The sequence below is a fragment of the Frankia sp. Hr75.2 genome (assembly GCF_949319125.1).
GTDB lineage: Bacteria > Actinomycetota > Actinomycetes > Frankiales > Frankiaceae > Parafrankia > Parafrankia soli.
On record NZ_CASGGV010000233.1, the window covers coordinates 1 to 84,152 of the forward strand.

Sequence of the window (84,152 nt, forward strand, 5' to 3'; positions counted from 1 at the left end):
AGCCCACCAGGCACCCGAGGGCAGGTTCGGACCCTATGCCAAACACTGAACCCAGTACCACCCTGGACATAGTCACGCAGTTGTGGTGCGCGGTACAGTGCGAACGTGGCGGCCAAGGCGTCTGGAGAGCTGGGGGTCCGCGAGCGCACCCGGCGAGCCGTGCGAGCCGAGCTGGTGTCCGTCGCGATGGACCTGTTCGCCCGCACGGGCTACGAGGCGACGACGATCGACGAGATCGCGGTCGCCGCCGGAATGTCCCGCAGCACCTTCTTCCGCTACTTCGCATCCAAGGAAGACGTCGTACTCGGCCATCTGACCACGATGGGCCGGTCACTTGTCGACGCCCTGGCGGAGCGGCCCGCCGACGAGGATGCCTGGACGGCGCTGCGCCGGGCCTTCGACGTGCTCCTCGACTACCACGCCGGAGACCCACAGGGCACCCTCGGGCTGCGCCTCATGATCGATGGTAGTCCCGAGCTCCGGGCCCGCAACCTGGAAAAGCAGTGCCGATGGCACGAGCCGCTCATCCCGCACATCGCCGCCCGCCTGGGCCCCGTCTCCGCCGAGGCCGGTGTCGACGCGCGCCCCGAGGCGATCATCGGTGCCGCGCTCGCCTGCCTGGAGGCGGCGAACAGAGCATGGCGGGCCACCGACGGCCAGGCACCCCTGGACAAGGTCCTCGACGACGTCATGCGCACCGTCCATCCCGGAGCCTTCTGACCCAGGGAAAGCCGTCGCGTCCCGCCAGGAGCGGCGTTCCAGGTCGCCGCCCGCCGGTCCGGCCGGCAGGAGGGCACAGCCGCGCTCGACCTGTACGCGCCGAGCCCCGCCGTCCACAGCGCCGCCAGCGACTGCCAAAACTGGCACTCGGAGCCCGTAATAAATCTATATGCCCAGACTGGAACTGAGTGCCGCGTTTGGCGTAAGGTCTGCGTGTCGACGCCACATCGCGGCGGCGGCCCGGGCAGCGATCCCCAGTCCGTTCGCGAACACCGTCGCACGACGCTCGCCGCGGCAGCGGCGGCACCAGGCCGGGCCCGCCCCGGCATCACCACCGGGAAGCAGGTCGCCGGGTGGCCGTGCAGTCGTCGAACACCTGAAGTGTCGACACCGGAGCAAGGGAGCACAGGCATGGGTCGGGCGATTGTTTTCAACGGTGACCGGACATGGGAGGAGCGCGACCTGCCGGTGCCCGATCCTCAGCCGGGTGGCGCGGTGCTGCGGGTGGAGGCGACGGGCTTATGCCACGGCGACGTCGACCAGTTCAACGGCATCGGTCGCACCCCGAGAGGCGGGGCGTTCCCCGTGGTTCCAGGCCATGAGGTCGTCGGACGGATCGAGAAAATCGACGCGCGGGCAGCCGAGGAATGGGGCGTCACGGAAGGAGACCGGGTCGCCGTCCGCACGATCGTCATCACCCCCGAAGGCAGCACCCGCGCCTACGGGATCGACTTCTCGGTGAAGGAGGGCTCCGGTCTCTACGGCGGTTACGCCGACTACATGGAGATCCTGCCGGGATCCGCGGTCTACCGCCTCCGGGAGGACCTTCCCGCGGCGGAGCTCACGATCTTCGAGGCGTTGTCCTGCGCGGTCACGTGGGTCCGCCCGGTCAAGGACGGTCACACCGTCGTCATCGAGGGACCCGGCCACATGGGCCTGGCCACCGTCGTCGCGGCCCGCGCCGCGGGCGCTGGCACGATCGTGGTCACCGGCCTCTCGCAGGACCGGTCCCGGCTCGACTGCGCCCTGCAGGTGGGCGCTGACCACGTGATCGACGTCCAGACGGAGAACGCCGCGCAGCGCCTCGCCGACATCACCGGTGGACGCATGGCCGACGTCGTGATCGACGCGGCGTCCGGGAGCTCGGTGACGGTCAACACCGCGATGGAGCTTGTCGGCAGGGGCGGCCACATCGTCATCGCCGGGCTGAAGGACGAGCCGGTGAACGGCCTGGACAGCAACTCGATCCTGTTCCGGGGGATCACCATCAGTCCCGGGGCCGGACTCGACGCGGCCCGCGCGGTCGCGCTTATCAACGACGGCCAGGTGCCGACCACTGCGCTGGCCGGCGAGACCTTCCCGCTCGATCGCTTCGAAGACGCCTTCGCGCTGCTGGATCGCCGTGTCCCCGGCCGTGACGCGGTGCGGGTGTCCCTGCAACTCTCCTGAACAGCTCGCCGGCTCGCCGGTGAGAACCGGCAGTGAGAGGAAGTCCCTGATGGACCTGCAGACGTTATCCGACAAGATCGAGATCAACGAGGTTCTTACCCGGTACGCCCGAAGCTGCGACTCGAGGGACTGGGATCTTTTCCGGACGCTGTTCACCCCTGACGCGTTCCTCGACTACAGCTCGGTGACGTCGGCGGTCGGCTCGCGTGACGAGGTCGCCGCCTGGCTCGAGGCGGGGCTGGGCAGGACGCCGTGGACGCAGCACTTCATCAGCAACGTGGAGATCGACCTCGACGGCGACAGGGCGAAGGTTCGGGCGATGTTTTACAACCCGATGCTGCTGCCGGGGATGACCGAGCTGAGCTACTGCGGCGGCTACTACCACCACGACATGGTGCGGACGCCGCAGGGATGGAAAAGCGAGCGGCTCGTCGAGGAGAACCTGTGGTTCGTGAACCATCCAGGGGCACCCACACCCTGACTACGGCGCGAGCAACGCCGCGACACAGTCCGCTCAGGACGTGTCACTTCGGCTTGATCTTCCGGTGAGTCTCCGCCCCGAGGTGCTACGCGATGCGATGCGGTCCAGCCCCGGGTCCGGGCGCTGCCGGCCACCCTCCCGATCTCCCACCCGGCCATCATCGGCCAGATCCGGCCTGGCCGTCACCGACACCACCACGATCGTCTTCCTCCCTATCCGCCCTGTCACAAGATGATGGCTGGTACCTGTCTCACCTCATGCTGACAGATAGGGGTACCGGGATCTGCTCATCGTGATGCGAGCGCGGCGAAGGCTTCGTCCAGGAGGTCGACGAGGTCGAGCTCACCGTCGGAAGCGGTCCAGTGGTCGACGGCGATGTTCAGGCAGTCCAGGGCGGCGGCGGCGCGTACGGACAGGGCCAGGGTCGCGGGTTTCGGGGAGTCGCCGCGTTCGGCGAGCGCCTGGGCCAGGGCGGGGCGCCAGTTATGCTGCTTCTCCCGCTGTCGCGCACACAGGGCAGGGGTGTCCAGGATGAGGCGCGTCATGGCAAGTGCACTGGCCGAGTCCTGACGGTAGGGCTCGATGAGGGTGTCCAGCGCGTGGCGCAGCGCCGTCCAGTCGTCTTCGTCAGCGGGGCGGCTACGCAGGGCATCGGCGACCTGGTCGCCCTGTGCGTCGAGGGCGCCCAGGACAGCTTCCTCCTTGCTACTGAAGTAGCGCAGGAAAGTGCTCCGGGAGACGCCGGCCGCCGCAGACAGATCGTTGACGGTGACCTTCTCGAAGCCTTCGCGATGGAACAGCTCGAGGGCCACCTGGGCCAGCTTCGTACGGACGGCGGCCCGTGCGATCTCCCTCGTCGTCGTCCGCGCCGCTCCGTTCACCGCGTGATCCTACCTCATCCCCTGGTCCCGGTTTGCACAAACGACACTCAGCCACTAGCATGACACTCAGTTTCATAAACTGCACCTGCACCTATTATAGAATTCGCAGCTCATCTTGGCGTCCCATCGATCCGTGGACGCCGCCTCCCCCGGCGAGACGGAGATATCGCACTGTGACCAAGACTCTCGGACTCATCGGCAGCGGCATGATCGGCGGCGGGCTGGCCCGCCTCGCCGTGGCCGCCGGCCTGGACGTCGTCCTGAGCAACTCTCGCGGCCCCGAGACCCTCGCCGGCCTGGTCGCCGAACTCGGCGAGCACGCGCGCGCCGCCACGCCCACCGAAGCCGCGCAGGCCAGCGATCTGGTGGTTGCGACCATCCCGTTGAACGCCTACCGTCGGCTCCCGGCGGCAGCACTCGCAGGCAAGGTCGTGATCGACACGATGAACTACTACCCGGAACGCGACAACCGCATCGCCGAGCTGGACGCGGGCACGCTGACCTCCAGCGCCCTGGTTCAGCGACACCTGGCCGACTCACACGTGGTCAAGGCGTTCAACAGCATCGACTTCCGCCGCCTGTTCACCTCCGCTCGACCCGCCGGCGCCCCCGACCGCAGCGCCCTGCCCATCGCCGGTGACGACGAGGCCGCCAAGGCAGAAGTGACGATGCTGCTGGACAGGCTGGGCTACGACGCGGTGGACATCGGCACGCTCGCCGAGAGCTGGCGCAGCGAACCCGGCACCCCGGTCTACGTCCAGCCCTACCTCGCGGCACAGCCCGCAGGGATGAGCCAGGACGAGATGCAGCGCTGGTTCTTCGAGACCCCCGGAGTTCCGGTGCCCGCGGGCCGGGTGAAGGAACTGACCGATACGGCCGTCCGACGCTCCGCGAGCGAGGCCCGCGCCACCCTCGCCCGGGACTGAACCGCAAGGCGCGGATCCGGGCTTGCAACAGGGAGGCTGACATGCGGCTGGGCATCAACATCGTCGGGTTCGACCATCCGAACAGGACCGGTGGGCTGGGACCGGAGCTGGCCGCGGCCGGTGCCGCCACCGAGGCCGCGGGGGTGAGCTGGCTGTCGGTGATGGACCACTACTTCCAGATGGAGGAACTGGGCGGCCCCGAGAACGCCATGCTGGAGTGCTACACAACCCTCGGCTACCTCGCCGCGCACACCTCCACCGTTCAACTCGGGGCGCTGGTCACCGGGGTGACCTACCGCCACCCCGGCCTGCTCGCCAAGATTGTCAGCACGCTCGACAACGTCTCCGGCGGCCGGGCCACCCTCGGCATCGGCGCGGCCTGGTACGAGCGCGAACACCTCGGGCTCGGCGTGCCGTTCCCGCCGACGGCCGAGCGGTTCGAACGGCTGGAGGAGACGCTGCAGATCTGCCTGCAGATGTGGAACCCCCAGCACAACGGGCCGTTCGAGGGCACGTACTACCAGCTGGCCGAGACCCGGTCCGTGCCGGCACCGGTGAGCACGCCACGCCCCGAGATCATGATCGGTGGCAGTGGTGAGAAAAAGACCCTGAAACTAGTGGCCCAGTACGCGGACGCCTGCAACCTCGTCGCCTTCTCCCTGACCGAGGTCGCGCACAAACTCGACGTGCTCCGCCGACACTGCGACGACGTCGGCCGGGAGTACACCCAGATCCGAAAGACCGCGATCTACTCCGGCGACACGATCCGACACGGTGACCTCGACGCCTTCGCCAAAGAGATGGCCGACTACGCCACGCTCGGCATCGAAACGGTGATCGTGTCCGTTCCCGCCGTCGGGTCAGCCCGGTGGATCGAGGACCGCGCCACCCCCACAGCGCGGCGGCTGACCGAGCTTGGATGAGATCATGGTCGAGATGAACCGGTACCGCATCGAGATTCCGGACTCCGACTTGGACGACCTGCGCGGACGGCTCGCTCGAACCCGCTGGCCGGAACGCGAGACGGTAGCCGACTGGTCGCAGGGAATCCCGCTGGACTACCTGCGGGAGCTGTGCACCTATTGGGCGGACAGCTACGATTGGCGGGCCACCGAGCGCCGCCTGAACGCCTTCGATCAGGTGAAGGTGGCAGTGGGCGGGTTGGGCATCCACGTGGTGCAGGTGACCTCTCCGCATCCGGGCGCGCTGCCGCTGTTGATGACGCACGGGTGGCCCGGGTCGATCGTCGAGTTTCTCCAGGTCATTGGGCCGCTCACCGACCCCGTCGCGCATGGTGGATCGGCCACCGACGCGTTCCACCTCGTCTTGCCGAGCCTGCCGGGGTACGGATTCAGCGACAAGCCTGCCGCCGTCGGCTGGGGGGTGACCCGGATCGCCGACGCCTGGGCGGAGTTGATGGCGGCGCTCGGCTACGAGCGGTACGCGGTGCAGGGCGGCGACTGGGGAGCGGGGGTGTCGGCGGCGCTCGCTGTCCGGCAGCCGCACGCCGTGCTCGGCCTGCACCTGAACATGCCAGTCGTGGACATGCAGGCGGCAGCAGCGGAGCTGGGCGAGCTGGACGACCGGGACCGGGCGGCGCTGGCCGCGCTCGGACTGTTCGGCAAAGAGGAGGGTGGCTACGTTACCCAGCAGTCCACCCGGCCGCAGACGGTCGGTTACGGTCTGGTCGACTCACCGGCCGGTCTGGCCGGCTGGATCGTTGAGAAGTTTCGCGGTTGGACGGACTGCAACGGCCATCCGGAGAAGATCTTCACCCGTGACCAGCTGCTCGACAACGTGATGATGTACTGGCTGCCGGCAGCGGGTGCGTCGGCAGCCCGGCTGTACTGGGAAAGATCCACGGGGCTGGGCGCGGCCGACCCGGTGGTCGTGCCAACCGGGTGCTCGGTCTTCCCGAAGGAGCAGTTCCGGCCGTCGCGGCGGATGACACAGACCCGGTTCCGGGACCTTCGCTACTGGAATGAGCCAGACCGCGGCGGCCACTTCGCCGCCTTCGAGCAGCCGAACCTGTTCGTGGACGAGCTTCGAGCTTTCTTCCGGCTGCTGCGTTGATCCGATCAAGCGGGCCGCTCGATGCGGGCGTGCTCCGGGACGGTGCCGTCCTCCCCGGCTCGATCCAAGGCGGATCGTGGCGGTGAAGGACGGCAGGAGCATCTTCGCGTTCGATGCCATCGGCACGAGGTGGGAGGTCGAGACCGGTGGGCCACTCGATGCGTGCCTGCGCAGGGAGATTCGCGACCGGATTGAGCGCTTCGATGCCGTGTACTCACGGTTCCGTCCCGATTCGTTGGTGTCCCGAGTGGCGAGGGCCGCGACTGGAGGCCGATTCGATTTTCCCGATGACTCGGCTGTTCTCTTCGATTTGTACGACTTCCTGTTCACCGTTACCGACGGCGCCGTCGACCCCCTGGTAGGTCGTGATCTCGAGCTGTTGGGGTATGACGCCGCGTATTCGCTGTCGCCTGCGAGCAAAGAGACGCGGGAGCAAGAGTACGCGGCGGGGCGACCGAGCTGGGACCATGACGTTGAAAGGGATGGGCCGACCCTTGTCACACGGCGGCCGCTGGTGATCGATGTCGGAGCAGCGGGTAAGGGATACCTCGTCGACATCGTGACAGGCATGCTGCTGGATGCGGGGGTGTCGTCGACGGTTGTCGATGCCAGCGGCGATCTGAAGATCGCGGGGCCGAGTGAGCTGGCGGTGGGGCTGGAGCATCCGCGTGATCCTCGGCGCGTGGTGGGAGTGGCACATCTGCGAGGGGCGGCGTTGTGCGCGTCGGCGGTGACGAAGCGTGCGTGGGGCGAGGGGCTGCACCATGTGATCGACGGGCGCACAGGTGAATCGACCCGGGAGGTGCTGGCGACGTGGACGGTCGCAGACAGGGCTGCGGTGGCGGATGGGCTCGCGACGGCGCTGTTCTTCGTATCGCCTCACCGTCTGACTGAGGTGTTCGAGTTCACCTGGGTACGCATGCTCGCGGATCAACGCTGCGAGGTCTCATCGAATTTCGTCGGCGAGCTGTTCACCTGATAATAACTCTCTACGGCAAGATCCCCGCCATGGTGCCAAATATAGAAGTGCTACGAGAATGTCGCGCCGCTATTCGCGCGCTTCGGACTTGATGCGGGCGAGTGCATCGTTGAATCCGACGGGGCAACCACTGGCTCCGGCCAGCCGACCGACACGTACATCGTCGATGTCCTTACCGATGACGACCGCGGGGACTGCCGCGGCGAAGCGGCGTTGGTACTCCAGAGAAGTCGGATCGGTGGCCGGGGTCGTGACCTCGACCGCAGTGATCACATCATGGTCGAGTGTGATCGTGACCCCGAGGTGGGATGGCAGATTGCCATAGGTGCCGGTCGCGCGGTAAACGCCGTCGGTGTAAGTGGCGTCCGTACCCGATGCGGTACGCCCTGGGACAGGGCCGCTCAACGACGGCAGCGGCCTGGGCAAGGCCCGCCCAGGCCCAGCCGAGCCCGACATGGCCGGGCCAGGCGCCGTCGTGGCCTGGCCCGGTGCCATCGTGTTCGACTCGGTCGGTCCGGATGACGAGCAGCCAGTCATCATCAACGCCGTCAGCCCTGCCACGGCTGCGGAGGCGACGGCCGTTACCTTGCTCGGAGTGGCGATCTTCACCGGGGGTCGATTCGAAGTGTCGTGTGCGTCGCCGGGTCGCTCGTGATCGCCCTTACCGGACCGCCGGCGCCGTACTTCGCGCGGTACGCCGCATTGACCTTGTCGTCGAGGGTGGGATCGAGGGCGAAGGTCACGTCCTTCGTGATGCCGCCCGCCTCGATTCTCCCTTCGCCGAGGGTCCGCGTTCCGCGGAACCAAGCGCTCTCGGGGCCGTAGACCGACCGCACGTAGATCGAATCGCCCACCCGTACCGACCCAGATGGTCACCAGGCCGCGCAGCGTTCCGTCGGGCCGCCTGCCGGCCACCCGCAGTTCGCTAGCGCGTCCTACTCGGTCGAGTTCCTGATCGGTCCAGGGGGCCATGCTCTTCCTCCTTGCTCGGGTGCGGTCAACGCTGCAGGTCGGCGGGCACGTCCTGGTCTGCGCACATGGCGACGATCACCCCGCCATCGATGAGGATGTCCGCGCCGGTTATGAAGGAACCGTCCGGGTCCAGGAGCAGGGCTGCCAAGTCGGCGACGTCGGTGGGGGTGCCCATGCGCTTGGAGGCCGAGGTCTCGGTCATGTGACGGTAGCCCTCGGCGTTGGGACTGGGCATCTCGTCCCACGCGAGCGGGGTGGCGATGATGGCGGGGCTGATGCAGTTGACGCGGGCCTCCTGTTCGCCCCAGTGGATGGCGGCGGCCTGCACGCGCAGTGCGTTGGCCCGCTGGCCAGCGCGCAGGAGGCGCCGGAATTGCCGACGGCATCGGGCGCCAGGAACAGGAGGGCCAGCAGCTCGGCCGTGGGCGTGCAGGCGAGCGCGTGTTCGATCAAGAATGCCACTACCTTCGACACGCTGACGGGGCCGGCCGGGGGACGTCGCCCGGATCGTCGATGAGCGAAGGGTCGTCCGCCGCCGGATGCCTGTTCTTGCATCAGCCTGCTGAACCTGCGTGCCGCGTGGCAGACCGCGTTGTGCCAGGGAGTGGCGTTCAGTGGTGTAGCAGGGCACCCCACGAAGCCACGGGCACTGCCGCGGGTCACGGGCTGCCACACTGGAGTCATGGCACGTGATCAGCACAGCGGCAACAGCGGCGGCGAGCTGGGGCGGTTTCTGCGTGCACGCCGCACCCGGGTGACGCCCGCCGACGTCGGCCTCCCGGCCGGCACCGGGCTGCGCCGCACACCCGGGCTGCGCCGCGAGGAGTTGGCCACGATCGCCGGTATCAGCGTCGACTATTACGCGCGGCTGGAGCGTGGGACAGAGACCCGCCCCAGCCCCTCCGTTATCGACGCTCTCGCCCGCGCCCTGCGGCTGAAGGAGGCCGAATACCGGCACCTGAGGGAGCTCGCCACGGGCACCGACCGGCCCGCGACCGGGCCGGCGGCGGTGCCCACGCGGTCCGTGCCTGACGGCATCAGTCTGCTCCTGGAGACCATGCGACCCAGCCCCGTGTACGTGGTCGGCCGCACCTTCGGTCTGCTCACCGCCAATCCCGGCGGGCTGCGACTGTTCGCCGGGGTGGAGGACTGGCCGAGCGAGCAGCGCAACCTCGCGCGCTACGTCTTCCTCCACCCCGCGGCCCGTGATCTGTTCGATGACTGGAACGCCCCGGCTCACTCCTGCGTCGCGTGGCTACGCGGGCTGGTCGGGATCGAGCCGGACGCCCCCGACCTCACTGGCCTCGTCGAGGAACTTCTGTGCAAGAGCCCGGAGTTCGCCCGTCTGTGGGACCGCTACGACGTCGAGGGAAGCACCCATGGCCGCCGGATCTTCCATCACCCCGACGTCGGCGACCTTACCCTTGGGTTTCGGGGCATGACGCTGAACGGCACCAGCGGGCAGCATCTGGTCGCGTTCTACGCGGAGCCCGGTACCCCCGACCACGACGCGATGACCCTTCTCGACAAGGCCGCGCAGGAGCGATCCTCAGCGACGCCGGAGACGGTGGCCTGAACAGCCCGTTTCGGGCCTGCGAGCAAGATAACTGGGTAGCGGCACCCAGTCGCCAGACACGGTTGAGGCAAGCAGGCTCCATCCAAGGATCTCTACCAAGTTGCCCCTCGCGACCGCGCTGTCGATCGACTGGAGGCCCTGCTGGCCGCGGAGCGGGCCCGCCGCGGCACCCTGGTGGGCAGGCAGGGCGCTGGACTGCCGGGCGCAGGCCATGCTCGTGCTGTGCTGGTTCGTCGACGGCACCCGGGTGGCCCAGCTTGTCCGCGACAACAAGATCGGCCGCTCGACGGGCTACGACTATGCCGCCTACCGACCGCTACTGATCAAGTTGCCGGAAACACCGTTTACGACGTAGTCCCACCCGATAGCGCGTTTACCAATGGCACACGGCCCGTTCCGCTCGTCACTTCGGCGCCTCCGTACGGTGTCCAGACGGCGCACCAATTCTCGACGGGTACACGGACTCAGACGCGGCCAGGTCGAGCAGAAGCAGCGCGTCGTAGTCGGGGGTACCGGGTTCGGCGTAGTACACGACCAGCCGATGGTCGGGGGTGCCTTCCAGTCGCAGGGACTGGTAGCCGAGGGCGAGGTGACCGACGTCGGGGTGGTGGAAGGTTTTACGGCCGTGCGAGTGTCCCTTGACGTCGTAGCGCTCCCACAGGCGTGCGAACTCCGGGCTCTTGAGCAGGAGTTCACCGACGAGCTGAGCCAGATCGGGGGCGTCGGGGTCGGTGCCAGCCAGGGCCCGGAGCCGGGCGACGCAACCGCGAACCTGGTTGCTCCAGTCGTCGAACAGGTCGCGGGCCGCGGGGTGGAGGAAGACGTAGCGGCCGATGTTGCGCTGCTTGGCCGGCCAGCTGTCCATCCCCGCGAACAGCCGCAACCCGCCCGAGTTGTATGCCAGCAGGTCGCCAGTGCGGCTGACCACGTGCGCGGGGTTGGGGCGCAGGCTCTCCAGCAGCAGCTTGATCCCGGGCCGCACGACGCGACTGGGGGCGGCCGGCGGCTCGGGGGCGGTCCGGGCAGCAAGAGCGGCCAGGCTGCACAGATGCCCGTGCTCAACCTCCTCCAGCAGGAGGACGCGGGCGAGGGCGTCGATGACGGACGGGCTGGGGCGGGTCTCCGTCCCCCGTTCCAGACGGGCGTAATGGTCGATGCTGATCCCCGCCAGGGTGGCCAGCTCCTCACGGCGCAGGCCGGGCGTGCGGCGGTGCCCGGAGCCGACGGCCAAGCCAGCTTGCTCGGGCGTCACCCGAGCGCGGCAAGCACGCAGGAAGCGCCCCAGCTCGGTGCCGCCGCTGTGCTGGTCACCATCCATGACCTCAAGTGTGGCGACGCTCCGACCTACGGGAAAGGCACGTGGGATGCCCTGTCACAGCGCGGAACAGCGCTCCACGGCACAACGCGGTCTGTCACATGGCGGGTCTGGGTCGCACGCTTGATGCTCGCAGAAGATCTCCTGAGCCCGTCGATTGTTCAGACAGGCCAATCAACCGACGCCCCTGGAGAAAAATGTTCGGTGTCAACACTGCCGCAGGAGCACCGAACCCGGCCCTAGTCGCCGAGCAGGCCGCCGTCCACAGCTGCACCGCGAGGGGCGGCGCTGTTGCGTTGAGGGGTGACGAGACGCGGCCGTCCCCTCCTGGTGCTGTGTTCAGAAGGGCAGGAGAGGAGCTCGGTTTCCTTCAGCATCTGATGACCCGTCCGGAAAAAATGATCTTCACCGAGGAACTACTCGAGCATGTCTGGTACACGCACGCTGATTATTTCGCCGAAACCGTCCGGACAACCCTCTCCACTTTGCACCACAAGCTGAGCGGCGACTAAATCGAGACCATTATCGGCCGTGGATATCGGCTGCTCAGGCGAGTCTTGTCGGGTGAGGACAATGTCCCACCCGGGGCGAAGTGCGGCTTTTCGGCTGCAGTCTCGGCGGCCTTTACGGTATGCACCAAATGATCATCGAAGCCCTACGGAGGAGCGGCATGGCTACTACAACGACAATTCGGTGGGTGGTCGCGACGATGGTAGCGGCAGGTGTGATGACCGGCTGCGCCGGCAGCGAAGACTCGTCCCGTCCCGAGCCCGGATCGGTCACGACACGTACGGCAGGTAGCGCGCCATCCGGAACGCCGGATCTTGGTGCCGCGGAGGAGCTGGCACGGGGCATCGACGTTCCGTGGGGTGTAACTTTCCTTCCCGGCGGTGATGCGCTGGTCGGAGAGCGCAACACGGGCCGGGTGCTGCGGTTGACGCCGGGCGACGGGGAGTCTCGCCTGGTGTACGAGGTGCCGGACGTGGCGGCGGTCCGGGAGGGTGGCCTGTTGGGGCTCGCTGTCTCGCCGGACTTCCCCACCGACGGTTTCGTCTACGCCTACGTCACCACGGCGCAGGACAACAGAATCGTCCGGTTCCGACTCGCCGGCGACCAGCAGCCTGAAGTGATCTTCAGCGGTATCGCCAGTGCCTCGGTCCACAATGGCGGGCGAATCGCGTTCGGCCCCGACGGCATGCTGTACATCGGGACCGGAGACGGCTTTGAATCCCCGCGCGCACAGGACCCGGCGAGCCTCAACGGCAAGATTCTCCGGCTGACGCCGGACGGTGAGCCCGCGCCGGGAAACCCGACAGCGGAGTCGCCGGTCTACAGCCTGGGACATCGCAATGTGCAAGGAATGGCCTGGGACGCCGCGGGCCGGCTGTTCGCCGCAGAACTCGGCCAGAACGACTTGGACGAAGTCAACCTCATCGAAGCGGGACGCAACTACGGCTGGCCCATGGTGGAGGGCAGCGGTGACACCCAAGGCGGCCGCTACACCAACCCCGTCGTCACATGGCCGGTCAGCGAAGCATCGCCCTCGGGAATCGCCATCGCCGGGAACACGGCTTATGTGGCAGCGCTACGCGGCCAGCGGCTGTGGTCCATCCCTCTTGACGGGACCGGGGTGGGCGAGCCCACCGCGCACTTTCAGGGCAAGTACGGCCGCCTGCGCACCGTGCAGGTCGCGCCGGACGGTGCGCTGTGGCTGACCACGTCCAATACCGACAATCACGTCGCACCACGCGAGGGCGACGACCGGATCCTGCGCTTCCCAGCGCGCTAGCCAACCATGCGGACCCACTCATTCAGAGGTCGCCAGATGTGGAAACGATCCGGACATGCTGCTGTGGCAACCGTCGCCGTGGTGGCGCTGACTGCATGCACGGGCTCGGAACAGGCATGCCCGGACACGGTCGTCAGCAATGTGGGCACTGTCGCGTCGTTCGACTTCGCCGCGGGAGAGGCACCCGAGAACGTCACGGTCAACCCGGACGGCTCGCTGACGGTCTCCATGCTGGGCAGCCCGGCCGGAGAGCGGCCAGTGCTGCTGCGCATCGGCCAGAACGGGGAGCGTGAGCAGCTGGCCGCCGGGCAGTCCGGCGACACGATCACCGGAAACACCCGCGACGGTGACGGCATCCGCTACTACAACGTGGCGTCCGCAGCCGCGGACAGGGCAGGCGTGTGGCACCTGACTCCGGCCGGCACCGCACGGCGAATCGCCGGGCTGCCCACCGATGGACTCGCCAACGGCCTGGCCATCGACCCGTCTCGGGGCACGCTGTATGCCGCTGACAGCCGGCGAGGCACCATCTGGACGGTGACCTCCGCCGGTGGCGAGGCAACAGCCTGGCTGACCGATCCCGCCCTGGCACCGGGGCCGTCCGCCTCACTGGGTGCCAACGGGCTCCGTTTTCACAACGGCGCGGTCTGGGTCTCGAACTTCAGTCGAGGCACTCTGCTGCGGATACCGATCGCCGATTCCGGAGCGGCCGAGCGAATCCAGGTCGTAAGCAGTGAACTCGACGGAATCGACGACTTCAGCTTTCTGACCGGTACGTCCGATGTGGCGATCGTAGCGCTCAACACATCGCACCGGATCGCTGTCGTCTACCCGAATGACACCATACTGACCGCTTCGGACGGCCTGGCCTCCCCGACCTCGACTGCTGTCCGCGATGAACAGCTCTACATCACCGACGGCGGGCTCGTTGCACCCCACGACGCGAAGCTGCAGCGCGCAACACTCGACGTCGCCGCCTTGCTCGACGACTCCTGCTGAAGGCGTCATCCTGAGGGCCCCTCCCCCATCGGCGTGGGCCGGCGGCGAGATGGCATGCGTCAGTGCGGGTCAGGTGTCAGCGGCAGGCTGGCCCGCCTGGGTGTTCTTCGCGGGCCGGGCGGACCAGCTGGACAGAAGCTGCAGCGCGGCCTGGGTCGCGGAGTCGGGCTCGGCGCTGTACATGACCAGGCTTTGACCCGGATCTGACGGTAGCGGCATCGACTCGAAGGGCAACTCGAGGTCACCGACCACCGGGTGGTGAATGCGTTTGGCCCCGGTCAGGTGTGCTCGGACGTCGTACGAAGCCCAGCGGGCCCGGAAATCGTCGCTGCGCGTCGAGAGCAGGCCGATCAGGTTCGACAGGTGCTCGTCGTAGGGGTCGCGCCCAGCCGAGCCGCGCAGCAGGGCGACGGCGTCGTCGGCGGCTTGGCTCCAGTCGCGCCAGAAGTCACCGGCGTGCCGGTCGAGGAACAGGAACCGGGCATGGTTCGGTGGCTTCACCGAGTCAGCGAAGATCGGCGCGTACAAGGCCCGGCCGAGCTCGTTGGCAGCCAGGATGTCCAGGCGCGAGTCGACGATCAACGCCGGGGTCAGTACCATCGAGTCCATGATCCGCTGCACCGCCGGGCGGACCCGGACCTGCGGCGGACGGCGGCGCGCAGGCGGACGGCTACTGCTTACCGTCTGCACCAGGTCGTTGAGGTGGGCCCGTTCGTCGTCGGACAGCTGCAAGGCGTGGGCAATACCGTCCAGAACGCTCTCGGAGGCCCCGGCGACGTTGCCACGCTCCAAGCGGGTGTAGTACTCGGCGCTGATACCGGCCAGGGTGGCGACTTCCTCACGGCGCAACCCGGCGACACGCCGGCTGCTGCCGTACACCCGCAGCCCGGCCTGCTCGGGGGTGATCCGCGCCCGCCGGGTGGTCAGGAACTCCCGGATGTCGGCGCGGACCTGCTGCTTGTCAGCCATGGCTCCGACCGTAGGCATCCGTTTCGCCCTGCTGGGAGACCCTGCCAGGACCCCCTTGCCCGGGCCCCCGACGGCAAGGCCTCCCGCCCGCGGGCAGACCTGCGGTTACCTGAGTACATGAGCCAGCCCGCCCCGGACCCACAGCGTTGGAAAGCGCTCGCGTCCATCTCCGTGGCCCAGCTGATGGTCCTGCTGGACGGCACCATCGTCAATATCGCGCTGCCGCGCATGCAGACCGATCTGGGCTTCTCCGACGCTGACCGGCAGTGGGTCGTGACCGCCTACACCCTGGCCTTCGGCGGTCTGTTGCTGCTGGGCGGCCGACTCGGCGACCTGTGGGGCCGCAAGCGGCTCTTCCTGATCGGCCTGGTCGGCTTCACAGTCGCCTCCGCTCTCGGCGGCGCCGCCGTGAACACGGGCATGCTCTTCGGCGCCCGTGCCCTGCAGGGTGTCTTCGGCGCCCTGCTCGCGCCGGCAGCGCTGTCGCTGGTCACCACGACGTTCACCGAGGGCAGGGAACGTGCCACCGCCTTCGGCATCTTCAGCGCCATCGCGATGGCCGGCAGCGCCATCGGTCTGCTGCTCGGCGGATTTCTGACCGAGTATGTCGATTGGCGTTGGTGCCTCTACGTCAACATTGTCTTCGCGGTCGTCGCGTTCACCGGAGCCATGGTCTTCGTGCACGACGACGGCAGCCGTAACCGGGACCGGCTCGACCTGCCCGGCGCCCTGCTCGGGACCGTCGGTCTGCTGACCCTGGTGTGGGGCTTCGCCGCCGCGGAGACCGACGGCTGGGGCGCACCGGTCACCGTGGGCATGTTCGCGGTCGTCGTCGTGCTGCTGGCCGCGTTCGTCGCTGTCGAGGCACGGACGAAGGCGCCGTTGTTGCCGCTGCGGGTCGTGACCGAACGCAACCGGGCCGGCGTCTATCTCGGCATCGGCCTGGCCATGATCGCGATGTTTGCCCAGTTCCTGTTCCTCGCCTACTACCTGCAGCTGATCAAGGGGTATTCGCCGTTACTGAGTGGCGTGGCGTTCCTGCCGATGGCGATCTGTCTGACCATCGGGTCCACACAGGTGGGCGCCCGCCTGATGAACCGGGTACCGGCCCGGCTGCTCATGGTCCCCGGGCTTTTGGCCACCGCGCTGGCTATGGCGCTACTTGCCCAACTCACGCCGGACAGCTCCTACTGGGCCATGGTCCTGCCCGCCCAGATCATTCTCGGCCTCGGTATGGGCGCCGCATTCACCCCCCAGCATGAACCTCGCCACCCACGGCGTGCGGAGCGAAGACGCCGGCATCGCCTCCGCCATGCTCAACACCTCCCAACAGATCGGCGGCTCCATCGGCACCGCCCTGCTGAACACCATCGCCGCCGGCGCCACCGCCGGCTGGGCGGCCAGCCGGTCGGCAGACGCCGCCGCCGTGCACGGCTACACCACCGCCTTCTGGTGGGCCGCCGGAATTCTCCTGCTCGCCGCGGCCATCGTCGCCGTCTGCGTCAACGCCGGCACCGACCGGTCCGCCACCGAGTCCACGAGCCCGGACCAGCAGACCGCCGCGCCGCTCATGGCCCGTTGACCGCCCACCCAGAAACGACAAGGGAGACCGCCATCGGACCGACCGATGTCCTCATCGAGATCGCCTACTGCGGGATCTGCCACTCCGACATCCATGCGGTCCGCGGGGAATGGGGCCCGCAGCCGTACCCGCTGACCCCCGGGCACGAGATGACCGGCGTCGTCACCGAGATCGGTGCCGACGTCACCAAACACGCCGTCGGGGACCGGGTCGGCGTCGGCTGCATGGTCAACTCGTGCGGCATCTGCGCCAACTGCGAGCAGGGCGACGAGCAGTACTGCCTCACCGGCAACACCCTCGCCTACGGCTCCACCGACACCGACGGCTCCACCACCCAGGGCGGCTACGCCACCCACATCGTGGTCACCGAAGACTTCGTGCTGCGCATCCCGGACGGCCTCGACATGGAAGCCGCCGCGCCGCTGCTGTGTGCCGGCATCACCAGCTACTCGCCCCTGGCTCGCTGGGGCGCCGGCCCCGGCAAGAAGGTCGCTGTCATCGGCCTGGGCGGGCTCGGCCACATGGCCGTCAAACTCGCCCACGCCATGGGCGCCGAGGTCACCGTCCTGTCGCAGTCGCTGAAGAAGCAGGACGACGCGCTGCGGCTGGGCGCGGACCACTTCTACGCCACCGGCGACCCGAAGACGTTCGAAACCCTGGCAGGCACGTTCGACCTGATCGTCAACACGGTCAGCGCGCCGATCGACCTGCCCGCGTTCCTGGGGCTGCTCGCCCTCGACGGCGTCTTCAACACCGTCGGCGCCTCGGGCGTGCCGGAGATCGCGTTCCCGGTGGGCGCGATCGCCGCCAACCGGCGGGTCTACACCTACTCGCTGATCGGCGGCATCCGCGAAACCCAGAAAATGCTCGACTTCTGCGCGCAGCATCGCATCGGCGCCGAGGTCGAGATCATCCCAGCCAACAAGATCAACGACGCGTACGAGCGGATCCTCGCGTCCGACGTCCGCTACCGCTTCGTCATCGACAACACCACCCTCAACTGAGCGGACAACCGATGGAATACACCCGACTGGGCAACTCGGGGCTCAAGGTCAGCCGGATCGCACTGGGCTGCATGAGCTTCGCCACCGGCGCCCCCCAGATGCAGTGGACCCTCGACGACGACGCTGCCGAGCCCCTGTTCCGCCAGGCCGTCGACCTCGGCATCACCTTCTGGGACACCGCCAACATCTACGGCGCGGGCACCTCCGAACAGATCGTCGGCCGTGCCGTGCGCAAGTACACCAGGCGCGACGACGTCGTGCTGGCCACCAAGCTGTTCCTGCCGATGGGCGACGGCCCCGGCGGCCAGGGCCTGTCCCGCCGCGCGGTCATGGAGCAGGTCGACGCTTCTCTCGCCCGCCTCGGCACCGACTTCATCGACCTGTACCAGATCCACCGGTTCGACCCACAGACCCCGGTCGAAGAGACCATGGAAGCCCTGCACGACGTGGTCAAGGCCGGCAAGGTCCGCTACCTCGGCGCCTCGTCGATGTGGGCGTGGCAGTTCGCCAAGATGCAGCACGCCGCCGACACGCACAGCTGGACGAAGTTCGTGTCCATGCAGGACCAGTACAGCCTGATCCAGCGCGAGGAAGAACGCGAGATGTTCGGCGTACTCGCCGACCAGGGCGTCGGCAGCATCCCCTGGAGCCCACTCGCCGCCGGCCTGGTCACCCGCCCGTGGGGCGAGCGGAGCACGACTCGGTCCAAGAACAACCCGACGACAGACCGGCATGGCCGCCCCCTGTTCGTCGACTCGGACAAGGCAATCGTCGACGCGGTGCAACGCATCGCCGAAACCCGCGGTGTCTCGATGGCAACCGTGGCGATGGCCTGGGTCCTGAACAACCCGGTCGTCACCGCGCCCATCGTCGGCGCCACCAAGGCCCACCATCTCGCCGACGCCGCCGCCGCCGTCGACCTCGCACTGACCGACGACGAGATCACCGCCCTGCAGGAGCCCTACATCCCGCGCGAACCCACGTACTTCTAAAAGGAGTCTCCATGACCCACGTGACAGTCCTCATCGGCGCCGGCTCCATCGGCCAGGCCATCGCCCGCCGCGTCGCCGTCGGCACGACCGTCCTGCTCGCCGACATCAAAGAAGACGCCGCGAAGGCAGCCGCGACGCTGCTCACCAGCGCCGGATTCCAGACCACCACCGCGCACGTCGACGTCTCCTCGGCGACCTCGGTACGCGAACTCGCCGACACCGCCGCCCAGCTCGGCGACGTCGTGCACGTCGTGCAGACCGCCGGGCTCTCCCCGGCCCAGGCCACCCCCGAAGCGATCATCGCCGTCGACCTGGTCGGCACCGCCCACGTCCTGGAGCAGTTCGGCCGGGTCATCGCCCCCGGCGGATCCGGCATCGTCATCGCCAGCCAGGCCGGCCACATGATCCCGCCGCTGCCGCAGGACCAGAACGAGGCCCTCGCCCGAACCCCCGCCACCGAACTCGCCCAGCTGCCCTTCCTGCAGCCCGAGTTCATCACCAACTCCGGCATCGCCTACGCCGTCGCCAAGCGCGCCAACGTCCTGCGCGTCCAGGCCGAGAGTGTCACCTGGGGCGACCGCGGCGCCCGTCTCAACTCGCTCAGCCCCGGCATCATCATGACCCCACTCGCGCTCGACGAGTTCAACTCCCCGGCCGGCGCCGCCTACCAGGAAATGATCAAGACCTCGGCCGCCGGCCGGGTCGGCACCCCCGACGAGATCGGCACCACCGCCGCCTTCCTGATGGGCCGCGACGGTGCCTTCGTCACCGGCTCCGATCTGCTCATCGACGGCGGTGTCATCGCCGCCATCGCCGCGGGCCGTTACCAGCTGCGCATGGACGGGTGACAGCGCCACGCCGACAACGCCGGCTCCGGTGAACCGTGCTCATCCACAGATTTCTCTGGAAGGACTCTGCGTGCACCAGCGCACTCTTGGCACCGGCGGCCCGCAGGTCTCGGCCATCGGTTTCGGCTGCATGGGCTTCTGGAACGCCGCCGACCGCGCCGGCGGCATCGCCGTCATCCGCGCCGCCGTCGAGGCCGGCATCACCTTCTTCGACACCGCGGAGGCGTACGGTCCCTACCTCAACGAGGAAACCGTTGGTCAGGCACTGGCCCCGTTCTACGACCAGGTCACCATCGCGACCAAGTTCGGCTTCGCCCTCGACGGCCGGCTGGGCAGCCTCAACAGCCGGCCCGAGCACATCAGGCAGGTCGCCGACGCCTGCCTCAAGCGGCTCGACATCGAGACGATCGACCTGTTCTACCAGCACCGCGTCGACCCCGACGTGCCTGTCGAGGACGTCGCCGGCGCGGTCAGGGAGCTCATCGAGGCCGGCAAGGTCCGCCATTTCGGCCTGTCCGAAGCCGGTGTACAGATCACCCGCCGCGCCCACGCCGTGCAGCCCGTAACCGCCCTGCAGAGCGAGTACTCGCTGTGGTGGCGCGAGCCCGAGGCCGAGATTCTGCCCACCCTGGAAGAGCTCGGCATCGCCCTCGTGCCGTACAGCCCGCTCGGCAAGGGCTTCCTCACCGGCGCGATCGACCGCGACACCGAGTTCGGCGACGGCGACCCGCGCGGCGCCATGCCGCGTTTCGCTCCTGAGTTCCGCGAGGCCAACCTGGCCCTGGTCGACCTGCTCAGGACCGTGGCAGTCCGCAAGAACGCCACTGCCGCGCAGATCGCGCTGGCATGGCTGCTCGCGCAGAAGCCCTGGATCCTGCCGATCCCCGGCACCCGCAACGCCGACCGGATGCGGGAGAACGCCGCAGCCGCCGACGTGCGGCTGACCGCCGACGACCTTGCCGACATCGACGACGCCGCGTCCCGCATCCAACCGCAGGGCGATCGGTACCCCGCCGTACTACAGCAATTGATCAACCGCTGACTGATGAAGCACGTCAGGAGCTTCGCCAGCGTGGTCCTGGTGCTGCTGGGACTGGCCGCCTGCGCAGACGGTTCCAGGTCACCGCGAGCCGGGAGTCCCGGCACGGCGAGCGGGCGAGCCGTCCCGGCGCCAGCGCCCTCGGCAGGGGCGGGGGCCATGAGCCCGTATCCGGGCGGGCGCTGGGAGCCTGGCCCAGCCGCCTACGGCGCCGACGTCCGCACGGGCGTGTCGATCAGGATGGACGACGGGGTCGTGTTGCGGGCGACGGTTGCCTATCCCACCGATCGGGCCTCGGGCCGTCGAGCGGCGGGCCGTTTCCCGGTCGTCATCGAGCATTCTGTGTATCCGGAGGCGGTCGGCTTCGGCAGCGGCCCGGTCGACACGTACTTCACCGAGCACGGCTACATCTCGGTGCATGTCAACTCGCGCGGGACCGGCGGGTCAGGTGGGGTGGGCCAGTTCGTCAGCCCGCGCGAGGCCCGAGACGGTGCCGCGGTGGTGCGATGGGCGGCGCGCGACCTCGACGGCACTGACGGCCGCGTCGCGGAGGTGGGGTGCTCGTGGCCGGGCATGCAGGCGCTGGCCGACGCGGCCGCGGTGGGCCCGGGGTCTCCACTGAAGGCGGTTGTGGCGGCGTGCGCGGGAATGAGCACCGTACAACGCATGGACGTCCTGGTCAGCGGCGTGCCGACCGCGGACTTCGGGTTCCTGAACTCCGCCGCGGACAGCCTGATGGATGCCAACCAGCAGACCCGCGACTGGTACCACGCGCTGTCGGACGAGGTCCTCGCCGGTGGCGACGCCGCCTACGAGCGCAGCTTCTGGCAGCAGCGCATCCCGATCGACTCGGCGCGGCAGATCGTGGACAACCAGGTACCAGTGCTGTTGTGGACCGGTTGGCACGACGTCGTCGGGCTCGGAGCGCTGCGCGGCTACACCGCGCTGCAGAACGCCGTCGCCAACCGGCCGGTTTACGCGCCGATGACGCCCGATCAGCGGCCCGACCCTCGCTACCAGCTGTTCGTCGGCGACTGGGGTCACGCCGAGGGGCTCGATCAGGGCGTCGCGCTGCAGTGGCTCGACACCTGGGTCAAGGACGCCGACACCGGACTGCAGCGCACGACAACGCCGCTGAAGCTGTCCGAGGTGGGCTCCGACCGGTGGCTCAAGACGGCCGCGTACCCGACCGTCGACCGCTACACCAGGCTCCTGCTCGGCGGCGGAGGGACGCTCACCTCCGCTTCGACCGCATGGGGTGTTGACACGATCAGGTGGGGTGACCCGTCGGGCCTCACCTACACCAGCGAGCCCCAGCCCGAGGCGACCACCCTCAGCGGGCCGGTAAGCCTCACCGTGTACGCCGCCTCGACGAACCGGAACCTGCAACTGGCCGCCCGGCTCTACGACGTCGCGCCGGACGGTACCGCTGACGAGATCACCCACGGGTCGATCATCGGCAGCCTGCGCGACACCGATCCCGGCAAGAGCTGGTTTGACAGCTCCGGGACACCGACCTGGCCGTGGCAGACTCTCCAGGGCGACTCGTACCTGCAACCCGGACAGACCACCCGCCTGGACCTAGTCCTGGAGCCACGCCAATGGAGTGGACCGGCGGGGCACCGGCTGCGCCTCGAACTCACCACGCAGGCCGGCGTGGCCCTCACCGCACCGCAACAGGCCAGCGTGCCCGGAGCGACGTACCAGATCCAGTTGGGCAGGTCGGCGCTCAATGTGCCGCTGCAGTCCCCGACGGAGCTACCGGAAGCGCGGTGCAGCGTCACGCCCACCAGCCGCGGTACCTGCGTCCCGAGCGACTGAAGGACTCCACGGTGAACCGTCGTAAATTCCTCGGACGGCGCTGTCGCTTTCGAAGAAAGCGGTGCATACGGGACTGCAAGAACAACACCCGCCCTGTTCCACAATCTGTCACCACCGAATGTGAAACAGAGCCAAATGTGTGACAGAGCCGTCGATCGGACACTCCCCGTTCACCGAGCTCGCCCGCGCCGTCTGACCGCGGTCGCCGAAACCCCTGGCGTGCGCCGGATCCTCCGAATGCAACTGTGCTGTCGACCGGGCCACCGGCGGCCGCGCGATTTCCTGGTGCACCTCGGCCGCGCGCACCCGCAGCGGCGGGGGGTTCATCGCCCGATGTCAGGCTGGGGCGCGGCGAACGAGCGCAGGTGGGCGTAGGCGGCGTCGAGCGCGACGCGCAACGGCAGGACGTCCCGGTGGGTCCGGGCGAGGAGGACGCCGCCCTGCAGACTGGTGAAGACCGCGAGCGCCAGGATCTCCGGCTCCGCGTCGGGCACGAGTTCGCCTCGGGTCCGCATCCGTTCCAGGCCTTGCGTCAGGTAGGCCTGCCAGCGCTCGAAGCAGGCCGACAGGTCGGCGCGGGTGGCCTCGTCGCGACCGGCCAGCTCGCCGGCCAGGTTGCCGAGCGGGCAGCCGGGGAAATCGCTCGCCGCGGTCTGGGTGGCGAACTCGTCCATCCAAGCGCGGATCGCCGTCCAGGTGTCGAGCTGCGAGAGCCGAGGCAGCTGTGCTTCGACCAGGCAGTCGAACCGGTCGGCGACGACCGCCCTGACGAGTCCGCCCTTGTCGCCGAAGTAGTGGTAGAGCTGGCTCTTGCTGGCCCCCGCCGCCGTGAGGATCTGGTCTAGCCCGGCCCCGGCCACGCCGCGGTCGTCGATCAGCGCTGACGCCGCATCGACGATTTTCTGGCGGCTGCGCCGGCCCCGGCCGGTCGTCGGTTGGTTCATCACGACGCCACTCTAGCCTGGACTGGACAGATCGGTCCAGTTTCAGCTAGCGTGAGCCGCACAGAACGTTCGCCCCGCCAGTCGTCCCACCTTCCGAGGGCCATCTGGCGCCTGCACTCGAACGGAGCGTTCCTCGTGTCATCGCTCACTGGAAAACCCGCCGCGCTGGTGACCGGCGGTACCACCGGAATAGGTCTCGCGACGGCGCAGATGCTGCACGCCGACGGGTTCGACGTGCTCGTCACCGGCCAAAATCCAGAAACACTTGCCGCCGCTGCCGAACAGTTGCCCGCCGACGTGGTCGTACTACGTTCCGACGCCCGCACACCGACCGAGCCGGATCGGGTAGCGGCTGCCGTTCGGGATCGTTTCGGCCGGCTCGACGTAGTATTCCTCAACGCAGGTATCGGCCAGCTCGTCCCGATCGAAGCAGCCGACGAGGCGACCTACGACGAAATGTTCGACGTGAACGTCAGGAGTCAGCTCTTCACGCTGCAACGGGTCTTGCCCCTGCTGCGAGACGGCGGCTCCGTCGTGTTCAGCACGGCCCTGGGCGCCACGCTCGGTCTGGCCAACTGGTCGGTGTACAGCGCGACGAAGGGCGCGCTGACCGCCCTGGTCCACGCCTTGGCCGTGGAACTCGCGCCGCGAGGAATCCGGGTCAACGCGGTCAGCGCCGGCCCGGCGGACACGCCCGCGCTCTCCAAGCTCGGCCTGCCCGACGCGGCGCTGGCCACGATGCGCAAGGACCTGGCCGCCGCGATCCCCCTGGGCCGCCTGGGCGTCGCCCAAGACGTCGCCCGCGCCGTGGCGTTCCTTGGCTCCCCCGCGGCCGGTTTCGTCACCGGCACGACGATCACGGTCGACGGCGGCCTCGGCGTAGCGGTCTGAGCCGGACGTCCAGGCCCCACGACAGCGTCACGACAACGACAAGGACACGCCCATGACCACGACAAACGCCATCGCCGAGGCCCCGGCCCAGCCGCGGGTCGCGCTCGTCACCGGCGGAACCACCGGAATCGGCCTGGCCACGGCTCGGCTGCTGCACGCCGACGGGTTCGCCGTCGCGATCACCGGCCAGAACCCCGAGACACTCGCGGCGGCGCGACATGCGTTGCCCGACGACGTCCTCGTCCAGCGCGCCGACGCCCGGGTCCTGGCGGACGCCGACGCGCTCGCCGCCGAACTCCGTCACCGGTTCGGGCACCTCGACGCGGTGTTCCTGAACGCCGCCGTCGCCCAGCCCTCGCCGTTCAGCTCCGTCACCGAAGAATCGTACGAAGAACACTTCGGAGTGAACGTGAAAGGGCAGTTCTTCACATTGCAACGAGTGCTGCCGCTGCTCCACGACGGCGGTGCCGTCGTGTTCAACAGCTCGCGGCTGGTCGCCCGGTCGTTTCCCGGGATGTCGCTGTACGTCGCCACCAAGGGAGCGGTGGCGTCGATGGCCAGGGCGCTCGCCGTGGAACTCGCCCCCCGGCGGATTCGGGTCAACGTCGTCAGCCCTGGCCCGGTCGACACCCCGGCACTGGCGAAACAAGGGCTGTCCGCCGCAGAACTGACCAGTCTCCGCATGACGCTGACGGCCAAGGTTCCGCTCGGCCGAATAGCATCGGACGAAGAAGTGGCCCGGACCGTCGCCTTCCTGGTTTCGGACGCGGCCAGCTATCTCACCGGCGCCGACATCGTCGTCGACGGCGGGATGATGGCCAGCGTCTAAAACCCGTGGCAGCATCGTTCCCGTCGACCCCACCCACCTGACCAAAGGAACTCAGACCAGTCATGGACAAGGCCGAACTCGACGAACAGAACCGTCGGGTGACAGCGGAATTCCTCACCCGGGGCGGCGTGGTCAGCGGCGACTACCAGGGTATGCCGCTGCTCCTGCTGCACCACGTCGGCGCCAGGACCGGACATGCTCGGGTCAACCCGATGACCTACCTGGCGGTCAACCACGGCTTCGTGGTTTTCGCGTCCAACGGCGGCGCGGCCGTGCACCCCGACTGGTACCACAACCTCCTGGCCCACCCCACAGTCTCGGTCGTCGTCGGGACGGAGACGTTCCCCGTGGTGGCCCGGGTCGCGGCCGGAGCGGAACGGGAACGGATCTGGGCCCGGCAGAAGGCCGTCAACCCGCTGTTCGCGGAGTTCGAACGGGCCATCACCCGCCAGATCCCGGTCGTCATCCTCGACCGCACCCTGGCTCCGGCTCCGGTGCCGGCACCGGAGCCGGCGTCGAGCAAGGACGGGGACGACCGGCGGTGACCGTCCTCGTCGTCGGCGCTACCGGCCGGACCGCGTCGCACCTCGTCACGTGCCTGCTGCGGGACGGCGTGCCGGTGCGGGCGCTGGTGCGGGACCGGGACAAGGCCGAGACCGTGTTCCGCGCCACCCGGCGTCTTGCCACCGGGCACCTCGAAATCGTCAGCGGTCCCTTCGACGACCCAGCGCTGCTCCTGTCTGCGACGAAGGGGGTCGACGCAGCCTTCCTCGCGCTGTCCACCAGCCCGCAGCAGATCGCGCTGGAGCGGAACGTCGTCGACGCCGCCGCCCGGGCGGAGCTGCCCCACTTGGTCCGGCTGTCCGTGTTCGACGCGGACCTCGACGCCGGCTACGAGATCGGCCGACGCCACGGCGAACTCGACGCCTACCTGGCCGCCTCCGGGGTGCCGCACACCCTGCTCCGCCCAACCTATTTCAGTAGCAACCTGCTGGTCGCCGCGCCCTCGATCGCGGCGACCAGCCGGTGGGCCGGGCTGGTACCCGACGGCCGGGTCGCCCTCATCGACACCCGCGACGTCGCCGAGGCCGCCGCGGTCGTGCTGCGGGACCCCCCTGGCCGCAGGGCGGCCTACCAGCTGACCGGGCCGGAGGCGCTGACATTCACCGAGATCGCCGAACGCCTCAGCCGGGTGATGGGCCGGCGAATCAGCTACGACGCCGCCGACGAAGCCCATGTGCGCGCAGCCATGGCTGCCCGGGGCGTACCGGGCTGGCTGGCCGACATCGCCGTCGGAATCGACCTGGCGATGCAAGCCGGCCGACACTCCCAGGTGACCGACGAGATTCGCGCGCTTACCGGCGCGGCGCCTCGCCCGTTGGAGGCGTTCGTCGAACCCAACCGCGCCACCTACACCCCGGCGGGCTAACCGTGTGGGGCTCCAGAACCCAGATTTGGGCGGCGACCTGCATGTTTGTCTGCCGGACGGGGCCGCGTCGGGGAAGGCTGGATGGTCATGGTGTGGTCGCTGCTCTACGCCCTGACACGCAACGCTCTCGGGCTGATGTTGCTCCGGGTTCGTGGGGACACCGCGAAAGACGTGGAGCTCCTCGTCCTGCGACATCAGATGGCGGTGTTGCGACGGCAGGTGAACCGCCCGGTCCTGGAACCGGCGGATCGGATGATCCTCACAGCCCTGTCCCGGCTGCTACCCCGGGCCCGCTGGGACGCCTTCTTCGTCACCCCGGCCACCGTGCTGCGCTGGCACCGTGATCTCCTTGCACGAAAATGGACCCGAGGCGAACGGGACGACCTCCGGTCAGCACGGAGATCGCCGCACTGATCGAGCGGCTCGCGACCGAGAACACGACATGGGGCTACCGGCGGATCCAGGGCGAGCTCCTCAAACTCGGCCACCAAGTCAGCGCCTCCACGATCCGCCGGGTCCTGAAGTCCCTGGGTCTCCCACCGGCGCCCAGGCGGCAGACCGACGCGACCTGGCGGCAGTTCCTACGCACGCAGGCCTCGACGATGCTGGCCGTCGACTTCTTCCACGTGGACTGCGCCGTGACCCTGCGGCGCCTGTACTGCTTCTTCGTCATCGAGGTCGGCTCCCGCACCGTCCACATCCTCGGAGTCACCGCCCACCCGGACGGACCGTGGACCACCCAACAAGCCCGGAACCTCCTCATGGACCTCGGCAACCGGGCGGCCGACTTCCAGTTCCTGGTCCGTGACCGGGCCGGACAGTTCACCGCCTCCTTCGACGCGGTCCTCGCCGACGCCGGCATCACCACCGTCACGATCCCACCCCGGACGCCCCGGGCGAACGCCTACGCCGAACGGTTCGTCCGCACCGTCCGGACCAAGGTCACCGACCGCATGCTGATCTTCAGCGAGCGGCATCTGCGTACCCTCCTGGTCGAGTACGCGGCCCACTACAACGGACGACGACCCCACCGCGGCCGCGACCTTCAACCACCACGGCCCGACCACCCCATCGCAGACCTGACCAAGGAACGTCAAGCGCCAGCCCGTCCTCGGCGGCCTGATCAACGAATACGAACGAGCCGCCTAAAAGCCCAGGTCAAGGCCGGTATCCGAGTTCTGGCACCCCACACGCGGCCGGGTGGACGGAGCTGCCTGACGTGCTCAAGTTCCTGCTTGGGAGCGCCGACATCCAGCGAATGATGTCGGACCGTCGACGTCAACGGGTTAGCCGGCTCGGCGCATTTCAGGTGTAGGAATACACCTGCAGGTGGAACATGTAGCCGACGGCGGCATGTCCCCAGCCCGGGTTTCCCGGGCAGACGCCTCGATTTGGCTGGTAGCCGTCGAAATAGAGCGAACTGCACTTGAAGCAGAATCGCCACGCAGTCTGAAAGTTGCTCGGAACTGGGTTCAGGTCGTGCCAGAGAAGGTACTGAGGATAGATTCCGGTATGAGACGAGCCGCCGCGTCCGGCGCATACGCCTGGGAAGTCATGGTAGTACAGGGCGCCACAGGACGAGCACTGTCGCCAATCGCTTTGCTGGTACGCCGTCTCGCCAGCGTGATGATCAGTGCTGTTGGTGAAAGGTATCCCGAAAGTCCAGCCCTGTATCACGTGTGTGCCGCCCGCCGGGCATCGGTTGTAGACCTGTTGAAGGTTTCGGACCAAGCCGAAGCATCTGTTGCAGAAGCGCCAGTCGGTGTTCCACGTCCCCGATGCCGCGGCAGGTGAGGGCAGCATGGCGGTTGCCGTGACGGTCGCCAAGCTCAGTCCAGCCGCCAGAAAGACCCGCCGTGGCATGCCGGCTGACGGTTCGTCCACTGTCATTGTGCGCTCCCCCGGATTCCTACATACCCCGCCGTAGACGGCGGTGAGAACATTATCGCGCCCCGACCTCGGCGCTCGTAATCTTGACTGATTTGCGACAGCCGCACCACGCGGGACACCAGGTGACGGGGGCGGTGAGCAGATCAGGATGGCCCCGTGATGACGTTGCCGGAGGCCCGGCACCTCGCGGAGCGCCTGGCTGCCGCGGTAACCGGCCCGGAGCCGGCGCGCGGCGGCGGAGCTGGAACGCCTCGACGGCCGTAGTTGGCTCCTACTGGTGTGGACGCGGCCGCCCGCCGGTCGAACCGGTATCGCCCAGCAATCGCCGGGATCACCAGCTGGTCGGCCATCGCCGCAGCGGGTTCGCCGCCGTGGTCGCGAGCCTGCACGCGGACGGCCGTCTCCGGGAGCGCGCCGCACTGGTCCTCGCCGTGTGGGGCTCCAGAACCCTGATTCGCGCGATGATGCGATGAAGGGGCGGGGTACGTCCTAGACCGTCCGCCGCTTCAGGTTGAAGGCGACGCTGCGCAGAACGCGAAAAAGGGTCCATATGAGGTCCCGGTCCGGCGCCTCCCGAACTCCCAAGAACTGGCGGCGCCGGGGCGAGGGCTGCGGTTCACGCTCGTACACAGCCGGTCTCAGCCTGTGTGAGTAGCCCACTCGGCGCGGCTGATCGCGTAGATGTTCCGCGGTTCACCGTCCCGATCCACCGGGCCTTCAGCGAGGGTGAGGCCGAGCTTCTCGGCGACGCGGATCGACCCCTTGTTCTCCGGGTGGATGATGCTGATGACCCGCTCTCGGCCGGCCTCAGTGAATGCGAACTCCAGCGCAGCCGCGCCGGCCTCGGTTGCGATGCCCTGTCCCCACCGGTCGCGCCGGACTGTCCATGCCACCTCGATGTCCGGCCAGCCGTACTCCTCGTACAGGCCGGCCCGGCCGAGGAACTCACCCGTCGTTCGCTCTTCGATGATCCACATTCCGAAGCGGTTCAGAGCCCAGTGGCCGATCTGGAAGGCGGTCATGCCCCAGACCGACCCGATACGGCTCGGTGAGCTCGTGTAGAGCGACATGTCCGGATGCCGGGCCATCGCCAGGTACGGCTCGACGTCCGTCAGGTGCCAGGAACGGAGCTTCAGTCGCGGGGTGAGAACGGATGGGATGGTGACGACGTCAGGCGGGGCGAACTCGAGGGTCATGCGGGGCTCCCAGGCAGCGCGAGGCGGGATTGTTGGACCAACGCGCTGAACGCGCGGACGTCAGGATCCGAGGCCCACGGCCCAAGCTCCCGAACTACCTCGGACATGGCGGACACGATCGTGGCGGACAGGTGCCCGTCGGGAACAGCCGCGGCGGCCCGGCTCGCCGCGATCGCTGCGGCAGGATCGGGCCGGTCCTGGAGAAGAAAGCCGGAGGCGAGGCAGAGGTAGGCGTGGCCGCATTCTTCATGGGACCGGGGGTCGATGAGATCGACCGCTTCGCGGGCGTGGCGCCGGGCTTCGGCGCCGTTACCCAGTTCGATCGCGCATACCGCGGCGAACATGGCCGCGCTGCCGGCCGTGAACGGGGAGGAGCCGGGCCGGGGCCTCGTTGCCACCCCGGCGTGGGCCCTCATCACGGCGAGAGCGTTCTCTGTCTCCCGGACCCGGCCGAGGCGGGCATGGCTCCGCGCCTCGTAAGCGGCCAGCCGGGCGGCAAGGTAGGGTTCCGCGCTGCGGCGGCCCCGGGCGGCGGTGAGGGCAGCCTTGTCCCAGCGGTGGGTGTAGTAGGCGATGCTGGACCGCAGCGCGGCGAGGGAGCCGGTCAACATCTCGTCGCCTACCTGGTCGGCGTACCGGTCTGAAAGATCGCAGAACCGGCGGGCGTCTCGGTAGTGACCGCCGGCGAACGCGAGCCGGCCAAGGTAGTAGGTGAGCTGGCCGCCGAGGCGCGTAGTCCGCAGACTGTCGGTCACGCTCAAGCGCCGGTCGAGCATGTCTTCGACCTGGTGCCATCGTCGGGCGACCTCGCCGATGAGTATCTGGTGCGGGGTGGTGTCGTAGCCGGCAGCGATGTCGGCCAGGTCGTCTTCGAGTTCGCCGAGGGTCGGTGCCGTGGCGGAGGTGTCGATACGGCGGGTCGTTTCGAACGCAAGTGCGGATAGCGCAGCGATCGCAACGATCTGGCGTCGATCCGTTTCCTCCACCTCCTCCCTTCCCGACTCTGCCTGCTGCGGCCCGGGGGTGTCTACCCCCGCTGCGGCGGTCACCTCGGTCAGCCGCACCGCCTTCTGCGCAGCACGGATCCGCTCACCCAGGCCAGTCAGCTCGTTGCCGGTCCCGAACTCACGGTCGTAGGCCCGGAGGATGTCACGGGTCGGGAGCCGTCCCCTGTTGCGGATGGCGGAGATGTTCTTCCGATCGTGGGTGGTGCGTTTCTCCAGGTCCGTCCCCGACAGCCGGTGCTCGTCCTGAAGCTGCCGGAACCGAGTGGCGAGCTGCTCCTTCAGGGCCTCGACTCCATCAGCGTGCACCACGTTTCCCCTCGGCCGTCGGTGCGCCATGGGTGAGACATTTTTTCCCACCCCTGGGACAGAAGATCTCACCCTCCCATGGAGATGTCACGCGGAGTGTCATGGGTCGTGCACGGCGGGAGACATGCCGGCCACTCTCCCGGATCAGCAGAGGAGCGCATCGTGCACTCGCCCACGGAAGCTTCAGGCAGGTTCGCCGGTCGGACGCCCGCCGCTGGCCACCGCCCCCACCCTGACCCGTCGCCGTCCAGCGCCGTGTGGCGTTCTGCTGTCGGGCTGGGCGCGGTGGTCGGGGTGGGGAGGGAGCCGGTCATACCGGCCGTTGACGGCGCTCCCTCCCCGCCCCTCCCGATCCGCACCCCACTCACGACCTGGCCGGCGGGTGTCCGTCGCCTGTCCAGCAACGGGTGCAGTTATGCCGCACATCCGCTCGGCGGCCGGGCTGGTGCTGCGGAGCAGACGTGGACCGTGGTCGTGCTCGACGCCAACGGCGATCCACGGCAGACCGTCACCGGGTTTTCGTCGTTGGAGGCCGCGGATGCCTATGCGGAGTTCGACCCGGACATCCTCCGCTGGACGTCGGTGCCGTCCCGGCCCGCTATCCCGGATCACAATGCCGGGCCCTGAAAACGGGGGCTATCTCATCCGTCCACAGGCGGCCCGTCCACCACCCCGCCCGCGCTCGCGTGACCAGCTCTCGCGGGCGGGGTGGCATATACCGCCCGCTCCGGTGCTGACTCGGTCCGTCGGGGCAGGCGGTCCCAACTCAGGAAGGACCCGCCGTGTACCTCCCGGCCTTACCTGTCGCGTCGTGGCAGGCACCTAGCACCACCAGCACCACGGCTGTCGATGCGGTGTGGGTGTCCCGCGGGCCGTTCCTGGTGCTGCTCCGGTCCTCTCTGACCCGGCCGATCGGGATCACCCCTGCCGCTTGGGCTGACTTCGTCGCCGCGGTCAAAGCCGGGGAGTTCGACGGCCCCTGAGCCCGCCCGGCATCGGCCGGGTGGTTTCCCACCCATCTCGTCAAGGAGGGCCCCGCTATGCACGATCTCCTGCCACCCCCCACGCGGCCGGCCAGTGTCGAGCGTCTGTTCTCGGCGCCGCCGACCACCGTCATCCAGACGATTCCGGAGGCCCACGAGTACAAGAAGACCTCCGGCAGCTCGGACGCCGCGCACACGTACGACTCCACCAAGGTCTGACCAGCCCGCCTATCGCCAGTGCCGTGGGGCCGGGGCACAGGCCCCGGTCCCACGGCCGGGAGGGAAACCCCATGCTCAGGTTGCATCTCACCCCGTACGGCCCGGTGGACTGGAGCTGGTCGGACGGCGTCTACGCCACGGCCGAGGGGGCGAGCAGCATCCGCCCGTTCGCGCACCCGATGGTCGAGGACCTCGCCGTGACCGACGGGCAGCGAACGCTGATCGTCGTCCGTGAGCGGATCGCGGGCCGCGCGCCGGTGGCCGGGGGTGTGCGCATGCTGGACCCGGCCGAGTTCGACACCGCACGGTCGGCGGCAGCCGCCTGGCCGGCGGACTTCGTGATGGTGGAGACGGCGCCACGCATGCCGGTGCGGGTGTCCGCGGGTGCCTGCGGGACCGTGCCGTTGTACCTCGCGGAGGACGGGACCGCGCTGCATGGTTCGTGGGACATGGCCGACCTGCAGCCCTATGCCCGCGTGCTGTCCACCCGGGAAGCGGCGCGGCTGCTCGCGTTCCGCCCCCGGTACGGCAGCGAGACTCTGTTCGAGGGCATCCGGCGTCTCACCGAGCGGGCGACCGCCCACTACGGCGGGGGCCTGTACATCAGCTATCCGGAGCCGGCGCTGCACCGCCGCCCCCGCGCGCTCGCCGACGGCGCCGACGTGCTCGGCGCCTTCCGCGACGCGATCGACACCGCGCTGGACCTGCGGCCACTCGACCAGGACACGACGGCGTGGCACCTCACCGGCGGTTTCGACTCCGGGGTGATCGCCACCCGGGCGGCACAGCGATGGCCCAACCAGCTCACCACCGCGGCGCTGCTCATCGGCGGCCCCGGGCGGGAGCAGCAGATCCGCCGGCGCGCGCAGATGCGGACCCGCCTGCCGTTCTCCGCCCACGACACCCTTGTCGACGCCCTGACCGAACCGCCACTGCACCCCGGGTGCGCGCGGCTGCAGGGTGAGCCGATCTCGCCGTACGAGGAGCCGCTGCACCACCCCTTCCGCCTGCTGACCCAGGCCCTGCGCGCCCAGGGCGCCCGGGTCGTCGTGACCGGCATCGGGGGTGACGAGATGGTCGCAGTATCCCGAGAGGAGTACCCCGAGACTGATCCACCGATCGACCAGGTCGGCCAGGACCTTCCCTGGCTCGGCAGCGCGGTGACCGATGCCCTCGCCTACGCGGACGACGCCGTCGCGCCGCCCGCGGTCGTGAACTCCATGACCCTGCTGAGCATGGAGACCATGGCCCCCGTCCTGCTGCGGGCCGGTATCTGGCCGGTGCACCCGTTCGCGCACCCGGGGATGGTCCAGCTCGGAGAGCAACTGCCCTACGACTGGCGGGAACTCAAGCAGCTCCAACGGCGCCAGCTCGCCTCCCTCGGCCTGAACGAGGACGTCACCCACCCCGTGGAACGGGAGTCGTTCGCCGAGGTCGTCCAGCACACCCTGACCAGCTACGGGCCGGGCCTGCTCGCCGACATGCTCACCAGCGGCTCCATGCTGTTCGACATGGGCCTGGTCGACCCCGACCGGCTCGCCGACGCCTGCACCCACCTGGAAGATCACGCACTCTACGATGAGACGCGCGACGCGAAACTGATCGAGGTGATCCATCTGCATCTCGCGACGACGGCGTTCCTATGCTGATGCGCCCCGCGACAGCCGCGGACATCCCCGCCGTGACCGCCATGATCCTCGCCCGCAGCGTGTGGCTGGAGGAACGCGGCTGGCCGACCTGGCGCGACGACGCCGACGCTCTCGCCGCGCAGGCCGATCACACCCCGTCCACCGAGCACAGCATGTGGGTCCTCGACGACGACGGCCGGATCGTCGGCTGCACCACCGTGCTGACCTCCGCACCCCCCTGGGGCTGGACCACCGAGGAATTCACCGAACCGGCCTCATACCTGTACACCACCTGCACCAACCCGGCCTACCAGGCGGCCAAGCCCGGCGCCCTGATCGCCCTGTGGGCCGTCGACCACGCCGCCCGGCTCGGCCGACACTGGGTCCGCCGCGGCTGCCTGTTCCCCGGCCTCGTCGACTACTACCAGCGCCAAGGCTTCACCCTGCACCACACCGTCCCACGCACCAACCGCACCGTCTACCTGCTGGCACGGCGCGCAGAACTGCTCCCCGAACTGGACAAGTCCCTCGCCTTCGCCAACGCCTGAGTCCCACCCGGTCGCCGCCTCGCACCACCCCCGTGAGCCGGTACGGGAGCCGCCCGCGATGGATCATGATCGGCTACGACGGGTCCCCAGGGCGTGTCGGGCGCTGCGCAGCATGGCCGCGGGGGTGAGCAGGATCGATGGAGGCTCGACAAGGTTGACCACGCGCAGCAGGTTGCGGGCGAGGACGGGGTCGGATCGGGTCGCCGCCTGGACTCGGGGGATGTAGGCGTTGGTGATCCGGGTGCGGGGCCCGCGGCGGCCCTCGACCTCCCGGTAGCGCAGGTCGGAGTCGGTGGCGATCGACCACGCCCTGGAGGTCGGCCGGGCGGCCGCCGTGAAGTACCGTGCGGCGAGGTCGTCCAGGCTGCCCGAACGCAGACATGCCCGCAGTTCGAGAGCCTGCTGCGCGGCGACGGTCATGCCCTGCGCGTAGAGCGGGTTGAGGGTGCACAGGGCGTCGCCGATCGCGACGAAACCGGCGGCCGGGGTGTGTAGGAGGTCGTAGCGCAGCCGCCGTGACGCCCGGAACCGGTAGCGAACCGGGTCGTCGAGCGGCTCGGCGTCCTGGATGAGGCGGTGGATGTCGGGGGCGGGCAGGGAGGCCGCGAACCGTTCGTAGCCGGGGGCGTCGACCGGCGGGTGGTCGCCGAGCATGCCGGCGAGGGTCACGATCCAGCGGTCGCCCTCCTGGGCGACGGCGCCGCCGCCGCGCCGGCCCGGCAGCGTCGAGATGATGACGCCGAGGTCGCCGCCGAGGTCCGTGGGCCACCGGCGGTAGGTCCGGGAGGCGTAGGCGAGGTCGACGCCGACGGTCTCCTCCCGTGGGATGTCGAAGCCCAGGTCGGCGAGCCACTCCGAGGCGCGGGACCCGCGGCCGGTGGCGTCGACGACGAGGTCGGCCTCGACGGTGCGGGCCGGGGCGTCACCGGCGGGCGGCTCGACGCGCACCCCGACGACCCCGGCGGCTCGGGTGGAGCCCGATCCGCGGACGAGGCCGACCGCGCGGAGCCCGGGAAGCAGCCGGATCCGGTCGTGGCCGAGTGTCGCGGCCCGCAGAGCGGCCTCCAGCGCCGGCCGGCTGGCGAGCACCGAGGTGAGACCGGTCGGCACCGGGGTGACCCGGGCGCCGTCGAAGTACCAGCGGGTGCCGACGAGGGTCTCCGCCGTCGGCACCCCGTCTGCGGCGATCTTGGCGGTGAAGTCCGGGTACAGCTCGTCGAGGATCTGGCGGCCCCGTTCCATCAGGGCATGCAGGTGACGGCCCTGCGCCGCCCCGCCGCGGTGGCCGGCGGCAGCGGTGGGCGTGACGTCGTCGCGGTCGATGACCGTCACCTGGCCGACGTGCTCGGCCAGCACCCGGGCCGCCAACAGGCCCGCGACGCTGGCGCCGAGCACGACGGCGTGCCCTCGCCGGCCCGCTCCCCCGCCGACCGTGGCGCTCCCGGCCCCGGGCACGTTCCCGGCCTCGGGCACGTTCCCGCCGCCGGGCACGCTCGCCCTTCGGGGCGCTCCCCCGCCGCTGGGCGCGGTCACGCCGAGGCCGCGGCCGGCGGCACCGCCGCGGGGGTGGTGAGCGGGAGTGGGGCGGCCGTGCGGCAGGCCGCCACGAAGCGGGTCAGCTCGTCGACCCGGTCGGAGGGGGCGTCGACGGCGCGGTTCACGATCCGGATCAGGTGCTCGTAGGCGTCGGTGTGGTCGTAGCGGGCCGCGTCCGCGATCCGCAGCGCCCAGCGCCAGTAGCCGCGCATCGTGTCCGCAAGCGGCATCCGGAAGTGGGCGATCACGTCCCGGATCGGCTCGACGACCGCGTCGCCGTACACCCGCAGGTACCGCTCCAGGATGTCGGCCATGAACGCGAAGTGGCGGGCCTCGTCCCGGCTGAGCCGGTTGAGCAGCTCGGCGAGCACCGGGTCGCCGACGACGGAACGCAGCTGCTGGTAGTAGATCTGGGTGGCCTTCTCCTGGACGAGCGCGTAGGCGAACAGCGCCACCGACTCGTCGTGCGGGAGCTCGAAGGGCTTGCGGCCCTCGGCGGCGAGCTCGCGGCGCAGGTCGTCGGGACGGGCGATACCCGAGTCGGTCTGGTAGCGGAACAGGGCGCGGGCATGACTGTCCTCCTCGACCGCCCAGCGGACGGTGAAGTGGTACAGCTCGCGGTGATGGGCGAAGTCCTGCTCGCTCACCTCGTCGGTCAGCGGGAACCGCCGGGTGTAGACGGCGAAGTAGCCCGGCAGGTGATCCTCGATCAGGGTGATGAAGCGGACGGCGGACCGCTGGCCGTCGGTGAGCCGGTTGGCGTCGGCCGCGGTCCAGTCGACGGCGGTCTCGACGTCCCAGCGGCGCTCGGCGGCGCCGGCGCGGTGGAAGTCGGTGACGGCTTCGGCCATGTCGCCGGGGGCCAGGAAGGGCCCGTCGACCGGGCCGCGCAGCACGGGGGCCCGGGTCGTCGTGGTGGTCATCGGTTCGTCTCCCGGGCTCGTCAGCGCGACTTCTGGCAGACCAGCGCGTAGTGCTTCGTGGTGAAGCCCCAGCCGGCGTTGGCGACCTGGAGGTAGCGGGTGAGGGTCGCCGCCAGGCCGGGGCTGATCGCGTCGAGCCGGTCGGCCCGGTCGGCGACGTTGACCAGCCAGTCCTCGATGGTGCGGCGGTAGTCCTCGGTGAGGTCGTCAACGGAGATCACCGAGAATCCGGCGTCCTCGGCGGCGCGGACCAGCTCGGACAGCGGGCGCATGTCCCCCCAGCCGAAGATCGAGTCGCGGACGAACTCGGTGCCGCCGCGACGGTCGAACTCCTCGTGCGCGGCCGCGTTGCGGAAACAGGACTCGGAGACGTACAGCCGTCCGTTGCGGCGCAGCGCCGCCCGCGCCCGGCGGAACACCAGGTCGAGGTCGGGCATGTGGACGATGGACCCGAGCAGCGACACCGCGTCGAACGACGCCGGCTCGACGTCGAGGGTCTCGAAGTGGCCCTGGCGGGTCTCGACCAGGTCGGCGACGCCCAGCTCGGCGGCGCGGGCGGCGATGTAGGCGTGCTGGCGCCCGGCCGGGCTCACCCCGACGGCGCGGCAGCCGAGCTCGGCGGCCATGTGCAGCACGACCGAGCCCCAGCCGCAGCCCACGTCGAGGATCCGCTCGCCGCCGCGCAGCCCGAGCCGGTCGGCGACGAAGCGCAGCTTGGCGAGCTGGGCGGAGTCCAGCGTCAGGCCCTCCGAGCGGTAGAGACCGCTGGAGTACTTGCGGCGGGAGTCCAGGAACAGGCCGAAGATCTCCGGGTCGAGGTCGTAGTGCTGGTTCGTGTCCGCAACCCCGGCCGGGGCGGCGGACGCCGTCCCGGCCGGGGGCGCGGCGGCGACGGTCATGCCGCCGCGCCCGCGGCCAGCGCCCGCTCGACGACGTCGGTCACCTCACGGACGGTGGTCACCGTGAAGACGTCCTCGTCGTCGAGCTCGATGTCGTAGGCGCGCTCGATGCGCGCGATCATGCGCAGCACCTTCACCGAGTCGGCGCCGGCGACGGTGCGCAGGTCGAGATCGGGGTCGATGGCGTCCGCGGTGGTCGCCAGCTCGGTGGCGACGATCTGGGTGACGGTGACGAGCACCGGCTCGGCGGTCGTGGACATCAGGACTCCTCGGATGTGGTCGCGGGAGCGGAAACAGGCACGGGCACAGACACAGGGGCTGGATCTGGGGCGGGCGCCGAAGCGGGGCCGGGTGCGCCGGCGGCGGCGGCGGTCGCCGAGGCGAGCGCGGGGGCCGACGCGGTCAGGACGTCCGCCAGGCGGCCGGCGTCGCCGTCGCTGAGCGTGATGCGGTCGCGGGCCGCCTCGAGGGCGACCGGGCGGTACGTGGCGCGGGCGGTGGCGACGACCCCGCCGGTCGCGTCGAGGATGTCGGCCTCGGCGTTGATCAGGCCGGTGTCCCCGGTGTTGACGATCCGCGCCCGGCACTCGTGCGGGGCGCCGACCGGGATCGGCGCCAGGTAGCGCAGCCGCATCGCGGTGGTGAACGCCGGCTTCCCGGTGCGCAGCACGATGAGGTTGCCCATCGTCTCGTCGCAGATCACCCCGGCCAGGCCGCCGTGCACGACGCCCGGGTAGGACTCGTGCGCGGAGCCGAGCTGGAAGACGGTGGCGAGCCCGTCCGGGAGGGCCTTGAACCGCAGCTGCAGGCCCTTGGCGTTGTGCGGGGAGCAACCGAAGCACTGGTAGTCGTCCAGGACGGCCCAGGGGGTCGCGACGAGCTCCTGCGCGTCGGCGAGCGTCCCGGACGGGTCGTCCTTTGCCGGGGCGGTCATCCGAGCGCCTCGGCGAGGTTGCGGCGGACCCGGGCGTTGGTGGTCAGGTCCAGGCCGGTCAGCGAGCCGAAGGCCCGCCGGATCTTGTCCTGCAGGTGGGCCAGCTCGCCCTCGGTCGCCACCTGGGTGAGGAAGTAGGTGAACCCCGTGTCGATGGTGTCGTGGTCGCGCAGGGCCTCCAGCTCGCCCTTGAAGACGCCGACCGGGTGCTTGATGCGCTGCTCGGCGGTGTAGACGAACAGGGTCTCCAGCACGGACGCCAGCTCGTCCGGGTGCTCGGCGAGCCGGCACCGGGTGTAGTGGATGAACTCGCGGGCATGCGCGGCCTCGTCCAGGCTCGCCTTCGTCATGATGGCGGCCAGCACCGGCTCCTCCACCCAGGCGGCGACCGCGCGGTAGACGTGGTTGACCGTCAGCTCGGAGATGACGTTGGTCGCCAGGGTCGCCGCCGGGGTGGTACCCGGCGCGTAGGGCTCCCGCATCGCCGCGACCGCGCCCGGCTCCACCTGGGCGTCGATCTGGTCCAGCCAGGCCCGGAACGCGAAGTGGTGCTGAAGCTCCTGCCCGCCCCACAGCGCGATGAACGCGGAGAAGTCGTAGTCGTCGACGAACTCGTCGAAGAAGCCGTGCTGGGCGGCGATCGAGTTCGCCTCGCCCATCACCGCGCCGCGCGCGATCCGGACGTACTCGGGGCGAACGAGCTCCGGCCGCACCTCGTCGAAGGGGATGTCGGCGAGCCGCCACACGTGGCGCTCGTATCGGCGGAAGACGTCGTAGCTGTGCATGGGCCTCCACCTGCCTGGGAAACGGGCCTGGAACTCATGTCGGTACGCATGCCTCGCGCGCGGCGAGGCGCTGGAACTTCCCGCTGGACGTCCGCGGCAGGGCGTCGGGCCCGACGAGGGCGACGGCGATCTCGGCCAGCCCCAGCGCGGCGGTCACCGCCACCCGGATCGCGGCGGCCAACGCCGCGCGCTCGGTGTCGTCGACCAGCCGGGTCTCGGCGAGGATTGCCATCGTCTCGGCGCCCTCGGGTGAACGGTCCGCGTAGGCGACGCAGCGGCGGCGGTGGACGCCGGGGACGTCCCGGGCGGCCTCCTCGGCGTCGTGGGGGTAGTAGTTCACCCCGCGGACGATCACCATCTCCTTGTCCCGGCCGGTGACGAAGAGTTCGCCGTCGCGCAGCAGGCCGAGGTCGCCGGTGCGCAGCCAGCCGTCCGCGGTGAACGCGCCGGCCGGCTGCGCGCCGGTGTCGGTCAGGTAGCCGCCCGTCACCGCGTCGCCGCTGATCTGGATCTCGCCGACCTGGTCGTCACCGAGCACGCCGGTGCCGTCGCGGCCGCCGATCCGCACCCGCATGGCGCGCACCGGTCGGCCCACCCCGGCCAGCCCGCGGGCGGACGGCGAGCCGGCGGGCACGTCACGCGCGACGCCGTCGCGGGCGAGCAGGTCGCGGTCGACCCAGCGGTGCACGGGGGCGCGGCCCGGCGGCGGGAAGGTCACCGCCAGCGTGGCCTCGGCCATCCCGTAGACGGGCATCATCGCCGCCGGCGCGAAGCCGGCCGGGGTGAAGGTGGTGAGGAAGCGCTCGACCGAGGCGGGCTCGACCGGCTCGGCGCCGTTGAAGGCGACCCGCCAGCCGCTCAGGTCCAGGCCGGCCTCCCGCGGCGCGGGGACGGCCTCCGCCAGGTGGTCGTAGGCGAAGTTCGGCATGGGGGCGATGCTGCCGCCGCGGCCGAGGAAGTCGGTCAGCCAGCCGGCCGGGTCCTTCACGAAGGCGGCCGGTGACCAGACGGTCATCGGCATGCCGGTGAAGATGCCGGCGAGCGTGCCGAACAGCCCCATGTCGTGGAAGAGCGGCAGCCAGATGCCGCCGTGGTCGGCCTCGGTCAGCGCGACGCCGTCGATGATCGCGGTCAGCCCGGCCAGGATGTTGCGGTGCGTCAGCACGACGCCCTTCGGGGCGGCGGTGCTACCGGAGGTGAACTGGACCAGGGCGGCCTCGTCGGGTGACACCTCCACCGCCGGGCCGGCCGGGGCCGCACCGCCAGCGGCGGCTGGCGCGGTGCCGGTGGCCGGGACAGTGCCGGCGGCGGCCGGTGTGGTGAGGTCGGCGACCCGGACGAGGCGGACGCCGTCGAAGGCCCCGGCGAAGCGGTCGGCCATCCGGGCCGTCCGGCCGCCGACCAGCACGAGCCGGATGCCGGCGACGGCGACCGCGCGCGCCAGCCGCGCGGCGTAGCCGGGCAGGTCACGGGTGGAGGCGGGCAGCGGCAGGGGGCACGCGGCGGCTCCCGCCCGGCTCACTCCGGCCAGGGCCACCAGAAAGTCGGGCGCGTTGTCGCTGAGCACTCCGACCCGGTCACGGGCGACGACCCCGGCCCCAGCGGCGCCGCCGGTGCCGGCACCGGTCAGGGCTGCCGCCAGGACGTCCGCGCGGGCGACGAGCTCGCCCAGTGTCAGCGACGCTCCGGCGGAGGGGAAGTCGAGGGGCAACCCCGGATGGCGGGCCGCCACCGTGGCCAGGCCGGCGTGCAGGGTGCCCGCCGCGAGCGCGGCGGCGGCCGTCGAGCCGGCGGCCACGGAATCGGCAGGTACGAGATTGACGGGTGAGGAAACAGCAGGTGAGGAAACGGGGACGGCGCGGGGCGCCGGGATCGCCACCTCGGCCGGAGCGTCGTGCATCGTGGGCCCTCCATCTGCATCCGGCCGCTTTCCGGCTCGTGCCGGCGCGCGGCCCGCGCGCCGCAACCGGTCTCGCCCGACGCGTTCGCGCCACCGTTCACCGGCGGCGGTTCGTCCACGCATTTCCGCGAGAATGCTTGCGCTGTCGCCCGGTGCCGTCAAACACGGATACCGGTCCGCTATGGATCCATCGGCGGCGTTAATCGTCTCGCCGGGAAACAGAAGGAAAGCGGACGATACATCGAGGCGCTATCGCGGTAACAACCGTGCGGCAATTGGAGATGCGATGACCACGTCCACCGTCGTCCCGGCGGCCGGCACCGGATCATCCGGGCCGGCCGGCGAGGAGTCGACCGCGCTGCTGGCCGAGCTGTTCGACCCGGCGACGAGACCCGACCCCTACCCCGTCTACAGCCGGCTGCGCGAGGCGGGTGCGCTGCACGCGACGCCGTTCGGGCTGCCCGTCGCGACCCGGCACGCCGACTGCGTGGCCGTCCTGGCGAACCAGGACTGGGGGCACGACCTGGAAGCCCACCAGATGCACCCGACGCTGCCGGCGGAGTCGTTCCCCACCACGTTCCTGTGGATGGAGCCGCCGGACCACACCCGGCTGCGCGGCCTGGTCAGCAAGGGCTTCACCCCGCGCAGCGTGCAGATGCTGCGGCCGCGGATCACCGCGCTGGTCGACGAGCTCCTCGACAACGCACTCACCGCCGGCGAGTTCGACCTCGTCGAGACGATCGCCTACCCACTGCCGCTGACCGTCATCTGCGAGATCCTCGGCGTCCCCGCCGCCGACCACCCGGCCGTCCAGGTCTGGTCGCAGGCGCTGGCCCGGGCGTTCGACCCCGACGCGCTCATGTCGCCCGAGGCACTCGCGGAGCGCAACCGGGCCATCCCCGAGTTCCTGGAGTACTTCGGCGCGCTGGTCGAGCGGCACCGGCGCGAGCCCGGCGACAACCTGATCTCCGCCCTCGCCCAGGTCGAGGAGGCCGGTGACCGGCTCACCGCCGACGAGCTGCTCGGCACCTGCGTCACGCTGATCATCGCCGGCCACGAGACGACGGTGAACCTGGTCGGCAACGGGATGCTCGCGCTGCTGCGCAACCCCGACCAGCTCGCCCTGCTGCGCGCCGAGCCCGAGCTGATCGGACCCGCCGTCGAGGAGCTGCTGCGCTACGACTCGCCGATCCACCTCAACACCCGCGCGGCGAAGCGGGAGCTCGAGGTGGCCGGCAGGGTGTTCGCGCCCGGCGAGGGCGTCGTCGCCCTGATCGCCTGCGCGAACCGGGACCCGCGGGCCTACCCCGACCCGGACCGTCTCGACGTGCGGCGGTTCACCTCCTCGGCCGGCGGCCCCCCGGCCCGGCACCTGTCGTTCAGCCTCGGCCACCACTACTGCCTCGGCGCGCCGCTGGCGCTGCTCGAGATGGAGCTGCTGCTCGCCGGGTTCATCCGTCGGGTCAGCGAGGCCGAGATCACCGACAACAGCCCGCCCTACAAGCCGAACCTGCTGATCAGGGGCCTGGCCGAGCTGCCCGTGCGGTTCCGCGGCTGACCGTCCCGCCGCACGACCCGGCATGATGCACGACGACATGCCACGTTCCCGTTCCGCCGTCCACACGTGCGCGTTACCGGCGGTTAGCGCCCACCGGTAACGTGAGCGGCGCCCAGCGGGAGGATGGCGATGGAACTGAGATATCTCGCGTCGTTCCTCGCCATCGCCGAGGAGCTTCACTTCGGCCGCGCGGCGGCCCGCCTGCACCTGGCCCAGCCCTCACTCAGCCAGCAGCTCCAGCGGCTGGAACGCGACATCGGCGTCGAGCTGGTCTCACGCAGCTCGCACGAGGTCAAGCTGACCGCCGCCGGCCGCGCCTTCGAGACGGAGGCCCGCCGGCTGCTCGACGCCACCCGGCGGGCCGTCACCGTCGCCCGCGAGGCGGCCTCGGGGCGGACGGGGATGATCAGCATCGGCTTCAACTACCCCGCCGGCCAGCGGGTGCTCCAGCCGACGCTGCTGCGCCTGGCGGCCGAGTACCCGGGTGTGTCGACGACGCTGTGGGAGGCCCGCAGCGGGCCGCAGCTGTCCGCGCTGGCCGAGGGACGGCTTGACGTCGCACTGGTCTTCGCCGGGCCGCCCTCGGCCCAGCTGCGCTCCCAGCGGGTGCTCACCGTGCCGCTGGTCGCGGTGGTCAGCCGGCGCCATCCCTGGGCGGCCCGGTCCGAGGTTCCCTTCCGGGAGCTGGCCGACCAGCCGTGTGTCCTGTTCCGGCGGGAGCAGAGCCCGGCGATGCACGACGCGATCCTCGCCGCCGCCGACCGCTGCGGCATCGCGCTGACCGTCTCCGACGAGGTGGACGACTCCGGCGCGACCGGGATCGTGGTCACCACCAAGCCGGTGGTCGGGTTCGCCTCGGCGGCGCGCGGCGCGCATCCGCCCGGTCACGGGCTCGCCGCGGTGCGCCTGGTCGACCCGACCCCGACGGTCGGGATGTACGCCGTGTGGCGCCCGGACCCGCAGCCCGTGGTCGGTGCCTTCCTGGACTGCCTCGAGGCCGCCGGCCCGTTCACCGAGCCCGGCCCGTCCGCGGCTCCGGGTGCGGGTGCGGCTCCGGCCCCCGTTCCGGGGCCGGGGCCAGCCAAGGAGAGCTGACCCCGGATCCCCCGGCCCCGCCGGGCGGTGCGGTGGCGATAGGCATCCCGAATGGTTCGTTCGTCATTCATGCGTTGCCGAGAACCGGCCTGGCGCGCAACATCGCTCGAGCGGTCAGATTCACCTGGTCGCCCCGCCGATCCGCCGCGCCGTACGAGGAGGTCATGGGGCCGTCCGGTGGCCGTGCCGGCAGTGGCACGCGCCCATCCGGCGGCGGAGCGTGACCCGGCGGCGGCACACCGACGGTGCCGGCCGCGCGGCCGGTCCGAACAGAATGGACGTGACCCCATGGAGTTGACTGTCCTCGGGTGCCGGTCGGGGATGCCCGCCTCCGGCCAGTGCAGCTCCAGCTACCTGGTGGAGACCGAGGCGGCCCGCCTGCTGCTGGACTGCGGCCCCGGCGCCGCGACCGCGCTCAGCGCGATCATGCATCCGCGCGGGCTGGACGCCGTGGTCATCAGCCACCTGCACCTGGACCACTGCTACGACCTGCTGCCCGTCGGTAAGACGCTGCTGGCCGGACACGGCCGGTTCGCCGAGCTGTTCCCCACGCTGCCCGAGCTGGCCAGCCAGGTACAGCGGCCCCCGGTGCCGCTGTACGTGCCGCGGGGCGGCCGGGAGCGGCTGCGCGCGCTCGCCGCGCTGTTCCCCGTCACCACCATCCCGCTGCTCGACCGTGCCTTCGAGGTGGCCTTCGACGTCCGCGAGTACGAGCCGGGCGACACCTTCGTCGTCGGCGACGCGACGGTCGGGGTACACGAGCTGCGCCACGCCGTGCCCAACTGCGGCACGCGGGTGGACTCCGCGTCCGGCAGCATCGCCTACACCGGCGACACCGGGGTGACCGAGGATCTCGTGCCGTTCGCCCGGGACGTCGACCTGCTGCTCGCCGAGGCGACGCTGGAGCTGACCGACACGACCGACCACGGCCATCTCAGCGCCACCGACGCGGCGCGGACCGCCACCGAGGCCGACGCGCGCCAGCTCGTCCTGACACATTTCGTGACCGCCGAGCCGACCTGGCTGCGGGCGCGCCAGGAGGACGCCGAGCGGGTCTTCGACGGCCCGGTGCACATCGCCACGCCCGCGAGCCGCTTCACCGCCCGGGTCACCGAGGCGGCCCCGCATGCCTGACGGACCGTCCGGTCCGTCAGGCACCGTGGATCCGGCAGGGGCGGTGGATCCGGCAGGGGCGGTGGAGGAGCCGGTGCGGGCTGTCTGGTGCGACTACGGCGGCGTGCTCAGCTCCTCCATCGCCGGCTCACTCGCCCAGGTGGCGGCCGCGGCGGGAGTCCCGACGTCCGAGCTCATGGCCGCGATCCGGCGGGTCGCGGCGTCCTTCGGGGCGACGATGATCGAACCGCTGGAACTCGGGGTGCTCTCCCAGCACGAGTGGGGCCTGCGAGTCACCGCGGAGCTGGCGCCGGCCTGGACGCCGCGGATCGACCTGACCCGCTTCGGCGACCACTGGTACGCGGGCCGGACGGTCAACACGGCCCTGTTCGAGCTGCTCGACCGGGTGCGGGCGAGCGGCGTGCGGGTCGGCATGCTCACCAACAGTGTGCGGGAGTGGGAACCGCACCGGCGAGCGCTGGCGCCGGACGTCGACCCGTTCGAGGTCACCGTCAACTCCTTCGAGGTGGGCCTGCGCAAGCCGGATCCGGCGATCTTCGAGCTCGCCGAGTCGCGGTTCGGGACGCCGCCGCGGGCCTGCCTGCTCATCGACGACCTGGCGGTCAACTGCGCCGCGGCCCGGGCCCGGGGCTGGCGGGCGATCGAGCACGCCGAGCTCGAGGACACTCTGGCACAGCTGCGCGCCGCCATTCCCACCGTGGCCGCGGACGCGGTGACGGACTAACGCTCACACGCGTTTTACCGTTACCCCGCACCAACGATAAATAATTGCGATCGATCGATCCTTCCCGCCCATAGCCCGGCGATAGGAGACGTTTACGGATCGTTAGCGAGAAGCACATTGCCAGCCAACCGACGATGCATCGAGACTGGGCTCGGTAAATCCACCGAGAAATATCCGAACCCTCGTCACGAGTAGGTGGTCGGTGTGCAGCAGTACACCCTGGGAGCGGGCCGGGTCCTTCCTGACGACCGCGGTCTTTATTCCCTCGTCGACGACCGCGTCCGTACCGATCCGGACCGGGTGATCCTCAGCCGGCCCACCGGGACGGACTGGCATGACATCACCTTCCGCGCGCTCGACGCCCACGTGCGCCGGGTCGCCGCGGTGCTCCTCGGCCACGGGGTGGGCGTGGGCGACCGCGTCGGCATCGTCGGCCGCACCAGCTACGAGTGGGTGGTCGCCGACCTCGCGGTCCTCGCCCTCGGCGCGATCACCGTGCCGATCTTCCCGACCGCCTCGCCGGCGCAGATCACCCACATCGTGACCGACTCCGGCATGGCGTGGTGCTTCGTCGAGACCCCGGAGCACCACAGCGCGGTCGCCACGGCCGGTGCCGGGACGCTGCGCGCGCTGCCCTGGCCGCTGGCCGACCTGAACGGCTGGCAGGCCCCCGCCGACGACGCGGGCCACGCGGCCGGCGGCGGTGACCTGGCCGCGGCGGACGAGTTCGCCGGGCGCCGGGACGCCGTCCGGGCGGACTCGCTCGCGACGATCGTCTACACCAGCGGGACGACCGGCATGCCCAAGGGCTGCATTCTCACCCACGGCAACCTGTTCGCCTCCAGCGCCAACACCGTCGAGCACACCGGCGAGCTGTTCCGGGTGTGGCGGCCCGCCGCGGGCACCGGAGCGGCGCAGGGGCCGGAGGGATCAGAGGCGGCGGTCGAGCAGGCGTCGACCCTGCTCTGCCTGCCGCTGGCGCACGTCTTCGGCCGGACGATCCTCGTCGCCTGCCTCTACGCCGGCACGCGGACCGGCCTGCTGGCGGCGGTCCCGGACATCCTGCCCGCGATGGCGACCTTCCGGCCGACCGTGCTGGCGCTCGTCCCCTACGCGCTGGAGAAGATCCGCAAGGGGCTGCGCGGCGTCGTCGACACCGACACCGAACTCGCGGCGGTGGCCGCCGGCCTGGCCGGCGACCCGACTGACGGCCCGGCCAGCAGCCCAGCGGACGGCCCGGCCGCCGAGCGGCAGCCCGCCCCGGCGGCGCTGGCCCGGATCAACGGCGTGTTCGGCGGCCGGCTGACCCACGTGATCAGCGGCGGGGCGTCGCTGGACGCCACCACGGCGGCCTTCTACCGCGGCGTCGGCGTGCGGATCCTGAACTGCTATGGCCTCACCGAGGCCGCGACGGCGGTGACCGTCAACCAACCCGGCACCAACCGCATCGGCACGGTCGGCCAGCCGATCCCCGGCACCACCGTGGCGATCTCCCCGGACGGCGAGGTGCTGGTCGCCGGCCCCAACGTCTCCCCCGGCTACTGGCGGGCCGGCCAGGACCCGTGGATCGAGCCCGCCAGCACCCAGGCCGAGCCCGGCGCCGGCCCGTCCCGCTGGCTGCACACCGGCGACCTGGGCCACCTCGACGCCGACGGCTTCCTCCTCATCACCGGCCGCCGCAAGGAGATCCTGGTCACCAGCGGTGGCAAGAACGTCACGCCGACCCTGCTCGAGGACCGGATGCGGCTGCACCCGCTGGTCGCCGACAGCATGGTCGTCGGTGAGGCCCGCCCGTACGTCGCCGCCCTGGTGACGACCGACCAGGGTGCGCTCAGCGCCCTGGCCGCGGCGCACGGCATCGACCTCGCCGCCCCCGGCTGGTGGGAGCACCCCGCCCTGCTCGACCGGGTACAGGAGGCGGTCGACGACGCCAACAGCCTGGTCTCCCGGGCCGAGTCCATCCGCCGGTTCCGAATCCTCCCCACCCAGCTCACCATCGACGCCGGTCACCTGACGCCCTCGATGAAGCTGCGCCGCGCACCGATCGAGGCGGCCTTCGCCACCGAGATCGAGCAGCTCTACTCCCCGGCCGCCGCCCCGGCCCCGGCCTGAGCCGGCGCCGGCTCAGGCCTGGAGACGCCGCCGCTCGCAGACACTTCCGCCCGCTGACATCTCCGCCGCATGACCGACGGGAGCACTCAAGGATGTACGACGTCATCGTGGTCGGCGCCCGCTGCGCCGGCTCACCGCTGGCCATGCTGCTCGCCCGCCAGGGCCACCGGGTCCTGGTCGTGGACAGGTCGACCTTCCCCAGCGACACCGTCTCCACCCACTACATGCACCAGACCGGCCTGGCCCGGCTGCGGGACTGGGGCCTGCTGGACCGCCTGGCCGCCACCGGCGTCCCGCCGATGCGCCACCTCACCTTCTCCTACACCGGCCTGCACCTCGAGGGCTTCGCCGACCCGATCGACGGGATCACGGAGGTCTACTCGCCGCGGCGGACCATCCTCGACAAGCTGCTGGTCGACGCCGCCCGCGAGGCCGGCGCCGAGGTCATCGAGGGCTTCACGGTCAGCGACCTGCTCTTCGACGACGGCCGGGTCACCGGCATCCGCGGCCGGGCCGGCGAGGGCCCCGAGCAGGAGTTCCGCGCCGCCTTCGTGGTCGGGGCGGACGGGCGGACGTCCACCGTGGCCGACAAGGTCGGCGCGGACTTCTACCGGGTCGTGCCGGCGGCCGGCTTCATCTACTACTCCTACTACGAGGGCCTGGACTGGACGTTCCAGCACCGGACCGGGTTCGGGGAGCAGCAGTTCGGCGCCTGGCCCACCCACGACGGCCGGCACCTGCTGTCGATCATCCGGCCCCGCGCGGCGTTCAGTGAGTTCCGCGCCGACGTCGAGGGCAGCTTCCACGCCATCTTCGACGCGGTCGTCCCCGAGCTCGGTGAGGACCTGCGGGCCCGCGGCCGGCGCGTCGAGGAGTTCCGTCCGATGCGCTACCCGGACAACTACTACCGGCGCTCGCACGGGCCCGGCTGGGCGCTGGTCGGCGACGCCGGCTACCACAAGGACCCGTTCACCGGCTGGGGTATCACCGACGCGTTCCTCCAGGCGCAGACGCTGGCCGACCGGCTGCACTCCGGCCTCGCCGGCGAGCGGACGCTGGACGACGCCGCCGCCGAGTACGTCAAGCTCCGCGACGAGGAGAGCCACGGCACGTTCGAGCTGACCTGCACGCTCTCCCACCTCGTGCTGCCGCCGTTCCTGCACTCGGCCTTCGCCGCGACGGCGCAGAGCCCCCGCTACACGAAGAAGTTCTTCGGGATGATCGCCGGTGGCGTTCCCGGCCACGACTTCTTCCACCCCGACAACCTCGCGGAGCTCTACGAGGAGGTCGGCATGCCCGCCGAGAAGCGCCTGCTGTCGGCCGGCTGATCCAGGATCGGGAGGCATCGGCTGATGAGCACCGCTCCGGTGGCCGCGCCCCACGCGGGCAACGGCACGACACCTGACGGCACGACGGCCGGCATCGCGGCCGGCACGGCGGCGGGCGCCGCCGCGGGGGCCGCCGACGTCGGCGAGCTCGCGCGGCGCACGCTCGCGTTCGTGCGCGACGAGGTGCTGCCGGTCGAGCGCGAGCTGATCGTCGCGGGCCGGCACATGGACGACGACGTCCGTGTCGGCCTGCAGCGGGCGGCCCGCGCGGCGGGCGTCTTCGGGCCGCTGACGCCGGTCGCGCTCGGCGGGCTCGGCCTGGACAACGCCGGTCTCGCGGAGGTGCTCGAGGCCGCCGGGACGAGCCTCATCGGCCCGATCGCCGTGAACTGCGCGGCGCCCGACGACGGGAACATGCACCTGCTCGCCGACGTCGCGACGCCGAGCCAGGCCGAGCGCTACCTGCACCCGCTGCTGCGGGGCGAGACCCGCTCGGCGATCGCGCTCACCGAGCCGGCGCCGGGCGCGGGCTCGGACCCGTCGATGGTCCGCACGACGGCGGCCCAGGTCGACGGCGGCTGGGTCATCGACGGGGCGAAGCACTTCATCACCGGCGCCGAGGGCGCCGCGTTCACGATCTGCATCGCCCGCACCGAGGGCGGCACCACCATGTTCCTGGTCGACCAGGACAACCCCGGCCTGACGGTCGGACGGCGGATGCCCACCCTGGACCACAGCGCCCCGGGCGGGCACTGCGAGGTGACGTTCGCCGACTGTTTCGTCCCCGACGAGGCGGTACTCGGCGACGTCGGCGCCGGGCTGCGCTACGCCCAGGTGCGGCTGGCCCCGGCCCGGCTCGCGTTCTGCATGAGCTGGCTGGGGATCGCCGTCCGGGCGCACGGCATGGCGGCCGAGTGGATCCAGCGCCGGAGCTCGTTCGGCCGGCCGATCTCCGAGCACGGCATGGCCCAGGCGCACGTCGCCGACAACGAGATCGACATCGCCGCCGCCCGCGCCCTGGTCCGCTCGGTGGCCCGGGTGCTCGACGAGCAGGGTGTGGCCAGCTCCGCCGCGCGGCACGGCGCCGCGATCGCCAAGACGTTCGTCGCCGAGGCGGTGTGGCGGGTCCTGGACCGGGTCGTGCAGCTCTACGGCGGCCTCGGGATCTGCGAGGACCACCTGGTGGCGCGCTTCCTCGTCGAGGCCCGCGGGTTCCGCATCTACGAGGGCTCGTCCGAGGTCCTGCGCACCTCCATCGCCAAGCGGGTGCTGCGGGCCCACCAGCCGGCCACCATCGGAGAGGAGACACGGTGACACCGACGTCCGCACCGACCACGGCGACCAGTCCCGGCCAGTCCAGTCCCGGCCAGCCCGGCGCGGCGGCGGGTGGGGAGAGCCGGCCCGGTCCGTTCGCCATCTTCGGCCCGGCCACCGCCGACCCGGGCGCGCCCGACCTCGAGCGCATCCGGGAGATCGCGAACGCGATCGTGCCGTTCCGGCGGTTCGTCGGCATCGACATCACCGAGATCGACACGGAGCGCTCGGTGGTGGAGATCCCCGACCGGCCCGACCTCACCAACCAGCTCGGCACCGTGCACGCCGGCGCACTGTTCCTGGCCGCCGACCTCGCCGGCGCCGCGGCGGTGGCCGGGGCGCTCGCGCCGCGGCTGAGCCGGTTCGAGTACCTCGTCGTCCGCGACGCCCGCTCGACGTTCCGCAAGCCGGCCAACGGGCGGGTGCGCGCGATCGGCCTGGTCGACGAGCGGGAGGCGCGCCGCGTCCTGGCCGGCACCGGGCCGGAGCGGTTCGACCTCGACGTCAGGGCGCTGCTCTACGACGACGCCGACGTGCTCGTCGCCCGGTTCCACTTCGACTACGCCTGCGCGATCGCCGGAGACTGACGATGCCGACCACCGAGTCGACGACCCCCGCCGACCCCACCGGAGCCGCACCGCCCACCGCTCCCAGCGGCGGCACCGATGCCGGTGCCGGTGCCGGTGCCGCCCGTCCGAGCGCGGCCGCCGGCCCGGAGAAGGTGCCGGTGCCGGTCTCCAGCGGGATCACACTCATGGTCCGGGCGATGGCGCAGCCCGACCCGATGGCGCCCGTCGTGCTGCTGCTGCCGGCGATGGCCCTCAAGGCGAAGTTCTACCTGCCGATGGCCAGGGCGCTGTTCGCGGCGGGCCTGTCGGTGGCCACCCTCGACCAGCGCGGGTACGGCGAGAGCACGCCCGGCCTGCGCGAGCAGCCGAACTTCGGCTACCGCGAGCTGATCGAGGTCGACATGCCCGCGGCCGTCGGTGCCGTCCGGGCCCGCTTCCCCGGGGCCCCGCTGTACCTGTTCGGCCACAGCCTCGGCGGTCAGCTCGCCCTCTTCCACGCGGCGGCCGCGCCGGGCGAGATCGCCGGCGTCGTGACGATCGGCACCGGCACCCCGTACTGGAAGGCGTTCGGACGTCGCAACTGGTTCGAGGCGTTCTGGAAGATCCAGACCATCGGCCTGGTCGCCCGGGTGCGCGGGTACTGGCCCGGCGGAATGCTCATCGGCGGCGCGATGGCCGGCCAGGTGATGGTCGACTGGGCGCGCCAGTCCCGGACGAGCAGGTGCCGTCCCAGGGGCTCGACGCGGCGCCACGACGACGCGCTGCGCGCGCTGGACCGGCGGGTGCTGGCGATCTCGCTGGACGACGACCGGCTCGGTCCCAGCTCGAACGTGGACTTCCTCTGCTCGCGGATGCCCGCGGCGCGGCTGACCCGGTGGCACGTCGTGGAGTCCTCCGGGGTCGCCCACCGCGACCACTTCGCCTGGATCAAGGACAGCGCGGTCATCGGCCGGGCCGCGGCGAGCTGGATCACCAGCGGGCGACTGCCCGCCGAGCAGGCCGGCGGAGAGGGGAACGGGCGATGAGCAGGACACGGCTGACGGTCCTGGGTGACAGCTTCGCGGAGGGCCGCGGCGACCCGCGGCCCGGCGGCGGCTACGCCGGCTGGGTGCCCCGGTTCGCCGAGCTGTTCGGGATCCCGCACGGCGGCTACCGCAACCTCGGCACCCACCAGGCCACCACGCGGCACATCCTGGAGCACCAGGTGCCGGCCGCCCTGGTCACCAAGGCCACCGTGATCGGCGTCATCGGCGGGGTCAACGACCTGGTCAGCGACTACGAGCCGGCCCGGTTCCGGCGCAACCTCGCCGCGGTCCTCGGCCGGCTCGCCGGCCCGGACACCGTGCTGTTCACCGCCACCTATCCCGACATCCCCGGGAACCTGGCCGTCCCGGCGTCCTTCCGGGCGCTGCTGCGCGACCGGTTCGCGCAGGCCAACGCCTACCTGCAGGAGGCCGCGGCCGCCACCGGCGCCGTGTGCCTGGACATCGCCGCGGCCACCGAGTGGCGCGGGCGGGCGCTGTGGGATCCGGACGGGCTGCACCCGAACCCGGCCGGGCACCGCCACTTCGCCGAGACCATGGCCGACCATCTCGGCCGCCACACCGGCATGGCGCCGGTCGGCCGCGAGCCGGCGGGTGTCGGAGCCGGTGCGGGCGGCGGGCTGCTGTCCTACTGATCCACCGACCTGCCCCACCAACGCCACCACCCCCTCGGGCCCACCCCGCGCACCCAGCTCAGCACAGCACGTCCAGCGAGCACAGCACGTCCAGCGAGCACAGCGCGTCCAGCGAGCACAGCGCGTCCAGCCAGCCCGGCCCGTGCGGCCGGTCCGGCTGGTCCGGCGCGCCCGAAACCAGCCGAACTTACGTTCCGAAAGGGTCATCGTGAGCGAGAGCGGACCGCCTCGGCGACTGGCCGACACTCCCATCGCCATAGTCGGAATGGCGGGCCTCTTCCCGCACGCCCACGACTTCCGGGAGTTCTGGCAGAACATCGTCGACGCCCGGGACTGCATCGAGGACATCCCGGCCAGTCGCTGGAACATCGACGACTACTACGACGCCGACCCGACCGTGCCGGACCGCACGTACTCCCGGCGCGGCGGGTTCGTGCCCGACGTCGCCTTCGACCCGCTGGAGTTCGGGCTGCCCCCGAACCAGCTCGAGGTCACCAGCACCCTGCAGACGCTGAGCCTCGTCGTCGCGCGCGACCTGCTGCGCGACGCCGGCGCCCGCTCGGCACACTCCGCTGACGGGGCGGACTGGTACGACGCCGACTCGACCGGCGTCGTGCTCGGTGTGACCGGGCCCGTCCCGCTGATGCACCCGCTCGCCGCCCGGCTGACGACGCCGGTGCTGCGCGAGGTCGTGCGGGCCTGTGGGCTGACCGAGGACGACGCGCAGGCCATCGCCACCCGCTACGCCGAGGCGTTCGCGCCCTGGGAGGAAAACTCCTTCCCCGGTCTGCTGGCGAACGTCACCGCCGGGCGGATCGCGAACCGGCTCGGCCTCGGCGGGATGAACTCCACCGTCGACGCCGCCTGCGCGGCCTCGCTCTCCGCGGTGCGGATGGCGATCGCCGAGCTGGTCGACGGCCGCGCCGACATGATGATCGCCGGTGGAGCCGACACCGAGAACTCGATCTTCGGGTACATGTGCTTCAGCAAGACCCAGGCGCTGTCGAAGTCCGACCGGATCCGCCCGTTCGACGAGGGCGCCGACGGCACGCTCATCGGCGAGGGCATCGGCATGCTCGCCCTGCGCCGCCTCGCCGACGCCGAACGCGACGGCAACCGGATCTACGCGGTCATCCGCGGCATCGGCTCGGCCAGCGACGGCCGCTCGAAGAGCATCTACGCGCCGCGGGCCGAGGGCCAGGAACGCGCACTGCGCCGCGCCTACGCCGACGCCGACTGCTCGCCCGCCTCGGTGGAGCTGTTCGAGGCGCACGCGACCGGCACCGCGGTCGGTGACCGCACCGAGCTGACCGCGCTGGACGCCATCCTGCGCGAGGCCGCCGGGGACGAGGCCCGCTTCGCCGCGATCGGCAGTGTCAAGTCGCAGATCGGGCACACCAAGGGCGCGGCCGGCACCGCCAGCCTGATGAAGCTGGCGCTCAGCCTCTACCAGAAGACGCTGCCGCCGACGATCAACGTCGAACGGCCCAGCGGCCCGCTCGCCGACGACAACACCCCGCTGTACGTCAACACCCACACCCGGCCGTGGGTCCGCGACCCGCGGCGCCCGGTGCGGCGCGCGGCGGCGTCCGCGATGGGCTTCGGCGGGACGAACTTCCATGTCGTGCTGGAGGAGCACCGGGCTGAGCGGCCCGCGACCGGCCTGCTGCACCGCACCGCCCGCGCCTGGCTGTGGCACGCGCCCGACCCGGCGGCGCTGCGCGCGGCCCTCGCCGCCGGCGAGCCGCCCGCCGACGGACTGATCTCCACCGACGGACTGATCCCCGCTGACCATGCCAGGGTCGGGTTCGTCACCCCGGCCGCCAACCCCGACGGCGGGGCCGCCGACGGCGCGGACCTGCGCCGCATCGCGCTCGAGCAGCTGGCCGCGACGCCCGATGCCGAGCAGTGGACGCACCCGGCCGGCGTGTACTACCGCCGCCGGGCGCTGCCCGACCCGCGGGTGGGCGCGCTGTTCGCCGGGCAGGGCAGCCAGTACCTGGAGATGGGCCTGGACGCCGCCCTCGGCGTCCCGACCGTCGCGCAGGCGCTCGACGACGCGAACGCCGTGTTCGCCGACGACGACGCGCGGCTGGCCGCCGTGATGTACCCGCCGCCCGTCCTGGACCCGCAGGTTCGCCAGGAGCAGGAGTCACGGCTGCGGGCCACCCGGTACGCGCAGCCGGCGATCGGCGCGCTGTCCGCCGGGCAGTTCCGCTACCTGCGGGAGCTCGGCCTGGACTGCGCCGGCTACCTCGGCCACAGCTTCGGCGAGCTGACCGCCCTGTGGGCGGCCGGCGCCCTCGACGACACCGAGTTCTTCCGGCTGGCCCGGGCCCGCGGCGCCGCGATGGCGCCCCCGGACCCGGCCACCGGCGGGAACGCCGGCGACGGGAACGCCGCCGGCGGCGACCCGGGCACGATGGCCGCCGTCCAGGCGAGCCGGGAACAGATCACCGAGATCCTCACCGACTTCCCCGACGTCGTCGTGTGCAACAACAACGCCCCCGACCAGGTGGTCGTCGGCGGGGGGACGCAGGCCGTGGAGGCGGTGGTCGAGGAGCTGGCCCGGCGTGGGATGACCGGTCGGCTGCTGCCCGTCTCGGCCGCGTTCCACACCCGCTACGTCGCCCACGCGGTCGAGCGGTTCGCCCAGGACCTGGCGCAGGCCCGCATCGGCGCCCCGGCCGCTCCGGTGTACGCGAACACGGCGGGCGCCGCCTACGGCCCCGACGCCGACGCGAACCGGGCCGTGCTCGCCGGCCAGCTGCTCGCCCCGGTCGACTTCGTCGCCGGGGTCACGGCGATGCGCGCCGCCGGGTGCAACATCTTCGTCGAGTTCGGCCCCAAGCAGGTGCTGGCCCAGCTCACCCGGCGCATCCTCGACGACGCGCCGGTCACGGTGGTCTCCACCGACGGCGGCCCGTTGCGTGACGGCGACGTCGTGCTCAAGCAGGCCGCGGTGCAGCTCGCCGTGCTGGGCCTGCCGCTGGCGGACATCAACCGCCACGACGCGACGGCCGGCGCCGAGGGCGACACCGAGCAGCCGCGGCGCGCGGCGATGACGGTCACACTCACCGGCGCCGAGTACGTGCCGCAGTCCCGCCGGGCCCTTTACCAGGCGGGTCTGACCGACGGCTTCCAGGTCTCCGCGGTCGCGGCGGCCATGAACGGCGGGCCGGCGGCCGTGGCCACGCCGCCCGCCGCCCCGGCCGAGCCGGTTCCGGCCCCGCAGCCCGCGCTCCCCGCGGCCGCGCCGGCGGCGGCCGAGCTGCCCGCGGTTCCCGCGGTGGCCGGGTCACCCGCGGCCGCCGGCCGGCCCGCAGGCTCCGCGCCGGTTCCGGCGGCCGCGGCGCTCGGCGCGGGTCCGGCCGGCGCCGGGGTCAGTGAGGCCGTCGCCCTGCACCTCGACCTGCACGGGCGCTACCTGGACGGCCAGCTCCGGGTCACCGAGGAGCTGGTGGGCCTGCTGCGCGACGGCGCCCAGAACGGTGACCAGGCCGGCTGGGTGCCCGCCGCGGTCGAGCAGGTCCGGGACCAAAGCCTCGCGGCGGGTCGGGCACACGTCCACGCCAACGAGGTCCTCGCCGCGCTGGCCGGCCTCGAACTCGCGGCAGGCGGGCATGCCCCGGCAGCGCCGGCAGCGGGTGCGCCCGCCCGGGTGGGGCTCGCCCCCCGTTCCACCAGCGCCGCCGGGCCGGCCGCCCTCGCACCGCCGCCCGCCGCGCCCACTGTGCCCGCCCCGGTGATCGCCGACGCGCCCGCGATGGTGCCCGTCGGAGCCGCCGACCTCGTCGCAGTGCCGGCGCAGCCGACGGGCAACGGCCACCACCCGCCCGTGCCCGGCGGCCACCCCGCCGGTTCACCCGCCACCGGTACTCCCGCCGCTGGGGCACCCGCGGCGGCCGGCAGTGGGCCCGACGCGGACTCGGTGCGCACCGCGCTGCTCGGCGTCGTCGCCGACCGCACCGGCTACCCCGCCGAAATGATCGACACCGGCATGGACCTCGAAGCCGACCTCGGCGTCGACTCCATCAAACGAGTCCAAATCCTCGGCGCCCTCCAGGAACACTTCCCCACCCTCCCCAGCGCCGGCCCCGAAACCCTCGCCGAAATGCGCACCCTCAACCACATCACCGACTACGTCCTCACCTCGCTCGCCGCCGGCGCACCCCCAGCCGCATCGACGCCACCAAACGGCACGCTCAACGGCAGCCCCGCCGCAGCCCCCGGGGTCGACCCGGACACCGTCCGCACCGCGCTGCTCGGCGTCGTCGCCGACCGCACCGGCTACCCCGCCGAAATGATCGACACCGGCATGGACCTCGAAGCCGACCTCGGCGTCGACTCCATCAAACGAGTCCAAATCCTCGGCGCCCTCCAGGAACACTTCCCCACCCTCCCCAGCGCCGGCCCCGAAACCCTCGCCGAAATGCGCACCCTCAACCACATCACCGACTACGTCCTCACCTCCCTGGGTCCGGTGAACCCGGCCCCGGACGGCGCCCCGAACGGCACCTCCCCAAAAGGAGATCAGCCGAAAGGAGGTGAGCCGACCGGAACGGCCGGCCTGAACGGTCACCACGCCGCCGGCCACGGCGATGACGCCGTACTGCCCCACCGGCCGGTCGAGCTGGTGCCGGCGGCGCCGGTCGACATCCTCGACGCCACCCCGTTCGGCGCCGACCCGGTCGCCGTGCTCATCGACGCGACCGGCCACGACGCGCCGGCGCCTGAGCTGACGGCACTCGCCGACGGGCTGACCGCCCGCGGGTTCGCCGTCCGCACCGTGCGGCTGCCCGGCCACGGCGGGACGGCCGGCGACGGCGCCGACCAGGCCGACCCGCTCGACGGGTGGGACGCGGCCGAGGTCGAGCAGGCCCTGGCCGGCGCGCTCGGTGGCGACGGTGCCGTCGACCTGTGCGCCCTGCTGATCGCCGCGAACGGCGGCGACGGCGCCTGGGCGGCGGGGATCCGGCGGCTCGCCGACACCGTCCTGGTCGCCAAGCACACCGCCGGGCCGCTGTCACGAGCCGCGGCGCGCGGCGGGCGGGCGGCGTTCTGCGCCGTCACCCGGCTGGACGGCGGCCTGGGACTGCGCGGCGACGCGCCGGCGGTGGAGCGCCTCGTCGGCGGTGCGGCAGGGGTGGTCAAGACGCTGCTGCGCGAGGAGCCGGCGCTGTTCTGCCGCGCGTTGGACCTCCACCCCGCCCACGCCCCGGCCGCGGTCGCGGAGCTGGTTCTCACCGAGCTGTGGGACGCGGCGACCGACCTGGCCGAGGTAGGCCTGGACGCGACGGGAGCGCGCTGGACCGTCCGGCCCGGGCCCTTCGGCGACCGGGCCGCACAGGACCACCGGGCCGCACAGGCCGAGGACCGGGAGGCCGGCACCGGCGCCGCCCTCCCGGTCCTCGGCCCCGACGACATCATCGTCGTGACCGGCGGGGCACGCGGGGTCACCGCGGACTGCGTGCGTGCCCTCGCGGCGCGGACCCGGGCCCGGTTCGTCCTGCTCGGCCGCACGGCGGCCGGCAGCGACCCCGAGTGGACGACCGGCGTCGCCGACGGCGGCCTGCTCGCCGCCGCCGCGGCGGCCCTGGCCGCGCAGGCCGGTCCTGGCGGGCCGCGCCCGACGCCCCGCCAGGCCGAGGCGGCCCGCCGCGACGTCCTGGCCCGCAGGGAGATCCGGGACACCCTGGCCGCGCTCACCGCGGCCGGCTCCGACGGCGAGTACCTGGCCGTGGACATCGCCGACCGGGACGCGGTGCGCGCCGCGCTGGAGCCCTACCGGGGCCGCGCCGCCGCCCTGGTGCACGGCGCGGGCGCGCTGGCCGACAGCGCGCTGACCGCCAAGACGCCCGACGCGGTCCGCCGCGTGCTCACGCCCAAGCTGACCGGGCTGCGCAACGTCCTCGACGCGCTCGGCGACGGGCCGGGCTCGCCCCTGCGCCACCTGGTGCTGTTCGCCTCGGTGGCCGGGCTGATGGGCAACCCCGGCCAGGCCGACTACGCCGCGGCGAACGAGGCGCTGGGCCGCCTCGCCGCGGGTTGGAAGCACGCCGACCGCGGCCGGCACGTCACCGCGATCGACTGGGGTGCCTGGGACGGCGGCATGGTCGACGCCGACCTGCGGGAGCTCTTCCGCTCCCGCGGCGTCGCCCTGATCGACCGGACGGCGGGCGCCGAGGCGTTCGCCGAGCAGTTCGAGCCGGCCCGGGTGGACGACGTGTGCGTCCTGGTCGGCTCCGCCGAGGCGCTGACCGGCGGGTCCGACGTCCGCCCCGCCCCGGCGCTGGTCGCCCGCCGCGAGCTGCGCGAGATCGCCGAGCACCCGGTCATCCGGGACCACCAGGTAGGCGGCTTCCCCGTCCTGCCCGCGACGTTCGGGCTCGGCTGGCTGGTCAACGTGGTCGAGCGGGCCCACCCGGGGCTGACGGTGGTCGAGGCCCGCGGGTTCGACGTCCACAAGGGCGTCGTGTTCGACGGGACGGGCGAGCTGGCGTTCCAGGCGCACACCGCGGCGGCCGAGCGCGAGGGCGCCGGCACGGGCGGACGGGTCGTCGTGAAGGCGAGCGTGCGCAGCCCCGGCGCGTTGCCGGCCGGGCTGTCGCGCTACGCCGCCACGCTGGTGCTCGCCGCCGCCCCGCCGGCTCCCGCCGAGGTCGAGGACTGGCCCCGGCTCGAAGCCGAGTGGACGGCGCCCGGCCCCGAGGACGGCCTGGAGATCTACACCGGCGCGACGCTGTTCCACGGCCCACTGCTGCAGGGCATCCGACGGATCGTGGCGCGCGGCGACGACCGGCTGGTCGTCGAATGCCGCCTGGACGGCGCGGAGGTGGGCCGGGGCGCGTTCGCCGGCGCCCTGCACGACCCGGTGCTGGCCGACCTGCTGCTGCACGGCCCGTCCGTGCTCGGCCGGTGGCTGACCGGCCAGGCGTGCCTGCCGCTGGCCGTCGGCCGGATCGACTACCGCGCGCCGCTGCCCGCCGGCGAGCCGTTCGCCGTGGTGATCGACGGCGCGGCGGTGCGTGACACCGGGGTCACCAGCCGGGTGACCGCGGTCGGGCGCGACGGGCGGATCCTCGTCCGCCTGCACGACGTGGCGATGGTCGGGACGCCCGACATGGCCGCGAAGTTCGCCGAGGGCACCGCGAGCTGGCACAAGAAGGAGGTGTCCGCATGACAGTCGAGATGACCGGACCGGCACTCGCGACACCGTTCGTCGCGGAGGACGACGAGCTGTCGTTCGACGGGGAGCCCTTCGACAGCCTGCGACTGACCGCCACGGGACCGACAGCCGCGGCGCCGCCCACGCCAGCGCCGCCCACGGCTCCGCAACCCGCCGCGGCGGCGGCCGGCCCCGCACCGCGGATCGCGGATGTCGTCCGCGAGGTGCGCGCGGTCGTGGTGGCCGCCCACGAGTCGGCGCTGAACGCGCAGCTCGCGCTCACCCGGCTCACTCTCGCGGGTCCCGGCCGGCCGTTGGCAGCCGGCTCGCAGGCGCTCGTCCTTCCGCCGGCCGCCGCGGCCGCGGGCGGACCCGCCCCGGCCGTGCTCACCGCCGGGGGACCCGCCACGCCGGCCGGGCTCACGGCACCGGCCGGTCCCGCTGTGGCGGCCGGGCCGGTTGCTCCGGACGTCGCGCCGACGGATCCGGTCGCGACGGAGGCGGCGTTCAAGCCGCTCGCCCGCTCCGGGCACCGGGAGCTCACCGACGCCGACCTGGCCGCGCTGAGCCGCGGCGAGGTGGCCGGCGTCTTCGGCCCGGCCTACGACCAGGAGGGCGTCAACCCGGACGTTCGGCTCACCGACCCCGGCGAGGCGGCCCTGCTCACCTGGGTGGCGGACCTGCGGCTGCGCGGCGGAAGCCGCACCGCGGGCTCGCTGCACGCCGGGCTGCGTGCGCTGCCCGGCACGGCCGCACCCGGCTCGTTCGCCGGAGCGGCCGGGTCCGGTTCGCTGGCCGACGCGCTCCAGGCGGCGGCCGCGCAGGCCGCCAAGGTGTTCGCCCTCTACGCCGGCCTGCACCTGTGCCTGGCGGACGCCCGGTTCGTCGCCGGCCCGCCGGCCGAGGACGCCGACGGCGGCCCGCGCACCGGCGCGCGGCCGCCCGCCCCGACGGTGGCCCTCACCGCCGACGGCGGGGGCTGGGACGGCACCGGCGGCGAGCTCGTCCTCGACGTCACCGCCATCGACCTGATCCCGCGGCCCTGGCTCGCCGTGCGCGCGCTGGTCCACGCGGGCGGCCGGCTGGTCGCCGAGGTCCGCGACGTCGCGGTCACCGTGCGGGAGCGGCCGGGCGCGCCGGTCGGCGCCGACCATGGCGGGGCCGTCACCGCGTTCCTGGGCCGGCGCACCGCGGCCGGCGAGCGGGCGCTGCTCAGCGAGTTCCACATGGCCCACTGCGCACGCGGCGACCAGGGCGTCGGCCTCGGGCCCGAGTTCGCCGCCTACCGGGGGCGGCGTGCGACCCGGCTGCCCGGCGGCGGCCTGCGCCTCGTCGACCGGGTGATGGCGATGGACTCGCGGCGCGGTGACCTGCGCGGCGGGGCGACGCACGTCACCGAGTACGACGCGGCGGCCGACTGCTGGTACTTCACCGAGACGGCGAACGCGTCCATGCCGAACTGCGTCTACATGGAGACCAGTCTGCAGGCCGCGCTGATGCTGGGCTACTACCTCGGCGCCACGCTGGCCGAGCCGGCGGAGGACTACAGCCTGCGCAACCTCGGCGGCAGCGCGACCGTGCTGCGGGAGGTCGACCTGCGCGACGCCACGATCCGCCAGCACTCGACGCTGCTGTCGACCAACCCGATGCCCGGCACGGCCCTGCAGGACTTCTCCTACTCCCTCGCCGTCGACGGCGAGCCGTTCTACACCGGCGAGTCGATGTTCGGCTACTTCAACGCCCCGGCGCTGGCCCGCCAGACCGGCCTGGACGGCGGCCGCCTCGAGCCGACCTGGCTGGACGCGCTCGACGAACGGGAGCGCCCGCCGATCCGGATGATCGACGTGGCCGCCCGCCGCGCCGACCCGGCCGCGCCGCTGTGCGCCCGCGGCCACCTGGCGCTGCTCGACGACGTCGAGGTGGTGGACGGCGGCGGCCGGTTCGGGCAGGGCTACCTGCGCGCCGTGCGGCCGATCGACCCGGCGGACTGGTTCTTCGCCCGGCACTTCTACCTCGACCCGGTCATCCCCGGCTCGCTCGGGGTGGAGGCGGTCATCCAGGCCATGCAGGAGTGGGTCATCGACGCCGGGCACCTCACCGGCCTCACCCGGCCCGGGTTCGTGCTGCCCGTGGGCGTGCCCCTGCAGTGGAAGTACCGCGGCCAGCTCCTGCCCACCGACGGGACGTTCACCCTGGAGGTGCACATCAAGGACGTCAGCCACCGGCCCGGACGGGTCCGCGTCACCGCCGACGCGAGTCTGTGGAAGCCGACGATGCGCATCTACGAGCTGATCGACGTGGCCGTGGAGCTGCGTGACGAGGGCGCGCCGTCATGGTGACCCCGGTCGCGCCCGCCCCCCGCCCCGCGGCGGCCCGGCCGGCCACGGCCCACCCCGGCGCGGCCGGGGCGCTCGCCCGGCGGCCGGCCGACATCCACCGGGTGCTCGCCGATCTGGAGCGGCCCTGCTACGTCGTGCAGGACGCGGCTGGGCTCGGCGTCACCGGCGACGAGCGGGTCGCCGCGGCGGCCGGGCGGGTCCTGGCCGCGGTCGGCCCGCTGCCGCCGGAGCGCCTCGGCGCCCCGGCGTTCCGCCGCGACCACCAGGTCGCCCAGGCGTACATGGCCGGGTCGATGGCTAACGGCATCGCCTCGGCCGACCTGGTCGTCGCGCTGGCCCGGGCGGGCTTCCTGGCCTCGTTCGGCGCGGCCGGCGTCGTCGCCGCCCGGGTCGACGACGCGCTGGCCGACATCCGCCGGCGGGCACCGGGCCTGGCGTTCGGCTGCAACCTGATCCACAGCCCGACCGAGGCGGCGATGGAGCGCGACGTCGTCGACGCCTGCCTGCGCCACCAGGTGCGCTGCGTCGAGGCGTCGGCGTTCCTGGACCTCACCCCGCAGGTGGTGCGCTACCGGGTCGCCGGGCTGCGCCGCGGCCCCGACGGCCGGGTCGTCGCCGACAACCGGGTCGTCGCCAAGGTGTCGCGCACCGAGGTCGCCGAGCTGTTCCTGCGGCCCGCGCCGGCCGCGCTGGTCCGTCCGCTGGTGGAGCAGGGGCTGGTCAGCGCCGAGCAGGCGGAGCTGGCGGCGACGGTGGCGATGGCCGACGACATCACCGGCGAGGCCGACTCCGGCGGGCACACCGACCGCCGGCCGCTGCCCGTCCTGCTGCCCGAGCTGCTCGCGCTGCGCGACAGCCTGCGCCGCGACTCCGGGGCGCGCACGGTGCGGATCGGGGCGGCCGGCGGGCTCGGCACCCCGCGCGCCGTCGCCGCCGCGTTCACGCTCGGCGCCGACTACGTGGTCACCGGCTCGGTGAACCAGGCCTCCGTCGAGGCGGCGCAGTCGCCGGCCACCAAGACGCTGCTGGCGCAGGCCGGGGTCACCGACTGCGTCCAGGCGCCGTCGGCGGACATGTTCGAGATCGGCGCGGACGTCCAGGTGCTCGGCCGGGGCACCATGTTCGCGTCGAAGGCCCGCCGGCTCTACGACCTGTACCGCCGTTTCGACGGGCTCGACGAGATCCCCGTCGACGAGCGCGCCGGCCTGGAACAGCGGATCTTCCGCCGGTCCCTCGACGAGGTCTGGGCGGACACCGTCACCTTCTTCAGCACCCGCGACCCCGAGCAGATCGAACGCGCCCGAGAGAGCCCGAAGCGGCGGATGGCGCTGGTCTTCCGCTGGTATCTCGGCCTGTCGTCGGGCTGGAGCATCACCGGCGTCCCGGACCGGGTCGCCGACTACCAGATCTGGTGCGGCCCGGCGATGGGCGCCTTCAACACCTGGGTGCGTGCCAGCGCGCTCGAGCCGCTGGCGAACCGGCACGCCGCCGTGATCGCCGCCGAGCTGATGCGCGGCGCCGCGTTCACCAGCCGGGCCGCCGCGCTGGCCCAGGCCGGCGTCCGGCTGCCGGCGCTCGCCACGACCTACGTGCCGCGGCCGCACCTGCCGCGACCAGATTCCGATCCGGGAGAGCAGGCACCATGACAGCATCGGCAACCCGGCAACGGCCCGAGGCGGATCTCGGGACGGCGGAATGGCTCGTCTGTGACGGCTGCCGCCGGATGATCTACGGCCGGCGGTTCGCCCGCGGCGGGCACGTCTGCCCCGAATGCGGCTGGCACGCCCGGCTGACCGCGACGCAGCGGATCGCGCTGCTGCTCGACGAGGACTCCGTCGAGGTGGTCGACACCCCGGTCACCGCGGCAGACCCGCTGCAGTTCGTCGACACCCGCCCGTACGCCGACCGGCTGCGCTCGGCGCGGGCGTCCACCGGGCTGCCCGAGGGGGTCGTGGTGGCCCGCGGACGGATCGAGGGTGCCCCGGTCGTCACCGCGGTGATGGACTTCCGCTTCCTCGGCGGCAGCCTCGGCGCCGCCGTCGGCGAGGCGATCACCGGCGCCTGTGAGATCGCGCTGCGCGAGCGCACCCCGCTGCTGCTGGTGACCGCCTCCGGCGGCGCGCGGATGCAGGAGGGCGCGCTGTCGCTGATGCAGATGGCGAAGACGGCCCAGGCGATCGGCCAACTCGACGAGGCCGGCATCCTCACCGTCTCCCTCATCACCGACCCGACGTTCGGCGGGGTCGCGGCCTCGTTCGCGACGCTGACCGACGTCATCGTCGCCGAGCCCGGGGCACGGCTCGGTTTCGCCGGGGCGCGGGTGATCGAGCAGACCATCCGGCAGACGCTGCCACCCGGCTTCCAGACCGCGGAGTTCCTGCTGGCGCACGGCGTCGTCGACCTGATCAGCCCGCGGGGGCAGCTGCGCCCGACGCTGGCCCGCCTGTTCGGCGTCGCCACCCGCCGCCCCGGCACCACCCCGGTCACGCCCGGCGACGGGCACAGCGCTGGCGACGGGCGCGGTGCCGGCGACAGCCGCGACGCAAGCCACGGCGGTGACGGTGTGGTGCGGGATCCGGCGCGGCTGGCGGACCGCCATCCCTGGGAGGCCGTGCGGCTCGCCCGCAGGCTGGGCCGGCCCAGCACGCTGGACTACATCGGCGCGCTGGTCGAGGACTGGACCGAGCTGCACGGCGACCGGGCCGCCACCGACTGCCCGGCGATGGTCGCCGGGCTCGGCCGCCTCGACGGGACGCCCGTCGTCGTCATCGGCACGCAGAAGGGCCACACCGCCACCGAGCTCGCCGCCCGCTCCTACGGCATGCCCTCGCCCGGCGGCTACCGCAAGGCCGCGCGGGTGATGCGGCTGGCCGCCAAGCTGGGCCTGCCGGTGATCACCCTCATCGACACCGCCGGCGCGCACCCCGGCATCGAGGCCGAGCAGAACGGGCAGGCCGTCGCCATCGCCGAGAACCTGCGGGTGATGGCCGGGCTGCCCGTGCCCGTCGTCGCCGTCGTGACCGGCGAGGGCGGCAGCGGCGGGGCGCTGGCCCTGGCCGTCGCCAACCGGGTGCTGATGTGCGCGAACGCGATCTACTCGGTGATCAGCCCCGAGGGCTGCGCCGCCATCCTGTGGAAGGACCCGGCGGCCGGGCCGGACGCGGCCGCGGCGCTGCGGGTCGACGCCCGCGCGCTGCTGGCCGCCGGGATCGTCGACGGTGTCGTCCCCGAGCCCGACGGCGGCGCGGACGTCGACCCGCTGGCCGCCGCCGACGCGCTGCGGGCCGCTCTCACCGGCGCGCTCGCCGAGCTGACGCCGCTGGACCCGCCGACGCTGGTGACGGCCCGACGGGCCCGGTTCCGCCGTTTCGGTACCCCGGCCCCGGCGGGCGGGGCCGCCCCGGCTCCCGTCGTCCCGGCGGCACGTCCACCACTCGGCGCGGGACGGACCCATGCCGATCTCGACGATGCGAGGCGCGCGTCATGACCACGTCCACGGCCAACGGCCGGTCCACGACGACGGCGAACGGGCACGGTGACATCGGCACGGTGCTGGCGGTGCTGCGCCAGGAGGCGCTGGAGGTCGGCGCGCGCGGCGCGCGGCCGGTCAGCCGGGTGCGGGTGACCGTCGGCGACGTCTCCCTGGAGGTCGACTGGGCCGGGCCGGGCGGGGCCACCGGCTCCGACGGTCCCGGTCAACACAGCACGCCCCCGCAGGCCAACGGCTCCGGCGGTCTCGGCTCAGTCAGCGCCGCGCCCAGCGACACCAACGGTTCCGCCGCGTCGGGCGCTGACGCCGGTGTTGGTGCCGCGGCACCGGCCGGTCCGGCGGACGACGACGCACTCGCGTTCGTCATCCCGGCACACACCGTCGGCGTCTTCTACCACGCGCCCGAGCCGGGCGCGGACCCGTTCGTCCGCCCCGGGGACACCGTCGTCGCCGGCCAGCAGGTCGGGATCATCGAGGCGATGAAGCTGATGATCCCGGTCGAGGCGGAGCGCGGTGGGCGGGTCCGGGAGATCCTGGTCGCCGACACCACCCCGGTGGAGTACGGCGAACCGCTGCTCACCCTCGACGTCGCCACGTCCACCGGCGGGACCTCGTGATCAAGAAGGTCCTGATCGCGAACCGCGGGGAGATCGCGCTGCGGGTCGCGCGCACCTGCCGCGAGCTGGGCATCGCCACCGTGGCCGCCCACTCGTCGGCGGACCGGGACTCCGCCGTCGTCTCCTTCGCCGACGAGTCCGTCCAGATCGGCCCGGGGCCGTCCCGGGACAGCTACCTCAACATCCCGGCGGTCGTCGAGGCCGCCCGTATCCGCGGCGCCGACGCCGTCCACCCCGGGTACGGGTTCCTCTCCGAGAATCCCGACTTCGCCGAGATCTGCGCGGCCGAGGGCCTGACGTTCATCGGCCCGCCGGCCGAGGTGATGGCCCGCCTCGGTGACAAGGCCGTCGCCCGTCGGATCATGTCCGAGGCCGGGCTGCCCCTGCTGCCCGGCAGCCGGGACACCCCCGACCACCCCGAACAGGCCGCGCAGGTGGCGGCCGAGATCGGCTACCCGGTCATCATCAAGGCGGCGGCCGGCGGCGGCGGGCGCGGGATGAGCGTCGTGCACGATCCGGACGGCTTCGAGCGCGCCTACCGGCACACCCGCTCCACCGCCCAGGCGGTGTTCGGGGACGGCCGCCTGTACGTCGAGCGTTACCTGGCCTCGGCGCGGCACGTCGAGGTCCAGGTGCTCGCCGATGCGCACGGCGCGGCCGTCCACCTGGGCGCCCGGGACTGCTCGCTGCAGCGCCGGCACCAGAAGCTGGTCGAGGAGACTCCGGCGCCGGCCCTGCCGGCCGAGATCGTCGAGCCGCTGTGTGCGGCCGCCGTCCGCGGCACCCTGGCCAGCGGGTATGTCGGCGCGGGCACCTTCGAGTTCCTCGTGGACGGCGAGGGCCGGTTCTACTTCATGGAGGTCAACTGCCGGCTGCAGGTGGAGCACCCGGTCACCGAGATGGTCACCGGGCTCGACCTGGTCGCCGAGCAGATCCGGATCGCCGCGGGCGAGCCGCTGGGCTACGGCCAGGACGACGTCGACCCGCGCGGGGTGTCGATCGAGTGCCGGATCAACGCCGAGGACCCGCGTCGCGACTTCGCCCCCGCGCCGGGTTCGCTCACCGAGTTCACCGTCCCGGCCGGCCCGTTCGTCCGCGTCGACACGCACGCCGCCCCCGGGTACCGCATCCCGGCCTACTACGACTCGTTGGTGGCGAAGGTGGTCGTCTGGGCCCCTGACCGCCCGCGGGCCCTGGCCCGGATGCGCCGTGCGCTCGACGAGCTGCACGCTGACGGTCCCGGTGTCGTCACCACCACGGGCTTCCTGCGCGAGCTGCTCGACCACCCCCGCTTCGTCGCCGCCGAACACGACACCGTCCTGATCGAGTCCCTGACCCGCTGACCAGAGAACCAACACCGGCGCAGGGGCCCTCACCCTTCTCGCCGTTTGATGTCGCGCTCGCTGTTTCGGGAGTTGCGACCCGGTGCTTCGCCCCTGAAACGGCGAGCACGACGCAAAAATGCGAGGAGGCACGGCCACAGACAACGGTCCGTCGGCCCGGTGTGGTGCGGGAGCCGCGAGCGGGAGGTCGGACAGGGTTCCCCCCGTCGCCGTCCAGCCGGTCGCGCACCCGTGATCCCGAACGCGAGGCCGGACCGGGGCTCTGGAGCTGGGTTCAGAGCTCCGGGGTGAGGGTGGCCAGGAACTCCGTCGTCCGGCGCCGGGAGGCAGCGCGGGCGGCGGGGTCGGTGCCGAGCGGGATGGGCCGGGCCACGAAGTCGGTGACGCCCGCGTCCCGGTAGGCGCGCAGCCGGTCGAGGATGGCGGCCTCGTCCCCGGCGGCCATCACGTCGCCCACGCCGCGGGCGTCGCCGCGCTCGAGCAGCCGCAGGTAGTTCGGTGAGGTCTCGGCGTGACCGAGGGTCTGCTCGGCCAGCTCGCGCGCGGTGTCGACCTCGCTGTTCGGGCACAGTGCCACGGGAACACCGGCGACGACCCGGGGAGCCGGGCGGCCGGCGTCGACCGCGGCCTTCGTGATCCGCGGGACCACGTGGTCACCGACCGCGCGCTCGTCCGCCATCCACAGGACCGTTCCGGTGGCGTTCGCGCCGGCGATGCCCAGCATCACCGGCCCGAGCGCGGCCAGCAGGATCGCGGGCGGGGCGCCGTCGGTGACGTCGAGCGGGCTGTGGACCCGGTAGGTGTCGTTCTCGACGTCGATCCGATTCTGGCCGGCGAACGCCGCGTTCAGCACCTCGAGGTAGTCCCGCGTGAGGTGCGCCGGGCGCTCGTAGCGCAGGCCGAACTGCTCCTCGACGATCCAGTGGTGCGACGGCCCGACCCCCAGCGCGAGGCGCCCGCCGCAGATCGCCTGCGTGGACAGCGCCTGCTGCGCCGTCGCCACCGGGTGCCGTGTCTGGAGCGGGACGACCGCCGTGCCCAGCTCGATCCGCTCGGTCGCCTGCCCCATCAGAGCGACGACGGTGAGCGCGTCGAAGGCGCCGGGCACCTGCGGAATCCACATTGAGGTGAAGCCCAGGCTCTCGGCCGCCCTCGCGTCCGCGACGAAGCCAGCCACCCGCTCCCGGGCCGCCCGGTCCCTGTCCGAGCCGATCATCAGACCGATGCGCATGCGTGAGATCCCCTGTGCCGTCGTACCTGCGGTGAGCGGGTTCCGTGCCGGACCTCACCCGCGGAACAGCATCGAACGATACCCAGCCGGATCGGTGTCAGCGGGCCTTACTTGAGGCCGGAACGGACGAAGGCGCCGACGACGTGCCGCTGCAGGAGCAGGTAGATCCCGAAGATGGGCAGGCAGGCGAGGCCGGAGCCCGCCATCAATCCACCCCAGTCGGGGCCTTCCACGCCGACGAACAGGCCGCGCAGGCCGAGCTGGACGACCGAGTCGGCGCGCTGGAGCACCAGCGCCGGCCAGAAGTAGTCGTTCCAGGCGTTGATGAACAGCACGATGCTGAGCGCGGCCAGCGGGGCGCGCAGGTTGGGCACGACGACCGTCCACAGGATCGACCAGGACGACCGTCCGTCCATGCGGGCGGCGTCGAGCAGGTCGCGGGGGAAGCTGGCCATGTGCTGGCGCAGCAGGAGCACGCCGAGCGCGGAGGCGAGGTTCGGGACGATCACGCCGGCGAGCGTGTTCAGCAGGCCCAGACGGTACAGCAGGGTGTAGTTCGGCAGCATCGTCACCTGGAACGGCACCAGCCACGTCCCGACGAACGCCAGGTAGAGCACGGTCTGGCCGCGGAAGCGCCAGGCGGTGAACGCGTAGGCCGCCAGCAGGCCGACGAGGAGCTGGCCGACGGAGATCAGCGCGGCCACGGCGAACGTGTTGAGGATCAGCCGGCCGATCGGGATGACGTCCCAGACGTGTGTGTAGTTGCCGACGGAGAGCGGCCACGGGAACAGGGAGACGTTGTAGACCTCCTCCGGCCGGCGCAGCGAGGTGGCGTACATCCAGTAGATCGGGAAGATACAGGCGAGGCTCAGCGCGGCGAGGACACCGTGGCCGACGGCGGTGCGCAGCCACACCCGCGCGCCGGTCTCGCCGGCGAGGTCCGCGACGGCGGACGGTTCCCCGCGCGCCGGTGCCGGCGCGGTCGTTTCGGCCACCGCCATGGCGAGCCCCCTTCAGTGATCGTGCCGGCCGTCAGCCGCCTGTCGCGCCTCGCCGACGGCCGGCGGGCGTCAGTTGTCGTGGAAGGTCAGTCGGTCGGAGAGGCGGACGAGCCCGATGGCGACCACCCCGAACGCGACGAAGAACAGAAGTCCGGCGCTGGCCGCGAAGCCGGCGTCGAAGTTCTGGAAGCCCCACTCCCAGAGCAGGTAGTAGACGTTCGTCGTGGCGGAGTCCGGGCCGCCCTGGGTGAGGGTGTCGATCAGCGGGAACGTGAGCTGGCCGGACATCAGCACGGTCATCAGCGCAAGGAACACCAGCGTCGGGGAGAGCAGCGGCAGGGTGATCCACCGGGTGGTCTGCCAGCGCGAGGCCCGGTCGAGCATCGCCGCCGCCGTGTACTCGTCGTCGATGCCCGCCAGGCCGGCGCTGACGACGAGGACGGCGAAGCCGAGCAGGTGCCACCCGGTGATCACGACGATGGCGATCTGCGCCGGCCGCGGCTCGTGGATCCAGTTGATCGGATGTCCGATCAGCCGGTCCACCGCGCCGCTGGTCGGGTCGAGCATCCACTGCCACACCGCGGCGCCCGCCACCGGCGGGACCAGGACCGGCGCGAAGATCATGGCCCGGTAGACGGCGCGGCCGCGGCCACGGATGGCGGACGTCCACAGGGCGACGACGGTCGGCAGCGCGACGGTGAACAGCAGCAGCGCCAGCGTCATCGCCGCGGTGAGCCACAGGGCGTGCCACAGGTCGGGCAGCTCGAGCAGCCGGCGGTAGTTGTCCAGCCCGACGGGTTCCTTCGGCGTGGTCGGCAGGAGGTTCCAGGAGAAGAACGACAGGTTGACCGCGGCGGCGAGCGGCCGGTACGTCCACACCGCCAGGCAGCCGATCGCGGGCAGCAGGAACAGGTACGGCGGCAGCGCCCGCAGCAGCCGCCGGGCCGGCGACGGCCGCGCCGCCGCGACCGGTACGACCGTCGCCGACGGCCGGGGCAGCGCGTCGATCTCGACGAAGGCTCCGGTCATCACCCTTCCTCCAGCTCGCTACGGCAGTTCAGTTCGATACGGCAGGTCGGTGCGGACGGCGTCCCGCCCGCCGCGCGGGACCGGCACGGCGGGCGGGACGGGCACACAGGTGGAACAGGTGGACGGTCAGGACCGGGGCAGCAGCTTCGCGGCCTGGTTCTGGGCGTCGGTGAGCGTCTTCTGCGGGTCGGCGCCGCTGTAGACGACGCTCTCGACCGCCTCGAGCATCCCGGTGCGGATCTGGACGTAGTTGTTGCCCGGGAAGGACACCCACGGCTTCAGCTTCGCGAGCTGGTCGACGTTCGGCTGGACCAGCGGGTTCTCCGCGGCCCAGGTCTTCAGCCCGTTCGGGTCGTCGAGCAGCCCGGTGCGCAGCGGCAGGTAGCCGATCTTGCTGGTGATCTGCGTGTAGGCCGCGTCGCTGGTCAGGTAGGTGATCAGCTCCCAGGCGGCCCGCTGCTTCGCGGCGTCCTTGGCGAACATGAACAGCGCCGCCCCGGAGTTCGTCGGCACGACCGGCTTGCCGGTGAAGCTCGGCATGACGGTGGCGCGCAGCGTCCACGGCGGCTTGGCGCCGCCGGCGCCCTTGATGAAGGTGCCCTGCGCCGCGCTGGTCTCGACGATCATGCCGATCTCACCACGGGCGAACGCCGGGTAGGCCTGGTCCTGCGACAGCTTCGGGCTGGCGCCGGAGTTGACCAGGTCCTGCGCCATCTCGACCGCCTGCACCGCGGGCGCCTCGGCGAAGGTGAGCTTGGTGCGGTCCTCGGAGATCACCGAGCCGCCGTTGGAGGCCACCACCGCCTGGTAGCACCAGTCACCGGAGACCTTGGTGAAGCAGTCGATGTAACCGCCGTTCTTGCCGGTCTTCGCCTTGATGGCCAGCGCGGCGGTCTTGAACTCGTCCCAGGTCGTGGGCGGCTTCTCCGGGTCGAGGCCGGCCTGGGTGAACAGGTCGGCGTTGTAGTAGAGCACCGGGGTGGAGAAGACGAACGGCACACCATAGGTCTTGCCGTCGACGTCGCCGAGGGTGCGCGCCGTCGGCGCGAACGGGTGGGTGCCGGCGAAGTTCTCCTGGACGGCGTCGCGCCCGACGATGTCGTCGAGCGGCTTCGCGCCGAGCGCGGTCGCGGTGTAGCCGAGGTCGCCGAAGGTGAGCTGGGCGACGTCGGGGGCGTTGCCGGTGGCGATCTGGGCCTGGATGCTGGCGGTCGACGCCGAGCCGTAGCCCTTCAGGGTGGAGGTCTGCGGCTTCTGCGCGGTGACCGAGATGTTCGGGTGGGCCTTCTCGAAGTCGGCGATCAGGCCGTTGAAGGTGTCCGTCCACGGGCCGGGCTGGGCGAGGTTGTAGCTCTCGAAGACGATCGAGACCTTCTGATCCGGCCCGAGCTCGGGCACGACCCCGGCGGTGGACGTTCCGCCCGCGTCGGCGCCGTCGTCGGATCCGCAGGCGGCGAGGGTGAGGGCGAGCGCGGCAGCGCAGGCGGCCGCCACGCCCCGGGCAAAGCGCCGTCGTTTCACGTCGAGCTCCTTTGATGAGTGGTCACGCCGTCGTGGAGTGCCGCGGCCGGCTCGTGGTCGGCCGACGGGCGGTCGGCCAGCGGGCGGTCGGCCAGCGGGCGCCAGGCGAGCCGCCGGCCACTGTGCCGGTCGAACAGGTGGATGTGGTCGCGCGCCGTGGTGAGCGCGACGGGCTGGCCGGCGGCCAGCCCGAGGGGGCGGGCGCCCCGGAAGTGCACGAGGGCGCCGCCGACCGCGCACTGCGCGGACTCCTCGGCGCCGAGGTTCTCCACCGCCCGCACGACACCGCGCAGCCGCGGCATCCCGCCCGGGCCCGCCGGGCCCTCGGCGGCCATCAGGTGGAGGTGTTCGGGCCGGATCCCGAGGATCACGTCGCGGGCCTCGACGTCCTCGCCGGGCCACAGGTCGACCTCGACGTCGTCGGCGAGCACCCGCACCCGGCCGTCGTGGCACTCCACCCGGGCGGGCAGCAGATTCATCGGCGGGGAGCCGAGGAAGCCGGCGACGAACACCGAGGCCGGGGTGTCGTAGACCTCGGTCGGCGTGCCGAGCTGCTCGAGGCGCCCGTCGTCGAGCATCGCGATCCGGGTCGCGAGGCTGAGCGCCTCGACCTGGTCGTGGGTGACGTAGAGGACGGTGCTGCCGAGGGTCTCGTGCAGCATCCGGAACTGGGCCCGGGTCGCCTGGCGCAGCTTGGCGTCCAGGTTCGACAGCGGCTCGTCCATCAGGAACGCCCGCGGGTCGCGGATGATCGCCCGGCCGACGGCGACCCGCTGGCGCTGGCCGCCGGAGAGCTCCCGCGGCCGGCGGTCGAGCAGCGGGCCGAGCTCGAGCAGCGCGGCGACCTCCTCGACCCGGCGGCGGACCTCGGCGCGGGGCGTGCGGGCCGCGCGCAGCGGGAAGCCGATGTTGCGGGCCACGGTCAGGTGCGGGTACAGGGCGTAGCTCTGGAAGACCATCGCCAGGTCGCGCCGGGCGGGCGGGGCGTGGGTGATGTCCCGGCCGTCGAGCAGCACCCGGCCGCCGGACGGCGTGATCAGGCCGGCGACGAGCCGCAGCAGGGTGGACTTCCCGCAGCCGCTCGGGCCGAGCAGCACCAGGAACTCGCCGTCGGCGATGTCGAGGCTGACGCCGTCCACGGCGACGACGTCGCCGTATCTCTTCGTCAGCCCGTCGAGCTCGATCCTGCCCACGGTGGTGGCTCCTCCCCGACACAGCACTGACGTTCCGCCGTCCACACGCCTGGGACGGGCCGTCCCGGCAGCGTTTGTGCCGGCCGTCCTCCCTGGTCAGACCCCTTGTCCGGCGGCTGAAGAATATGAGCGGAACGAGTTTTCAGGGAAGGCCCATTGCACATTCGGATGAACCGATTGGCGACATGGATTACCAGCCACACAAAACGACCGCCGGAATAGCGGTGGAAATCCTCGGGGTGTATTTCAGATGTCCAGGACGAGACGTCCGCCCAGGCCGCGCGAGACGCAGACCATCATCGTCCGGCCGCCGTCGCGCTCGGCCGGGGTCAGGACGGTGTCACGGTGGTCGACACCGCCCTCGACCACCGGCGTCTCGCAGGTGCCGCATGTACCGTCCCGGCAGGAGGAGGTGACGGCGGCCCCGGCCGCCTCCAGCACATCCAGGACCGACTGCCCGGGCCCGACCCGCAGCACCCGCCCGCTACGGGCCAGGCGCAGCTCGAAGGCGCCGTCGGTGTCGCGGTGGGCGGGCTCGGCGGGGTGGAACCGCTCGACGTGCAGGGCGCTGGCGGGCCACTGCGCGCAGTGCCCCTCGATGGCCCCGAGCAGACCCTCGGGCCCGCAGCAGTAGACCGCCGTCTCCTCGTGCTCGCCGGAGGCACGCAGGCCATCCAGGACGGGGCCGAGGGGAAGCAGCCCGTGGGTGTCCTGCGGGTGCAGGACGACCCGGTCGCCGTGGCGGGCGAGGTCGTCGGCGAAGGCCATCGCCGCGCGGTGGCGCCCGCCGTAGAGCAGCCGCCACTCGGCGCCGCGCGCGGCGAGCTCGTCGATCATCGGCAGCAGCGGGGTGACGCCGATCCCGCCGGCGACCAGCAGGTAGCGCGGCGCGGCGACCAGGGGGAACGCGTTGCGCGGCTGCCCGACCGGCAGCAGCGCGCCGACACCGACCCGGTCGTGCAGGTGCACCGAACCGCCGCGGCCGGCGGCCTCCCGCAGCACCGCGATCCGCCAGTGGTGGCGATCCGCTGGATCACCGCACAGCGAGTACTGCCGCACCGTCCCCGGCCGCACCGTGACGTCGACATGCGCGCCGGGTGTCCAGGGCGGCAATGCTGCGCCGGTCGGATCGGCCAGATCGAAACAGACGACATCCTCGGCGACGTGGCGGCGGGCGCGGACCGTCAGCGTCAGCGTCTGCCGCTGTTCGGCTCGATCCACGGTGGACGGGGGCGAGGACACAGGCGACCTCCGACGGAAATCCCACTTCGGACCGGGGCCTAGTTCAGGCGATTTCCTGCGACGGTAACGGCGTTTACTGCCGGGCGGACCGGCGCGGGCGCGACCATCGGGATATTCGATCGCCCCCGCTCCCGCACCCAATCGACCTTCTCCTCAGGCGTCTCGGCGGATTCCCAGTCGCCGGCCGCGCTTTCCAGGCTCTCGAGCAGCGTTTCGACCAGCCGGGTGCGCGGCGGACGCCACACGACATGGACGGGCAGGGTCGGAACGGGGTCGACCAGTGGAACCGCCCGCGATCCGGCGATTCCCAGCGCGCGTTCCCGGGACGCGAAGCCGACCACCGGGCGGGTGGTCACCAGCAGCGCGCTCGCCCCCGGGTCGTCGACCTCGGCGACGACCCGCAGCTTGATCCGGGCCCGGTCGGCCGACCGGGAGATCGTGTCGTACAGCGCGGGGCACTGCGCCCGGTGGAACAGCAGGCAGCCCTGCCGTTCCAGCTCGCAGAACGGCACCTGGTCGCGCTCGGCCCACTCGTGGTGCTCGCCGACGACGGCCAGGATGCGGACCCGCAGCACCTCCATCGAGTGCAGGCTCGAGGTCGGCGGCAGGCCGAAGATGAAGCCGACGTCGAGCTCCCCGCTGAGCAGGCTCTTGATCTGCGGCCCGGTCCGCCGCTCCCACAGCCGGGGCTGCAGGCCCGGGTGGGAGTTGTGCAGGCGGGCCAGCGTGGGCGGGAGAATCCGGTGCCCGGCCGGCAGGTTGAACCCGATGTTGATTTTCCCGGCGCGGCCGGCGGCGGTGTCGCGGGTGATTTCGAGGGTGCGGCGCTTCAGCTCGAGGATTCTCTTGGCCTCACCCCGGAAGGCCTGGCCCGCGGGGGTGAGACGGACCTCACGCGAGGTGCGGGCGACCAGTTGCACGCCGACCTCGCGCTCGAGACGGGCGAGATGCTGGCTCAGTGAGGGCTGCGTCAGGTTCAGTCGCCGGGCGGCCCGGCCAAAATGGACTTCTTCGGCGATGGCAAGGAAAGAAACCAGATGTCGAAACTCCACGAACTTCCTCCCTAATCCCCCAATCGGCAAGTATAGCCAGCAGGGGTAACAGGCGATGAAGTCGGAGTAAGGCGCGAGTAATTGTTCGGAATACATGACGCTGCGGGCGGCCACCACCGAGACGGCACAGAACCTTTCACATTGTAACAATCCGGACCTGAAATGTGTTCTGCACCTCAATTCATGGAATTGCCGTATCGCCGGGACCGAAGTGCGGATCAGTCAGATCAGCCGGGTCGGCCGGTGACCCGCACAGGCAGCGACGACATCCCACGGACGACGATGTTCGGCCGGTACGGCGGCGGATCGGCCAGCAGAGTCATCCCGGTCAGGCGGGTGGCGATGCCCCGCAGCGCCTCACCGACCTCGAGCCGGACCAACGGGGCGCCCAGGCAGTAGTGCAGGCCCATCCCGAGGGCGAGATGGCGGCTCACCCGCGCGCCGACCGCGTAGCGGTCGACGAGGAACTCGTCAGGCCGGTCGAAGGCGCGGGGGTCACGGTTGGCCGAGCCGAGCATGCAGATGACGGCCTCGCCGGGGGTGAACGTCCGGCCCGCCACGGTCACCTCCGCCCGGGCGGTGCGCGTGGTCACCTGCGCCGGCGCGTCGAACCGCAGGATCTCCTCCACCGCGGGCAGCGCGAGCCCGGGATCGCGCCGCAGCGCGTCGAGCTGCGCGGGGTCGCGCAGCAGCGCGAGCACCCCGTTGCCGATCAGGTTGACGGTGGTCTCGTGCCCGGCGACCACGAGGATCAGCAGGGTGCCGAGCAGCTCGGTCGTGGTGAGCCGGTCACCCTCGGCGTGCACCTGGGCGAGCGCGCTGATCAGGTCGTCGTGGGGGTCGGCCCGGCGGGCGGTGACGAGCGCGCCGAAGAACTCGCGGAACTCCTCCACGGCGGCGGTCCGCGCGGCGAGCTCGGCCGGTGAGAGCAGGACGTCGGGGTCGAGCCCGCGCGCGATCCCGGCCGACATCCGGCGCACCGCGGGGTGCTCGGAGACGGGCACCCCGAGCAGCTCGCAGATCATGGTCAGCGGCAGCGGGTAGGCGAGCCCCTCGATCAGGTCCAGCTCCCCCGCCGCCAGGGCGTCGTCGATCAGCCCGTCCACGACCTGGCGGGCCAGCGGGCGGGTCGCCTCGATGGTCCGCGGGGTGAACGCCCGGCTCACCAGGCCGCGCAGCCGGGTGTGGTCCGGCGGCTCCATCCACAGGAACGAGCCGGGCAGCTCGACGTCACTGTCCGGGTGGAGCAGCTCCGACTCCTCGGCGTGGCTCCACACCGGGTCGGCGAGGATGGCGGCGCACTCGGCATGGCCGGGGACGAGCATGGTGCCGGCCAGCGGGCCCGGTAGGAAGGTGCCGGCCCGGCGCAGCGTGCCGTACGCGGGATAGGGGTCATGCCGCCACGCCGGATCGAAGGACTCGATCACGGCCTGCGCGAGCGCAGCCTCCGCGTCGGGCGCGCCGCACGCTGCCGCGGGCGCGCCCGCGGCAGCGTGCGGTGTGCTCGTGGCGGGGCCCGTCACGCCGGCCCCGCGGCCGGCTCCGTGCTCGGCCCCGCGGCGGGGCCGGCGACCTCGAACAGCAGGCAGGTGGACGAGCCGTGCGCGACCAGGGCACCGGCCGGGTTGGTGACGCGGGCCTCGACCGTCGCCGTGCGGCGCCCGACGTGGACGGCCGTCGCGACGCAGGTGAGCATGCCGCCGTCCAGCGCGACCGGCCGGATGAAGTTCACCTTCAGCTCCAGCGTCGTGTAAAGCACTCCGGCGGGCAGGCGAGTGTAGACCGCGCTGCCCATCGCGGTGTCCATCAGGGTGCTGATAACCCCGCCGTGCACGGTCATCATCGCGTTCGCCGCGGCCGGCGACGGGGTGAGCGTCCAGGTGGACGAGCCGTCGCCCAGCTCGGCGAGCGTGACGCCGAGGGAGTGGCCGACGCCGATGCCGGCCCGCAGCCCGTGCTCGACGAGATCGGCGAGATCACGCAGGCGCCGGGCCTGATCAGGCGGGTCGGCCGCGACGACGGTGTCGGTGGTGCGGTCCCGGTCCAAGGTTCGGTCCATGGTCGGCGGTCTCCCGGTGCGTCGGTGTCGACCAACGAGTCGTCGCGCTGCATCGTGACCCCGGCCGAGCACGGATGGCGAGCCCCATTGGCATCTCGTATCGATCCATCAGCGACGCCCGGCAGCCGGCGACCGACGGTCCGCGGCCGGCGGTGGACGGTCAGCTGTCGACGGGGCGCAATCGTCCGATTGGACTCGGCACTGGGCGCTGTCTCCCGGCGCCGCCGTCCTGCATCGTGCGTGCCGCGGAGTGAGTGCACCCGTGCGCGCGGGCGCGGCCGCACGCACCGCGCCGACGTAGGAGTGGAGAGCCATGGTCGCCGCCGAGGTCACCGCAGGGGTCGCCGCCGAGTCCGCCCCGGTGGAGTTCACCGCGTTCCATCCGACCCACAAGGCCGATCCGTACGCCGTCTACCAGCGGGTGCGGGAGGCCCGGCCGCTGTGCCCGTTCATGCTCGGCGACATCCCGGTGACGGTGCTCACCCGGTACGCCGACTGCGAGGCGGTGCTGCAGAGCGACGACTGGGTGCACGGCTACGACGCCGGCATCAGCCCGTTCCGGGACGGCGCGGCGAGCGCCCCGCGGTCGTTCCTGCGGATGGACCCGCCGGACCACACCCGGCTGCGCGGGCTGGTCAACAAGGCGTTCACGCCGCGGATCGTCAACCAGATGGCACCGGGCATCCAGGCCCTCGCCGACCGGCTGGTGGACGGCGCGCTGGCCACCGGGAGCCTCGACGTCATCAGCGGGTACGCGGCCCTGATCGCGAGCGCGACCCTCGGTCACCTGCTGGGCGTCCCGGACGACGTCGGCGCGTCGCTGCGCGGCTGGGCGCTGGCCATCGCCCGCGGCACCGACCCCGACAACCTGCTCACCGAGGCCGAGCTCGTCGCACGCCGGCAGGCCACCCAGGATTTCCAGGCCTACTTCGAGGAGCTGATCGCGCAGCGCCGGGCGAACCCCACCGACGACCTGATCAGCCGGATGGCCGCGGCCCGCGACCGCGACGACGCGCTCAGCGAGCTCGAGCTGCTCGGCGTCTCGTCGCTGCTCGTCGTGGCAGGGATGGAGACGTCCATCAACTACGTCGGGTCGGCGGTGCTCTCGCTGCTGCGCCACCCCGACCAGCTGGCGCTCCTGCGCGCGCGGCCGGAGCTGCTCCCCTCCGCCGTCGAGGAGGTGCTGCGCTACGACCCGCCGACGCAGTTCACCATGCGCACCGCGTGCCGGGAGACCGAGCTCGCCGGGCACACGTTCGACCGCGGCGACGGCGTCCTGCTGGTCAGCGCCGCCGCCGGCCGCGACCCGGCGGCGTTCACCGACCCCGACCGGTTCGACATCACCCGCTACCACGGGCCGCGCCCGGCCCGCCGGCACCTGGGCTTCAGCGTCGGCATCCACTTCTGCCTGGGCGCCCCGCTCGCCCGGATCGAGGCGGCGGCGGCCATCGGGGCGCTCGTCCACCGGACGACCGCGCTGGAGCTGGCCGTCGACGAGTCGGAGCTGGTCTACCTGCCCAGCCTCATCCACCGCGCGCTGGCCACACTCCCGGTGCGGGTGCGCTGAGGCGACGGGCGTCCGCCGCACCGTCCCGTCGGGCCTACTACGATCCGTGGCATACCCACCCCAATGGGCCCACCCCAATGGCCGGTACCTAGCCGGACGGGTCGTTTGTCTTGCCCTCACGCCGGTGTAAGACTGGCGCGGAGGACGTCGAAGGGAGCGGCACAGACCGTGAGTGACCTCGAGGCCAAGGACTTCTTCCGTGACGACGAGCTCGTCGCGGATCCGTACCCGTACCTCGACGCGCTGCGGGGCAAGTGCCCCGTGCAGCGAGAGAATCATCACGGTGTGGTGATGGTGACAGGGTACGAGGAAGCGGTGGAGGTTTTCCACGATTCCGCGACTTTCTCCTCGTGCGTCTCGGTGACGGGGCCGTTCCCCGGCTTCCCCGTCCCGCTCGAGGGTGACGACGTCACCGAGCTGATCGAGCGGCACCGCGGTGAGCTGCCGATGAGCGACCAGCTCCCCACGCTCGACCCGCCGACCCACACCGCCCACCGCGCGCTGCTGATGCGGCTGATCACCCCGAAGCGCCTCAAGGAGAACGAGGCGCACATGTGGCGGCTCGTCGACCGGATGATCGAGCCGTACCTGGCCGGCGGCGAGGGCGAGTTCATCACCGGCTTCGCCGGGCCGTTCACCCTGCTGGTGATCGCCGACCTGCTGGGCGTGCCCGAGGAGGACCAGGAGGAGTTCCTCGACCGCCTCCAGCGCCAGCCGCAGGAGAGCGGCATCGGCAGCACCGGCGACGACCACATGGCGCACAACCCGCTGGAGTTCCTCTACAGCAAGTTCACCGAGTACATCGAGGACCGCCGGCGCGAGCCGCGCGAGGACGTCCTCACCGGCCTGGCGCAGGCGACGTTCCCCGACGGGTCGACCCCGGAGGTCATCGACGCGGTCCGGGTGGCGGCGAACCTGTTCTCGGCCGGGCAGGAGACCACCGTCCGCCTGCTCTCCTCGGCGCTGAAGATCCTCGCCGAGGACCGCGAGCTCCAGCAGCTGCTGCGGGCCGAGCCGGAGCGCGTCGGGAACTTCATCGAGGAGACGCTGCGGCTGGAGAGCCCGGTCAAGGGCGACTTCCGCCTCTCCCGGGTGCCGACCACCGTCGGCGGCGTCGACCTGCCCGCCGGCACCACCGTCATGGTCGTCAACGGTGCCGCGAACCGCGACCCGCGCCGCTTCGAGAACCCGAGCGTGTTCGACGTCGCCCGCCCGAACGCCCGCCACCACGTGGCGTTCGGCCGCGGTATCCACACCTGCCCCGGAGCCCCGCTCGCCCGCGCCGAGGCCCGCGCGAGCATCGAGCGGCTGCTCGAGCGCACCACGGACATCCGCATCGCCGAGAGCGTGCACGGCCCCGCGGACGACCGCCGGTACAGCTACCTGCCCACCTTCATCCTGCGTGGGCTGACGCACCTCAACCTTGAGTTCACCCTCGCAGAGAGCAAAATCTGATGAAGGTCACCGTTGACGCCGACGGCTGCTGCGGACACTCCACCTGCTGCACGCTGTGCCCCGAAGTCTTCACCCTCAGCGACGACGGCTACGCGGTGGTCGAGGTCGACGAGGTCCCCGCGGAGTTCGAGAAGGCCGTGCGGGAGGCCGTCGCGAACTGCCCCGAACGGGCCATCACGGCGAGTTGACGTCACCGGCCGGCGACCGCGCCCCGCGGCCGCCGGCCGGGCATCGGCAGGCCCGGTGTCCCCGGCTTCACTCGGCGTCGAGCTCGGAGACGCTCAGGGCCCGGCCGGTCAGTGAGATGCCCGGCCGGGCGCGAAGACCGTCGAGGATGACGCCCTGGGCACGCTCGTAGGCGGCCTCGGCCACCTCGCCAGGCATCTTGTGCGGCCCGCGCAGCAGCAGCGAGAACAGGTGGATGACGTCGCCCGTCCCGACGTCCGGGCGCAGTGAGCCCTCCTCCTGCGCCGCGCGCACGAGGCTGTCGATCAGCGAGGTGAGCTCGTCCCGGATCCGGCGGATCGTCGGGTCCGCCCGGACTGCCGCACCGGTCGCGGACAGGAAGAGGTCCGGCAGGCGCCACGTGAGGCGGAGCTCGCGGGAACCACTCAGACTGCGTACCAGGGCGTCCCAGGCGTGTGTCTCCTCGGCCTCGGCGGCGCGGGCCCTGGCGAGCATCGTCGCCAGGCTGTCCTGGACCACTGCCACGATCAGTGCCCCGCGGTCGGGGAAGTGCCGGTACAGCGTGCCCACGCCGACCCCGGCGAGCCGGGCGATCTCCTCCATGGGGAGATAGGGGCCCTCGTCCACGAAAGCCCCCACCGCCACACAGATGATCTTGTCACGATTGCGGCGCGCGTCGGCCCTGAGTCGGGTCGGGGGTACCGCCGTCATCGCTCGCGGCTCCTCTTCTGGACCGTCCTCGACCAACTCTCTCCAGAAATCGGAAGACTACTCTCCGCTCTATTCAGACGTGCGCGGAGATGAGACGCCCCCGCCCCGTCGGATGCCTCGGGCGCACGGTGGCACCCGAAGGCACGGGGTGACAGCCGGGGTCAGGCCGACGCCCGGGTGGCGGTAGGGCCGTCGTCCCACAAGCCCGTCGGAGCCGAGCCGGTACCGTCCGCCGGGCGCCGGGCGGACGGGCGGACGGGCCACCACCGCCGGTCGAGTGAAACGAAATGCCGTCACGAACAGTGTCCCTCCAGCGCCGGGCGGGGGCGTGAACGCGAACCGCACGGCCGGCGTAAACACGCCCGTCACACCCGTGACATAAAAAGGCGGGACGAACTCCGGCGGCGCCGGGCGAGAGCTAACCAGACGGCGTTCTCCCGGCCGGGCACACCACTTCATCTTTGTTTCCGCCGGGGGGCGGCATAGGGATGGGTAGGGGGCGGGCTAGGGGTTCTCCGGGCGACTGCGCTGAACAATCGTCGGTGAAGCGCCATGCGACGCCAACAGCAGTCTGGAGCGGGTGGGCGCCGGGACCGATGTCCCGCCCGTGTCTCGCCCCCGCCTCCGGCCGGTCACTCCAGTGCCAGCGGGCGAGCGGGCGCATCCGGCAACGATGCCGGCGATCGGCACGCCTCGGGCCGACCACCCCCGCGCACCACCTCGGAACCGCCGTTCTACCGCCACGTGCCTATCGGGCGTCGGTGACAGGTACATATGGGAAGAGCTGGAGTTCGCGACGATGAGTTCGGACGGAAACGGCGCGCTCGAATCAGAGACCTCGGCGGTGGCCGTCATCGGCCTTGCCTGCCGGCTACCCAAGGCCGAGAATCCGGGCGCATTCTGGCGCCTTCTGGAGAACGGCGAGAGCGCCATCACTCCGATTCCCGGGACCCGCGCCTCGATCCTGTCCACCGAAGCGCGCCACGATGCCGCCGCGCGCCCGGCGGGATATCTCGACGCGGTGGACACCTTCGATCCGGAGTTCTTCGGTATCTCCCCCCGCGAGGCCGCCGCGATGGACCCGCAGCAACGCCTCGTCCTCGAACTGAGCTGGGAGGCCCTGGAGGATGCCGGAATCGTCCCGGGGACGCTCGCCGGTACCCGGACCGGGGTGTTCCTCGGCGCGATCGCCCACGACTACGCGACGCTCACCCACCGGCGCGGCCCGGACGCGATCACCCGGCACACGCTGACCGGGCTGAACCACGGGATCCTCGCGAACCGCGTCTCCTACACGCTCGGCCTGCGCGGCCCGAGCCTCACCGTGGACGCGGCCCAGGCGTCCGCACTGGTCGCCGTGCACCTGGCGCTGACGAGCATCCGGCGCGGGGAGACCGACCTGGCGCTGGTGGGCGGAGTCAACCTCAACCTCACGCCGGAGAGCACGCTCACCGTGGAGCGGTTCGGCGCGCTCTCCCCGGACGGGCGCTGCTTCACCTTCGACGCGCGCGCGAACGGGTACGTGCGTGGCGAGGGCGGCGGAATCGTCGTGCTCAAGCCGCTCGCCGACGCCCTGGCCGACGGCGACCCCGTCACGTGCGTGCTGCGCGGCAGCGCCGTGACAAACGACGGCGCGACGGACGCGCTCACCGTGCCCAGCTCCGACGCGCAGCGAGACGCCGTCCGCCGCGCGTTCGCCGACGCCGGCATCGACCCGGCCGCCGCGCAGTACGTGGAGCTGCACGGCACCGGCACGCCGGTCGGCGATCCGCTCGAGGCCGCGGCGCTCGGCGCGGTGCTCGGCGCGGGACGGCCATCCGAGCAGGCGCTCCTGGTCGGCTCGGCCAAGACGAACGTGGGCCATCTCGAGGGGGCGGCCGGCATCGTCGGACTGCTCAAGACCGCCCTGGCGATCCGCCATCGCCGCATCCCGGCGAGCCTCAACTTCGAGCACCCGAACCCTGACATCCCGCTGGCGGAGCTTCGACTGCGGGTGGCGAGCTCCGCCGGCGCGTGGCCACGGCCCGCCGAGGCCCTGGTCGCCGGAGTCAGCTCGTTCGGCGTCGGGGGGACGAACTGCCACGTGGTGCTGACCGAGGCCCCGCCCGGCGCCGAGCCGCCCGCGCCGGGCGCCGGCGTACCGGACGGGCAGGACACGGGCGCCGTGGACGCTC

Annotated in this window: 71 protein-coding genes and 2 pseudogenes; 46 read left to right on the forward strand and 27 right to left on the reverse strand. The window is 71.8% G+C overall.

Annotation, left to right across the window (positions count from 1 at the left end; all coding sequences use genetic code 11):
* The first annotated feature begins 105 nt into the window (after nt 1–105).
* From AC559T_RS16760 to AC559T_RS16770, 3 genes are all read left to right on the forward strand, one after another.
* The gene (locus AC559T_RS16760) at nt 106–720 is read left to right on the forward strand and encodes a TetR family transcriptional regulator (protein WP_498869336.1); all 615 of its coding nucleotides are present in this window, start codon (nt 106–108) and stop codon (nt 718–720) included.
* 411 nt (nt 721–1,131) lie between these two features.
* Nucleotides 1,132–2,169, forward strand: a complete 1,038-nt coding sequence (locus AC559T_RS16765) for a zinc-dependent alcohol dehydrogenase (RefSeq protein ID WP_498869337.1) — start codon at nt 1,132–1,134, stop codon at nt 2,167–2,169.
* Nucleotides 2,170–2,218: 49 nt separating this feature from the next.
* Nucleotides 2,219–2,650, forward strand: coding sequence for a nuclear transport factor 2 family protein (locus AC559T_RS16770; RefSeq protein ID WP_498869338.1), 432 nt, complete (start codon nt 2,219–2,221; stop codon nt 2,648–2,650).
* 287 nt (nt 2,651–2,937) lie between these two features.
* Here AC559T_RS16770 and AC559T_RS16775 read toward each other — a convergent pair whose 3' ends face one another.
* On the reverse strand, nt 2,938–3,531 hold the full coding sequence (locus AC559T_RS16775; protein WP_498869339.1) for a TetR/AcrR family transcriptional regulator: 594 nt from the start codon (nt 3,529–3,531) through the stop codon (nt 2,938–2,940).
* Between the two features lie 173 nt (nt 3,532–3,704).
* Between AC559T_RS16775 and AC559T_RS16780 the strand changes: the two genes are divergently transcribed.
* The 4 genes from AC559T_RS16780 to AC559T_RS16795 all read left to right on the forward strand — a co-directional run bounded on the left by AC559T_RS16780 (nt 3,705) and on the right by AC559T_RS16795 (nt 7,509).
* Nucleotides 3,705–4,457 (forward strand): NADPH-dependent F420 reductase, encoded by a 753-nt coding sequence (locus AC559T_RS16780; RefSeq protein ID WP_498869340.1) that lies wholly within the window; start codon nt 3,705–3,707, stop codon nt 4,455–4,457.
* Nucleotides 4,458–4,498: 41 nt separating this feature from the next.
* Nucleotides 4,499–5,380, forward strand: coding sequence for an LLM class F420-dependent oxidoreductase (locus AC559T_RS16785; RefSeq protein WP_498869341.1), 882 nt, complete (start codon nt 4,499–4,501; stop codon nt 5,378–5,380).
* Between the two features lie 13 nt (nt 5,381–5,393).
* Complete coding sequence (locus AC559T_RS16790; protein ID WP_498869342.1) at nt 5,394–6,530, forward strand: epoxide hydrolase family protein; 1,137 nt, start codon at nt 5,394–5,396, stop codon at nt 6,528–6,530.
* A 76-nt stretch (nt 6,531–6,606) separates the two neighbouring features.
* Nucleotides 6,607–7,509 carry an FAD:protein FMN transferase gene (locus AC559T_RS16795; RefSeq protein ID WP_498869343.1) on the forward strand — a complete coding sequence of 301 codons (903 nt, stop codon included), beginning with the start codon at nt 6,607–6,609 and terminating at the stop codon, nt 7,507–7,509.
* 69 nt (nt 7,510–7,578) lie between these two features.
* On the opposite strand, the gene AC559T_RS16800 is transcribed toward AC559T_RS16795, so the two are convergent.
* The 3 genes from AC559T_RS16800 to AC559T_RS16810 form a co-directional block, all read right to left on the reverse strand.
* A complete protein-coding gene (locus AC559T_RS16800) occupies nt 7,579–8,118 on the reverse strand; it encodes a hypothetical protein (protein WP_498869344.1) in 540 nt (179 codons plus the stop codon).
* The gene (locus AC559T_RS16805; protein WP_498869345.1) at nt 8,115–8,363 is read right to left on the reverse strand and encodes a DUF2255 family protein; all 249 of its coding nucleotides are present in this window, start codon (nt 8,361–8,363) and stop codon (nt 8,115–8,117) included. The genes AC559T_RS16800 and AC559T_RS16805 overlap by 4 nt, the downstream gene beginning before the upstream one ends.
* A gap of 143 nt (nt 8,364–8,506) precedes the next feature.
* Entirely contained in the window at nt 8,507–8,809 is a 303-nt protein-coding gene (locus AC559T_RS16810; RefSeq protein WP_498869346.1) for an SDR family oxidoreductase, read from the reverse strand.
* A gap of 354 nt (nt 8,810–9,163) precedes the next feature.
* On the opposite strand from AC559T_RS16810, the gene AC559T_RS16815 reads away from it, so the two are divergent.
* Entirely contained in the window at nt 9,164–10,057 is an 894-nt protein-coding gene (locus AC559T_RS16815; RefSeq protein WP_498869347.1) for a helix-turn-helix domain-containing protein, read from the forward strand.
* 135 nt (nt 10,058–10,192) lie between these two features.
* Nucleotides 10,193–10,358, forward strand: a pseudogene (locus AC559T_RS16820) (IS5/IS1182 family transposase); the annotation flags it as partial.
* A gap of 102 nt (nt 10,359–10,460) precedes the next feature.
* Here the strand turns inward: AC559T_RS16820 and AC559T_RS16825 are convergent.
* Nucleotides 10,461–11,375 carry a helix-turn-helix transcriptional regulator gene (locus tag AC559T_RS16825; RefSeq protein WP_498869348.1) on the reverse strand — a complete coding sequence of 305 codons (915 nt, stop codon included), beginning with the start codon at nt 11,373–11,375 and terminating at the stop codon, nt 10,461–10,463.
* Nucleotides 11,376–11,569: 194 nt separating this feature from the next.
* Between AC559T_RS16825 and AC559T_RS16830 the strand changes: the two genes are divergently transcribed.
* The 3 genes from AC559T_RS16830 (at nt 11,570) to AC559T_RS16840 (ending at nt 14,160) form a co-directional block, all read left to right on the forward strand.
* Nucleotides 11,570–11,884, forward strand: a complete 315-nt coding sequence (locus tag AC559T_RS16830) for a helix-turn-helix domain-containing protein (protein ID WP_498869349.1) — start codon at nt 11,570–11,572, stop codon at nt 11,882–11,884.
* A 185-nt stretch (nt 11,885–12,069) separates the two neighbouring features.
* Nucleotides 12,070–13,161, forward strand: coding sequence for a PQQ-dependent sugar dehydrogenase (locus tag AC559T_RS16835; RefSeq protein WP_498869350.1), 1,092 nt, complete (start codon nt 12,070–12,072; stop codon nt 13,159–13,161).
* A gap of 63 nt (nt 13,162–13,224) precedes the next feature.
* Nucleotides 13,225–14,160 carry a hypothetical protein gene (locus tag AC559T_RS16840; protein ID WP_498869351.1) on the forward strand — a complete coding sequence of 312 codons (936 nt, stop codon included), beginning with the start codon at nt 13,225–13,227 and terminating at the stop codon, nt 14,158–14,160.
* Nucleotides 14,161–14,229: 69 nt separating this feature from the next.
* Here AC559T_RS16840 and AC559T_RS16845 read toward each other — a convergent pair whose 3' ends face one another.
* Complete coding sequence (locus AC559T_RS16845) at nt 14,230–15,129, reverse strand: helix-turn-helix transcriptional regulator (RefSeq protein ID WP_498869352.1); 900 nt, start codon at nt 15,127–15,129, stop codon at nt 14,230–14,232.
* Nucleotides 15,130–15,246: 117 nt separating this feature from the next.
* Here AC559T_RS16845 and AC559T_RS16850 point away from each other — a divergent pair, with 117 nt between their 5' ends.
* From AC559T_RS16850 to AC559T_RS16870, 5 genes are all read left to right on the forward strand, one after another.
* Entirely contained in the window at nt 15,247–17,715 is a 2,469-nt protein-coding gene (locus tag AC559T_RS16850; RefSeq protein ID WP_498869353.1) for an MFS transporter, read from the forward strand.
* A gap of 11 nt (nt 17,716–17,726) precedes the next feature.
* Nucleotides 17,727–18,707, forward strand: coding sequence for an aldo/keto reductase (locus AC559T_RS16855; RefSeq protein WP_498869354.1), 981 nt, complete (start codon nt 17,727–17,729; stop codon nt 18,705–18,707).
* Nucleotides 18,708–18,718: 11 nt separating this feature from the next.
* Entirely contained in the window at nt 18,719–19,555 is an 837-nt protein-coding gene (locus AC559T_RS16860) for an SDR family oxidoreductase (RefSeq protein WP_498869355.1), read from the forward strand.
* A 70-nt stretch (nt 19,556–19,625) separates the two neighbouring features.
* Nucleotides 19,626–20,597: an aldo/keto reductase gene (locus tag AC559T_RS16865; protein ID WP_498869356.1), complete on the forward strand. Its 972-nt coding sequence runs from the start codon at nt 19,626–19,628 to the stop codon at nt 20,595–20,597.
* 156 nt (nt 20,598–20,753) lie between these two features.
* Nucleotides 20,754–22,415: a CocE/NonD family hydrolase gene (locus AC559T_RS16870; protein ID WP_498869357.1), complete on the forward strand. Its 1,662-nt coding sequence runs from the start codon at nt 20,754–20,756 to the stop codon at nt 22,413–22,415.
* A 323-nt stretch (nt 22,416–22,738) separates the two neighbouring features.
* On the opposite strand, the gene AC559T_RS16875 is transcribed toward AC559T_RS16870, so the two are convergent.
* Nucleotides 22,739–23,359, reverse strand: a complete 621-nt coding sequence (locus AC559T_RS16875; protein WP_498869381.1) for a TetR/AcrR family transcriptional regulator — start codon at nt 23,357–23,359, stop codon at nt 22,739–22,741.
* Nucleotides 23,360–23,527: 168 nt separating this feature from the next.
* Here AC559T_RS16875 and AC559T_RS16880 point away from each other — a divergent pair, with 168 nt between their 5' ends.
* The 5 genes and pseudogenes from AC559T_RS16880 to AC559T_RS16900 all read left to right on the forward strand — a co-directional run bounded on the left by AC559T_RS16880 (nt 23,528) and on the right by AC559T_RS16900 (nt 27,657).
* Nucleotides 23,528–24,250 carry an SDR family oxidoreductase gene (locus AC559T_RS16880; protein WP_498869358.1) on the forward strand — a complete coding sequence of 241 codons (723 nt, stop codon included), beginning with the start codon at nt 23,528–23,530 and terminating at the stop codon, nt 24,248–24,250.
* A gap of 52 nt (nt 24,251–24,302) precedes the next feature.
* Complete coding sequence (locus tag AC559T_RS16885) at nt 24,303–25,079, forward strand: SDR family oxidoreductase (protein ID WP_498869359.1); 777 nt, start codon at nt 24,303–24,305, stop codon at nt 25,077–25,079.
* 62 nt (nt 25,080–25,141) lie between these two features.
* Nucleotides 25,142–25,624 (forward strand): nitroreductase/quinone reductase family protein, encoded by a 483-nt coding sequence (locus AC559T_RS16890; protein ID WP_498869360.1) that lies wholly within the window; start codon nt 25,142–25,144, stop codon nt 25,622–25,624.
* Complete coding sequence (locus tag AC559T_RS16895) at nt 25,621–26,508, forward strand: NmrA family NAD(P)-binding protein (protein WP_498869361.1); 888 nt, start codon at nt 25,621–25,623, stop codon at nt 26,506–26,508. Before AC559T_RS16890 ends, AC559T_RS16895 begins: the two co-directional genes overlap by 4 nt.
* Nucleotides 26,509–26,595: 87 nt before the next feature.
* Nucleotides 26,596–27,657: pseudogene (locus AC559T_RS16900) on the forward strand (integrase core domain-containing protein).
* A 156-nt stretch (nt 27,658–27,813) separates the two neighbouring features.
* Here AC559T_RS16900 and AC559T_RS16905 read toward each other — a convergent pair.
* The 3 genes from AC559T_RS16905 to AC559T_RS16915 all read right to left on the reverse strand — a co-directional run bounded on the left by AC559T_RS16905 (nt 27,814) and on the right by AC559T_RS16915 (nt 30,907).
* Nucleotides 27,814–28,398 carry a hypothetical protein gene (locus tag AC559T_RS16905; protein ID WP_243657960.1) on the reverse strand — a complete coding sequence of 195 codons (585 nt, stop codon included), beginning with the start codon at nt 28,396–28,398 and terminating at the stop codon, nt 27,814–27,816.
* A gap of 638 nt (nt 28,399–29,036) precedes the next feature.
* On the reverse strand, nt 29,037–29,594 hold the full coding sequence (locus AC559T_RS16910) for a GNAT family N-acetyltransferase (protein WP_112108192.1): 558 nt from the start codon (nt 29,592–29,594) through the stop codon (nt 29,037–29,039).
* A complete protein-coding gene (locus AC559T_RS16915; RefSeq protein WP_243657961.1) occupies nt 29,591–30,907 on the reverse strand; it encodes an NsdA family TPR-like regulatory protein in 1,317 nt (438 codons plus the stop codon). The genes AC559T_RS16910 and AC559T_RS16915 overlap by 4 nt, the downstream gene beginning before the upstream one ends.
* A gap of 468 nt (nt 30,908–31,375) precedes the next feature.
* Here AC559T_RS16915 and AC559T_RS16920 point away from each other — a divergent pair, with 468 nt between their 5' ends.
* From AC559T_RS16920 to AC559T_RS16935, 4 genes are all read left to right on the forward strand, one after another.
* On the forward strand, nt 31,376–31,534 hold the full coding sequence (locus AC559T_RS16920; RefSeq protein WP_160144325.1) for a hypothetical protein: 159 nt from the start codon (nt 31,376–31,378) through the stop codon (nt 31,532–31,534).
* A 413-nt stretch (nt 31,535–31,947) separates the two neighbouring features.
* Nucleotides 31,948–32,109, forward strand: a complete 162-nt coding sequence (locus AC559T_RS16925) for a hypothetical protein (protein WP_165938858.1) — start codon at nt 31,948–31,950, stop codon at nt 32,107–32,109.
* A 71-nt stretch (nt 32,110–32,180) separates the two neighbouring features.
* The gene (locus AC559T_RS16930) at nt 32,181–33,758 is read left to right on the forward strand and encodes an asparagine synthase-related protein (RefSeq protein ID WP_498869362.1); all 1,578 of its coding nucleotides are present in this window, start codon (nt 32,181–32,183) and stop codon (nt 33,756–33,758) included.
* Entirely contained in the window at nt 33,758–34,285 is a 528-nt protein-coding gene (locus AC559T_RS16935; protein ID WP_498869363.1) for a GNAT family N-acetyltransferase, read from the forward strand. The genes AC559T_RS16930 and AC559T_RS16935 overlap by 1 nt, the downstream gene beginning before the upstream one ends.
* Before the next feature lie 63 nt (nt 34,286–34,348).
* Here AC559T_RS16935 and AC559T_RS16940 read toward each other — a convergent pair whose 3' ends face one another.
* The 7 genes from AC559T_RS16940 to AC559T_RS16970 are packed head-to-tail and all read right to left on the reverse strand — an operon-like array spanning nt 34,349 to nt 41,262.
* Nucleotides 34,349–35,818: an FAD-dependent oxidoreductase gene (locus AC559T_RS16940; protein ID WP_498869364.1), complete on the reverse strand. Its 1,470-nt coding sequence runs from the start codon at nt 35,816–35,818 to the stop codon at nt 34,349–34,351.
* On the reverse strand, nt 35,815–36,744 hold the full coding sequence (locus tag AC559T_RS16945; RefSeq protein WP_112106150.1) for an acyl-ACP desaturase: 930 nt from the start codon (nt 36,742–36,744) through the stop codon (nt 35,815–35,817). The genes AC559T_RS16940 and AC559T_RS16945 overlap by 4 nt, the downstream gene beginning before the upstream one ends.
* A 20-nt stretch (nt 36,745–36,764) precedes the next feature.
* Nucleotides 36,765–37,643: an SAM-dependent methyltransferase gene (locus AC559T_RS16950; protein ID WP_498869365.1), complete on the reverse strand. Its 879-nt coding sequence runs from the start codon at nt 37,641–37,643 to the stop codon at nt 36,765–36,767.
* Nucleotides 37,640–37,903: an acyl carrier protein gene (locus AC559T_RS16955; RefSeq protein ID WP_020461493.1), complete on the reverse strand. Its 264-nt coding sequence runs from the start codon at nt 37,901–37,903 to the stop codon at nt 37,640–37,642. Before AC559T_RS16955 ends, AC559T_RS16950 begins: the two co-directional genes overlap by 4 nt.
* A complete protein-coding gene (locus tag AC559T_RS16960) occupies nt 37,903–38,577 on the reverse strand; it encodes a PaaI family thioesterase (protein ID WP_498869366.1) in 675 nt (224 codons plus the stop codon). Before AC559T_RS16960 ends, AC559T_RS16955 begins: the two co-directional genes overlap by 1 nt.
* Nucleotides 38,574–39,362: a ferritin-like domain-containing protein gene (locus AC559T_RS16965; RefSeq protein ID WP_020461491.1), complete on the reverse strand. Its 789-nt coding sequence runs from the start codon at nt 39,360–39,362 to the stop codon at nt 38,574–38,576. The genes AC559T_RS16960 and AC559T_RS16965 overlap by 4 nt, the downstream gene beginning before the upstream one ends.
* Before the next feature lie 34 nt (nt 39,363–39,396).
* Nucleotides 39,397–41,262 carry an AMP-binding protein gene (locus AC559T_RS16970; protein ID WP_498869367.1) on the reverse strand — a complete coding sequence of 622 codons (1,866 nt, stop codon included), beginning with the start codon at nt 41,260–41,262 and terminating at the stop codon, nt 39,397–39,399.
* Between the two features lie 286 nt (nt 41,263–41,548).
* Here AC559T_RS16970 and AC559T_RS16975 point away from each other — a divergent pair, with 286 nt between their 5' ends.
* The 16 genes from AC559T_RS16975 to AC559T_RS17050 all read left to right on the forward strand — a co-directional run bounded on the left by AC559T_RS16975 (nt 41,549) and on the right by AC559T_RS17050 (nt 67,731).
* On the forward strand, nt 41,549–42,820 hold the full coding sequence (locus tag AC559T_RS16975) for a cytochrome P450 (RefSeq protein ID WP_498869368.1): 1,272 nt from the start codon (nt 41,549–41,551) through the stop codon (nt 42,818–42,820).
* Between the two features lie 129 nt (nt 42,821–42,949).
* Nucleotides 42,950–43,915, forward strand: coding sequence for a LysR family transcriptional regulator (locus AC559T_RS16980; RefSeq protein WP_112106152.1), 966 nt, complete (start codon nt 42,950–42,952; stop codon nt 43,913–43,915).
* 288 nt (nt 43,916–44,203) lie between these two features.
* Complete coding sequence (locus AC559T_RS16985) at nt 44,204–45,049, forward strand: MBL fold metallo-hydrolase (RefSeq protein WP_071063206.1); 846 nt, start codon at nt 44,204–44,206, stop codon at nt 45,047–45,049.
* A 73-nt stretch (nt 45,050–45,122) separates the two neighbouring features.
* Complete coding sequence (locus AC559T_RS16990) at nt 45,123–45,773, forward strand: HAD family hydrolase (RefSeq protein WP_071063295.1); 651 nt, start codon at nt 45,123–45,125, stop codon at nt 45,771–45,773.
* Nucleotides 45,774–45,977: 204 nt separating this feature from the next.
* Nucleotides 45,978–47,885, forward strand: coding sequence for an AMP-dependent synthetase/ligase (locus AC559T_RS16995; RefSeq protein ID WP_498869369.1), 1,908 nt, complete (start codon nt 45,978–45,980; stop codon nt 47,883–47,885).
* Between the two features lie 92 nt (nt 47,886–47,977).
* Nucleotides 47,978–49,213 (forward strand): NAD(P)/FAD-dependent oxidoreductase, encoded by a 1,236-nt coding sequence (locus tag AC559T_RS17000; RefSeq protein ID WP_112106144.1) that lies wholly within the window; start codon nt 47,978–47,980, stop codon nt 49,211–49,213.
* 24 nt (nt 49,214–49,237) lie between these two features.
* Entirely contained in the window at nt 49,238–50,527 is a 1,290-nt protein-coding gene (locus tag AC559T_RS17005; protein WP_368952446.1) for an acyl-CoA dehydrogenase family protein, read from the forward strand.
* A complete protein-coding gene (locus AC559T_RS17010; protein WP_071063212.1) occupies nt 50,524–51,114 on the forward strand; it encodes a DUF4442 domain-containing protein in 591 nt (196 codons plus the stop codon). Before AC559T_RS17005 ends, AC559T_RS17010 begins: the two co-directional genes overlap by 4 nt.
* 2 nt (nt 51,115–51,116) lie before the next feature.
* The gene (locus AC559T_RS17015; protein WP_498869370.1) at nt 51,117–52,121 is read left to right on the forward strand and encodes an alpha/beta hydrolase family protein; all 1,005 of its coding nucleotides are present in this window, start codon (nt 51,117–51,119) and stop codon (nt 52,119–52,121) included.
* On the forward strand, nt 52,118–52,774 hold the full coding sequence (locus AC559T_RS17020; protein WP_071063216.1) for an SGNH/GDSL hydrolase family protein: 657 nt from the start codon (nt 52,118–52,120) through the stop codon (nt 52,772–52,774). The genes AC559T_RS17015 and AC559T_RS17020 overlap by 4 nt, the downstream gene beginning before the upstream one ends.
* A gap of 265 nt (nt 52,775–53,039) precedes the next feature.
* The gene (locus AC559T_RS17025) at nt 53,040–59,957 is read left to right on the forward strand and encodes a beta-ketoacyl synthase N-terminal-like domain-containing protein (protein ID WP_498869371.1); all 6,918 of its coding nucleotides are present in this window, start codon (nt 53,040–53,042) and stop codon (nt 59,955–59,957) included.
* A complete protein-coding gene (locus AC559T_RS17030) occupies nt 59,954–62,281 on the forward strand; it encodes a beta-ketoacyl synthase (RefSeq protein WP_498869372.1) in 2,328 nt (775 codons plus the stop codon). Before AC559T_RS17025 ends, AC559T_RS17030 begins: the two co-directional genes overlap by 4 nt.
* Nucleotides 62,275–63,927: a PfaD family polyunsaturated fatty acid/polyketide biosynthesis protein gene (locus AC559T_RS17035; protein WP_498869373.1), complete on the forward strand. Its 1,653-nt coding sequence runs from the start codon at nt 62,275–62,277 to the stop codon at nt 63,925–63,927. Before AC559T_RS17030 ends, AC559T_RS17035 begins: the two co-directional genes overlap by 7 nt.
* The gene (accD, locus tag AC559T_RS17040) at nt 63,924–65,768 is read left to right on the forward strand and encodes an acetyl-CoA carboxylase, carboxyltransferase subunit beta (RefSeq protein ID WP_498869374.1); all 1,845 of its coding nucleotides are present in this window, start codon (nt 63,924–63,926) and stop codon (nt 65,766–65,768) included. The genes AC559T_RS17035 and accD overlap by 4 nt, the downstream gene beginning before the upstream one ends.
* Entirely contained in the window at nt 65,765–66,388 is a 624-nt protein-coding gene (locus AC559T_RS17045; RefSeq protein ID WP_368952440.1) for an acetyl-CoA carboxylase biotin carboxyl carrier protein, read from the forward strand. Before accD ends, AC559T_RS17045 begins: the two co-directional genes overlap by 4 nt.
* Nucleotides 66,385–67,731, forward strand: a complete 1,347-nt coding sequence (locus tag AC559T_RS17050) for an acetyl-CoA carboxylase biotin carboxylase subunit (protein ID WP_071063226.1) — start codon at nt 66,385–66,387, stop codon at nt 67,729–67,731. Before AC559T_RS17045 ends, AC559T_RS17050 begins: the two co-directional genes overlap by 4 nt.
* Before the next feature lie 274 nt (nt 67,732–68,005).
* Here AC559T_RS17050 and AC559T_RS17055 read toward each other — a convergent pair whose 3' ends face one another.
* The 9 genes from AC559T_RS17055 to AC559T_RS17095 form a co-directional block, all read right to left on the reverse strand.
* Nucleotides 68,006–68,962 carry a TIGR03564 family F420-dependent LLM class oxidoreductase gene (locus tag AC559T_RS17055; protein ID WP_498869375.1) on the reverse strand — a complete coding sequence of 319 codons (957 nt, stop codon included), beginning with the start codon at nt 68,960–68,962 and terminating at the stop codon, nt 68,006–68,008.
* Nucleotides 68,963–69,069: 107 nt separating this feature from the next.
* On the reverse strand, nt 69,070–69,963 hold the full coding sequence (locus AC559T_RS17060) for a carbohydrate ABC transporter permease (protein ID WP_200835266.1): 894 nt from the start codon (nt 69,961–69,963) through the stop codon (nt 69,070–69,072).
* Nucleotides 69,964–70,032: 69 nt separating this feature from the next.
* Nucleotides 70,033–70,992: a carbohydrate ABC transporter permease gene (locus AC559T_RS17065; RefSeq protein WP_498869376.1), complete on the reverse strand. Its 960-nt coding sequence runs from the start codon at nt 70,990–70,992 to the stop codon at nt 70,033–70,035.
* A gap of 126 nt (nt 70,993–71,118) precedes the next feature.
* Nucleotides 71,119–72,513 (reverse strand): ABC transporter substrate-binding protein, encoded by a 1,395-nt coding sequence (locus AC559T_RS17070; protein WP_368952437.1) that lies wholly within the window; start codon nt 72,511–72,513, stop codon nt 71,119–71,121.
* Nucleotides 72,510–73,706, reverse strand: a complete 1,197-nt coding sequence (locus AC559T_RS17075; RefSeq protein WP_498869377.1) for an ABC transporter ATP-binding protein — start codon at nt 73,704–73,706, stop codon at nt 72,510–72,512. Before AC559T_RS17075 ends, AC559T_RS17070 begins: the two co-directional genes overlap by 4 nt.
* Before the next feature lie 246 nt (nt 73,707–73,952).
* Nucleotides 73,953–74,948 carry a PDR/VanB family oxidoreductase gene (locus AC559T_RS17080; RefSeq protein WP_498869378.1) on the reverse strand — a complete coding sequence of 332 codons (996 nt, stop codon included), beginning with the start codon at nt 74,946–74,948 and terminating at the stop codon, nt 73,953–73,955.
* A 38-nt stretch (nt 74,949–74,986) separates the two neighbouring features.
* On the reverse strand, nt 74,987–76,000 hold the full coding sequence (locus AC559T_RS17085; RefSeq protein ID WP_071063235.1) for a LysR family transcriptional regulator: 1,014 nt from the start codon (nt 75,998–76,000) through the stop codon (nt 74,987–74,989).
* Nucleotides 76,001–76,227: 227 nt separating this feature from the next.
* Nucleotides 76,228–77,523, reverse strand: coding sequence for a cytochrome P450 (locus tag AC559T_RS17090; RefSeq protein ID WP_498869379.1), 1,296 nt, complete (start codon nt 77,521–77,523; stop codon nt 76,228–76,230).
* A complete protein-coding gene (locus AC559T_RS17095; RefSeq protein ID WP_071063239.1) occupies nt 77,520–78,059 on the reverse strand; it encodes a PaaI family thioesterase in 540 nt (179 codons plus the stop codon). The genes AC559T_RS17090 and AC559T_RS17095 overlap by 4 nt, the downstream gene beginning before the upstream one ends.
* Before the next feature lie 313 nt (nt 78,060–78,372).
* Between AC559T_RS17095 and AC559T_RS17100 the strand changes: the two genes are divergently transcribed.
* From AC559T_RS17100 to AC559T_RS17110, 3 genes are all read left to right on the forward strand, one after another.
* On the forward strand, nt 78,373–79,626 hold the full coding sequence (locus AC559T_RS17100; RefSeq protein ID WP_112106130.1) for a cytochrome P450: 1,254 nt from the start codon (nt 78,373–78,375) through the stop codon (nt 79,624–79,626).
* 168 nt (nt 79,627–79,794) lie between these two features.
* Nucleotides 79,795–81,081, forward strand: a complete 1,287-nt coding sequence (locus AC559T_RS17105) for a cytochrome P450 (RefSeq protein ID WP_112106129.1) — start codon at nt 79,795–79,797, stop codon at nt 81,079–81,081.
* Nucleotides 81,081–81,269, forward strand: a complete 189-nt coding sequence (locus AC559T_RS17110) for a ferredoxin (RefSeq protein WP_020461461.1) — start codon at nt 81,081–81,083, stop codon at nt 81,267–81,269. Before AC559T_RS17105 ends, AC559T_RS17110 begins: the two co-directional genes overlap by 1 nt.
* Before the next feature lie 67 nt (nt 81,270–81,336).
* Here AC559T_RS17110 and AC559T_RS17115 read toward each other — a convergent pair whose 3' ends face one another.
* On the reverse strand, nt 81,337–81,978 hold the full coding sequence (locus AC559T_RS17115; protein ID WP_112106128.1) for a TetR/AcrR family transcriptional regulator: 642 nt from the start codon (nt 81,976–81,978) through the stop codon (nt 81,337–81,339).
* A 799-nt stretch (nt 81,979–82,777) separates the two neighbouring features.
* Between AC559T_RS17115 and AC559T_RS17120 the strand changes: the two genes are divergently transcribed.
* On the forward strand, nt 82,778–84,152 hold a 1,375-nt coding region (locus tag AC559T_RS17120; RefSeq protein WP_498869380.1), incomplete at its 3' end, for a beta-ketoacyl [acyl carrier protein] synthase domain-containing protein.

Excerpts from the sequence above, each read along its gene's own strand:
- AC559T_RS16765 (WP_498869337.1), top strand. The coding sequence starts at position 1,132 with ATGGGTCGGGCGATTGTTTTCAACGGTGACCGGACATGGGAGGAGCGC.
- AC559T_RS16770 (WP_498869338.1), top strand. The coding sequence starts at position 2,219 with ATGGACCTGCAGACGTTATCCGACAAGATCGAGATCAACGAGGTTCTT.
- AC559T_RS16785 (WP_498869341.1), top strand. The coding sequence starts at position 4,499 with ATGCGGCTGGGCATCAACATCGTCGGGTTCGACCATCCGAACAGGACC.
- AC559T_RS16790 (WP_498869342.1), top strand. The coding sequence starts at position 5,394 with ATGAACCGGTACCGCATCGAGATTCCGGACTCCGACTTGGACGACCTG.
- AC559T_RS16815 (WP_498869347.1), top strand. The coding sequence starts at position 9,164 with ATGGCACGTGATCAGCACAGCGGCAACAGCGGCGGCGAGCTGGGGCGG.
- AC559T_RS16825 (WP_498869348.1), bottom strand. The coding sequence starts at position 11,375 with ATGGATGGTGACCAGCACAGCGGCGGCACCGAGCTGGGGCGCTTCCTG.
- AC559T_RS16830 (WP_498869349.1), top strand. The coding sequence starts at position 11,570 with ATGTTCGGTGTCAACACTGCCGCAGGAGCACCGAACCCGGCCCTAGTC.
- AC559T_RS16845 (WP_498869352.1), bottom strand. The coding sequence starts at position 15,129 with ATGGCTGACAAGCAGCAGGTCCGCGCCGACATCCGGGAGTTCCTGACC.
- AC559T_RS16850 (WP_498869353.1), top strand. The coding sequence starts at position 15,247 with ATGAGCCAGCCCGCCCCGGACCCACAGCGTTGGAAAGCGCTCGCGTCC.
- AC559T_RS16855 (WP_498869354.1), top strand. The coding sequence starts at position 17,727 with ATGGAATACACCCGACTGGGCAACTCGGGGCTCAAGGTCAGCCGGATC.
- AC559T_RS16860 (WP_498869355.1), top strand. The coding sequence starts at position 18,719 with ATGACCCACGTGACAGTCCTCATCGGCGCCGGCTCCATCGGCCAGGCC.
- AC559T_RS16870 (WP_498869357.1), top strand. The coding sequence starts at position 20,754 with ATGAGCCCGTATCCGGGCGGGCGCTGGGAGCCTGGCCCAGCCGCCTAC.
- AC559T_RS16875 (WP_498869381.1), bottom strand. The coding sequence starts at position 23,359 with ATGAACCAACCGACGACCGGCCGGGGCCGGCGCAGCCGCCAGAAAATC.
- AC559T_RS16885 (WP_498869359.1), top strand. The coding sequence starts at position 24,303 with ATGACCACGACAAACGCCATCGCCGAGGCCCCGGCCCAGCCGCGGGTC.
- AC559T_RS16890 (WP_498869360.1), top strand. The coding sequence starts at position 25,142 with ATGGACAAGGCCGAACTCGACGAACAGAACCGTCGGGTGACAGCGGAA.
- AC559T_RS16905 (WP_243657960.1), bottom strand. The coding sequence starts at position 28,398 with ATGACAGTGGACGAACCGTCAGCCGGCATGCCACGGCGGGTCTTTCTG.
- AC559T_RS16910 (WP_112108192.1), bottom strand. The coding sequence starts at position 29,594 with ATGACCCTCGAGTTCGCCCCGCCTGACGTCGTCACCATCCCATCCGTT.
- AC559T_RS16925 (WP_165938858.1), top strand. The coding sequence starts at position 31,948 with ATGCACGATCTCCTGCCACCCCCCACGCGGCCGGCCAGTGTCGAGCGT.
- AC559T_RS16930 (WP_498869362.1), top strand. The coding sequence starts at position 32,181 with ATGCTCAGGTTGCATCTCACCCCGTACGGCCCGGTGGACTGGAGCTGG.
- AC559T_RS16935 (WP_498869363.1), top strand. The coding sequence starts at position 33,758 with ATGCGCCCCGCGACAGCCGCGGACATCCCCGCCGTGACCGCCATGATC.
- AC559T_RS16945 (WP_112106150.1), bottom strand. The coding sequence starts at position 36,744 with ATGACCACCACGACGACCCGGGCCCCCGTGCTGCGCGGCCCGGTCGAC.
- AC559T_RS16950 (WP_498869365.1), bottom strand. The coding sequence starts at position 37,643 with ATGACCGTCGCCGCCGCGCCCCCGGCCGGGACGGCGTCCGCCGCCCCG.
- AC559T_RS16955 (WP_020461493.1), bottom strand. The coding sequence starts at position 37,903 with ATGTCCACGACCGCCGAGCCGGTGCTCGTCACCGTCACCCAGATCGTC.
- AC559T_RS16960 (WP_498869366.1), bottom strand. The coding sequence starts at position 38,577 with ATGACCGCCCCGGCAAAGGACGACCCGTCCGGGACGCTCGCCGACGCG.
- AC559T_RS16965 (WP_020461491.1), bottom strand. The coding sequence starts at position 39,362 with ATGCACAGCTACGACGTCTTCCGCCGATACGAGCGCCACGTGTGGCGG.
- AC559T_RS16970 (WP_498869367.1), bottom strand. The coding sequence starts at position 41,262 with ATGCACGACGCTCCGGCCGAGGTGGCGATCCCGGCGCCCCGCGCCGTC.
- AC559T_RS16975 (WP_498869368.1), top strand. The coding sequence starts at position 41,549 with ATGACCACGTCCACCGTCGTCCCGGCGGCCGGCACCGGATCATCCGGG.
- AC559T_RS16980 (WP_112106152.1), top strand. The coding sequence starts at position 42,950 with ATGGAACTGAGATATCTCGCGTCGTTCCTCGCCATCGCCGAGGAGCTT.
- AC559T_RS16985 (WP_071063206.1), top strand. The coding sequence starts at position 44,204 with ATGGAGTTGACTGTCCTCGGGTGCCGGTCGGGGATGCCCGCCTCCGGC.
- AC559T_RS17000 (WP_112106144.1), top strand. The coding sequence starts at position 47,978 with ATGTACGACGTCATCGTGGTCGGCGCCCGCTGCGCCGGCTCACCGCTG.
- AC559T_RS17005 (WP_368952446.1), top strand. The coding sequence starts at position 49,238 with ATGAGCACCGCTCCGGTGGCCGCGCCCCACGCGGGCAACGGCACGACA.
- AC559T_RS17015 (WP_498869370.1), top strand. The coding sequence starts at position 51,117 with ATGCCGACCACCGAGTCGACGACCCCCGCCGACCCCACCGGAGCCGCA.
- AC559T_RS17020 (WP_071063216.1), top strand. The coding sequence starts at position 52,118 with ATGAGCAGGACACGGCTGACGGTCCTGGGTGACAGCTTCGCGGAGGGC.
- AC559T_RS17025 (WP_498869371.1), top strand. The coding sequence starts at position 53,040 with ATGGCGGGCCTCTTCCCGCACGCCCACGACTTCCGGGAGTTCTGGCAG.
- AC559T_RS17030 (WP_498869372.1), top strand. The coding sequence starts at position 59,954 with ATGACAGTCGAGATGACCGGACCGGCACTCGCGACACCGTTCGTCGCG.
- AC559T_RS17035 (WP_498869373.1), top strand. The coding sequence starts at position 62,275 with ATGGTGACCCCGGTCGCGCCCGCCCCCCGCCCCGCGGCGGCCCGGCCG.
- accD (WP_498869374.1), top strand. The coding sequence starts at position 63,924 with ATGACAGCATCGGCAACCCGGCAACGGCCCGAGGCGGATCTCGGGACG.
- AC559T_RS17045 (WP_368952440.1), top strand. The coding sequence starts at position 65,765 with ATGACCACGTCCACGGCCAACGGCCGGTCCACGACGACGGCGAACGGG.
- AC559T_RS17055 (WP_498869375.1), bottom strand. The coding sequence starts at position 68,962 with ATGCGCATCGGTCTGATGATCGGCTCGGACAGGGACCGGGCGGCCCGG.
- AC559T_RS17060 (WP_200835266.1), bottom strand. The coding sequence starts at position 69,963 with ATGGCGGTGGCCGAAACGACCGCGCCGGCACCGGCGCGCGGGGAACCG.
- AC559T_RS17065 (WP_498869376.1), bottom strand. The coding sequence starts at position 70,992 with ATGACCGGAGCCTTCGTCGAGATCGACGCGCTGCCCCGGCCGTCGGCG.
- AC559T_RS17095 (WP_071063239.1), bottom strand. The coding sequence starts at position 78,059 with ATGGACCGAACCTTGGACCGGGACCGCACCACCGACACCGTCGTCGCG.
- AC559T_RS17100 (WP_112106130.1), top strand. The coding sequence starts at position 78,373 with ATGGTCGCCGCCGAGGTCACCGCAGGGGTCGCCGCCGAGTCCGCCCCG.
- AC559T_RS17110 (WP_020461461.1), top strand. The coding sequence starts at position 81,081 with ATGAAGGTCACCGTTGACGCCGACGGCTGCTGCGGACACTCCACCTGC.
- AC559T_RS17115 (WP_112106128.1), bottom strand. The coding sequence starts at position 81,978 with ATGACGGCGGTACCCCCGACCCGACTCAGGGCCGACGCGCGCCGCAAT.